The 112,785-nt window shown below is 63.1% G+C and carries 110 protein-coding genes, 2 tRNA genes, 1 rRNA gene and 1 riboswitch (1 of these 114 only partly in view); of the genes, 72 read left to right on the top strand and 41 right to left on the bottom strand.

Annotated features, from left to right (window positions below):
- Positions 1-31: the 3' portion of a Cys-tRNA(Pro) deacylase gene (ybaK, locus tag OCA5_RS16455; RefSeq protein WP_012561842.1), read on the top strand. It extends 443 nt beyond the left edge of the window; only the last 31 of its 474 coding nucleotides appear in the window; its start codon lies beyond the left edge, outside the window; the stop codon is at positions 29-31.
- A 43-nt stretch (positions 32-74) separates the two neighbouring features.
- On the opposite strand, the gene OCA5_RS16450 is transcribed toward ybaK, so the two are convergent.
- Positions 75-617 carry a carbonic anhydrase gene (locus OCA5_RS16450; protein WP_012561843.1) on the bottom strand — a complete coding sequence of 181 codons (543 nt, stop codon included), beginning with the start codon at positions 615-617 and terminating at the stop codon, positions 75-77.
- A gap of 24 nt (positions 618-641) precedes the next feature.
- On the bottom strand, positions 642-1,265 hold the full coding sequence (locus OCA5_RS16445; protein WP_012561844.1) for a S24 family peptidase: 624 nt from the start codon (positions 1,263-1,265) through the stop codon (positions 642-644).
- A 192-nt stretch (positions 1,266-1,457) separates the two neighbouring features.
- Here OCA5_RS16445 and OCA5_RS16440 point away from each other — a divergent pair, with 192 nt between their 5' ends.
- Both OCA5_RS16440 and OCA5_RS16435 read left to right on the top strand, forming a co-directional pair.
- Positions 1,458-1,802, top strand: a complete 345-nt coding sequence (locus OCA5_RS16440) for a DUF952 domain-containing protein (protein ID WP_012561845.1) — start codon at positions 1,458-1,460, stop codon at positions 1,800-1,802.
- The gene (locus OCA5_RS16435; RefSeq protein WP_012561846.1) at positions 1,799-2,893 is read left to right on the top strand and encodes a quinone-dependent dihydroorotate dehydrogenase; all 1,095 of its coding nucleotides are present in this window, start codon (positions 1,799-1,801) and stop codon (positions 2,891-2,893) included. The genes OCA5_RS16440 and OCA5_RS16435 overlap by 4 nt, the downstream gene beginning before the upstream one ends.
- On the opposite strand, the gene OCA5_RS16430 is transcribed toward OCA5_RS16435, so the two are convergent.
- Both OCA5_RS16430 and OCA5_RS16425 read right to left on the bottom strand, forming a co-directional pair.
- Positions 2,868-4,205 carry an MATE family efflux transporter gene (locus OCA5_RS16430; RefSeq protein WP_012561847.1) on the bottom strand — a complete coding sequence of 446 codons (1,338 nt, stop codon included), beginning with the start codon at positions 4,203-4,205 and terminating at the stop codon, positions 2,868-2,870. The two genes, OCA5_RS16435 and OCA5_RS16430, sit on opposite strands and share 26 nt — an antisense overlap.
- A gap of 39 nt (positions 4,206-4,244) precedes the next feature.
- Positions 4,245-4,550, bottom strand: a complete 306-nt coding sequence (locus OCA5_RS16425; RefSeq protein WP_012561848.1) for a DUF6460 domain-containing protein — start codon at positions 4,548-4,550, stop codon at positions 4,245-4,247.
- Between the two features lie 217 nt (positions 4,551-4,767).
- On the opposite strand from OCA5_RS16425, the gene OCA5_RS16420 reads away from it, so the two are divergent.
- Complete coding sequence (locus tag OCA5_RS16420) at positions 4,768-5,694, top strand: class I SAM-dependent DNA methyltransferase (RefSeq protein ID WP_012561849.1); 927 nt, start codon at positions 4,768-4,770, stop codon at positions 5,692-5,694.
- A 228-nt stretch (positions 5,695-5,922) separates the two neighbouring features.
- Here the strand turns inward: OCA5_RS16420 and OCA5_RS16415 are convergent, their stop codons facing one another.
- The gene (locus OCA5_RS16415) at positions 5,923-9,150 is read right to left on the bottom strand and encodes a tetratricopeptide repeat protein (protein WP_013913399.1); all 3,228 of its coding nucleotides are present in this window, start codon (positions 9,148-9,150) and stop codon (positions 5,923-5,925) included.
- A gap of 244 nt (positions 9,151-9,394) precedes the next feature.
- Between OCA5_RS16415 and OCA5_RS16410 the strand changes: the two genes are divergently transcribed.
- From OCA5_RS16410 to OCA5_RS16400, 3 genes are all read left to right on the top strand, one after another.
- Complete coding sequence (locus OCA5_RS16410; protein ID WP_042200906.1) at positions 9,395-9,922, top strand: MarR family winged helix-turn-helix transcriptional regulator; 528 nt, start codon at positions 9,395-9,397, stop codon at positions 9,920-9,922.
- A 90-nt stretch (positions 9,923-10,012) separates the two neighbouring features.
- Positions 10,013-11,383, top strand: coding sequence for a glutamate--cysteine ligase (locus tag OCA5_RS16405; RefSeq protein WP_012561852.1), 1,371 nt, complete (start codon positions 10,013-10,015; stop codon positions 11,381-11,383).
- 143 nt (positions 11,384-11,526) lie between these two features.
- Positions 11,527-12,111, top strand: coding sequence for a PAN domain-containing protein (locus OCA5_RS16400; protein ID WP_012561853.1), 585 nt, complete (start codon positions 11,527-11,529; stop codon positions 12,109-12,111).
- Between the two features lie 156 nt (positions 12,112-12,267).
- Here OCA5_RS16400 and lepB read toward each other — a convergent pair whose 3' ends face one another.
- From lepB to OCA5_RS16385, 3 genes are all read right to left on the bottom strand, one after another.
- Positions 12,268-13,029 carry a signal peptidase I gene (gene lepB / locus OCA5_RS16395; protein WP_012561854.1) on the bottom strand — a complete coding sequence of 254 codons (762 nt, stop codon included), beginning with the start codon at positions 13,027-13,029 and terminating at the stop codon, positions 12,268-12,270.
- Complete coding sequence (gene tldD / locus OCA5_RS16390) at positions 13,026-14,453, bottom strand: metalloprotease TldD (protein ID WP_012561855.1); 1,428 nt, start codon at positions 14,451-14,453, stop codon at positions 13,026-13,028. The genes lepB and tldD overlap by 4 nt, the downstream gene beginning before the upstream one ends.
- Positions 14,454-14,564: 111 nt before the next feature.
- Positions 14,565-15,110, bottom strand: a complete 546-nt coding sequence (locus OCA5_RS16385; protein WP_012561856.1) for an invasion associated locus B family protein — start codon at positions 15,108-15,110, stop codon at positions 14,565-14,567.
- A gap of 419 nt (positions 15,111-15,529) precedes the next feature.
- Between OCA5_RS16385 and coxB the strand changes: the two genes are divergently transcribed.
- From coxB to OCA5_RS16330, 11 genes are all read left to right on the top strand, one after another.
- Positions 15,530-16,372, top strand: a complete 843-nt coding sequence (gene coxB, locus OCA5_RS16380) for a cytochrome c oxidase subunit II (RefSeq protein WP_013913397.1) — start codon at positions 15,530-15,532, stop codon at positions 16,370-16,372.
- Between the two features lie 63 nt (positions 16,373-16,435).
- Positions 16,436-18,061, top strand: coding sequence for a cytochrome c oxidase subunit I (gene ctaD / locus OCA5_RS16375; protein ID WP_012561859.1), 1,626 nt, complete (start codon positions 16,436-16,438; stop codon positions 18,059-18,061).
- Positions 18,062-18,158: 97 nt separating this feature from the next.
- Entirely contained in the window at positions 18,159-19,100 is a 942-nt protein-coding gene (locus OCA5_RS16370; RefSeq protein WP_012561860.1) for a heme o synthase, read from the top strand.
- A gap of 3 nt (positions 19,101-19,103) precedes the next feature.
- Complete coding sequence (locus OCA5_RS16365; protein WP_012561861.1) at positions 19,104-19,280, top strand: hypothetical protein; 177 nt, start codon at positions 19,104-19,106, stop codon at positions 19,278-19,280.
- Between the two features lies 1 nt (position 19,281).
- The gene (locus OCA5_RS16360; protein ID WP_012561862.1) at positions 19,282-19,899 is read left to right on the top strand and encodes a cytochrome c oxidase assembly protein; all 618 of its coding nucleotides are present in this window, start codon (positions 19,282-19,284) and stop codon (positions 19,897-19,899) included.
- Between the two features lie 62 nt (positions 19,900-19,961).
- Positions 19,962-20,819: a cytochrome c oxidase subunit 3 gene (locus OCA5_RS16355; protein WP_012561863.1), complete on the top strand. Its 858-nt coding sequence runs from the start codon at positions 19,962-19,964 to the stop codon at positions 20,817-20,819.
- 186 nt (positions 20,820-21,005) lie between these two features.
- Positions 21,006-21,758, top strand: coding sequence for an SURF1 family protein (locus tag OCA5_RS16350; RefSeq protein ID WP_012561865.1), 753 nt, complete (start codon positions 21,006-21,008; stop codon positions 21,756-21,758).
- Positions 21,759-21,882: 124 nt separating this feature from the next.
- Complete coding sequence (gene thrC / locus OCA5_RS16345) at positions 21,883-23,298, top strand: threonine synthase (protein WP_012561866.1); 1,416 nt, start codon at positions 21,883-21,885, stop codon at positions 23,296-23,298.
- The gene (locus OCA5_RS16340) at positions 23,298-24,587 is read left to right on the top strand and encodes a M16 family metallopeptidase (protein WP_012561867.1); all 1,290 of its coding nucleotides are present in this window, start codon (positions 23,298-23,300) and stop codon (positions 24,585-24,587) included. The genes thrC and OCA5_RS16340 overlap by 1 nt, the downstream gene beginning before the upstream one ends.
- Positions 24,588-24,686: 99 nt before the next feature.
- The gene (locus tag OCA5_RS16335; protein WP_012561868.1) at positions 24,687-25,274 is read left to right on the top strand and encodes a GNAT family N-acetyltransferase; all 588 of its coding nucleotides are present in this window, start codon (positions 24,687-24,689) and stop codon (positions 25,272-25,274) included.
- 235 nt (positions 25,275-25,509) lie between these two features.
- Positions 25,510-26,133, top strand: coding sequence for a hypothetical protein (locus tag OCA5_RS16330; RefSeq protein ID WP_244396135.1), 624 nt, complete (start codon positions 25,510-25,512; stop codon positions 26,131-26,133).
- 188 nt (positions 26,134-26,321) lie between these two features.
- Here the strand turns inward: OCA5_RS16330 and OCA5_RS16325 are convergent, their stop codons facing one another.
- The 5 genes from OCA5_RS16325 to OCA5_RS16305 form a co-directional block, all read right to left on the bottom strand.
- Entirely contained in the window at positions 26,322-26,807 is a 486-nt protein-coding gene (locus tag OCA5_RS16325; RefSeq protein ID WP_012561870.1) for a F0F1 ATP synthase subunit B family protein, read from the bottom strand.
- Entirely contained in the window at positions 26,797-27,360 is a 564-nt protein-coding gene (locus OCA5_RS16320; protein WP_012561871.1) for a F0F1 ATP synthase subunit B family protein, read from the bottom strand. The genes OCA5_RS16325 and OCA5_RS16320 overlap by 11 nt, the downstream gene beginning before the upstream one ends.
- 65 nt (positions 27,361-27,425) lie before the next feature.
- A complete protein-coding gene (locus OCA5_RS16315; protein ID WP_002717376.1) occupies positions 27,426-27,653 on the bottom strand; it encodes a F0F1 ATP synthase subunit C in 228 nt (75 codons plus the stop codon).
- 46 nt (positions 27,654-27,699) lie between these two features.
- A complete protein-coding gene (locus OCA5_RS16310) occupies positions 27,700-28,449 on the bottom strand; it encodes a F0F1 ATP synthase subunit A (RefSeq protein ID WP_012561872.1) in 750 nt (249 codons plus the stop codon).
- 68 nt (positions 28,450-28,517) lie between these two features.
- Positions 28,518-28,871, bottom strand: a complete 354-nt coding sequence (locus tag OCA5_RS16305) for an AtpZ/AtpI family protein (RefSeq protein WP_041559548.1) — start codon at positions 28,869-28,871, stop codon at positions 28,518-28,520.
- Between the two features lie 165 nt (positions 28,872-29,036).
- Here OCA5_RS16305 and OCA5_RS16300 point away from each other — a divergent pair, with 165 nt between their 5' ends.
- Both OCA5_RS16300 and OCA5_RS16295 read left to right on the top strand, forming a co-directional pair.
- Positions 29,037-29,825, top strand: coding sequence for a hypothetical protein (locus OCA5_RS16300; RefSeq protein WP_244396136.1), 789 nt, complete (start codon positions 29,037-29,039; stop codon positions 29,823-29,825).
- 198 nt (positions 29,826-30,023) lie between these two features.
- Positions 30,024-30,698 (top strand): response regulator, encoded by a 675-nt coding sequence (locus OCA5_RS16295; RefSeq protein ID WP_012561875.1) that lies wholly within the window; start codon positions 30,024-30,026, stop codon positions 30,696-30,698.
- Here OCA5_RS16295 and OCA5_RS16290 read toward each other — a convergent pair.
- Positions 30,677-34,240: a PAS domain-containing hybrid sensor histidine kinase/response regulator gene (locus OCA5_RS16290; protein ID WP_012561876.1), complete on the bottom strand. Its 3,564-nt coding sequence runs from the start codon at positions 34,238-34,240 to the stop codon at positions 30,677-30,679. The genes OCA5_RS16295 and OCA5_RS16290 overlap by 22 nt on opposite strands.
- 193 nt (positions 34,241-34,433) lie before the next feature.
- Between OCA5_RS16290 and OCA5_RS16285 the strand changes: the two genes are divergently transcribed.
- A complete protein-coding gene (locus OCA5_RS16285) occupies positions 34,434-35,084 on the top strand; it encodes a response regulator transcription factor (RefSeq protein WP_012561877.1) in 651 nt (216 codons plus the stop codon).
- A 43-nt stretch (positions 35,085-35,127) separates the two neighbouring features.
- Here the strand turns inward: OCA5_RS16285 and hemA are convergent, their stop codons facing one another.
- Entirely contained in the window at positions 35,128-36,354 is a 1,227-nt protein-coding gene (gene hemA / locus OCA5_RS16280) for a 5-aminolevulinate synthase (RefSeq protein ID WP_012561878.1), read from the bottom strand.
- Between the two features lie 168 nt (positions 36,355-36,522).
- A complete protein-coding gene (bioB, locus tag OCA5_RS16275) occupies positions 36,523-37,566 on the bottom strand; it encodes a biotin synthase BioB (RefSeq protein ID WP_012561879.1) in 1,044 nt (347 codons plus the stop codon).
- A gap of 134 nt (positions 37,567-37,700) precedes the next feature.
- On the opposite strand from bioB, the gene OCA5_RS16270 reads away from it, so the two are divergent.
- Complete coding sequence (locus OCA5_RS16270; RefSeq protein ID WP_012561880.1) at positions 37,701-38,573, top strand: LysR family transcriptional regulator; 873 nt, start codon at positions 37,701-37,703, stop codon at positions 38,571-38,573.
- Between the two features lie 129 nt (positions 38,574-38,702).
- The gene (locus tag OCA5_RS16265) at positions 38,703-39,503 is read left to right on the top strand and encodes an aldolase (RefSeq protein WP_012561881.1); all 801 of its coding nucleotides are present in this window, start codon (positions 38,703-38,705) and stop codon (positions 39,501-39,503) included.
- 186 nt (positions 39,504-39,689) lie between these two features.
- Here OCA5_RS16265 and OCA5_RS16260 read toward each other — a convergent pair whose 3' ends face one another.
- On the bottom strand, positions 39,690-40,715 hold the full coding sequence (locus OCA5_RS16260; RefSeq protein WP_012561882.1) for a flavin reductase family protein: 1,026 nt from the start codon (positions 40,713-40,715) through the stop codon (positions 39,690-39,692).
- Between the two features lie 157 nt (positions 40,716-40,872).
- Between OCA5_RS16260 and OCA5_RS16255 the strand changes: the two genes are divergently transcribed.
- Positions 40,873-41,499, top strand: coding sequence for a helix-turn-helix domain-containing protein (locus tag OCA5_RS16255; RefSeq protein WP_012561883.1), 627 nt, complete (start codon positions 40,873-40,875; stop codon positions 41,497-41,499).
- A gap of 157 nt (positions 41,500-41,656) precedes the next feature.
- Here OCA5_RS16255 and OCA5_RS16250 read toward each other — a convergent pair whose 3' ends face one another.
- Together OCA5_RS16250 and OCA5_RS16245 are read right to left on the bottom strand one after the other, a co-directional pair.
- Complete coding sequence (locus OCA5_RS16250; protein WP_012561884.1) at positions 41,657-42,064, bottom strand: cupin domain-containing protein; 408 nt, start codon at positions 42,062-42,064, stop codon at positions 41,657-41,659.
- Between the two features lie 67 nt (positions 42,065-42,131).
- Entirely contained in the window at positions 42,132-42,941 is an 810-nt protein-coding gene (locus OCA5_RS16245) for a DJ-1/PfpI family protein (RefSeq protein ID WP_244396137.1), read from the bottom strand.
- On the opposite strand from OCA5_RS16245, the gene OCA5_RS16240 reads away from it, so the two are divergent.
- The 3 genes from OCA5_RS16240 (at position 42,922) to OCA5_RS16230 (ending at position 46,005) form a co-directional block, all read left to right on the top strand.
- Positions 42,922-44,226, top strand: a complete 1,305-nt coding sequence (locus OCA5_RS16240; RefSeq protein WP_012561886.1) for an MFS transporter — start codon at positions 42,922-42,924, stop codon at positions 44,224-44,226. The genes OCA5_RS16245 and OCA5_RS16240 overlap by 20 nt on opposite strands.
- Before the next feature lie 216 nt (positions 44,227-44,442).
- The gene (locus tag OCA5_RS16235) at positions 44,443-45,522 is read left to right on the top strand and encodes an acetyl-CoA carboxylase (RefSeq protein ID WP_041559631.1); all 1,080 of its coding nucleotides are present in this window, start codon (positions 44,443-44,445) and stop codon (positions 45,520-45,522) included.
- Between the two features lie 51 nt (positions 45,523-45,573).
- Positions 45,574-46,005: an OsmC family protein gene (locus OCA5_RS16230; RefSeq protein WP_012561888.1), complete on the top strand. Its 432-nt coding sequence runs from the start codon at positions 45,574-45,576 to the stop codon at positions 46,003-46,005.
- On the opposite strand, the gene OCA5_RS16225 is transcribed toward OCA5_RS16230, so the two are convergent.
- Complete coding sequence (locus OCA5_RS16225; RefSeq protein ID WP_012561889.1) at positions 46,000-46,935, bottom strand: DMT family transporter; 936 nt, start codon at positions 46,933-46,935, stop codon at positions 46,000-46,002. The genes OCA5_RS16230 and OCA5_RS16225 overlap by 6 nt on opposite strands.
- A gap of 177 nt (positions 46,936-47,112) precedes the next feature.
- Here OCA5_RS16225 and OCA5_RS16220 point away from each other — a divergent pair, with 177 nt between their 5' ends.
- The 8 genes from OCA5_RS16220 to OCA5_RS16185 all read left to right on the top strand — a co-directional run bounded on the left by OCA5_RS16220 (position 47,113) and on the right by OCA5_RS16185 (position 55,135).
- A complete protein-coding gene (locus tag OCA5_RS16220) occupies positions 47,113-47,577 on the top strand; it encodes a nuclear transport factor 2 family protein (protein ID WP_012561890.1) in 465 nt (154 codons plus the stop codon).
- Positions 47,578-47,591: 14 nt separating this feature from the next.
- Positions 47,592-48,167: a TetR/AcrR family transcriptional regulator gene (locus tag OCA5_RS16215; protein WP_012561891.1), complete on the top strand. Its 576-nt coding sequence runs from the start codon at positions 47,592-47,594 to the stop codon at positions 48,165-48,167.
- 106 nt (positions 48,168-48,273) lie between these two features.
- Positions 48,274-49,446 (top strand): MFS transporter, encoded by a 1,173-nt coding sequence (locus OCA5_RS16210; protein ID WP_012561892.1) that lies wholly within the window; start codon positions 48,274-48,276, stop codon positions 49,444-49,446.
- A 254-nt stretch (positions 49,447-49,700) separates the two neighbouring features.
- A complete protein-coding gene (locus OCA5_RS16205) occupies positions 49,701-52,019 on the top strand; it encodes a TonB-dependent receptor (protein ID WP_012561893.1) in 2,319 nt (772 codons plus the stop codon).
- Between the two features lie 171 nt (positions 52,020-52,190).
- Positions 52,191-52,919, top strand: coding sequence for a cobalt ABC transporter substrate-binding protein (locus tag OCA5_RS16200; RefSeq protein WP_012561894.1), 729 nt, complete (start codon positions 52,191-52,193; stop codon positions 52,917-52,919).
- Positions 52,916-53,197 carry a DUF3649 domain-containing protein gene (locus OCA5_RS16195; RefSeq protein WP_012561895.1) on the top strand — a complete coding sequence of 94 codons (282 nt, stop codon included), beginning with the start codon at positions 52,916-52,918 and terminating at the stop codon, positions 53,195-53,197. Before OCA5_RS16200 ends, OCA5_RS16195 begins: the two co-directional genes overlap by 4 nt.
- 67 nt (positions 53,198-53,264) lie before the next feature.
- Entirely contained in the window at positions 53,265-54,842 is a 1,578-nt protein-coding gene (locus OCA5_RS16190; protein ID WP_422836357.1) for a PepSY-associated TM helix domain-containing protein, read from the top strand.
- Complete coding sequence (locus OCA5_RS16185) at positions 54,839-55,135, top strand: DUF3325 family protein (RefSeq protein ID WP_012561897.1); 297 nt, start codon at positions 54,839-54,841, stop codon at positions 55,133-55,135. Before OCA5_RS16190 ends, OCA5_RS16185 begins: the two co-directional genes overlap by 4 nt.
- 41 nt (positions 55,136-55,176) lie before the next feature.
- On the opposite strand, the gene OCA5_RS16180 is transcribed toward OCA5_RS16185, so the two are convergent.
- Positions 55,177-55,251 (bottom strand) — tRNA-Thr (locus tag OCA5_RS16180).
- 290 nt (positions 55,252-55,541) lie between these two features.
- Between OCA5_RS16180 and OCA5_RS16175 the strand changes: the two genes are divergently transcribed.
- From OCA5_RS16175 to OCA5_RS16130, 10 genes are all read left to right on the top strand, one after another.
- On the top strand, positions 55,542-55,739 hold the full coding sequence (locus OCA5_RS16175) for a hypothetical protein (RefSeq protein ID WP_041559549.1): 198 nt from the start codon (positions 55,542-55,544) through the stop codon (positions 55,737-55,739).
- A gap of 142 nt (positions 55,740-55,881) precedes the next feature.
- The gene (locus OCA5_RS16170) at positions 55,882-56,370 is read left to right on the top strand and encodes a hypothetical protein (RefSeq protein WP_012561898.1); all 489 of its coding nucleotides are present in this window, start codon (positions 55,882-55,884) and stop codon (positions 56,368-56,370) included.
- 142 nt (positions 56,371-56,512) lie between these two features.
- Positions 56,513-57,802 (top strand): UDP-N-acetylglucosamine 1-carboxyvinyltransferase, encoded by a 1,290-nt coding sequence (gene murA / locus OCA5_RS16165; RefSeq protein WP_012561899.1) that lies wholly within the window; start codon positions 56,513-56,515, stop codon positions 57,800-57,802.
- Between the two features lie 165 nt (positions 57,803-57,967).
- Positions 57,968-58,429 (top strand): DUF2948 family protein, encoded by a 462-nt coding sequence (locus OCA5_RS16160; RefSeq protein ID WP_012561900.1) that lies wholly within the window; start codon positions 57,968-57,970, stop codon positions 58,427-58,429.
- 91 nt (positions 58,430-58,520) lie between these two features.
- Positions 58,521-59,816 carry a histidinol dehydrogenase gene (gene hisD, locus OCA5_RS16155; protein WP_012561901.1) on the top strand — a complete coding sequence of 432 codons (1,296 nt, stop codon included), beginning with the start codon at positions 58,521-58,523 and terminating at the stop codon, positions 59,814-59,816.
- Positions 59,813-60,310, top strand: a complete 498-nt coding sequence (locus OCA5_RS16150; protein WP_012561902.1) for a UPF0262 family protein — start codon at positions 59,813-59,815, stop codon at positions 60,308-60,310. Before hisD ends, OCA5_RS16150 begins: the two co-directional genes overlap by 4 nt.
- A 77-nt stretch (positions 60,311-60,387) precedes the next feature.
- Positions 60,388-60,855: an arsenate-mycothiol transferase ArsC gene (locus tag OCA5_RS16145; protein ID WP_012561903.1), complete on the top strand. Its 468-nt coding sequence runs from the start codon at positions 60,388-60,390 to the stop codon at positions 60,853-60,855.
- Between the two features lie 96 nt (positions 60,856-60,951).
- Positions 60,952-61,575, top strand: coding sequence for a Maf-like protein (locus tag OCA5_RS16140; RefSeq protein ID WP_012561904.1), 624 nt, complete (start codon positions 60,952-60,954; stop codon positions 61,573-61,575).
- A gap of 21 nt (positions 61,576-61,596) precedes the next feature.
- Positions 61,597-61,791 (top strand): DNA gyrase inhibitor YacG, encoded by a 195-nt coding sequence (gene yacG / locus OCA5_RS16135; RefSeq protein ID WP_012561905.1) that lies wholly within the window; start codon positions 61,597-61,599, stop codon positions 61,789-61,791.
- A 127-nt stretch (positions 61,792-61,918) separates the two neighbouring features.
- Positions 61,919-61,994: transfer RNA gene (locus OCA5_RS16130), tRNA-Phe, on the top strand.
- Positions 61,995-62,127: 133 nt separating this feature from the next.
- On the opposite strand, the gene OCA5_RS16125 is transcribed toward OCA5_RS16130, so the two are convergent.
- A complete protein-coding gene (locus tag OCA5_RS16125) occupies positions 62,128-64,203 on the bottom strand; it encodes a putative bifunctional diguanylate cyclase/phosphodiesterase (RefSeq protein WP_244396138.1) in 2,076 nt (691 codons plus the stop codon).
- Between OCA5_RS16125 and OCA5_RS19600 the strand changes: the two genes are divergently transcribed.
- Positions 64,202-64,324 carry a hypothetical protein gene (locus OCA5_RS19600; protein ID WP_277996260.1) on the top strand — a complete coding sequence of 41 codons (123 nt, stop codon included), beginning with the start codon at positions 64,202-64,204 and terminating at the stop codon, positions 64,322-64,324. The genes OCA5_RS16125 and OCA5_RS19600 overlap by 2 nt on opposite strands.
- A 355-nt stretch (positions 64,325-64,679) precedes the next feature.
- Complete coding sequence (locus OCA5_RS18950) at positions 64,680-65,537, top strand: N-acyl amino acid synthase FeeM domain-containing protein (protein WP_013913394.1); 858 nt, start codon at positions 64,680-64,682, stop codon at positions 65,535-65,537.
- Here OCA5_RS18950 and OCA5_RS16115 read toward each other — a convergent pair.
- Positions 65,455-66,309, bottom strand: coding sequence for an alpha/beta fold hydrolase (locus tag OCA5_RS16115; protein WP_012561907.1), 855 nt, complete (start codon positions 66,307-66,309; stop codon positions 65,455-65,457). The genes OCA5_RS18950 and OCA5_RS16115 overlap by 83 nt on opposite strands.
- Positions 66,310-66,420: 111 nt before the next feature.
- Here OCA5_RS16115 and OCA5_RS16110 point away from each other — a divergent pair, with 111 nt between their 5' ends.
- Together OCA5_RS16110 and OCA5_RS16105 are read left to right on the top strand one after the other, a co-directional pair.
- Positions 66,421-67,254 (top strand): class I SAM-dependent methyltransferase, encoded by an 834-nt coding sequence (locus OCA5_RS16110; protein ID WP_012561908.1) that lies wholly within the window; start codon positions 66,421-66,423, stop codon positions 67,252-67,254.
- 72 nt (positions 67,255-67,326) lie between these two features.
- Positions 67,327-68,574, top strand: a complete 1,248-nt coding sequence (locus OCA5_RS16105; RefSeq protein WP_012561909.1) for an OmpP1/FadL family transporter — start codon at positions 67,327-67,329, stop codon at positions 68,572-68,574.
- Between the two features lie 162 nt (positions 68,575-68,736).
- On the opposite strand, the gene OCA5_RS16100 is transcribed toward OCA5_RS16105, so the two are convergent.
- From OCA5_RS16100 to OCA5_RS16085, 4 genes are all read right to left on the bottom strand, one after another.
- A complete protein-coding gene (locus OCA5_RS16100) occupies positions 68,737-69,441 on the bottom strand; it encodes a DUF1236 domain-containing protein (RefSeq protein WP_012561910.1) in 705 nt (234 codons plus the stop codon).
- A gap of 146 nt (positions 69,442-69,587) precedes the next feature.
- Positions 69,588-72,779 (bottom strand): efflux RND transporter permease subunit, encoded by a 3,192-nt coding sequence (locus tag OCA5_RS16095; protein WP_012561911.1) that lies wholly within the window; start codon positions 72,777-72,779, stop codon positions 69,588-69,590.
- A gap of 7 nt (positions 72,780-72,786) precedes the next feature.
- Complete coding sequence (locus OCA5_RS16090; protein ID WP_012561912.1) at positions 72,787-73,998, bottom strand: efflux RND transporter periplasmic adaptor subunit; 1,212 nt, start codon at positions 73,996-73,998, stop codon at positions 72,787-72,789.
- An 87-nt stretch (positions 73,999-74,085) separates the two neighbouring features.
- Complete coding sequence (locus OCA5_RS16085; RefSeq protein WP_012561914.1) at positions 74,086-74,454, bottom strand: hypothetical protein; 369 nt, start codon at positions 74,452-74,454, stop codon at positions 74,086-74,088.
- A 257-nt stretch (positions 74,455-74,711) separates the two neighbouring features.
- Here OCA5_RS16085 and OCA5_RS16080 point away from each other — a divergent pair, with 257 nt between their 5' ends.
- A complete protein-coding gene (locus OCA5_RS16080) occupies positions 74,712-75,704 on the top strand; it encodes a beta-ketoacyl-ACP synthase III (protein WP_013913392.1) in 993 nt (330 codons plus the stop codon).
- Positions 75,705-75,743: 39 nt separating this feature from the next.
- Here the strand turns inward: OCA5_RS16080 and OCA5_RS16075 are convergent, their stop codons facing one another.
- Together OCA5_RS16075 and OCA5_RS16070 are read right to left on the bottom strand one after the other, a co-directional pair.
- Positions 75,744-76,301: an HNH endonuclease gene (locus OCA5_RS16075; protein ID WP_012561916.1), complete on the bottom strand. Its 558-nt coding sequence runs from the start codon at positions 76,299-76,301 to the stop codon at positions 75,744-75,746.
- 89 nt (positions 76,302-76,390) lie between these two features.
- A complete protein-coding gene (locus OCA5_RS16070) occupies positions 76,391-77,263 on the bottom strand; it encodes a DNA-3-methyladenine glycosylase family protein (RefSeq protein ID WP_012561917.1) in 873 nt (290 codons plus the stop codon).
- Positions 77,264-77,444: 181 nt separating this feature from the next.
- Between OCA5_RS16070 and gluQRS the strand changes: the two genes are divergently transcribed.
- Both gluQRS and OCA5_RS16060 read left to right on the top strand, forming a co-directional pair.
- The gene (gene gluQRS / locus OCA5_RS16065) at positions 77,445-78,311 is read left to right on the top strand and encodes a tRNA glutamyl-Q(34) synthetase GluQRS (RefSeq protein WP_012561918.1); all 867 of its coding nucleotides are present in this window, start codon (positions 77,445-77,447) and stop codon (positions 78,309-78,311) included.
- Between the two features lie 47 nt (positions 78,312-78,358).
- Positions 78,359-79,771, top strand: coding sequence for an ATP-binding protein (locus tag OCA5_RS16060; RefSeq protein ID WP_013913391.1), 1,413 nt, complete (start codon positions 78,359-78,361; stop codon positions 79,769-79,771).
- On the opposite strand, the gene OCA5_RS16055 is transcribed toward OCA5_RS16060, so the two are convergent.
- On the bottom strand, positions 79,704-80,588 hold the full coding sequence (locus tag OCA5_RS16055) for a YihY/virulence factor BrkB family protein (protein ID WP_013913390.1): 885 nt from the start codon (positions 80,586-80,588) through the stop codon (positions 79,704-79,706). The genes OCA5_RS16060 and OCA5_RS16055 overlap by 68 nt on opposite strands.
- Before the next feature lie 197 nt (positions 80,589-80,785).
- Between OCA5_RS16055 and OCA5_RS16050 the strand changes: the two genes are divergently transcribed.
- The 6 genes from OCA5_RS16050 (at position 80,786) to OCA5_RS16025 (ending at position 84,660) form a co-directional block, all read left to right on the top strand.
- Entirely contained in the window at positions 80,786-80,980 is a 195-nt protein-coding gene (locus OCA5_RS16050; protein ID WP_012561921.1) for a twin transmembrane helix small protein, read from the top strand.
- A 17-nt stretch (positions 80,981-80,997) separates the two neighbouring features.
- On the top strand, positions 80,998-81,570 hold the full coding sequence (locus OCA5_RS16045) for a cob(I)yrinic acid a,c-diamide adenosyltransferase (protein WP_012561922.1): 573 nt from the start codon (positions 80,998-81,000) through the stop codon (positions 81,568-81,570).
- 143 nt (positions 81,571-81,713) lie between these two features.
- Positions 81,714-82,460 carry an electron transfer flavoprotein subunit beta/FixA family protein gene (locus tag OCA5_RS16040; RefSeq protein WP_012561923.1) on the top strand — a complete coding sequence of 249 codons (747 nt, stop codon included), beginning with the start codon at positions 81,714-81,716 and terminating at the stop codon, positions 82,458-82,460.
- A complete protein-coding gene (locus OCA5_RS16035; protein ID WP_012561924.1) occupies positions 82,460-83,404 on the top strand; it encodes an electron transfer flavoprotein subunit alpha/FixB family protein in 945 nt (314 codons plus the stop codon). The genes OCA5_RS16040 and OCA5_RS16035 overlap by 1 nt, the downstream gene beginning before the upstream one ends.
- A gap of 104 nt (positions 83,405-83,508) precedes the next feature.
- Positions 83,509-84,390 (top strand): 3-hydroxybutyryl-CoA dehydrogenase, encoded by an 882-nt coding sequence (locus tag OCA5_RS16030; protein ID WP_012561925.1) that lies wholly within the window; start codon positions 83,509-83,511, stop codon positions 84,388-84,390.
- A gap of 81 nt (positions 84,391-84,471) precedes the next feature.
- Complete coding sequence (locus tag OCA5_RS16025) at positions 84,472-84,660, top strand: putative motility protein (protein WP_012561926.1); 189 nt, start codon at positions 84,472-84,474, stop codon at positions 84,658-84,660.
- A gap of 8 nt (positions 84,661-84,668) precedes the next feature.
- Here OCA5_RS16025 and OCA5_RS16020 read toward each other — a convergent pair whose 3' ends face one another.
- The 3 genes from OCA5_RS16020 to tlpA form a co-directional block, all read right to left on the bottom strand.
- A complete protein-coding gene (locus OCA5_RS16020; RefSeq protein WP_012561927.1) occupies positions 84,669-85,091 on the bottom strand; it encodes a VOC family protein in 423 nt (140 codons plus the stop codon).
- A gap of 36 nt (positions 85,092-85,127) precedes the next feature.
- Complete coding sequence (locus tag OCA5_RS16015; RefSeq protein ID WP_012561928.1) at positions 85,128-85,487, bottom strand: DUF1428 domain-containing protein; 360 nt, start codon at positions 85,485-85,487, stop codon at positions 85,128-85,130.
- Positions 85,488-85,577: 90 nt separating this feature from the next.
- Complete coding sequence (tlpA, locus tag OCA5_RS16010; RefSeq protein ID WP_013913389.1) at positions 85,578-86,231, bottom strand: thiol:disulfide interchange protein TlpA; 654 nt, start codon at positions 86,229-86,231, stop codon at positions 85,578-85,580.
- Between the two features lie 49 nt (positions 86,232-86,280).
- On the opposite strand from tlpA, the gene argH reads away from it, so the two are divergent.
- The 4 genes from argH (at position 86,281) to OCA5_RS15990 (ending at position 91,967) form a co-directional block, all read left to right on the top strand.
- Positions 86,281-87,678, top strand: coding sequence for an argininosuccinate lyase (argH, locus tag OCA5_RS16005; protein ID WP_013913388.1), 1,398 nt, complete (start codon positions 86,281-86,283; stop codon positions 87,676-87,678).
- An 81-nt stretch (positions 87,679-87,759) separates the two neighbouring features.
- Positions 87,760-88,053, top strand: coding sequence for an LPS translocon maturation chaperone LptM (gene lptM, locus OCA5_RS16000; RefSeq protein WP_012561931.1), 294 nt, complete (start codon positions 87,760-87,762; stop codon positions 88,051-88,053).
- A 22-nt stretch (positions 88,054-88,075) separates the two neighbouring features.
- On the top strand, positions 88,076-89,344 hold the full coding sequence (lysA, locus tag OCA5_RS15995) for a diaminopimelate decarboxylase (RefSeq protein ID WP_012561932.1): 1,269 nt from the start codon (positions 88,076-88,078) through the stop codon (positions 89,342-89,344).
- 103 nt (positions 89,345-89,447) lie between these two features.
- Positions 89,448-91,967, top strand: coding sequence for a TIGR02302 family protein (locus OCA5_RS15990; protein ID WP_012561933.1), 2,520 nt, complete (start codon positions 89,448-89,450; stop codon positions 91,965-91,967).
- Positions 91,968-92,021: 54 nt separating this feature from the next.
- On the opposite strand, the gene OCA5_RS15985 is transcribed toward OCA5_RS15990, so the two are convergent.
- Positions 92,022-92,399 (bottom strand): response regulator, encoded by a 378-nt coding sequence (locus tag OCA5_RS15985; protein ID WP_012561934.1) that lies wholly within the window; start codon positions 92,397-92,399, stop codon positions 92,022-92,024.
- Positions 92,399-93,256 carry an MJ0042-type zinc finger domain-containing protein gene (locus tag OCA5_RS15980; protein WP_013913387.1) on the bottom strand — a complete coding sequence of 286 codons (858 nt, stop codon included), beginning with the start codon at positions 93,254-93,256 and terminating at the stop codon, positions 92,399-92,401. The genes OCA5_RS15985 and OCA5_RS15980 overlap by 1 nt, the downstream gene beginning before the upstream one ends.
- Before the next feature lie 159 nt (positions 93,257-93,415).
- On the opposite strand from OCA5_RS15980, the gene ftsE reads away from it, so the two are divergent.
- The 4 genes from ftsE to OCA5_RS15960 all read left to right on the top strand — a co-directional run bounded on the left by ftsE (position 93,416) and on the right by OCA5_RS15960 (position 96,596).
- The gene (gene ftsE / locus OCA5_RS15975) at positions 93,416-94,075 is read left to right on the top strand and encodes a cell division ATP-binding protein FtsE (RefSeq protein WP_012561936.1); all 660 of its coding nucleotides are present in this window, start codon (positions 93,416-93,418) and stop codon (positions 94,073-94,075) included.
- A 23-nt stretch (positions 94,076-94,098) separates the two neighbouring features.
- The gene (locus tag OCA5_RS15970) at positions 94,099-95,034 is read left to right on the top strand and encodes a cell division protein FtsX (protein WP_012561937.1); all 936 of its coding nucleotides are present in this window, start codon (positions 94,099-94,101) and stop codon (positions 95,032-95,034) included.
- 89 nt (positions 95,035-95,123) lie between these two features.
- The gene (locus OCA5_RS15965; protein WP_012561938.1) at positions 95,124-95,828 is read left to right on the top strand and encodes a YdcF family protein; all 705 of its coding nucleotides are present in this window, start codon (positions 95,124-95,126) and stop codon (positions 95,826-95,828) included.
- A gap of 12 nt (positions 95,829-95,840) precedes the next feature.
- Positions 95,841-96,596 carry a lysophospholipid acyltransferase family protein gene (locus OCA5_RS15960; RefSeq protein ID WP_012561939.1) on the top strand — a complete coding sequence of 252 codons (756 nt, stop codon included), beginning with the start codon at positions 95,841-95,843 and terminating at the stop codon, positions 96,594-96,596.
- A 28-nt stretch (positions 96,597-96,624) separates the two neighbouring features.
- Here the strand turns inward: OCA5_RS15960 and OCA5_RS15955 are convergent, their stop codons facing one another.
- A complete protein-coding gene (locus tag OCA5_RS15955) occupies positions 96,625-97,209 on the bottom strand; it encodes a gamma-glutamylcyclotransferase (protein WP_012561940.1) in 585 nt (194 codons plus the stop codon).
- A gap of 110 nt (positions 97,210-97,319) precedes the next feature.
- On the opposite strand from OCA5_RS15955, the gene OCA5_RS15950 reads away from it, so the two are divergent.
- Complete coding sequence (locus OCA5_RS15950) at positions 97,320-98,516, top strand: DUF2125 domain-containing protein (protein ID WP_012561941.1); 1,197 nt, start codon at positions 97,320-97,322, stop codon at positions 98,514-98,516.
- A 160-nt stretch (positions 98,517-98,676) separates the two neighbouring features.
- On the opposite strand, the gene OCA5_RS15945 is transcribed toward OCA5_RS15950, so the two are convergent.
- Genes OCA5_RS15945 through OCA5_RS15935 form a run of 3 tightly spaced genes read right to left on the bottom strand, consistent with a single transcriptional unit; the run spans position 98,677 to position 101,599 of the window.
- Complete coding sequence (locus tag OCA5_RS15945; protein ID WP_012561942.1) at positions 98,677-99,639, bottom strand: prephenate/arogenate dehydrogenase family protein; 963 nt, start codon at positions 99,637-99,639, stop codon at positions 98,677-98,679.
- Complete coding sequence (gene hisC, locus OCA5_RS15940; protein WP_013913386.1) at positions 99,636-100,730, bottom strand: histidinol-phosphate transaminase; 1,095 nt, start codon at positions 100,728-100,730, stop codon at positions 99,636-99,638. Before hisC ends, OCA5_RS15945 begins: the two co-directional genes overlap by 4 nt.
- 20 nt (positions 100,731-100,750) lie before the next feature.
- Complete coding sequence (locus OCA5_RS15935) at positions 100,751-101,599, bottom strand: chorismate mutase (protein ID WP_012561944.1); 849 nt, start codon at positions 101,597-101,599, stop codon at positions 100,751-100,753.
- A 139-nt stretch (positions 101,600-101,738) separates the two neighbouring features.
- A riboswitch (SAM riboswitch) is annotated at positions 101,739-101,818 on the top strand.
- Positions 101,819-101,886: 68 nt separating this feature from the next.
- Between OCA5_RS15935 and metX the strand changes: the two genes are divergently transcribed.
- The 3 genes from metX (at position 101,887) to OCA5_RS15920 (ending at position 104,584) form a co-directional block, all read left to right on the top strand.
- Positions 101,887-103,095 carry a homoserine O-acetyltransferase MetX gene (gene metX, locus OCA5_RS15930; protein ID WP_013913385.1) on the top strand — a complete coding sequence of 403 codons (1,209 nt, stop codon included), beginning with the start codon at positions 101,887-101,889 and terminating at the stop codon, positions 103,093-103,095.
- Position 103,096: 1 nt separating this feature from the next.
- A complete protein-coding gene (metW, locus tag OCA5_RS15925) occupies positions 103,097-103,750 on the top strand; it encodes a methionine biosynthesis protein MetW (RefSeq protein WP_012561947.1) in 654 nt (217 codons plus the stop codon).
- A gap of 189 nt (positions 103,751-103,939) precedes the next feature.
- Complete coding sequence (locus tag OCA5_RS15920; protein WP_012561948.1) at positions 103,940-104,584, top strand: TIGR02594 family protein; 645 nt, start codon at positions 103,940-103,942, stop codon at positions 104,582-104,584.
- Between the two features lies 1 nt (position 104,585).
- Here OCA5_RS15920 and OCA5_RS15915 read toward each other — a convergent pair whose 3' ends face one another.
- Complete coding sequence (locus OCA5_RS15915) at positions 104,586-105,365, bottom strand: MOSC domain-containing protein (protein WP_013913384.1); 780 nt, start codon at positions 105,363-105,365, stop codon at positions 104,586-104,588.
- Positions 105,366-105,577: 212 nt separating this feature from the next.
- Between OCA5_RS15915 and clpB the strand changes: the two genes are divergently transcribed.
- Positions 105,578-108,211: an ATP-dependent chaperone ClpB gene (gene clpB, locus OCA5_RS15910; RefSeq protein ID WP_012561950.1), complete on the top strand. Its 2,634-nt coding sequence runs from the start codon at positions 105,578-105,580 to the stop codon at positions 108,209-108,211.
- 59 nt (positions 108,212-108,270) lie between these two features.
- On the opposite strand, the gene OCA5_RS15905 is transcribed toward clpB, so the two are convergent.
- Positions 108,271-110,355: a M23 family metallopeptidase gene (locus OCA5_RS15905; protein ID WP_013913383.1), complete on the bottom strand. Its 2,085-nt coding sequence runs from the start codon at positions 110,353-110,355 to the stop codon at positions 108,271-108,273.
- Between the two features lie 757 nt (positions 110,356-111,112).
- Here OCA5_RS15905 and OCA5_RS15900 point away from each other — a divergent pair.
- Positions 111,113-112,601: ribosomal RNA gene (locus tag OCA5_RS15900) — 16S ribosomal RNA — on the top strand.
- Positions 112,602-112,785: the final 184 nt, after the last annotated feature.

Genomic DNA, 112,785 nt, shown 5'->3' with positions numbered 1-112,785 from the left:
GAACGCCATCGTCGCGCCGCTGGTGACGTGAGTGCGTATCCCGGACGCGCCGCGTTCGGGGCACGATCATCATCTCACGCAAACATCTCGATCCGGCCGTCGAGCGCCATCAGGCCGGTCTCGACGCCGAGTTTCGGCAGGCGTTCCTTCATCTGCATGCGGAAGGCGGCAAGCGCTGCCTTATGCGTCGCGGTTTCTGCTTTCCAGGTGGCAACGCTGGCCTCGCCATAGGCGATCTTCGCCGCGCCGCAGTTGCGATGGTTGATTGCGATCACCCGTTTGATGTTGTGCAGTTCGACCGAGGTGGTGACGTTGTCCCACCACGCCTTGTGCCAGTCTTTGAACGGCTCGGCGACGACGCCGACCGCGGCGCCTGCGATCACGAACTGGCTGACCTTGCCAGTGAGATTGCGACGGCGCGTATAGCGGCGCACTGGCTCCTGCAGGCGCGGGTCGATGCAGGAGAGCACCATCGCGTCATAGACCTTGCCGCGCGCGAATGAGAGCGAAGGCAGCATGGTCGCGAGTCCGGCAGCGGCGCCGGTCGTGAGAAAGCGGCGGCGATCGAGGCGGTGGGTCAGCAAGTCCGTGCAGCAGGTGCAGCCGTGAAATTCCATTATCAGGTCCTTTGCTGGAAGGCGTTACTGGCTCGCCCAGACGATGCGTGCGATCCAATCGATCTCTGCGGTTGGGAATGTGCGATCGGGATGGGCGGGATTGAGCGATTGCAGCTCGATCACCTTCTGGGTGCGTCGGCGCAATTCCTTCACCATCACCTCGCCATCCTTGGTCTTGACGACGACGCGGTCGCCGCGACGGATCGGCGCGCCGGGCGACACTACGATGACGTCCCCGTCGCGATAGGCCGGCTTCATGGAGTCGCCGGAAATCTCCAGCGCATAGGCATGCTCGTCATTGACCGAGGGTAGTCCGACCTCGTTCCAACCCTCGCCGACCGGAAAACCGCCATCGTCGAAATAACCGCCGCTGCCGGCTTCCGCAAAACCGAGAAGCGGCACCTGCACGGTGCGCGAGGAACTTTCGATGAAGTGCGCGAAAGTGTCGACGCTGACGCCGGTTGCGGCCAGCGCCTTCGCGACAGATTCCGTCGAGGGCCAGCGCTCGCGCCCGTCATTCGTCACGCGCTTCGATTTGTTGAAGGTGGTGGGATCAAGCCCGGCGCGTTTGGCGAGGCCTGAAGGCGATAACCCGGCGCGCGCCGCGAGGCGGTCGAGTGCAGCCCAGATTTGATCGTGTGTCATCATCGTCAGACCGTCCGGCCATCCCCGGCTATAGGAATTATTACCTTGATTATGGATTTTCGCAATTGGCTGCGGATCGCAAAGCCGCTCAATTGCGGATCGCGGCAGGTCAAGTCTTGAACTCGGGCGCGGCGGTGGCTAGGGTTCGCCCCGCGCTAAAAACGCCAATGAACTCAAACACTCCCGGGATACCCGTTGTCGACCATCTATAAAATCTGCCCGGCCGAGGCCTGGCGGGAGGCCGAGCGGGCAGGTGCCTATCGCGGCAGCCCGGACGACCAGCACGACGGTTTCATCCATTTTTCCACGGCGGCCCAGCTTGGCGGCACGCTTGCGAAGCACTTCGCCGGACAGGCGGGGCTTGTCCTCGTTTCAGCACCGGCGGCAGCATTTGGCGATGTGCTGCGCTGGGAGCCCTCGCGCGGTGGCGATCTGTTTCCCCATCTCTATGGAGATTTCGATCCGAAACTGGCTGAGGTGGTGACGCCGCTCGCGCTCGATGCGGATGGCCGTCACCGTTTGCCGGAGGCCTTGTCGTGATCCGCCTCTTCGACAGCCTGACGCTGCCTTTACTGCGCAAGCTCGATCCCGAGCAGGCGCATCGGCTTGCGATCAAGGGCCTGCGCAGCGTGCCGATGCCGCGTGCGAAGCCGGACAGCCCGAAACTCGCGGCGCGTTTCTTCGGACTTGATTTTCCGAACCCGGTCGGGATCGCGGCGGGCTTCGACAAGAATGCCGAAGTGCCGGATGCGCTGTTGCGGCTCGGCTTCGGTTTTGTCGAGATCGGCTCGGTGACGCCGCTGCCGCAACCCGGCAACCCGCGGCCGCGGCTGTTTCGTCTCGAACAGGATTCCGGAATCATCAACCGCTTCGGCTTCAACAGCGACGGCGCGGAGGTGGTGCTCGGCCATTTGATGGCGCGGCGCGAGCGTGGCGGCATCGTCGGCGTCAATCTCGGAGCCAACAAGAACTCGGCCGACCGCACCGCTGATTACGTCACGCTGATCGAAGCCTTCGCGCAGGTGGCGAGTTACTTCACCGTCAACATCTCCTCGCCGAACACGCCGGGCCTGCGCAATCTGCAGCAGGCCTCCGCGCTCGACGATCTGCTCGCCCGTGTGGTCGAGGCGCGCAACAGCACGCCGGCCGAGGCGGGACCGGTGCCGCTGCTTCTCAAGATCTCGCCGGACCTCACGCTCGGCGAACTCGACGATGTCGTGCACATCGCGCGCGTGCGCGGCATCGATGGCATGATCGTGTCGAACACCACGCTGGCGCGTCCGGCAAGTTTGCGCGAGCGCGGCCTTGCGCTCGAGCAGGGCGGGCTGTCGGGACGTCCGTTGCAACGGCTTTCGACCCGCATGGTGGCGGAGACCTATGTGCGCGTCGAAGGCGCGTTTCCGCTGATCGGCGTCGGCGGCATCGATTCCGGTGGCGCGGCTCTGATGAAGATCCGTGCCGGCGCGTCACTGATCCAGGTCTATTCCTCGCTCGTCTACAAGGGGCTGGGTCTCGTCGAGGCGATCAAGACCGACCTGTTGTCGACGTTGCGCCGGACCGGGCGGGATTCGCTCTCCGAGATCGTCGGCGCCGATGCCGCGATGATCACTGCGGAAGAGTGGCCGGTGTAAGCGGGCGGGCGAACGAAGCCTCGAACAGCTTCGGATAGCGCAACGCCTGAAAGCCGCCGCGCGCCAGCAGGAAGATGAGCAGCGACAGCCACAGCCCGGTATTACCGAGCGGCAGCAACAGCGCCCACGCTGCGAAATAGAGCGCAAGCGACAGAAGCATCAGGTTGCGCATGTCGCGTGCCCAGGTCGCGCCGATGTAGATGCCGTCGAATGCATAGGCCATCACGCCACATACCGGTGCCAGCGCCGCGAGCCACATGTACTCGCGTGCGGCGATCCGCACATCGGCGCTTGTCGTCATGAGATCGATCAACGGACCACCGCCGACCAGCAGGATGAGCGTCACCGCTGCGGCGGCGATTGCGCTCCAGCCGAGCACGAGCTTTGTCGCGCGCTGGAAATTGCGGCGGTCGCGTGCGCCGACGCTGTAGCCGGAGAGTTGCTCGGCTGCGGTCGCGAGGCCGTCGAGAAAGAACGAGCCGATCACGGCGAAATTGTTCAGAACGGCGTTCGCCGCGAGCACCACGTCGCCCGAGCGTGCACCTTGCGCCGTGAAGAAAAGAAAGGCGCCGGTCACCGCCGCCGTCCGGATCATGATGTCGCGGTTGATGGCCATCATGCGCGAGAGCTTGGCGCGGTCGAGCACCACGGCGCGCGACAGGCGAAGTGCGTGAGGGCCCAGTATCCGCCGCGCAACCCAGAGGCCGAGGATGAGGCCGCAGCCTTCGGCCAGGATTGCGGCATAGGCGGCACCGGTGACGCCCTGGTTGAGCTCAATCACGAGCGTTACGGTCGCGACGATATTGATGAGGTTGATGGCGATCTGGATCGCCAGCGCGAGGCCGGTGCGTGCCTGACCGATCAGCCAGCCAAGCAGAACGAAATTGCCGAGCAGGAACGGTGCGGACCACAGCCGGACCGAAAAATAGAGCCGCGCGGCTTCAGTGGTCTCGCGGCTTCCGCCCATGAGATCGAAGGCGAGCGTGCTGAGCGGCTTCTGCAGAATCAGGAGAACGACGCTCGAGACGATAGCGATCAGCAGGCCGCGGGCGAGTGTGGCGCGGACTTCCAGCGCTACGCGTGCACCGAGCGCTTGCGCGGTCAGCGCCGCGGTGCTCATGCGCAGGAACGCGAACAGCCAGAACAGGCAGTCGAACACGACGGACGCCATGGCGACGCCGCCGAGCAGATGCGCTTCGCCGAGCTGCCCGATCACGCCGGTCGCGACGACGCCGAGCAGCGGCGTCGTCAGGTTCGCGAGCATCGCCGGGCCGGCGATGGCGAAGACCCGGCCATGCGTCAGTTCGTTCATCGAAAAGATGCAGTCCGAAAGGAGAGGGTCGGTGAACCCTTAGCGCATGCGGTTGGCGCCGAACAGCCGCGACAACAGCCACAGCGGAATGACGATCACCGCGCCGAGGATGAAATAGCGCCAGAGGCCGTTGAGGGCGTCGAAGCCGAGGTTCCAGATCCAGTCGGCAAGGCGGCGCAGGCTCTCCACGATATTCCATGGGTCGAGGCCGATGGCGGCGAGGACCACGCCGACCAGAACCGACATCAGAACGAGCTTCAGGACGACCGCGAGCGGTGAGCCACCCAGGAAGCGCGAGAACTGATCGCTGCTCCGCGCCGGTATTTCTCTCGCCTCGTTCTGCATGGCCGTCTCCGTCTTCGACAGGTGCATAAGATTAGCACGCTTTGGCGCAAGTGGGGCCGTAAACCGCCGCCGTCAAGCGCCGTGCTCCAAAAGGTCGAGTGGCCCTTGGCATAGCGGCCCAAGGATCGGGCACGAAAAGCCCGCCGCGCCGTTCGATTTCTGATGTCGCCCGCCTGCCGCCACGCTATACAGGACCGCTTTTTTCGAGGCTGCCTGCATGCCCGCGCCGCTGTTCCTGTCGTCCGGTGATCTGATTGCCGATCGCCGCTACGACTTTGCGCGCGATTTGCAATTGCGGGGCGACCTGATGGCCGCCGCCGATCTGATGACGCAGGCGGTGGAGCGCGCACCGCATTTTGCCTCGGCGTGGTTCGCGCTCGGCGAACTGAAGCAGCAGCTCAATCTGCACGGCGAGGCGATTCGGGCCTATCGCAAGGCGCAGGAGGCCGACCCGCAGGATCGCCATGGCGCGAAGCTGCGGTTGATGCGCCTTGGCGTCGAGACGCTATCCGAGATGCCGCCGGCCTATGTGCGCGCGCTGTTCGATCAGTATGCGCCTTCATTCGAGCACGCGCTTCGGACCAATCTCCATTATCAGGGGCCTGAGTTGTTGCTGAAGGCGGTGCTCGTCGCCTGTCATGGGTTGAAGCGCCCGGCTTTCTTCAAATCAGCGATCGATCTCGGCTGCGGCACCGGGCTCGCGGCGCGTGCATTTGCGGGCAATGTCGACAGCTTCATCGGAATCGATCTGTCGCCCGGCATGCTGGCGCAAGCGCAAACAACCGGGCTTTATCACCGGCTCGAAGCGGCCGACATGGTCGAGGGTTTGAAGCGCGAGGCGGATGCGGCGTTCGATCTGGCGCTTGCAGCGGATGCGGTGATCTATCTTGCCGACCTCGCTCCGGCCTTACGCGACATTCATCGCGTGCTGCGCCCGGCCGGGCTTGTCGCCTTCACCACCGAAACGCATGGCGGCGACGGCGTCATTATCGGTGCGGGGTTACGCTATGCGCACGGCGCTGCGCATGTCCGCGCGGCGATTGCGGATGCGGGGCTGATGCCTCTCAGTCTCGAGGCCGCCTCGAACCGGACCGAGAGCGGCGTGCCGGTACCGGGGCTGATCGCTGTTGCGTCCAAAGCGTAAGAGATTGCGGGCGGAGCGGCCTAGAGCATTTTCGTTTCGAGTTGAATCGCGTCTGTCGCAGCGTGGTCCTTCACCTCTCCCGTGGGGAGAGGTCGGATTGCGAAGCAATCCGGGTGAGGGCGTAGGAATCTATCGATAAATTTGGAGCCCCTCACCCCAACCCTCTCCCCACCGGGGAGAGGGAGCGCATCGAGCATGCCGCACCGCTTCCACAAAAGAGGAAACGCTCTAGCCCTTTGCCGCCTTGTGCTTGCCAGGCTTCGCGGTCTTCTGGGCGCGTTTGGCGTCCCAGCCGCCCGGAGGCGTCGCCACTTGCGTGGCCTCGGCCGGCTGCTGCTCGATCGTGAAGCTCTGCACCGCGCGCTTGGCGGAGGCCAGCGTATTGGCGTCGAGGCGCTTGGCGACATCATCGCGCTTGCGCTCCGAGTCGGCGTCGCCCTGCGCAGCGGCGAGGCTGAACCACTTGTAGGATTCGGTGAGGCTCTGTTCGACGCCGATGCCGCGGGCATACAGGATGCCGAGGTTGAACTGGCTGTCGGCGACGCCACGCTCGGCGGCCCGCAGGAACCAGTAGGCGGCATTCTTGTAGTTCGGCTTGCCGCCGCCATCGGCTTCCAGCACCGCGAGATTGTGCATCGCCTTGGCGTTGCCGTGATCCGCCGCCTGACGATAATAGCGATGGGCAAGGCCGATATCCTTGCGAACGCCGAGGCCCTTCTCATAGAGCGTGCCGAGACGGAACATCGCGGGTACGAGGTTGGCCTGTGCGGCGCGGCCATACCATTTCGCCGCCTCGTCGTAATTTGCGGTCACGCCGCGGCCTTCCGCATAGCGCAGGCCGACTTCATAAGCCGCACTCGCATCGCCTTTCTTCGCGGCGGTCCGCAACACAGGTCCGCCGATCGCGTCCGGCAGCGGTGCGGGCGTGCCGATCGGTGCAATCGAGCCGGTGACATCGTTATTCGCGGGCGGCATCGCAGGCGGAGCCGGTGCGATGGCAGGAGCCGTCGCCGGGGTTGCTGCCTGTTGTGTTGGCTGGCTCGGCGGCGGAGCAAGCGGTGCGTTCAGCGACTGCTTGTCGATCGGTGTCGGCGAAATCATCGACGGCGCATCAGGCGCAGCGTTGGGCATGCTGTCGCCATCGTCGCCATCTGCATCCTCGACCGGTGACGGCGTTGCGGGCGGCGCGATATGGGATTCGATCGCCGGCGACGCGCGGTCGGTTTCGCCGCTGTGCCAGAGATTGCTCGCCATCTTGAAGGTGCCGAGCACGATCACGAATACGCTGACGCCGACGAGCAGCGCGCGCACTTTGGCTCCGCGAGAGCCCTGTGCGGGCGCATCCTTGGTTGCGGCAAGCTTCGCGGCGTCGTTCAGCGCAGTCACGCGCGTCGCTTTCTTGGCGGGCGGCGAGGGCTGCGCAGCCTGGGCCGCCTGCGCGGCGCGGCGTGCCGCCTGAATGAAGTTCGAAGAACTCACCGGCCCCTTGGCCTGCGGAATGTCGCGGAGGGCGTTTTCCGATTGGGCGATGCGCTCGGCCGCGGACGGGCGTGCGCCGCCACGGCTGCCGGGCTCGAGCGGATGGTCGGGCGGCAGTGCTGGATCGATTGGCGCGCGCGTCGGGCGCGGCGCGGCGCCTGCCATCGCGGCGTCCTTCGCCAGCGCAGGCGAGGGTCCCATGTTGCGCTCAGCGGCAGCGGCCTTTTGCAGGAGCGCCGGGTTGGGCATCTCGGGGCGGGTCTGCGGCGGGATTGTCGGTGCAGCCGGTCGCTGCGGCGCGGGCACCGGGCCGGACAACGGCGCCTGTGGCGGCGTATGCGTGGGCGCAGGGCGGGCCTGACGCAGGTCGCCTTCGATCTGCGCGAGGCGATCGACCACATGGCCGAGGGTGTTGTGAACGACCTCGAGTGAATCCTGCGTATGGCGCGTGGTCTCGACCTGATTCTGGCGCATGTCCGAGAGTTCGCGCCGGATCGCATCGACGAACGCCGGGTCCATTGCAGGCGAGGCGTGTGCGGCTTCGGGGGCGCTGCGCTGCTGCAGCATCTGCATGATTTCGGACAGGCCGCTTTCGACGCGGTTGAGATTCCCGGAGCGCGCCTCTGACGTTTCGAGCCGCTCCAGAAGGTGGGCGACGCGTTGTTCGACATGCGAGAAGGTCGCAGCCGCATCGCCGCCAACCTGCAGGCTATCGAGGCGATCGGAGAGCGTGCGCACCGCATTGTCGAAATGGCTGGAATCGGCAGGCGCCGGGCGCTCGCGCTGCTCAAGCGTCGTCGTCAGTGTGGCGATGCGCTGCTCCAGCGCCGCGAACATGTCGCTGTGCGTGGCTTGCGAAAGCTGGTCCACCCGCTGCGACAGCGTGCGGATATTCTCGGAGAGCTGCGACAGCGCCTCGTTTGAGGCGATGTTTGCGACGATCGTTTTCAGCGCGGAGATCGCCTCGTTGAGCTGATTGAGCGTGCCAGGATCGCCGCTCGTGCGGACGATGGTGTCGATCTTGCTGCCGAGATGGCGAATCGCATCGTCGAATCCGGCAAGCTGTTCGGCCGGGGTCAGCGAGCGCAGTTCGCTGCGAATTTCAGAGAGCGCGCGTTCGACCGCGCCAAGGGCGGCGCTGTCGGCGCCGTTCTGGTGCGTTTCGTCGATTCGCCGCCCGAGCGAACGGATTTCACCTTCGAGCGATTCGATCGCGCGGCGCGGCAGCGCCTCGGTGATGGCGTGGCGGATGTCGGCAAGCTCGGAGCGGAAAGCCGAGATCGATTGCTCGATGCCGTCGGGGCGGCGCAGCGTCTCGATCTGGCTGGTAATGCCGGCGAGCTTGCGTTCGATGCTGTCGAAATTCGGATAGGGCTGCGGCACCGGCGCGGCATGAACGAAATTCGGCGCGCTGCGCCGCAGGGCGTCCTGCGCGGGGCTCGGCCCGTCAAGCTCACCCTGTCGGGCGATGATTTCGGCAATCGAGAGATCGAGTCCTGGCGCCTGAGGCGGGGCCAAGGGAGGCCCCATGGGAGGCGCCATCGGTGGGGACATCATCGGAGCCATCACCGGTATCGGCGGTGCCATCCGCGGAGCTTGGTAAGTCTGCGGCGCTTGATAAGCCTGCGGGGCTTGGGCCTGTGGCGCCTGCATCAACGGTGCGCGATCGGGTGCCGCGATTTGCGACAGCCGCGCGTCGAGCCGCGAGATCGCCTCGTTGAGCTGCTGGGCCACGTTGTTGGGGGCGCCATGTGCGGCAGGACCGGCGGAGAGATGCCCGACCTGCCGGGCGATGGAATCGAGGCGCTGATGAATCTCGGCGATGTCGCGAGCTTCCCGCTGGGACAGTGAGCGCGGATCGGTGCCTGTGACGTTGCCGGACATGGGTTCGCCGGGCGTGGAACGGTGACGCTGGTCGGGCCGCTCCCGGGTGGAAGGATCAGTTCCTTCAGATCCCCATGATTGATGAAATGCCATGCCCTCGCCCGGTGTCTGCCGCCGGTTGTCCCGCCTTCGGCCGCCTCGTTGAAAAGACAAACGAATTTCCGGCGCAGGCAGACCGCTTCAGGGCTGACTTTTTCGTGTCACGGTAAACAACGGGTTAAGGAGATTGCGCGGGCGCGGAAAAGTTTGCGGCTGCGAGAGGAGATAGGGCGGAGGCTCTTCCGCTTGGCAAGCGGACCGTCGTGCCTTAATGCACATGCATGAATGCCCACGGTGGATGCATTTGCACAGACACGCACGCCAGAACGACCCCAGTGGAGCCTCACGCCGCCCGTCCAATGAAGTGACGGAAGCGTGGCTGCGGCTCGCGCGGGTGCGCAGCCGTGTGCTCGATGCGGTCGAGCAGGATTTGAAGCGTGCGGGCTTTCCGCCGCTCGCTTGGTACGATGCGCTGCTTGAACTGTCGCGCGCACCGGGCGGTGAACTGCGACCGGTCGAACTGGAGCGGCAGATGCTGCTGCCGCAATATTCGACCTCGCGCCTGATCGAGCGTCTCGTCGATGAAGGTTTGGCTGCGCGGCGCGAATGCGAGAACGACAAGCGCGGGCTGTTTGTCGAGATTTCCGATGCGGGGCGCGAACTGCAGAAGAGAATGGGGGAGGCTTATTCCGCAGCGATCGAGCGGCATGTCGGCTCCAAACTGTCGGACACGGAGGCTGCAAAATTATGCGATCTCCTCGATCGTCTTGGCTGCTGTGCCCAGGCATCATCGTCCGACGCGAAAGAATCCGGCTCCTCGCAATGATATTTTATTCATCACTTGGGCCTACGGGTCAGCGCGCCCGTTGCCTCCGGCAGCCTGCGCCGTTCGTGGCGCATTTCAAGAAGGTGCCGCATGGCGCGTGACCAGATCGATATGACCCCGCTCTCCTCGCGCGAGGAGCTTGTGGGATGGCTCGAAGCCGGCATCAAGCCGCAGTCCGAATTCAAGATCGGCACCGAGCACGAAAAGACGCCGTTCACGCTGAAGGGTCATCGCCCCGTGCCCTATGAAGGGCCGCGCGGCATTCAGGCACTGCTTGAAGGCATGCAACTGCTGCTCGGCTGGGAGCCGATCAACGAGCGCGGCAATATCATCGGTCTGCACGATGTCACCGGTGGCGGAGCGATTTCGCTCGAGCCCGGCGGGCAGTTCGAACTCTCCGGCGCGCCGCTCGACAATATCCATCAGACCGCGGTCGAACTTGCTGCGCATCTTGCGCAGGTGCGCGAGATCGCGGAGCCGCTCGGCATCGGCTTTCTCGGCCTCGGCATGACGCCATCATGGTCGCGCGAAGAGATTCCGGCGATGCCGAAGGGTCGCTATGGCATCATGACGCGCTATATGCCGAAGGTCGGCCGCTACGGCCTCGACATGATGTACCGGACGTGCACGGTGCAGGCCAATCTCGACTTCTCCTCGGAAGCCGACATGGTGAAGAAGCTGCGGGTTGCGGTGGCGCTGCAGCCAGTTGCAACCGCGCTGTTTGCCAACTCGCCGTTCACCGAAGGCAAGCCGAACGGTTTTCTCTCATTCCGCTCGGAAATCTGGCGCGATACTGACAATGCCCGCGCGGGCATGATCCCGTGGGTGTTTGAAGACGGCATGGGCTTCGAGCGCTGGGTCGATTACGCACTCGACGTGCCGATGTATTTCGTCAAGCGCGGCGAGACTTACATCGATGTCTCAGGCTCGTCCTTCCGCGATTTTCTTGACGGGAAGAACGCGAAATTTCCCGGCGAGAAGCCGACGCTGTCGGACTGGGCCAATCATCTTTCGACAATCTTCCCCGAGGTCCGGCTGAAGCGTTATCTCGAGATGCGCGGCGCGGATGGTGTGCCGATGCGGCAGTTGCCCGCACTGCCTGCGTTCTGGGCGGGCCTTCTCTATGACGACGCAAGCCTCGATGCCGCGTGGATGATGGTGCGGGGCTGGGATGCTGCGATGCGTCAGGCGATTCGCGATGCCGTGCCGCGTCTCGGTTTCAAGACACCGGTGGATGGCCGCTACATGTTCGAGGTTGCACGCGATTGCCTCGCGCTTGCGCATGCGGGATTGCGGCGGCGCGCGCGGGTCGATCATCTCGGCCGTGATGAATCGCGTTTTCTCGAACCGCTTGACGCCATTATCGACGCTGGCCGTACGCCGGCAGAGGAAATGTTGACAAAATTTAATGGAGCGTGGGCCGGCTCCGTCAATCCAGCCTATGACGCCTACGCCTTTTAGGGGTATCGAGTAGTGCGGCGCTTTGCAGCGTGGCATGGGGCGTGCGCCGATATTCATCCGCGATACAGGAAGGCGGGGTTTGAATAGAGGGGCACCGTATCGCAGCCGCTGCGCGATTTTTGATTTCTGAAAGTCATGTTGGCATGTTTGTCTTTCGCCCTTTCAGATATTTTTCTCGTCTCTCGGCGCACATCGTTGCGGCGGCCATTGCAGCTGTCGCGCTCCTGCCCTTGACGTTCGGCGCAACCGCGCAGGCGCAGGCGAATTTCGACAGGCCCGGCGGCGACTACGCGCATCTTGAAATCGTCAGCGGCGATCCTGCGGCATGCGCGATGTTCTGCGAGCGCGACCGGCGCTGCCGCTCGTGGAGCTTCAATTATCCAAGTGTGAAACGCGGCAGCGCAATCTGCTGGCTGAAGAACAGCGTGCCGCGCCGCGTGTCCGATACCTGCTGCGTCTCCGGCGTGCGCGGGGCGGGCGTGGTCGAATTGCGCAACCGCAAGATCGAGGCCGCGACGGATCGCTATGGCGGCGATTATCGCAGCATCACCGTGCCACCCGATAGCGAGGGCGATCACTGCAAGGCGGCCTGCGAGGCCGACAACCGTTGCCGTGCCTGGACCTATGCGCGGCCAGGCTATGTCGGGCGCGATGCGCGCTGCTACCTGAAGGATCGCATCAAGCCGCCGCGCCGCAAGCCGGGATTCATTTCGGGCGTGGTACGGTAGAATCGATTTCGTTTGAGCTCGTCATGCCCGGCTTTATGCCGGGCATCCACGTCTTGAAGCTCTAACGAAGAAAGACGTGGATGGCCGGGACAAAAGGGCGTTCACGCCCGTCTTCGACGGGCTATGCCGGCCATGACCACAAGAGTAGTATTGTTCTCACTGCACCGACGAAAACATCCGCGACAGCCGCAGACCCGTTGGCCATTCCCAGATCGGCTTCTTTCGCGCGGCAATGTCCCACGAGCCAAGTACGGTATCGACGCGGCCGATCAGATTTTCGACCGGCAGCAGGCCGACGCCGCCGTCCGCGACCGATACGCGGCTGTCGGCGGAGTTGTCGCGGTTGTCGCCCATCACGAACAGCATGTCGGGTGGCACAACAATCTCGTCGGTGTTGTCGAGCACGCCGTGGGTGCGCAGCTTGAAGATGGTGTGGCTGTGCCCGCCGGGCAGTTCTTCGGTGTAGCGCGCGGCCGGCGTGAGGCTGCCATCGTCATTCTGGGCGTCGCCAAAGCCGTGGGCGTGGGTGGGAACGGCCTGTCCGTTCAGCCACAATTGCCCCTCGCGCATCTGCACGCGATCACCGGGAAGCGCGACTACGCGCTTCACCCACGCCTGCGAGGTGTCGCCCGGCCAGCGGAACACGACAACGTCGCCACGCGCGGGCAGCTTGCCGAACAGCCTGATGCTGGTCGGCACCGTGACATTCACCGGCAGTGACGCCGTGCCGTAGCCATACGGGTATTTCGAGGCGAGCAGCGCATCGCCGATCAGCAGCGTCGGCTCCATCGAGGCGGAGGGAACGTAAAACGGCTCGGCGAGCGCCGCCTTGCCCGCCATCACGATCAGGAAGGCGGTTGCGATCTCGCCGATGGCGCGCGCCCAACTGCGCGAGGCTTTGGGCGCGGCCGCGATCATGCGCCGGTGCCGCCGACGGTGATGCGGTCCATCCGCAGCGTCGGCTGGCCGACGCCGACCGGCACGCCCTGACCGTTCTTGCCGCAGGTGCCGATGCCCGCGTCGAGCTCGAGGTCGTTGCCGACCATCGTGATGCGATGCAAATCGGTCGGCCCGTTGCCGATCAACATCGCGCCCTTGAGCGGTGCGCCGACCTTGCCATTCTCGATCCGGTAAGCCTCGGTGCACTGGAAGACGTACTTACCCGAAGTGATATCGACCTGGCCGCCGCCGAAATTGACCGCGTAAATGCCGTTCTTCACCGACGCGAGAATCTCGGCCGGGTCGCGGTCGCCTGCCAACATGTAGGTGTTGGTCATGCGCGGCATCGGCACATGGGCGTAGGATTCGCGCCGGCCGTTGCCGGTCGGCTTCATGTTCATCAGCCGTGCGTTCTGGCGATCCTGCATGTAGCCGACGAGGATGCCGTCCTCGATCAGCACGGTGCGGTTGGTCGGCGTGCCCTCATCGTCGATCGAGAGCGAGCCGCGCCGCGAGGCGATGGTGCCGTCGTCGACCACGGTGACGCCTTTCGCCGCAACCTGCTGGCCCATCAGGCCTGCAAAGGCCGAGGTTTGCTTGCGGTTGAAATCGCCCTCGAGGCCATGGCCGACCGCCTCGTGCAGCATCACGCCGGGCCAGCCGGGACCAAGCACGACGTCCATCTCACCCGCGGGGGCGGGCACCGATTCGAGGTTGAGGAGCGCCTGACGGATCGCGGCGTCGGCGGCATTGCGCCACGCCTTGGTTTCGATGAAGCGGGCGTAGCCCTCGCGCCCGCCATAGCCCTGACTGCCGGTTTCCTGCCGGTCGCCTGAGCCTGCGACCACGGAGACATTGACGCGTACCAGCGGGCGAATGTCGCGGTAGCTCTCGCCATCCGGGCGCACGATCTCCACCACCTGCCAGGTTGCACCCAGACTGACCGAGACCTGCCGCACCCGCGGGTCCTTTTCGCGGACATAGGCGTCGATCTCGGCGAGCAGCTTCACCTTGGTCTCGAAAACCTCGCCGTCGAGCGGGTTGGCGTCACCATAGAGCCGCACGTTGGTATGAGGCGGAGGTGCGGCAAAGGTGCCGGAATAGCCGCCGCGCACCGCATGCACGGCATCCGCCGCGCGCGCGATCGCCGACAGCGACATGTCGGAGGAATGGGCGTAGCCGACCGCATCGTCCTTCACGGCACGCAGGCCAAAGCCCTGCGCGGTGTCGTAGGTCGCCTGTTTGAGGCGGCCATTGTCGAACGCGAGCCCTTCTGACTGGCGATATTCCATGAACAGCTCGCCATCGTCGGCGCCGTCGAGGCCGCGGACGATTTCCTTGCGGACATCGTCGCGGTCGAGCCCCGCGCGCTCGATCAGGGAGGTAGGCTGGGACTGGGTCATGGAAACGCTCCGCGCATCGGCAACATCAATTAAGCCCGCCCGCGGCCCGACGCGGGGCCGGGCGGGCAGCGAGGCAAAGATAGGGTCTGATCGCCGTCCGCGGGAGGGGCGTCAGGGCAGTTTGGCGTAACCGTCACCGAGGCCCTTGAGGCTGAGCGGAAAGCCGATGCCTTCCTCCGGCGTCTCGAAAATGATGAAGGTCGCGGTTTTGGCGGTCTTGAGCTGCTCAAGCAGCTTGTCGTCCATCACGATCTCGGCGACGCAGCCGTTCGGCAGGCAACGCACGAAGCCGGCACGGCCGACATCCTTGTCGTCGAGCTTCAATCCGAGCCCGGAGGGCAGCAGCACGCCGAGCGGCGCCACCACGCGCATCAATTTGTTTTTCTGATCGGCCGTTTTGAGAATGATCACCGTGAGCCCGGCATTGGCGCGATCTTCGGCGACAACGCTCTGGATCAGGGCACATTGTTCATTCTGGGCGCCGGCCGGTGTGTCGCAGCGGATCTGCCAGTCGCCGGAGACGGACTTGACCGCGCCCTGGGCGTAAGCGGCTGTGGAGAGGCCCGAATTGAGGCCGCAGGCGGAGGCTGCGAGCGCGAGGGCGGCGAGGGCGGCCTTCGGGCGGCGGGCAATGCCGGGGATATCGAAAAATCTCATTCCGGGCGCTTTCTCAGTCGGTTCTCGGCCACTCGTCCCTGCGGGAGCCTTTTGAAAGGGCAATGACGGCGCCTTGAGGGCGACAAAACGCGCGGCTGGGTCGAAAACCGGCCGAATCGGGCTTCCGTCATGGCGCCCGGATTGCCTACAACGGACGCTCATGGACCTGCAACGCCCAATCGTCCGGGCCGGTCCGCCGCTGGAAAGATCGGAGGTTTTTCGACCGTTTCTGCGGCTCAATCCCGCAACGCTGGCTCGCGAATGAGGTACATTGCGGTGGGCACCAATTTATGATTTGAGAGGCGGGAATTCGACGCGTTCTAATTGCGGTCTGACAGCCTTAAAAAGGAATGGCGACGGAAATGAGGTTTGCCGGACGGCGAGCCTCTAAAAGCGATGGATATAGGAGCGTGAGCGGCATGAAGATGTCGAGGGGCCAGATCGGCCGCGGTGTGGTGGGAATGATCGTCGCCGCTGCAAGCCTGTTGTTTGCCGGAGCAGCCATGGCCGAGGTCATGGGACAGCCGGCGCCGTGGGAGATGACGCTGCAGAAAGGCGTAACGCCGGTCGCGGACAATATCGTCTGGTTCCACAATTTCCTGTTGTGGATCATCGGTGCCATCGTTCTGATCGTTCTCGCTCTGCTTGTCACCGTCGTTCTCAAGTTTCGCGCCAAGGTCAACCCGGTCGCTTCCAAGACTACCCATCACACGCTGATCGAAGTGGCCTGGACCATTATTCCGGTTCTTATTCTCGTCGGCATTTCGGTCCCGTCCTTCCGCCTCCTGTTCCACGAACTCGAAATTCCGAAGTCTGATCTCACCATCAAGGTGACCGGCAAGCAGTGGTACTGGACCTACGCTTATCCCGATAACGGCAAGTTCGAGTTCGACTCGCTGATGGCGACCGACAAGCAGCCGCGTCTGCTCGCCGTTGACAACGAGGCCGTTGTTCCGGTGAACAAGGTGATCCGCGTTCAGGTGATCGGCGCCGACGTCATCCATTCCTTCGCGGTGCCGTCGTTCGGCATCAAGATCGACGCCGTGCCGGGCCGTCTCAACGAGACCTGGTTCAAGGCAGAGAAGACCGGCATCTTCTACGGCCAGTGCTCGGAACTGTGTGGCAAGGATCACGCCTATATGCCGATCGCGATCCGCGTCGTCAGCGACGAGGAATTCGAGAAGTGGGTTGCCGACGCGCAGAAGAAGTTCGCTTCGGCTCCGGCAAACACGTTCGCCTCGATCGAGGCCGCCGCGCAGTAGCGGCGTGAGACTGAAGAAGACAACCGCAAGGTTTAAGAACTGCAAGGTTCAAAGGATCTGAAAATGGCTACGTCCGCTGCAACTTCCGCCCACACCGATCACGCTCATGATGATCATGCGCACGATCATCCGACCGGGTGGCGGCGGTATCTCTTCTCCACGAACCATAAGGACATCGGCACGATGTACCTTATCTTCGCGGTGGTCGCTGGCCTGATCGGCGGCGCGATGTCGGTCGCGATCCGCATCGAGTTGATGTATCCCGGCGTGCAGTTGTTCCATGAGGCCCACACGTTCAACGTGTTCGTGTCCAATCACGGCCTCATCATGATCTTCTTCGCGCTGATGCCCGCTCTGATCGGCGGCTTCGGCAACTGGTTCGTGCCGCTGATGATCGGTGCGCCGGACATGGCGTTCCCGCGCATGAACAACATTTCGTTCTGGCTGCTGCCCTCGTCCTTCGCGCTCCTCATCCTCTCGGCGTTCGTCGAGGGCGAGCCGGGCTCGCTCGGCGCAGGTACGGGCTGGACCATGTACGCGCCGCTGTCGACGTCCGGCCATCCTGGACCGGCGGTCGACTTCGTCATTCTCTCGATGCACATCGCCGGCGCGTCGTCGATTCTCGGCGCGATCAACTTCATCACCACGATCTTCAACATGCGCGCGCCTGGCATGACCATGCACAAGATGCCGCTGTTCGTGTGGTCGGTGCTGGTGACGGCGTTCATGTTGCTGCTGTCGCTGCCGGTGCTCGCCGGTGGCATCACCATGCTGCTGACCGACCGCAACTTCGGCACCGCGTTCTTCGCGGCCGACGGCGGCGGTGACCCGGTGCTCTACCAGCATCTGTTCTGGTTCTTCGGCCACCCCGAAGTTTACATCATGATCCTGCCGGGCTTCGGCATCATCAGCCACGTCACCTCGACCTTCAGCCGCAAGCCGATCTTCGGTTATCTCGGCATGGTCTACGCCATGGTCGCGATCGGCGGCATCGGCTTCGTGGTCTGGGCCCACCACATGTACACCGTGGGCATGTCGGCGTCGGCGCAGGCCTATTTCGTCGCGGCGAGCATGGTCATCGCGGTGCCGACCGGCGTGAAGATCTTCTCCTGGATCGCCACGATGTGGGGCGGCTCCATCGAGTTCAAGGCGCCGATGCTGTGGGCGATCGGCTTCATCTTCCTGTTCACGGTCGGTGGTGTGACGGGCGTCGTGCTCGCGAACGCCGGCGTCGACCGCGTTCTCCAGGACACCTACTACGTGATTGCGCACTTCCACTACGTGCTGTCGCTCGGCGCCGTGTTCGCAATCTTCGCCGGCTGGTACTACTGGTTCCCGAAGATGTTCGGTTACATGTACAATGAGACCATCGCCAAGGCGCATTTCTGGCTGATGTTTATCGGCGTGAACGTGCTGTTCTTCCCGATGCACTTCCTCGGTTTGTCGGGCATGCCGCGCCGCTATGTCGACTATCCGGATGCCTTTGCCGGCTGGAACCTGGTCGCTTCGATCGGCTCCTACATCTCGGCCTTCGGCGTGCTGGTCTTCCTCTATGGTGTCGTCGAAGCCTTCGCACGCAAGATTCCGGCCCCGAACAATCCGTGGGGTCCCGGTGCGACCACGCTGGAATGGACGCTGACTTCGCCTCCGCCGTTCCACCAGTTCGAGGTTCTGCCTCGCATTCGGTAATGCGCGTCGCCATGCCGCGAGGCATGGCACGCCAAAATTTCCCGCCCGCCATGGGCTCACCGTGGCGGACGGGAGTCTACCAAGGAGCCGTCCGGGTTTGTCCGTTATCGAGCAAAATTCAGTCGAATATCCTCCCCTCATTGTTTCCGAGGCGGGTGTTTCGGACTACATCGCGCTTCTCAAGCCGCGCGTGATGTCTCTTGTCGTGTTCACGGCGCTGGTCGGCCTCGTGATCGCGCCGGTTCATCTGCATCCTGTGCTCGCGGCGACCTCGATCCTTTGCATCGCCGTCGGCGGCGGCGCGGCTGGCGCTCTCAACATGTGGTACGAGAGCGACATCGACGCGCTCATGACTCGCACCGCCAACCGTCCGATTCCGCGGGGTCGGGTGTCCTCTCCGGAGGCTGCCGCGTTCGGTATCACGCTCGCGATCTTCTCGGTGGCGACGCTCGGCGTTCTGGTGAACTGGCTTGCCGGAGCGCTGCTTGCCTTCACGATCTTCTTCTATGCCGTCGTCTACACGATGTGGCTGAAGCGCTGGACCGCGCAGAACATCGTCATCGGCGGCGCCGCCGGTGCGTTGCCGCCGGTCGTCGCCTGGGCGGCCGCAACCGGCTCGCTCGCGCCGCAGCCGATCATCCTGTTCCTGATCATCTTCCTGTGGACGCCGCCGCACTTCTGGGCGCTCGCACTGTTCCGCTCGGACGACTACGCCCGCGCCAAGGTGCCGATGCTGCCGGTGGTGGCGGGCCCCGATGCGACGCGGCTGCAGATCTTGCTCTACACTATCGTTCTCGTCACGGTTGCCATCCTGCCGTGGCCGCTCGGCTATTTCGGCGCGGCCTATGGCCTCACGTCGGTTGCGCTCGGCGCCGGGATGCTGTGGTTTGCGTTCAACGTGTACCGCTATCGCACCGGCACGCAGGCGAACCGTGCGGCGCGTGCGCTGTTCAAGTTTTCGCTGCTGTATCTGTTCCTGCTGTTTGCGGTGCTGCCGCTCGAAGTCGCGGCACACGCGGTAGCGGCAATGATCTGGTAGCGCATGGATCTCGCGATGAACAACGATCAGGAGCCCGAGGGCATCGTACTCACCGACGCGCAGAAGCGCCGCCGTCGCGAACGCTCGATTGCGATCGCGGTGGTGCTCGGGATTCTGGTGACGTTGTTCTTCATTGTGACTCTCGTGAAGGGACCGGCAGTTCTGGTCCGGCCGATGTGACATGAGCAAAGAGACGCCATCATCGCCTGAACGCCCGACCAAGCCTCGCCATTCGCGCGATGCCGTGATCGCCGGGGTGTGCGGTCTCGTGGTGGCGTTCATGATCGGCGCCGCCTATGCGGCCGTCCCGTTCTACGACTGGTTTTGCCGGGCCACCGGCTTCAACGGCACGCCGCAGGTGGCAAGCTCCGCGCCTGCGCACGCGACCGACCGCGAGATTACCGTACGCTTCGATTCCAATATTTCCGGCGGGCTGCCGTGGAAGTTCGTCCCCGAGCAGGACGAGATCCGCACCCGGATCGGGCAGGTCGAAACCGTCTACTACAAGGTCATCAACCAGTCGGCGCGGAAGACCACCGGCCAGGCGGGCTACAATGTCGCGCCGCTGACGGCTGGCGCCTATTTCACCAAGATCAACTGCTTCTGCTTCACCGAACAGACCATGGAGCCGGGCGAGACCCGCGACATGGCGGTGGTGTTCTATGTCGATCCCTCGATGGTCGAGGACACCAATCAGGCGAGCGTCAGCACGATCACCTTGTCCTACACCTTCTATCCCGTGAAGAATCCCGAAACGAAGCCGGTGGCGGCATCGGAGCGGGACGGCGGCAGAAGTTAGCTTTATAAACGCGAGTGAATGATACGAGCGCCGGGCGACCGGCACCGCAAACGGAGAATGAAATGGCTGGCGGCCACGTCAAACATCACGATTATCACCTGGTCGATCCGAGCCCGTGGCCCGTCGTCGGCTCGTTTTCAGCCTTCATCATGGCGATCGGCGCGATTTCGTGGATGCATCATATGTATGCCGCGGCTCCGATCGTGTTCGGCATCGGCCTCATTGGCGTGCTCTACACCATGGCGAGCTGGTGGGGCGATGTGATCCGCGAAGCCGAGTACAAGGGCGACCACACCCGCGTGGTGCAGATTCACCACCGCTACGGCATGATCTTGTTCATCATCTCCGAGGTGATGTTCTTCGTTGCGTGGTTCTGGGCCTACTTCAACGCGGCTCTGTTCCCGAACGATGCCGTGATGTTCACCCGTGACGCGCTGTTCGGCGGCGTCTGGCCGCCGAAGGGAATCGAGACCTTCGACCCCTGGCACCTGCCGCTTCTCAACACGCTGATCCTGCTGACCTCGGGCACCACGGTGACCTGGGCGCACCACGCGCTTCTGGAAGGCGATCGCAAGGGCCTGAAGTGGGGTCTGCTCCTCACCGTGATCCTCGGCGTCTGCTTCACCTTCGTGCAGGCGTTCGAGTACAGCCATGCGGAGTTCTCTTTCGCTGGTCACGTCTATGGTGCGACCTTCTTCATGGCGACGGGCTTCCACGGCTTCCACGTTCTCGTCGGCACGATCTTCCTGATCGTCTGCCTCGCGCGCGCCTATGCCGGCCACTTCACGCCGAAGCAGCACCTCGGCTTCGAGTTCGCGGCCTGGTACTGGCACTTCGTCGACGTGGTGTGGCTGTTCCTGTTCATTTGCATCTATGTCTGGGGACATGGTGCGGAGACAATGGCCCACGCGGCGCATTGAGCGAGCATCCGAAGTTCAAAGGCGGCCTTCGGGCCGCCTTTTTTGTAAGGAGCGGCGTTTGAGTAAGGAGGGAGCGATGGCTTTTGCGAAAGAGCGTCCGGCCTCGCTCACGGCCTTGCGTCGCGACATCGCCGCACTGTTTTGCCATAACAGCCGCATGTCTTTGCTTCCCGGGCGCGTCCTGCGATGAGAGCGTCGAGCTCCACGCGCGCCACAATCGGCATGGCGGTGTTTGCGCTGGTGATGAGTGCGGCTCTCGCCTCGCTCGGTGTCTGGCAACTCCAGCGCGGTGAGCAGAAGCATGCGCTGATGAAAGCGCTGGACGAGCGCCTTGCCGCCGCGCCGGTCGATCTGCCGCCGCACTCCGAGTGGACGCATCTCAATCGCACTGATGATGAATTCCGTCGTGTTCGCTTCGCGGCGACGTATGAGAACAAGCCCGATGCGATGGTCTACACCTCGGGCTCGGCGGTGCGCAGCGACGTTACCACGCCGGGCGTCTGGGCTTTCCTGCCGGCGCAGCTCGAGAGAGGTGCGCGCATCGTCATCAATACCGGCTTCGTGCCGAACGAGATGCAGAAGCGCGACGAGGAAGATCGTGCGATCGCACCGCTTCTCACCGGCGAACCGGCAGTGCTGACCGGCTATCTGCGCTTCCCTGAGCGTCCGGGCTTGCTGACTGCGCAGGAGAGCACCACGAAACGGCTCTGGTTCGTCCGCGACATCGCCGGCATGGCCGAAGCCTTGGGTTGGGGCGAGGTGGCGCCGTTCTACATCGATCTCGAAGCCCCGGTGCCGACGGCGGGTGTACCGAAGCCGAGCGCCCTTTCGCCCAAATTGAAAGATAACCATCTAGGGTATGCGATCACCTGGTTCGGCCTTGCGATCGCCGTGCTCGGCACGTTTGGCGTCTGGTTGTTCGGCCGGAGGCGGGCGTGACGCGGCGCTTTCCCTTCCTTGTCGAGATGGAAAGCAGCCGGTAAGGTGCGCTTTTCCACTGTCTGTGGATAAAATTAACAATTCTATCAAAGGCTTGCGGGAATCCGTGCCTTTGGAGGCACTCTTGACGACCTATCTTTCCACGAGGGGCGAGGCCCCGCGGCTCGGCTTTTGGGATGTGATGCTGACCGGGCTTGCCCGTGACGGCGGCCTCTATGTGCCGGAGGTCTGGCCGACGCTCTCGCATGAGACGATCTCCGGCTTTGCCGGTCGCCCTTATTGGCAGGTCGCAACCGATGTAATCCGTCCCTTCGTTGCGGGGGAGATTTCCGATGCGGATCTCGGCCGCATGACCAACGAAGCCTACGCGACGTTCCGCCATCCTGCGGTGGTGCCGCTCGACCAGAGCGGGCCGAACCAGTTCACGCTCGAGCTGTTTCATGGGCCGACGCTCGCGTTCAAGGACGTGGCGATGCAGCTTCTGTCGCGGCTGATGGACCATGTGCTGGCGAAGCGTGGCACGCGCACCACCATCGTGGTTGCGACCTCCGGCGACACCGGCGGTGCGGCCGTCGAGGCATTCAAGGACCGCGCGAACGTCGACCTGTTCGTGCTGTTTCCGCACGGCCGCATCTCTGACGTGCAGCGGCGGATGATGACGACGACCGGTGCTGCGAACGTTCATGCGCTCGCGGTCGAAGGCACGTTCGACGATTGCCAGGCGATCGTGAAGGCGTTGTTCAACCATCATGCGTTTCGCGATCAGGTGTCGCTGTCCGGCGTCAACTCGATCAACTGGGCGCGGATCGTTGCGCAGACCGTATATTACTTCACCTCGGCAGTGGCGCTCGGCGCACCCGCGCGCGCGATCGACTTCACGGTGCCGACCGGAAATTTCGGTGACATCTTCGCGGGCTATGTGGCAAAGCGCATGGGCCTGCCGATCGGCAAGCTGCGCGTCGCCACGAACGTGAACGACATTCTCGCGCGCACGCTGCAGAATGGCCATTACGAGGTGCGTGAAGTCGAGGCAACGCAGTCGCCGTCGATGGACATTCAGGTGTCGTCGAATTTCGAGCGGCTGATGTTCGAGGCGAGCGGGCGCGATGCGGCGCTGGTGCGCGGCCTGATGGCCTCGCTTGCGCAGTCCGGCCGCTTTGCGCTGCCGACGCCGGTGCTCAACGCCATTCGCCGCGACTTTGAAGCGGGGCGCGCCGACGAGGCGGAGGTCGCCGCGACGATGCGTGCAGCGTTTCGTGAGGCGGGCGATCTGGTCGATCCACATACCTCAGTGGCGCTTGCTGTTGCCGAGCGCGACAGCGCCGATTCGAAAACGCCGAATGTGGTGCTCTCCACCGCGCATCCGGCAAAATTCCCCGATGCGGTCGAGGCTGCCTGTGGCACCCGCCCGAGTCTCCCTGTGTGGCTCGACGGATTGATGAGCCGCAAGGAGCACATCACCGTGATGAAGAATGATCCCGCGGCAGTCGAGGCTTTCGTGCTATCGGCAAGCCGCGTCGTGAGACAAGAGGTTCACTGATGGCCGTCGAAATCACCAAGCTTCCTTCCGGTCTCACCGTCGTTACCGATGCGATGCCGCATCTGGAAACGGCAGCGCTCGGCGTATGGACCGGCGTCGGCGGGCGCGACGAGAAGCTTGACGAGCATGGTATCTCGCATCTTCTCGAGCACATGGCGTTCAAGGGAACGGCGAGCCGCACCGCACGCGAGATCGTCGAGCAGATCGAGGCGGTCGGCGGCGATCTCAATGCGGCGACGAGCTCGGAAAGCACCGCCTATTACGCGCGCGTGTTGAAGGCCGACGTGCCGCTCGCGATCGACGTTCTCTCCGACATTCTCGTCAGTCCCTCGTTCGATACCGAAGAGCTCGAGCGTGAGAAGAGCGTGATCGTGCAGGAAATCGGCGCGGCGATGGATACGCCGGACGATGCCGTGTTCGAATATGTCGGCGAGCTCGCGTATCCCGATCAGCCGATGGGGCGTTCGCTGCTCGGCACGCCGGCGACGCTTGCGACCTTCACCCGCGACAAGCTGCGCGGCTATCTCACCACGCATTATCGTGGGCCGGACATGGTGGTCGCGGCTTCGGGTGCGGTCGATCACGCCCGTATCGTTGCCGATGTCGAACAGCGTTTCGCGGGCTTCAGTGCCGATGCGGGGCCGAAGCCGGTGCCAGCGCAGTTCGGCAAGGGCGGCTCGCGCGTCGTCCGCCGCGATCTCGAACAGGCGCATCTGACGCTGGCGCTGGAAGGCGTGCCGCAGTCCGATCCCTCGCTGTTCAGCCTGCAGGTGTTCACCAGCGTGCTTGGCGGGGGCATGTCCTCGCGCCTGTTCCAGGAAGTGCGCGAGAAGCGCGGGCTCTGCTATTCGATCTACACCTTCCACCAGCCTTATTCCGACACGGGCTTCTTCAGCCTCTACACCGGGACCGATCCGAGCGATGCGCCGGAGATGATGGAAGTCATCGTCGACGAGATGAACGAGGCGGTCGAAACGTTGACGCCGGAGGAGATCGCGCGCGCCAAGGCGCAGATGAAGGCGGGACTTCTGATGGCGCTGGAGAGCTGCAGCGCTCGTGCCGAGCAGTTGGCGCGCCATGTGCTGTCCTATGGCCGCCCGCTGAGCATCGAGGAAATGATCGCGCGGATCGACAATGTCACCGTCGAATCCGCACGCGATGCGGCACGCGCTTTGCTTGCCCGCAGCCGGCCCGCCGTGGTCGCGCTCGGCAGCGGCCGGGGGCTGGACAAGGCCGCCTCCTTTGCGGAAGGATTGGCTCAACCGAAGGCGCGGGCGCTTTTGCACTAAGGCGCTCGTCTCCGGCGGGGGAGGCCCCGCGGTTTAGTCATGCGTTCGTTTCGGTCGGGCAGGCTGGGCGCCGCTCGACGTTGTGAGAAGAGAGAGGCCATGGCGCTATTCCGGCTGCCGCTCACCTTGCCTCCGGTGCTGACGCCGCGGGCGCGTGGCCTCTGGCTGCGGCCGCCGACAATGGCCGATTACGAACAATGGTCGGAGCTGCGGCAGGCGAGCCGTGCTTTCCTCACGCCATGGGAGCCGATCTGGCCGGTCGATGATCTCACCCGCGCCGGCTTTCGCCGCCGTCTGCGCCGCTACACCGAAGACATTGCTGAGGACCGCTCCTATCCTTTCCTCATCATACGCGAGCGTGACCAGAAGCTTCTCGGCGCGGTGACGCTCGCCAATGTGCGGCGCGGTATCGTACAGAGCGGCACCATTGGTTACTGGATCGGCGAGCCTTACGCTGGGCGCGGCTACATGACCGCGGCGCTGCGCGTGCTGCTGCCGACGCTGTTCGGCGAATTGCATCTGCACCGTGTGGAGGCGGCCTGCATTCCCGGCAATGCGGCTTCGGCGCGGGTGCTGGAAAAATGCGGCTTCGTCCGGGAGGGCATGGCACGGCGCTATCTCTGCATCAACGGCGCCTGGCAGGATCATTACCTCTACGGATTGTTGGAGGACGATTTCATCGGTTAACGGGAAGCCGGTCTCTTGCCGGTGCGGCATCGCCCGGCAGCGTGTTCGGCTGCGCTTCCGTTTCTTATGTGGGTTATGCCTTGGGTTCGCCGCGAAGGGCCTGTTATAAGGCGGTCAAAATCAAGGCGCTGCAGCCAGCGGCGTCGGATCAGGGGTTGAGAGCGACCGAACGATGCACGAGCTTCGCCAACATGGACCCGCGCGCCGTCATGCGCCCTTCATTCTTGCGGCCCTCATGAGCGTTGCGCTCGCCGGTTGTGGCGGTGGCAGCATGTTCGGCAACTCCAACGCAAGCGCGGATACTTCTGCGGCCAGCAGCCCCTCGATCGGCAGCCGTTTCAGCCAGATTTTCGGCTCCAGATCGCAGGCGCTCGGCGAGGCACCGCCACCGCCGGAAGACAACGAGCCGACCTGTCCTCCGGTCAGTGTGCGCTTCGGCGCCTCGACGCTTGCGGTCGGTCTGCCCGGCAAGCCTGCCTCCGGGCTTGATCTGCGCTATCAGGCGTCGATCCTGCGCACGGCGCGCGACTGCACACTTTCGGGCGGGCAGATCCACGCTCGCGTCGGCATTCAGGGACGCATCATCGCCGGTGCGGCCGGAGCGCCGCCGACCGTCGATATCCCGATGCGCGTCGCGCTGATGCAGGAGGGTGTGACGTCCAAGGTGATCTTCACCAAGGCAGTGCAGACCCCGGTAGCGCTCGCAACCGACGTCTCCTACACCGATTTCAGCATGGTGATCGAGGACATCGCCTATCCGGTACCGAAGGGCGACGAGGGCGACAATTACATCTTCTATATCGGCTTCGATCCGGCTGCGCAGAAGCCGGCACCGCGCACCCGCGGCCGCAAGCATTAAAGCGATCTGGCAAGGTTCGAGAAGGCCCGCATTCGTCATTGTGAGCGCAGCGAAGCAATCCAGATGTGGAAGTGATAAGACTGGATTGCTTCGTCGCTTAAGCTCCTCGCAATGACGGGCATCTCCGCCACCAACAAAAAGGCCGGTCTTTCGACCGGCCTTTTCAGATTTGTGAGCGCTGAAAAAACTTAGTTCAGCTTGCCGCCGAGTTCCCTGATGCTCTTCTCGATCAGGTTGTCGGCGATGGAGCCTTTCACCGTCTGCGACAGCACGTTGGCGGCAGCAGCGGCGGCAGCCTCGGCAGCGGCGGCGCGGACGTCGGCCACGGCCTGCGTCTCGGCCTGAGCGATCTTGCTCTCCGCGGCTTTGGTACGGCGCGCGACGAAGTCTTCCATCTTGGCCTTGGCTTCCTGCGCAATGCGCTCGGCATCCGCCTGCGCGGCTGCGACGATCTCCTGCGCCTCGCGCTCGGCGCTTTCGCGGCGAGAGCGATACTCGGCGACGAGCTTCTGCGCTTCCTCCTTGAGCTGACGGGCGTCGTCGAGCTCCTTGCGGATGCGCGCGCTGCGGCGGTCGAGAGCTTCGCCGATCATGCGGTGGGCGCCGAAATAGATGAACAGCGCCACCATCAGGACGAATGCTACGGCAACCCAGGTTTCAGCTTCATGCAGCATCGCGGCCTCCCTTCAACGAGGCATCGACGGCACGGTCGATGAGCTGGGCATCCGGCGCAGTGCCGGACAACTGCTGGACGATGGCCGACGTTGCATCGGCGGCGATCGCCTTGACGTTGCCCATCGCCTTCGTGCGCATATCGGAGATGGTCTTCTCGGCCTCGGCCAGCTTGGCGGAGAGGCTGAGTTCGACCGCCTTGCGTTCCGCGTCGGACTGCGCCGCAAGCGTATCGCGGGTTTCCGAGCCGATGGCCTGAGCACGAGTACGCGCGGCGGCGAGCTCGGTCTCGTAGGCCTTCAACGCCAGATCGGATTCATCGCGAAATGCCTGGGCTTCCGCGAGATCCTTCTCGATCGTGCCTTCGCGGGTCTTGATCACCCCACCGACGCGCGGCAGGGCAAATCGCGAGACGATGACGTAAAGCAACGCAAACGCGATCGCGAACGACACCAACTGCGACGCGAAGGTGTCTTTGTTGAACGGCGGAAACTCCGGCTTACCGTGTGGCACCTCGGTATGCGTGGTCGTTCCCGTTGCATGGCTCTCGGCCATTGATGTCTCCTCAAGGAATCGACGCGGGCTTCATGCAAAGCCCGCGTAAATGCCGGTGCGACGGATCAGACAGCGAACAGCAGGAGCAGCGCGACGAGCAGCGAGAAGATGCCGAGCGCTTCGGTCACGGCGAAACCGAAAATCAGGTTCGCGAACTGGCCCTGCGAGGCCGACGGATTGCGCAGCGCGCCGTTGAGGAACTGGCTGAAGATCATGCCGACGCCGACGCCGGCGCCGCCCATGCCGATGGTGGCAAGACCTGCGCCGATGTACTTCGCTGCGATGGGATCCATGGTGAAACTCCTTTTTGGATGCTGATGTGGGTCTAAATCGTTCCGGTCAGTGACCGGGGTGTAGGGCGTCGTTCAGGTAGATGCAGGTCAGGATGGCGAACACATAGGCTTGCAGGAGCGCCACCAGGACTTCGAGAATGCTGATTGCCGTCGTCATTGCGAGCGGCAGCGCCGCGCCGGCGATGCCGGCGACGCCGAGCGCGCCAAGGCTCGTGACGAAGCTCGCGAACACCTTCAGCGTGATATGGCCGGCCAGCATGTTGGCGAAGAGACGAACCGAGTGCGACACCGGGCGGGAGAGGAACGAGATGACCTCGATCATCGCGATCAGCGGCAGGATGTAGATCGGCACGCCGCTCGGCACGAACACGCGGAAGAACTTCAGGCCGTTCTTGTAAAGGCCGTAGAGCAGCACGGTGAGGAACACGATCAGCGCAAGCGCGACGGTGACGATGAGATGGCTGGTGACGCTGAAGGTGTAGGGGATGACGCCGATCAGGTTGGCCATCAGCACGAACATGAAGATCGAGAACACCAGCGGGAAGAACTTCATGCCTTCTTCGCCGAGGCTTTCTCTCACCATGTTGACGACAAATTCGTAGGAGAGCTCCGCCATCGACTGGAAGCGGGTGGGCACCAGGCGGCGTCCGGCGCTGCCGCCGAGCATCAGCAGGGCAACGGCGCCAACAGCGAGCAGCATATAAAGAGAGGAGTTCGTGAAGGCGATCTCCTGGCCGCCGATGTGGCCCAGCGAGAAGATCTTGTGAATCTCAAATTGTTCAACCGGATCGGCCATTCCGAAGCGTCTCTCTCTAATGCCGGCGGGAGCCGGCGCTATCCCAATCGATCAGGCGATACCGCGCCTCACATCCGGTCCGTCGGCTTGTTCGCGACGCCCGCCGTCCGCATCACGTTGATCACGCCGGCGACGAAGCCGAGCAGGAAAAACACGATCAGTCCCCAGGGGGACGTGGACAGCAATCGGTCGAAACCCCAGCCGATGGCCCCGCCAACAAGAACACCCGCGATCAATTCGGAAGAGAGGCGGAAACCGCGTGCCATCGCGGACGCGCTGGCAGTGGTGTTCCCATCTCGGCCGTCCGATTGACCTGCCCGGAGATTTCGGTCCTTCCGGGTTTCGGAAAGCCGGTCACCCAGACGGTGAAGCCTTGCGGAGAGTGCGGCTTCATCGGCAGATGGTTTGTCTTTTTCGTCCATGCGATCGCGTCCGTCGTTGATGTGTCTGCCAGCGCTGACACCCTGTCTCTTACGTCGCGAGATATCGGAAAAAGTATCCCAAACACCCCTGAAACCGCGCGGACCATACTGTCGGCCTTCTGGCAAGTCAAGATTGGGCAGTGGTTGCATATCCCAGATAAGTAATTGAAATATAAAGGTAAATTTGTCTCATCCAAAGGTCGCTTTTGCCGCGGTGTGCGGTTGTTGGGGAGTCTTGCGCAAGAGAGCCTGCTCTGCTCGGATATTGCCCCAATGGTGTGCTTTCGCCGATGCGCCAAGGCGCGGTCTCTCCCGGTTCCAGAACGCTTATTGCAGCGCACTCAACAGGGCGGATCGACGGGCGGACGGATGCGTTGTAGGGGCGATCCAGCTTTCAGGACGAAAGCAAATCTTGCGGCAGATGTTGGTATGGCGGTGATCGAAAGACCTTTCCGATGGGGCATCGGCCTTGCGGCAGCCGCCGTCGTCATGATCGCGGCAACGGCGCCAGTCCGCGCCGAAAGCGCGCCATCCGATGAAAACGGCCGCTACACGTTATCGGCGAGCGGCAACGGCTATCTGCGGCTCGACACCCGCACCGGCGCGATCACGATCTGCACCAGCAAGGCCGGTTGGGTCTGCCGCGTCGTTCCCGATGAGCGTGTGGCGCTCGATGAGGAAATCGGCCGTCTGCAGGCAGAGATCGATGCGCTGAGGGCGCAGCTCGCAAACAGCGACGCTGCGGTGAAAGGTAAAATCGACGAGGCCTTGCCGAAGGGAGATTCGCTGAAACGCGACGATGCGGAGGCTCCGGCTCCGCAGGACAAATCGGCGCCACCGCTGGAACAGCGGACACCGGCACACGCCAATGTTGCAGCGGCTTTCGACTGGGCCTGGCAACATCTCGTCAGCTTGGCCGCGCGTCTCCACGACAAACTGTCGGAACGGATTTGAGGAATTTCATGTGCCGCGAGCGTTAATGCCGTCTCGCGCCGGTAATTTTGTCTGATGAAAAGGGTGTTTCTCGGTAGAGAAGCGTGTTTACTACCGCGACAGATTGCAGACGGCAGGATTCGGCTGCCGCAGACGGGAGTGGTATAGTTTGCCGCCCGGGACAAAAAGTTGAGTTCGAACTGAAGAGATTGCGACGATATGGCTCCGTCTTCCTCCACACATCTTGTGATTGCCGATGACCATCCCCTGTTTCGGGGCGCTTTGCGGGAGGCGGTGACGAGTGTCGTGCCGGGCACGAATATCGATGAGGCGGGTGCGTTCGGCGAACTGACGGCGCTCCTTGAAAAGGAATCCGATATCGACCTCGTGCTGCTCGACCTGTCGATGCCGGGTGTCAGCGGTTTTTCCGGGCTGATCTATCTGCGGGCGCAATATCCTGCGATCCCGGTTGTGGTGGTTTCCGCGAGCGACGACGGCGAGACCATCCGCCGCTCGATGGAATTTGGCGCGTCCGGTTTCATTCCGAAGCGCTTTGGCGTCGAGACGCTGCGCGAGGCGATCAGCAAGGTGATGAACGGCGATATCTGGACACCTTCCGATGTCGACCTTTCGACCGGCGTCGATCCCGACATGGCGAAGCTGCGCGACCGGTTGATCACACTGACGCCGCAGCAGGTCCGCGTGTTGATGATGCTGTCCGAGGGCCTGCTCAACAAGCAGATCGCCTATGAGCTTGGCGTCTCCGAGGCAACCATCAAGGCGCATGTCTCGGCGATCCTGCAGAAGCTCGGTGTCGAGAGCCGCACGCAGGCCGTGATCGTCGCGGCGAAGATTTCCGGCAACCAGTGGCGTCAGAGCGAGCCGTCGACCTGAATCTCGGTCGCGGGCTCTGAATTCTTTTCCGAGGGCGCGTTCGCCATCTGCTGCGCGCGCCATTGGCTAAGCAGCGCACGCAATGTCGCTGGCTTCACCGGTTTGTTCAGCACAATGATGCCATAGGAGCGTGCCGCCTCGCGCACGCCCGGACTGCGATCCGCGGTGATCAGGATCGCGGGAATGTTCGCACCGAACTTGTGGCGGAGATCGCGGATCGCAGCGATGCCGTTGCCTCTGTCGAGATGATAATCGACGAGCAGGCCGGTAATCACCTCGCCAGAGCTTGCGATCGCACGGCAGGCCTGTTTCGGATCGATGGACGCGATGACGTTGGCGTCCCAACCGCGCAGCAGTGTCTTCATGCCGTCGAGAATCGCCGGATCATTTTCGACGCAGACGATGGTGGTGCCGCTCATCGGCGTCTTCGAGGAAATCACCGATCCATTTGAAGGCGGCTGCACTTGATTGTAGCCGCGCGCCACCGGCAGCGAGACAGCAAAGTGCGAGCCGCCGCTCTTGTTGGCGTAGATCGAGATGTTGTGGTCGAGCACGCGCGCGATACGTTCGACGATCGACAGGCCGAGGCCGAGGCCACGGGCGATCCGCGCACCCTGATCGAGGCGATGGAATTCCTTGAAGATCTCGCCGCGCTTGTGTTGCGGAATGCCGAGCCCGGTGTCGTGGATGCTGATTTGCAATGTATTGCCGCGCATCCGGCAGCCGACCAGCACCTTGCCGCTCGGCGTGTACTTGATGGCGTTGGAGATCAGGTTCTGCAGCAAGCGCCGCAGCAGCACGCGGTCGGATTTCACCGCCACCGTTGACGGCACGAATACGAGCTTGAGGTCTTTCTCGCGCGCCATGGGCATGAATTCGACCTGCAGCGAGCGCATCAGGTCGTTCATGCGGAAGCTCGAGATCGAAGGCGTCATGGCGCCCGCGTCGAGACGTGAGATGTCGAGCAGCGCGCCAAGAATTTCCTCGATCGCTTCGAGCGATTCATCGATGTTGTCGACGAGGCGCGCAGTCTCGCCGCCGCTTTGCCGCTCGACAAGACTCGTCACGTACAGGCGCGCCGCGTTCAACGGTTGAAGAATGTCGTGGCTCGCCGCGGCGAGAAAGCGCGTCTTGGAGATGTTGGCTTCGTCGGCAATGGTCTTGGCGAGTGCGAGCTCGTTGTTGAGGCGTGTGAGCTCTTCGGTGCGCTCGCGCACGCGCCGCTCCAGCGTGGCGTTGGCGCGCTCCAGTGCCTCGGCCGCCTCGAAGCTCGGCGTCACGTCGGAAAAGGTGATAACGAGTCCGCCGCCCGGCATGGCGTTGGTGCGGACCTCGACAACTTTGTTCTGCTCCGCAAGCCGCTCGAGGAATGGCTCGCCTTCACTCATGTAGGCATTGAACCGTCGCCGCAGATATTGTTCGCGCGTCTCGACGCCGTCGCGCGGGTGGTCGCCGATGAATTCCAGAATCTCCACCAGCGGAATGCCGATCTGCGCCACATGCGTCGGCAGGTTCAGCATGTCGCCGAACTGGCGATTGGAGCAGATGAGTTGCTGCTCGCGATTGAAAACCGCGATTCCCTGGCGGACGTGATCGAGCGCGGTTTGCAGGATTTCACGATTGAAATGCAGCGCCGCATGGGCGTCGTCGAGCAACTTCAGCGCGGCTTTCGCCGACACCGCGCGTTTGCGCAGCAGCAGCGACATCACGAGACGCGAGGACGCCGCGCCGACCGACGACGCGATCAGATGCTCGGCGTGACTGAGTAACTGGAAGTCGGCGGAGCCGTTGCGGTCGAGCGTCAGGCGGTTGGTTCTGGCGAAATTCTCGAACTCGGCATTGGCGCGCTCATAACCGAGATATTGCGCGACGGTGGTGAGAAGGTCTTGCACGGTGACGGTGGTACGCCAGCGGCGGAAGTTCGGTGAGATCGGCGCGAGATCGCTCGGTACGAACAAATCCGCCTGCAGCCGCTCGATCGAGCTCGGTTGCTTGATGAGCGACAGCGCAACATAGGCCAGCACGTTGAGCGTGAGGCTCCACAAGAGGCCGTGGATCAGCGGCGACATCTGGCTGCCGAACAGATGCTGCGGACGCAGGAGCGCGATGCCGAACAGGCCTTCCTTCAGCCATTGCGTGCCGAGCGGGCCGACTTCGATGAAGCTCGGCAGGAACAGCGTGTAGGCCCAGATAATGAAGCCGACCACCATGCCGCCAATGGCGCCGGCCGCGGTGCCGCGCCGCCAGATCAGGCCGCCGAAGAACGCCGGCGCAAGCTGGGCTACGGCGGCAAAAGACAGAAGGCCGATCGCGGCAAGCTGAGCGTTGCCCAGCGCATGATAGTAGAAATAGGCCATCGTCATGATTGCGACGATGGCGAGACGGCGCACCACCAGCAGAAGCCGTCCGAGGTCGGTACGGCCGTCACGCGGCGCGCGGTCGGCCTGCAGAACGAGCGGCATCACGATGTCGTTCGAGAGCATGATGGCGAGCGCCACGCATTCCACGATCACCATCGCGGTTGCCGCCGACAGGCCACCGACGAAAACGATGATGCTCATCCAGTGCGCGCCTGCCTCGATCGGCAGCGCCAGCAGGAACATGTCGGTATCGACCGCGCCGAACGGGAAAGTGACGAGGCCTGCAATTGCGATCGGAATGACGAAGAGGTTGATCGCGATCAGATAGAGCGGAAACAGCCATTGTGCGCGGTCGACTTCGGCCTCGCTCGAATTCTCCACCACGCTCGCGTGAAACTGGCGCGGCAGCAGCACGATTGCGAAGAACGATAGAAGCGTCATCGCGAGGAAGTTGCCGATCGAAGGCGTATGCTCGATGGCGCGGATCGCCTCCGGGGTTTTCATCGCCCGCTGGATCAGTTCGGTCGGGCTCATCATGATGAAGGTGACGAAAATGCCTGCGGCGAGGAAGGCGATCAGCTTGACGATGGATTCGGTCGCGATCGCGAGCATCAGGCCGTGCTGGTGTTCGGTCGCATCGCTTTGGCGCGTACCGAACAGAATGGCGAACAGCGCGAGCGCGACCGTGACGAACACCGCGATGTCGCCCGCGAACGGCAGGCTTGCCGCATTGTTGGGCCCATTCAGAATGGTTTCGAGCGAGGAGGCGATCGCCTTGAGTTGCAATGCGATGTAGGGCACCGAGCCGATGATCGCGATGATCGCGGCGGTTGCGGCAACCGCCTGGCTCTTGCCGTAGCGCGCGGCGATGAAGTCGGCGATCGAGGTGATGTGCTGCGACTTCGCGAGCCGGATGATGCGTAGCAGAATCGGCTTGCAGAAGCCGATCATGATGATCGGGCCGATATAGATCGCGAGGAATTCGACGCTGGTGCGGGTCGCGAGACCGACCGAGCCGAAGAAGGTCCAGGACGTGCAATAGATCGCAAGCGACAGCGGGTAGATCAGGATGCCGGCGCGGGATCGTTGCGCCGGCGTCAGGCGGTCGCCGTAAAAGGCGATCACGAACAGCAGGCCGATGTAGCCAAAGGCCGCCGCGATCACCGTGCCGTTTCCAAGCATTCATCCGCTCCGAGGGCGGCACACCGGGCGTGCCGCGCGGCGTATCAAAGCTTTTTTTTGCTCCCGCGAAAACACCTGTCGCAGCAGGGCGTTGCGAGACCACGGGATGAGGGAGGCCGGATTTGTAAACCACCTCGAATCAGTTTACACACTTATAAGTTGTATTATCCAACTGATACTCGCTGAGGGAATTATGGGGCAAATCCATCCTTTTCCTGGTGATGCGCAGGTTTTCATCGTGGATGACGACAAATCCGTCAGCGACGCGTTGACGTTGCTGTTCCGGCTGGAAGGTTTTGCAACCCAGGGTTTTAGTGAGGGGCTGTCCTTTCTGGAGGCGGCGCGGCGCGAATCCCCGGCCTGTGTGATCCTCGATCTGCAACTGCCGGGCTATTCCGGGCTCGATATTCTGAAGGATCTCATGGCTCTGCACTTCGCGGCGCCGGTGATCGTGATGTCGGGGCATTCCGATGTGCCGACCGCGGTTGCCGCGATGAGGCAGGGCGCTTTCGATTTTCTGGAAAAACCGTTCGCGGCGAATGTCATGGCGGAGCGGGTCCGCGAAGCGGTCATCGCTTATCGCCGGGCGGTCGATGAACCCATCCCGGGACTCGGCAATTTCAGTGGCCGCCATCTTTTGACGAGCCGCGAGCGTGAGGTGCTGGGGCTCGTCGCGAGTGGTGCATCGAACAAGGAGGCGGGCCGGCGGCTCGGTATCAGCCCGCGCACCATCGAAGTGCATCGTGCGCGCATCATGACCAAGCTCGGCGCGCGAAATGCCGCCGATCTGATGCGGATCGTATTGTCGAAAGAAGCCTATCCGCCGCGCCGGCTGGCGACGTAACCAGCATTCGTCGGCGGGAAAATAGTCTCGGCGAACAGAGGCCTTATTCGGCGGCGAGCGATTTCTCGTTGAGCCGCAGCCCGAGTTGCTCCCAGACCGCAACCATGGCCTCGGCGAGCTGATCGATCAGCGCGTCCTCGTGATAGGGCGAGGGCGTGATGCGCAGCCGCTCGGTGCCCTTCGGCACGGTCGGGTAGTTGATCGGCTGGATGTAGATGCCGTGCTCTTCGAGAAGCAGGTCGCTCGCTTTCTTGCACAGCTCCGGATCGCCTACGAAAACCGGCACGATGTGCGTGTCGCTCGACATCACCGGAATGCCGGCGGCGATCAGGATCGCCTTGACGCGGGCGGCGCGGTCCTGCTGGCGCGTACGCTCCCACTGCGACGTCTTGAGATGGCGGATCGCGGCGGTTGCGGCCGAGCAGACCGCAGGCGGCAGCGCCGTCGTGAAGATGAAGCCCGGCGCATGCGAGCGGATCGCATCGATCACGTTCTTCTTGCCGGCGATGTAGCCGCCAAGGCAGCCGAACGCCTTCGCGAGCGTGCCTTCGAGAATGTCGATGCGATGCATGACGCCGTCGCGCTCGGCGATACCGGCGCCACGCGCGCCGTACATGCCGACGGCGTGGACTTCATCGACATAGGTCATGGCGCCATACTTCTCGGCGAGATCGCAGACCTTGCCGAGCGGGGCGATGTCGCCGTCCATCGAATAAAGGCTCTCGCAGACGATTAGCGTCGGCCGGCCGGGATGGGCGCGGAGCAGTTCCTCGAGATGGCCCATGTCGTTGTGTCGGAACACGATGCGCTCGCAGCCGGATTGGCGGATGCCCTCGATCATCGAGTTGTGGTTCAGCGCATCCGACAGGATGAGGCAGTTCGGGATGAGCTTGGCGAGAGTGGAAATGCCGGTCTGGTTCGAAACGTAGCCGGAGGTGAACACCAGCGCCGCTTCCTTGCCATGGAGATCCGCGAGCTCGTGCTCAAGCTGGATCAGGGAATGGTTGTTGCCCGCGATATTGCGGGTGCCGCCGGCGCCGGTGCCGGCGCGGGTCGCGGTCTCGACCATCGCGCCGACCACCTTGGGGTGCTGGCCCATGCCGAGATAGTCATTGGAACACCACATCACGACGCTGCGCTCGCCCTGGGGCGTATGCCAGACCGCCAGCGGGAAGCGGCCTGCAATGCGCTCAAGGTCCGCGAACACGCGATAGCGCCGCTCATCGTGCAGCCGGTTCAGAGCGGTGTCGAAGAAGCTGCTGTAATCCATGCCAAAACCCTGCTGGAACCGTGGGCGAGGAGGCGTCCACGACGGGGCGGCTCGTCTCCTAAGCCTTTTAGAGCTTTTCCAGGTTCAGTGTCGAGGGTCGAATCCGGCAGCAGCGCTGCCGGCTGTGCAGGGCATTCCGCGAGCCATGCGCGGCTCAGTTGCGGGAGATCAAATTGCCCGGCTGGAAACCGGGTTAGCCTTATCGGTCGCCACCTCGTCGAACCGGGAGGTCATCCCAAGGCGCTCCAGAAGGGCAGCGTCCTTCGTGGTCTGCGGGTTCTTGGTGGTGAGCAGCACATCCCCGATGAAGATGGAATTGGCGCCGGCGAGCATGCACAGCGCCTGCATCTCGTCGCTCATATACTGCCGCCCGGCGGAAAGCCGCACCACGCTTTTCGGCATCATGATGCGTGCGACCGCGATCATCCGCACGAAAGCGATCGGATCGGGCGCCTCGGCGGTGGCGTTGACCGGCACGCCCTTCACTTCGTTCCACTGGTTGATCGGCACGCTCTCGGGATGCTCGGCGAGGTTTGCGAGCAGCACCAGCATGCCGAGCCGGTCCTCGACCTGTTCGCCCAGGCCGACGATGCCGCCGCAGCAGACCTTGAGACCGGATTCGCGCGCATGCGCCAGCGTCTCGATGCGATCCTGCAGCGTGCGGGTGGTGATGATCTTGCCGTAGAACTCCGGCGAGGTATCGACATTGTGGTTGTAGAAATCGAGGCCGGCCGCGCGCAGCTTATCGGCCTGCTCGCGGGTCAGCATGCCGAGCGTGGCGCAGGTTTCCATGCCGAGTTCTTTCACGGCGCTGACCATGTGGCAGATCCGCTCGAGATCCTTTTCCTTGGGATTGCGCCAGGCAGCCGCCATGCAGAAACGGCCGGCGCCAGATTCCTTGGCGCGGCGCGCGGTTGCAACGACGTCGTCATGCGCCATCAGCTTGGTCGCCTTGACGTCGGTTTTGTAGTGCGCGCTCTGCGAGCAATAGCCGCAATCTTCGGCGCAGCCGCCGGTCTTGATGCTGAGAAGGCTCGCGGTCTCGACATGGTTGGGATCGAAACTGGTGCGGTGGATGCTCTGGGCCTGAAACACGAGGTCCGGGAACGGCAGGTCGTAGAGCGCCTGCGCTTCCTCACGCGCCCAGTTGTGGCGCGGCAGCGCCGACCCGTTGATTACCGAAAGAGACGAGATGCCCATCGAGATGTTCATGGCCGATCCTGCATGTCGGGGCGCGCTTGTCCGACGCCTCGGCCAAGGGTGGACCACGCAGCTTGCGGGGTGTCAACCGAGCGTTGCACCCGAGATTGCTTGACGGGCTGCGGCCGTCCCGGCACACACATGATGTGGAAAGCCCGGACCGCCAGCTCCGTTATTTTGTCAGGATCGCGGAGACAAGATCACTCTCCCGCGCAGCGGATGGCCTTGACCTGACCCAATCGGCGATCAGCCGGCAGCTCGCCTCGCTGGAAGCCTATGTCGGCAACGCCCTGTTCGTCCGCACCGGCCGTGGCGTCGAACTCACCGATTGCGGCCGCAGGCTGCTCGCGGCGGCAAAGCCTGCTTATGCCGCGATCGACGAGGCGCTGGATGACATCCGCGACAAGGAGGGCCTGTCACGCGGCACCATCCGGGTCGCGACGGTCCATACGCTTAGCTACTATTTCACCGCCGACGTGCTGGCGCAGTTCGTCGGCCGGCACGAGCAGGTCAACCTTTCTCTAATGGGCCGCAGCTCGCCGGATGTGGTCGCGCTGGTGGAAAGCGGGCGCGCCGATCTCGGCTTTGTCTACGATGTTGCGGTGAACTCTGCCGATCTCGCGGCGACGCCGCTGTTCGACGACGAGATGTGCCTCATCGCGCCGATGGCGCACGGATTGCCGACGCCGGTCGATCTGAACAAGGCCGACCTCAAGCTCGTGGCCTTTCCGCCGCACTATGCGCTGCACAAGATGCTGCGCTCCGCCGTGCGGAAGCTCCAGATCGTGGCCGAGGCGGAAACCGTCGATGCGATGCTGCAGCTTGTCGCCTCGGGCGTCGGTGCCTGCGTATTGCCGTCGCGAATTCCGGATCGGGTGATCGCGGAACACGATTTGACCAAAATTTCGATCGCGTCTCCCGTTCTGATGCGCCGCATCGTCGCCGTCACGCGCAAGGACCGTCCGCCGTCGCCGCTGGTGCAGGAACTGCTGCAATTGGCGATGGAAGCCGCCCACTAAGCGCGGCAATTTTCCGGCATCGTCCCGCACCTCATTTCAGTTATGAGCGCAGCTTCATGGCCGCGCGGCGTCCTTGCGCCGATACTTCGCCCATGCCGTCTTTTTGAAGAAACAAAAGAAAGGAACGCCATGGACGTGAAGACAGACGACAAGCTCAACCTGCGCGCCAAGGAATATTTCGACGAGCGCGCCACCAAGGAAATGGCGGAGCATCTGAAAGGCGCCCAGCGCAGCCCGAAGGAAAAGCTCGCCTATGCCTGCCGCATCCTGGCGATGACTGAACAGGAAGCGGGCCTCGCCGGCCAGATCAGCCTGCGCTCCGAGCGGCCGAATGCCTACTGGACGCTACGCTTTGGCCTTGGCTTCGACGAAGCGACGCCGGACGATTTCATCGAGGTCGACCGCGACCTGAACACGCTGACCGGCACTGGCATGCCGAACCCTGCGACCCGTTTTCACCTCTGGGTATATGAAGCGCGCCCGGATGTGCAGTCGATGATCCACACTCACTCGCCGTGGGCCTCGGCGCTCGCCGCCGCGCGCCAGCCGCTGGTGATCTCGCAGATGGACATGACGCCGCTGCATGACGACTGCGCGTTCCTCGGCGACTGGCCGGGCGTGCCGATCGCCGATCAGGAGGGTGTGCTGATTTCCGCGGCGCTCGGCTCCAAGCGCGCGATCATCCTTGCTCACCATGGCTATCTGACTGCGGGCTGCTCGATCGAGGAAGCGACCTATCTGTCGGTCTATCTCGAACGTGCCGCGCGCATGCAGATTCGCGCCCGCGTGTTCGGCCCGCTGACGCCGGTCGATCCCGAGCTCGCCAAGGAAGCGCACGACTATCTGCTCAAGCCCTCGATCGTGAACGCCACGTTCGATTACTGGTGCCGGCAGACGCATCAGGCAAATCTGGCGCCGACCCCGCGCTAAGGTCCTGCCTATCCGTTATGGCCGGTGTGAAGCCGGCCATGACGGATTGCTCGCTCAAACGCGTGAGAGCCCCGCTTCTGGAATCAGAGGCGGGGCTCTTTGCTTTAGTGTCGGTCTGTTTTTGCCGTGCGAACAGGTCTCCGCTGTCGTCCGAGAGCAGTTTCAGGCGGCTGCGCGGCCTGCCCGTTACAGTTCGATCTCGACCTTGCTCATCGGAATGGTCGAACACATCAACTGGTGCTGCTCGCGCGTCTTCGCCGACGTGTCGCGAATCTTCATCACCTCCCCCGAGATGACCTTGCGCTGACAACGGCCGCACATGCCGGTGCGGCAGTTGAAGGGCGCGTCGATCCCGAGGCTCTCGGCGAATTCCAGAAGCGTGCCGCTTTCGGGAGTCCATGTCGCCTCGATGCCGGAGGTCGTGAACGTCACCGACTGCGGATAGAGCGGTGGCAGCTCTTTCTCGTCGGCAATCTCCGCAGGCGGCGCGAGCGTCGCTCCCATTTCCTGCGTGTAGATGGCGCGGCAACGGGCTCCACTTGCGCGCAATGCAGTCTCGGTCGCTGCGACAAACTCGATCGGGCCGCAGATGTAGGCATCGAATTCGTTCGAGGGGAAAAACTCAGCGCACTGGTCGAGATCCATGTTGCCGCTGAAATCGTATTCCTTGCCCGGTCGGTCGACCTGACGCGGATTGCTGAACCAGACCTTCCAGACGCTGCTCGGCAGATCGGATTTCAGCGAGCCCAGCTTGTCTTTGAGAGCGAAGGTCGAGCTGTTGAAGGTGGCGTGCAGGAACGTGACCTGATGCCGCGAGGCTCTGACAGCGAGTTCTTCCGCCATCGCGGTGACGGCGGCCTCGCCGATGTCCTTGCTGAGGATGACGATCGGCCGGTCGAGCTCAGGCGTGAGATGGAATGATCCCTGCGGCCCGGTGGCCTGGATCATCCCGCCTTTTTCCGCCTGATCGGCCCAATAGGCGGCGGCGGTCGGCGTGCCGTTCGCATCGGTGTGGATAACAGTGATACGATAGATTTTCGGATCGGGAGAAAATGCGGAAAGTACGTATGGTCGTTCGCCTACACCCGGAATGTCGAATGTGAGGTGTTGCCCGGCCTGAAAATGCTCCAGCGCCTCGGTCGAGGTCAGGAAGACAGAAACCGTATTCGGCGTTTCGTTGACTTTGCGAGCGATCCTGTACTGACGGTGCATTGTTGTCCCTCGTATCCTGAAAGTTTCATAACAGGAAACTTGCGACAAATCAAACGCATCTGTTGGATGTTTCGTATGGTAGAACTATCTATGAAAAAATGTTCCGGCACAGCGGGACTCTGATAAGCAAGAGCAGTAACCCCACTGACGATTCGAGATGACTAACATCGAAGGCTTGGAAACCGAGTTCAAACCCGGGCAGGAGATCGACTCCCTCGGGCGCCGGATCAGGCAACTCCGCAAGATGCAGGAGCGGACTCTGGATTCGTTGGCCACCGAGATCGGCCTGACGAAGGGTTATCTCTCCAAAGTCGAAACCGGGCGCCAGACGCCGCCGCTCGGGACCTTGTCGAAACTCGCCAAGGCGCTCGGCACCGACCTTGCCGGTCTTGTCGAGCACGGGCCTGTCGAGCCAGCCGAGCAGGACTTCGAAGGCGTCTCGGTGGTCCGCGCGGACGAGCGGCGCAACGTTGTGCGCGGTGCAACATCGTTCGGTTACGATTACCAGTCACTGGTGCAGAACGCGACCGGCAAGCACATGACGCCGTTCCTGTTCACCTTCCCCTCGCAGATCCTCAAGGAAGTTTTCTTCGAGCACGGCGGCGAGGAAATGATTTTCGTTCTGAGCGGCGTTGTGGAGTTCGAGGTCGGCAACGAGACCTACGAGCTGATGCCCGGCGACTGCATCTATTTCGACCCTCGCCAGCGGCACCGCGGGCGCGGCAAGTACGGCGAGGCCAAAGCCCTGGTCGTGCTCTACGAGCCGAAAAACCACCGTAGCTAAGGCGTTTTCCTGATTCTTCCGCGTTACGGATCGCGCGCCGGAGCGGTGCGCGGTGGCGTTATGCGTGCGGCCGTCATGGGCATGGCCGCGTTCATAAAAAGGGGGCGCTGCAAGCAGCGCCCCGAGATGAAGGTAGGGGAACGGAAACAATTCTAGATTAGTTGGCGTGAGACTCCCCTTCCACTTCGACGCCGAACCCTGCGGTGTCGCCGAACTTGTTGGGCTTGCGATAGACCGCGAGAAGGATGCAGCCTTCGTCGCTCTTGGTCTCGTGATAGGAGCCGGGGTGGCGCCAGACGAAGTTGCCGGCGCGGCAAATGCCATCATGATCGTAGAACGATCCTTCGAGCACGTAGCTCTGCTCGAGCTCCGGATGCTGGTGGAACGGCAGCGTGGTGCCCGGCTCCCACTTCAGAAGGCAGGTCAGCTCGCCTGATTCCGGGTTTTCATACAGCACCTTGATCTGGACGCCTTCGAACTGGGAGGGCTTCCAGTCCATGTCGGTGACCTTCACGTAAACCGAGCCACCAGGGGTAGGTTCTTTGGTGACGAAACGCGGGTCCATTGGGGATATCCTCCTTTGTTGATTAAGTATCCTATTAGGATACAAACAGCCGAGCGTGTCAACTCGGTTATGCGGCCGCTGTTTTTGGCGTATTGGCGGCGTCTGAGAACGCCCCGTCATTGCCGCTCCAGCGGTATTCGATGATGCGTGCCGTCTCCTTCGCGACGTCTGCGCCGCGAAGCCGTCCGATCAGATGAAGTGTCGTATCGACCGCGAGCGTGACGCCGCCGCCGGTGACGACAGTCCCGGAATCCACGAACCGTGCTTCGGTTCCTTTCACGCCGGGATAAAGTTTTTGCATCTGCGCGAGTGGCGTCTCGATACCGGCGGGCGCGAAGCGACGCGTCGTCGCACTCTTGCCTTCGAGCAGGCCGGCGCCCGCAAGTATAAGCGCCCCAGTGCAAACTGACGCTACAATGCCGTTGCGGGCGAACGAGCGGATGAACTCGAGCGTCTCTTCATCCTTGCTGACCTGGGGCCAGGCGGCGCCCCCCAGGATCATCAATACATCGCCTGCAGGGCAATTCGTCACACTGTAGGGCGCGATGATTTCGAGTCCATTCGAGAGCCGCACAGGGCCCGCCTTGTTGGCGACGAGGGCCATCTCGATACCCGGATCGACACGTTTGGCCATCGACAAAACGCCGAAAGTTGCACCGACATCAATCGGTTCGACATCGTCGTAAGCGTGGATGATGAACTTGGTGTTTGGCATGCCAGACTTCTCCTCCCGAAAGAAACTTTGTTTAGATAAGTATCGCAAATGGAAACTTAGTTGACAATAATCAAATCGACAACGATGCTGACGGTTCTCAACCGGGAAACATAATCCGCAAAGGTCAACTAGGGAGAAACAAATGTCGACGGCAGAGGTCACCAACCCCGCTGTCCCCAAGGAGGGGTCCAGCATCAAGCATATCGTTGCGGCGAGCGTGCTCGGCACGACGGTCGAATGGTATGACTTCCTTATTTACGGCACCGCGGCTGCGCTGGTGTTCAACAAGCTGTTCTTTCCGCAGTTCGATCCATTGGTCGGCACGCTTGCGGCATTCGGCTCCTACGCGGTCGGCTTCGTGGCGCGTCCGCTCGGCGGCGCGATCTTCGGTCACTTTGGCGACAAGCTCGGTCGTAAGGCGATGCTGACGCTCACCATGATCATCATGGGTGCGGGCACGTTCCTGATCGGCTGTCTGCCGACCTACGATCAGGTCGGTATTCTTGCTCCGATCCTGCTCCTGATCCTGCGTATGGCTCAGGGCATCGGCATCGGCGGCGAGTGGGGCGGCGCAACGCTGATGGTGATCGAAAGCGGTGATCGTAACCGGCGCGGCTTCCTCGGCAGTCTCGTGCAGGTCGGCTTCCCGCTCGGCATGGTTTGCGCGACGTTGATCTTCCTTCTCGTCTCCAAGCTCCCCGATGATCAGTTCATGAGCTGGGGCTGGCGTCTTCCGTTCTGGCTGAGCGCGATTCTCGTCGCCGTCGGTCTGTTCGTGCGCATGCGGCTCGTCGAGACGCCGAAGTTCGCGAAGGTTCAGGAGCAGGGCGAGGTGGCCAAGGCGCCGCTTCTCGACGTCCTCACCAAGGACTTCAAGAACTTCATCGTGGCCGTCGGCCTGAAGCTCTCGGAAGTCGCGTGGGTGTACGTGCTGATCGGCTTCCTGGTCTATTACGCGACATCCCAGCTCCACCTGCCGAAAGCGGTCATCCTCGACGCCGTGCTTTACGCGGCGATCCTGGAGCTCGTGACGCTGCCGCTGTTCGGCCTGCTGTCGGACTATGTGGGCCGCAAGCCACTCTACATCGCAGGCACGGTCCTTTCGATGTTCGCGGCCTTCCCGCTGTTCACGCTGGTTGAGACCAAGGACCCGACGACGATTGCGATCTCGATCGCCATCATTATGAGCATCACCCACGGTCTGATGTTCAGCCCGCAGGCGGCGTTCATTCCCGAACTGTTCGGCACCAAGGTGCGCTACAGCGGTGCTTCGCTCGGCGTGCAGGTGTCGGCGGCCATCAGCGGCGGCTTTGCTCCGATGATCGCCACGGGTCTGCTCGCTTACTACGGCACCACGACGCCGATCTCCTGGTACCTCATCGGACTCGGCGCCATCACGCTGGTTGCGACGCTGGTCTCGCGAGAAACGGCCTTCAAGGACTTGTAACGAACCAAGGAGCCGGCCTCGTCATCGAGGCCGGCTCCCCTCTCACGATCTGAACTTTCCGCACTATCGAACGACAAGAACATGGCGCTCGCAGGCCCGATCAAGAGGCCTGCACGCCGGGCAAAAGCCCGAACCAAAAAAAACAAACCTTGGGAAACACGGAGACAGTCTGACCGGCAGGTCCGGCGCGGCCGATCCGTGGGAAGAGAAAAAATGATGTCACATTACAAGATTCTGATTCTCGGCGCGTCCTATGGGTCGCTCCTTGCCTCCAAGCTTCTGTTCGGCGGTCACTCCGTCACGCTGGTCTGCCTTCCGGCGGAGGCTGATCTCATCAACAGCGAAGGATTTCGGGTACGGATGCCGATCCGCGGCCGCGCGCAGCCGGTGTTGATCGATTCACGCGACTTGCCGGGCAAGGTGTCCGCGATGGGTGCGGCGGACGTGAACCCGGCGGATTATGATCTGATCGGCCTTGCGATGCAGGAGCCGCAATATGGCTCGCCCGGCGTCCGCGAACTGCTGGAACGCATTGCGACGTCGCGCGTGCCCTGCATGTCGATCATGAATATGCCGCCGCTTCCCTACATTGCGCGCCTGCCGGGCATTGATGCGAACGCGGTGAAGGCCGCCTACACCGATCCGTCGGTCTGGAGTGCGTTCGATTCCGGTACGTTGACGCTGTGCAGCCCCGACCCGCAGGCGATCCGTCCGCCGGAGGAGAAGGTCAATTTCCTGCACGTCACGCTGCCGACCAACTTCAAGGTCGCGCGCTTCGACAACGAAAAGAGCAATGCCATCCTGCGCGACCTCGAGCAGGGCATCGATGCGATTCGTATGGATACGCCTGAAGGCAAGACCGAAGTGCCGGTGAAGCTGCGCTTCCACGAGTCTCTGTTCGTGCCGCTCGCGAAATGGCCGATGCTGCTCGCCGGCAATTACCGCTGCGTCACGGCGGACGGCATGCGCACCGCGCAGGAGGCGGTCCACTCCGATCTCGGTCAGTCGCGTGCGGTATACGATTTCGTGGTCGATGTCTGCATCGCGCTCGGTGCGAAGCGTGAGGATCTCGTGCCGTTCGACAAATACGCCGATGCGGCGAAGAGCCTCGCCCGGCCGGCATCGGTCGCGCGCGCGCTCACCAACGGTGCCCCGAATGTCGAGCGTGCCGACAAGCTCGTGCAGTTGCTCGCGAAGCAGAAGGGCATGAGCCATCCGGTGGTGGATGAGATCGTCGCGCTGGTGGATCGTCGGTTGGAAGCCAATCGCCAGAAAATAAAGTCAGCGGCCGCCTGAGGCGGTCGCAACACGCTCTCAAAACCAAAACGGCATTGATGGAGTTTGCGAATGAGAGTGAAGACATCTGGCTCCGCCGCATGGAGCGGCGGCATCAAGGATGGTCAGGGCACGATCTCGACCAAGAGCGGAGCGCTGACCAATTATCCTTACGGCCTCTCTAGCCGCTATGAAGGCAAGCCCGGCAGCAACCCCGAGGAGCTGCTGGGCGCGGCGCATGCGGCCTGCTTTACGATGAACCTGTCGCGTCTTCTGACCGAGGCAGGGTTCAAGGCCGAGCGGATGGACACCAGCGCGGACGTGACGCTGGAGATTGCAGGCGACAGTTTCACCATCACTTCGGTGCATCTCACCTTCAAAGGCGCCATTCCCGGCATCGATCAGGCGACGTTCGATGGTCTGATCGCCAGAGCGAAGTCGGGCTGCCCAGTGTCCAAGCTGTTCAATTGCACGATCACGCTGGATGCGAGTCTCGTATCATAACGGCGCGCGATCTGCTTTCCGGGGCTTGACGCCGATCCGCGCGTTACGCCCGGCAGCGACGATGGCGACCACCAGCCCAGCGACGAGCACGGTCGAGAGCGGCACGTGTTCGCCGTTGATCCAGGCGGCGATGCCGAGCGTCACGAACGTCTGCAGCAACAGCACCTGGCTGACGCGGGAAACGTCGCCCATCGCAAGTCCCGCGTTCCAGGCGAAAAAGCCGATGAACATGCTGAAGACCGCCACATAGCCGAGGCCGAGCCAGGCACTCATCGGCACCGCGGTTGGATCTTGCGGCCAGAGCCAGACTGTTAGCGGCAAGGTGAGTGGCAGCGCGAGAGCGAGCACCCATGAGATCACCTCCCAGCCCGGCATTTGCCGGCTGAGATCGGCCGAGAACACATAGCCGATCGACGTCGAGATCGCCGCCAGAAACAGATAGACATCGCCGATTGCGAGTTCGCCGCCACTGTCGCGCAGCGCGAACAACACCACGACGATCGTGCCGAGTGCGGCCAGCAACCAGAAGTGCAACGAGGGACGCTCGCCGAGAATTAGGCTCGCCGCCGCGGTCATGGTGAGTGGCAGGATGCCGAGCACCACGCCGCCATGCGCGGCGGGCACCGTCTGCATCGCCAGCGCCATCAATCCGGGAAAACCGAAGACAATCGTCACGATGCAGGCAAGCATTGTGTGCAACTGCCGCCTGTTCGGCATCCGGCGGCGCAGGATCAGCAGCAGCGCCGCCGAGAGCAGACCCGATGCGGCTGCACGCGCGACGGTAATAAAGAATGGGTCGAGCCCTGCGACGGCTATGCGGGTCGCCGGCAATGTGCCGCCGAAAATCGTGACGCCGACGAAGCCCAGCAGCATTCCAAGCGTCTGTCGTGAGATCGCGCCACCCCTTACGGGCGGCGTGTCACCAGTCATGGCGGTCTCCCTCGCCATGTCCGTGGCGAATCCTGTGACACGCCCGCGCGTGTCCTGACGGATCACACCGTGTTGTGAAGGCGCAGGCAAGAGGGCCGCTTGTGTTTATAGACCGATCGGTATAGTCAAAACTCATCGGTTTATTCATCGCCTTCGACGCCGGAAAGGATACCAGCCATGGGCGCGCCACTCGTTCCGCCTTTCACATTCGACACCGCCACCGCCAAGGTACGCATGGCGGAAGACGGCTGGAATAGCCGCGATCCGCATAAGGTTGCCCTCGTTTACACGGAAGACAGCCAGTGGCGAAATCGTGCCGAATTCCCGGTCGGTCGTGAGCAGATCATCGCCTTCCTCACGCGCAAATGGGCGAAGGAGCTCGACTATCGCCTCATCAAGGAAATGTGGGCGTTTTCCGATGACCGCATCGCCGTGCGCTTCGCTTATGAGTATCATGACGACAGCGGCCACTGGTTTCGCGCTTACGGCAACGAGAACTGGGAGTTCAATGCGGCAGGTCTGATGCAGCGCCGCTTTGCATCGATCAACGATCTGCCGATCAAGGAATCGGATCGTAAATTCCACTGGCCGCTCGGCCCGCGCCCGCAGAATCATCCGGGCCTGTCCGATCTCGGCCTGTAATCGCGACGGAAGCGATGGCCCGCACGGTATTTGAAAAGAGCGACGCAATTACTCTCGTTGCCGAGGTTTTCCGCGAACTCGGCTTCGAGGGGGCCTCGCTCTACGAAATTACCGAGCGCACCGGGCTCTCGAAGGGCAGCCTCTATCACTTCTTTCCCGGCGGGAAGGAAGGAATGGCGGTGGAGATTCTCTCTCACATCGAACAATGGTTCGTGACGGAAGTGTTCGAGCCGCTCGAGCACGATGAGCCGCAGGCGGCGATTGCGCGGATGTGGGAGGCGGTCGATGCCTATTTCCGTTCCGGCCGGCGTGTCTGCCTGCTCGGCGCGTTCGCGCTCGACGAGACGCGCGATCGTTTCCGCAAGCCGATCGAACTTTATTTCAAACGGTGGATCGAGGCACTTGCTGGCGCACTGGTGCGCGGCGGGGTTGAGAAAGAGGCGGCGCGCGAACTCGCCGAGGAGATCGTAGGCGCGATCCAGGGCGCGCTGACGCTGTCGCGCGCGTTGAAGGATGAAACCGTGTTCGGCCGCACGCTGACGCGCCTGCGTGCGCGAACCGACACGGCGCTGCCGCGGAGGCGGCACTGAGGCGCATTCCTCGCAGTTGATTTGCGCTGGTTTATTTGTCGCACCGTTCTGATAGATACGGTGGCCTGTGCCCTGCCGCTCGTCCTTCCGTCCTCAGTTTCCGGTCATGATGAAGAATCAATTCGCCTCTGCGTCGGCGCTGCTCTGGATATGCGGCGTCGGATTGCGCCTCGGTGTGCTGGCGGTGCCGCCGGTCATCTCGCTGATCCAGGCCGATCTGCAGATGTCGGGGACCGAGATCGGTATCCTGAGCGGACTGCCGGTGGTGCTGTTTGCGGTTGCGGCTGCGCCCGGCTCGCGGCTTGTCGGCTGGGCAGGCGTGCGTCTCACGCTCGCAACCGGGCTTGTGGTGACGGCGCTCGGCTCAGGTCTGCGCGCGCTCGCGCCGGAAGTTTACTCGCTCTATGCGGCGACGATACTGATGAGCGCAGGCATTGCGATCATGCAGCCGGCAATGGCCTCCGCCGTGCGGCAATGGATGCCCGATCGTGCAGCGTTCGGCACTGCTCTCTACACCAGCGGCCTGATCGTCGGAGAGATCGTGCCCGTCGTGCTGATGCTGCCGGTTCTCCTGCCGCTGTTCGATCAAAGCTGGCGGCTGGGCCTGTTGTCGTGGTCGGCACCGCTTCTGGTGATTGCGGCAGTGGTTTTGATCTTCTGTCCGCGCGGCAACGGCGGCGCATCGACCGCTGCGCGCGGCACCTGGTGGCCCGATCTGAGGAGCGGGCTCAATTGGCAGATCGGGCTGATCCTGGCCGGAGCTTCGAGCGTCTATTTTTCGACAAACGCTTTTCTCCCAGCTTTTCTTGAGAGTGTCGGGCATGGCAGCAAGGTGAGCGTCGCGCTCACCACGGTGAATGTGAGCCAGTTGCCCGCGGTGCTCCTTCTCGTGTTTCTCGCGGACTGGATTCAGGGCAAGCGTTGGCCGCTTCTTGCCTTCTGCGGCCTGACGGTGCTCGGCGTGCTCGGCGTTATGGTTTCAACCGCATGGTGGATGATTGCGTTGTCCGCTGGTGTGATTGGCATGGCGAGCGCTGCGCAGCTCGCGATCGGATTATCGTTGCCGCCGTTACTGGCGCGCAACCCGGACGATGTTGCCCACGTCATCGCCGCGGCATTTGCCATCAGCTACAGCTATACGATGGGTGTCTCGTTCGTCAGTGGCGTGGCATGGGATCTTGCCGGCGCGCCGGTGTTCGCGTTCATCCCTATCTTCATCGCGGGCCTGCCGTCCGTGTTCGTGGCCTTGAAGATTTCGTTCGAGCAGCGAACCGTTTGATGTGGTGACGCATCAGGCGACGGGCGAAGCGATCGTCGCTCACAAGATATCGATCTATCGTTTGTCGACGAGATTCGTGTGCGACGAAATGCCCTCGTAGAATCGATCAAAACAAAACGACGCCTCGCGAAGCCTGAAAAAATAGAGGCTCATGCAAACATCGCACATGCGTGGATGGATTCTAAACTAGTCCTGTTGCCTCAAAACATTTGAGTCCCTAGTCAGCTTACAAACTGAAATCCTGGGGGCATTTCGTGGGCAACTTCAAGAATTACAAGAACCGATTGTTGGCAGGTGTGGCGACGGGCTTTGTCTCGTTGTGTTTGACCGGCACGGGAGCATCCAATGGCTTCGCGCAGAGCGCCGAGCCGCGTGTGCTGCCGCCGGTGTCCGTCGATGCGCCGCGACAGCGGGCGCAGACGACGCGCACGTCGCGGCCTCGCACCACATCGCAACGCGCCGCGCGTGCTGTGCCGCGCCGTGCCGAGCAGCCTCCTGCACCGACTGCGCCGGTTTCCACGATGGGATCGACCCGCACGATCGGCGCACCGGCGCCGGCTTATGCGGGGGGCCAGGTGGCGCAAGGCGGTACGCTCGGCCTCCTCGGAAGCACGAGCGTAATGAACACGCCGTTCAGCACGGTGAACTACACCTCCAAGTTGATCGAGGATCAGCAGGCGCGCACGGCTGCGGACACGCTGATCAACGATTCGTCCGTGCGACTCACAACGGGTAGCAACGGTTTCGATGATACGTTCCAGATCCGTGGCTTCTCCGTTCCTGCGGGCGACGTCGGGTTTAACGGCCTGTACGGGCTGATGGCGCCTAATCACGTGCCTGCCCAGCTCGTTGAGCGGATTGAATTGCTCAAGGGCCCGGGTGCCCTCATCAACGGTATGGCTCCCAGCGGCAGTGTTGGCGGCGGCATCAATATTGTTAGCAAGCGCGCACTTGAGGACCCGTTCACGCGTCTGACTCCGATGTTCTTGAGCTCAGGCAACTACGGTCTCCATATCGATACCAGCCGCCGCTTCGGCGACAACAAGGAGTGGGGCGTTCGCTTCAATGGCGTGGGACGCAATGGTGAAGCCTCGATCGATGGCGGCAACTGGCGAAGCGGCCTTGGTGCGCTGTCGCTCGACTATCGCGGTGAGCGCCTGCGATGGACGTTGGACGCGATTTCACAGAACGACGATACCAAGAACTTCCGTCCGCAGATGACTATTCAAGGCACCGTGCCTTTCATCCCGGCGCCGCCCGATTCGCGTGGCAACTGGTATCCTGGCACGAGGCTCAAACAGTCGGACAACACCATCGCTTCAGGCATCGAATATGACCTGACCGATTGGCTGACCGCTTATGCGGGCGTCGGTTATCGCGACGGACGTGGTGAACAGAACCTGGCGGATTCCCGCGCCGGCGGCACCACTGGTATGAACCAGTTCGGTAATTTCAACGTCTTCAACGCTTATTATGACTTCTACAACAAGACGGTCAGCGGCAATGTGGGTTTGCGGTCGGAGTTTAATACGGGTTTTATCAAGCACAAATTGAACGTCGTCTATACCGGCTTTAATCAGGAAACCGGCTATGGGTATGTGACATCTGTTCAGTCCGGCTCCGGGTATGTCCCGTCAAATATCTATGATCCGTCGCCGCTTCCTACGATTGCGGGTGGGCGTCCGCCGCAGGGGAAGAGTAACGATGTAACGCTTCGGAGCGTCGCGATCGTTGACACCATGTCGTTCTTGAACGACGCGATCCTAGTGACTGCGGGTGTCCGTCGCCAGAACGTCAAGCAAGACCCCTACAACTATCTCACCGGCCTCCCAACGGGAAATGGCTACGATTCGTCAGCAACGACGCCTCTTGGCGGCGTGGTCATCAAGCCCTGGCATAACGTTTCATTCTACGCGAATTACGCCGAAGGCCTCAGTCAAGGTACGAATGTGCCCATGGGCCAAGGTTTCGCAAACGAGGGCACGGTGCTCGCCCCCTACAAGTCGAAGCAGGGGGAAGCTGGCGTCAAGATCGATTGGGGACGCGTTACGACAACGGCTGCGGTGTTCCAGATTACCCGTCCCAGCCTGATCACCACGCCAGCCATGGTACGAGCTTATGATGGTGAGCAGCGTAACCGTGGTCTGGAGTTGACGGCCTATGGCGAGATATTGCCGGGCCTGCGCGGCATGGGCAGCGTGACCTTCATGCGTCCTGAACTGACGAACCCGGCCAATGCTGCTGAGCGTGGCAACGATGCTGCGGGTGTGCCGAACAGGACGCTCTCCGCCGGTCTCGATTGGGACACGCCTTGGGTGGAAGGTCTCGCGCTCAACGGACGCGTGATCTACACCTCCGGCTCGTACCTCACGACCGCCAATCTCCTGCGATACCCCGACTGGACGCGCGTCGATATCGGTGCGCGTTACAAGACGGCGATCAACGGCCGGCCAGTTACATTCCGCGCCAACATCGAAAACCTGTTCGACAAGACGTATTGGCTCACAACCGGAACATTCGTGACGGTCGGATCGCCGCGAACCTATCTCGTGTCGGCGGCGTTCGACTTCTGACGAACCGCGCCGACAAGCAAAGGGAGGTTGCCGACAAACCGGTATCCTCCTGATGCGGATAACGTCATACGATTGCCGGAGCCGCACGCGGCTCCGGCTTAGGCTTGTGTGGATACCCGCTCCTTCATGTGCAGACCGCTCATGCAAGGACATGCCTTGAGGTGAGTTGTGATGATGAAACTGTCGATTGCTGCCATTGCTTTGTTTGGCGTGGTGATGCCTGCGCAGGCGCACCAGATCTGGATTGAGCAGCCGGAAGGGCAGAACGCGGTCGTGCGCTTTGGCGAGTTCGGCGAGAACCTTCGCGAGGCATCGCCGGGGCTCCTCGACAAGTTCGTCAAGGTGACCGGCGCACACATTTCCGCCAAGGGCGAGCAGAAGTCCGACGCCACCAAGACCGCAAACGGTTTCACGCTGCCGTTCAAGGCGGCGTCCGGCGAAAGCCTCGTCGCGGAGGATGCGAGCTATCCGCTCTATACCTGGAAGCAGAAAGACAAGGACGTCATCAACTGGTTCTATCCGGCGGCGCGTCTGGTCACCGGCTTTACCGCGCAGCAGCCGAAGCTCGTGCTCGATCTGGTGCCGACGGGTGAAGCAGGCCAGTTCAAGCTTCTTTTCAAGAACCAGCCCAAGGCCAAGACCAAGGTGACGCTGGTCACGCAGTCCGGCTGGTCCAAGGAAGCTCATACCGATGAGCAGGGCCTCGTGAAGTTCGACATGCCGTGGAAGGGCGCTTACGTCGCTGAAGTCAGCGTCAACGATCGCAGCGCGGGCGAGCGGCCGGGTGCGAGCGGCGCGGAAAAGTATGATGCGGTGAGCTATGTCACCACGGTCACTTATGTAAACGGCAGCGGCCTCGACCCGATTCCGTCGGGTCCGCCTGCAACGCCGGGCAAATGAGCATTTCGATCCATTGGGTCCGCACCACGGGCCCGCTGATTTCGCGCATCATCGCCGCGCTGTTTGGCGGCTATGCAGTGGCTGCGCTTGCGAGCGTTGCCGTGCTCGCGCTGCCGATGAGCAAGCCGCAGGCGGTGCTCACCGGCATGCTGGCGAGCTTTATCGTCTATGCTTGTGCCGTGATCTGGGTCTTCGCCGTGCGGAGCGCGACGAAGGCCTGGCTTGGCTTGCTTGTCGTGGCCGCCGTGCTGTTGCCGGCGGCGTGGTCTGTTTGGTGACGATGGGACCGAAGGCGTGAAGATGGATAGGAATCCGCAACCGGCTGGCCAGGGTATCCGCCAGAGCATGTCCAGCCTGCATACGTGGGCGGGGCTTCTGCTCGGCTGGGTTCTCTATTCCATGTTCCTCACCGGCACGGTGTCCTACTTCAAGGACGAACTCTCGCAATGGGCGCGGCCGGAACTGGCGCATCTCTCTCAGGTGCCGGATCAGGCCGTGGTGGCGCAGCGCGTTGCGGATGAATTCAGCCGGATGGACGGCGGCGTCTCGCAATGGAGCATGCGCCTGCCCGATGCACGCAATAACAGCGTCTATGCGTTCTGGCGGACATCCGCGCGCGTTCCGGGCCAGCGTGGTTTTGCTGAAGCCAACTTCGATCCCGCGACCGGCCACAAGGTCGCCTCGCGCGATACGCTCGGCGGCGAGTTTTTCTATCGCTACCATTTCCAGTTTCATTACATGCCGGTGGTGTGGGGACGGTGGCTCGCGGGCATCGCCGCGATGTTCATGCTTGTCGCCATTATCAGCGGCGTCATTACCCATAAAAAAATCTTCGTCGATTTCTTCACCTTCCGCTGGCGGAAGGGACAGCGCTCGTGGCTCGACGCGCACAACACGCTGTCGGTGTTCGGCCTGCCGTTCCACGCCATGATCACCTACAGTGGGCTGGTGACATTGATGGCACTGTACATGCCCTGGGGCGAGCGCGCTGCCTTCAAGGCACCGGCAGAGCGGGCGCAACTTGCGGCCGAACTCAGCGCCTTCGTTCCGCCGGGCAAACCCAGCGGACAGAAAGCCCCGATGGCTTCCGTGGAAGACATGGTGCGGCAGGCGCAGGAGCGTTGGGGCCGGGATGACGTCGGGCGCGTCAACGCCGTCCACCCCGGCGATGCGGCGGCGCGTGTCGTTGTAGTGCGTGGATTGCTCGGCCGTGTCTCCATGAGCCCGCAGTATATGGAGTTCGAGGGGACCACCGGCAAACTCCTGAACGTGCGCGAGAGCGTTGGGCCCGCGGCCGAGACGCGAGGTGTGTTCTATGCGCTCCACCTCGGGCGCTTCAGCGATGTCGTCACGCGCTGGCTTTATTTTCTTGTCAGCGCCATGGGAACGGCGATGGTCGGCACCGGCCTCGTGATGTGGACCGTGAAGCGGCGCGAGAAGCTGCCGAATCCGGATCGTCCCTATTTCGGCTTCCGCCTTGTCGAGCGGCTGAATGTTGCAAGCATCGCCGGTCTGTCTCTTGCGATGACGTCGTTCCTGTGGGCGAACCGTTTGCTGCCATCCTCGCTGGACGGCCGCGCCAACTGGGAAATCCATGTGTTCTTCATCGTGTGGGCGCTCGCGCTGCTGCATGCGTTGGTGCGCCCGGCGAAGGCGGCTTGGGTCGAGCAGCTATGGGCGGCGTCGGCCCTCCTGTTTTTGCTGCCGGTCCTCAATGCGCTGACGACGCAGCGGCCCTTGTGGCATAGCCTTGCCGTGGGCGACTGGGTGTTTGCCGGCATCGACATCATGTGCTGGGTGCTTGCTGGCTTCCATGCCGTTTTGGCGCTGCGCACGGCGCGTCAGCAAACCGGCTTCCGATCTGCACGCAAGGCCAGCCGGCGGGCACCGATTGCCGTCGCCGCTGGCGGAGGCGCGGAATGATTCACGTCGCTACCCTTGCGCTGTGTCTTGCGGGTTTTGCCGCGCTCGCGTTTGCAACGCGCCGCCAGCAGCGCGAATTCCTGGGCGGGCCATTGCAGCCGGCTGCGACCTACGGCCTTCGCGCCATCGGTACGTGTGCGTTGCTGATTGCGCTCGGCATCCTCGTCGCCTGGCAGGGTTGGGGGCTTGGCCTTGTGATGTTCAGTGGCCACACGAGCCTCGCAGCTGGAATCGTGTTCTGCACCCTGATCGGTTACGCGCGGCGCGAAGCCCGCACCCTGCAGCGGCGCTGAGGCACGAACTCGTCGAAGATTGTCGATTGTCAGAAGATGGCTGGTGCTGCCAGACAGGATTGAACTGTCGACCTCTCCATTACCAATGGAGTGCTCTACCACTGAGCTACGGCAGCGAACGCCAGGTACGAACGCTAAGTATCGACGCCGGATATCCAGAGACTGGATCTCCAAGGGCCGGGTGGACCGGCCGGGCCGAGGCGGAATCGGCCGGAAGCCTCGAAAGGCGCGCGTTCCTTGCCATAATGAAGCCTCTCGCGCAAGCGCGGCGGCGCCCGCATGGTGCAAACCGTGGAATTTTTCCCTGTTACGGCCGGAAAATCAGGTGTTAGGGAAAGATCGACGGGCGCGCGCGGCGCGCCCGTGGGAACCGGATGGGACGGACACCTCAAGGACAACGGGCGGCATGAGCGGTGAACAGGGCCGCGGCGATCGTGCGCGGCAGGAGCGGCTGCGGGCGGCGCTTCGGGAAAATCTCAAGCGGCGGAAGCAGCAGGCCAAAGGGCGCACTGGAAGCCCGTCCGGCCGGGCGATCATAACGCCCGAGGATGATGCGGCCGGCCCGCCTGGAGGCGAGGACGAAAGCTCGCGGCGCGAGGATTGATCCTCAAGGACTGAATTTACCCCCACGCGGGCAGTGATCCGATCGGGAGCCGCAAAGCGGTGTGGCTGGCATTCGCGCATCGCCGCCGTATCATCGCCTCACAGCGGGGAGTCGCGATGAGTCTTGGAAGGAGCGTCCGGGCATGAGCCTGCCGGTGTTCACCGCCGTGCATGTGCTGCTGGGGCTGGTTGGCATCGTCGCCGGCACGATCGCGATGGCCGGGCTGTTGCGCGCGAGCCTGCTGCGCGGCTGGACGCTCCTGTTTCTCGCGATGGCGTTGACGACGACGGTGACCGGCTTGCTGTTTCCCGCGCCGCCGTTTCGGCTCTCGCATCTTCTCGGTCTCGCAACACTCGTGCTGGTGGCGCTTGCCGTGGTCGCGCTGGTCGTGAAGCGTCTGGAAGGCCGCTGGCGCACGCTCTATGTCGTCACGGCAATGCTGACGCTTTATCTCCAGGTCGGCGTGCTGATCGCGCAGATCTTCAAGAAGGTCGCGCCGCTTGCGGAACTCGAGCCGACGCAGGGCATCTGGCCGCTCATTGCGGCCGAGGCTGTGGCGCTTGGTGCGTTCGGGGCGGCGACCCTGCTCGGCGTGGCGCGCTTCCGGCCGAGCCCGATCCATCTCGCCTGACCGCCGACCTTCGTCGCGGCGCCTGACGGTATTTGCGATCTATTTGAAATATATTGATTATTTCCGGCGGGGCGGGTGGAGCCTGCGGTTTGCTGGAATGCGAAAACGCGCTAAGACTGCCCCTCTCACAAACGGGGTCAGCATGGATCGCATTCGCATCGTTGGCGGCAACAAGCTCAACGGCACCATTCCGATTTCCGGGGCGAAGAATGCGGCCTTGCCGCTGATGATCGCGGCGCTTCTCACGGACGAGACGCTCATTCTGGAGAACGTGCCGCGGCTCGCCGATGTCGCGTTGCTGCAGCGGATTCTCGGCAACCACGGCGTCGACATCATGTCCGCCGGCAAGCGGCCGGGCGACCGTGAGCATCAGGGCCAAACCCTGCATATCTCGGCGGCCAACATCATCGACACCACTGCGCCCTATGACCTCGTCTCCAAGATGCGGGCGAGCTTCTGGGTGATCGGCCCGCTGCTCGCGCGGATGAAAGAAGCGAACGTCTCGCTGCCGGGCGGCTGCGCCATCGGCACGCGGCCGGTCGATCTGCTCATCATGGCGCTCGAGAAACTGGGTGCGGAGATTGTGATCGACGGCGGCTATGCGGTGGCGCGCGCCCCGCAGGGCCTGCACGGCGCCGAGATCGAGTTTCCCAAAGTCACGGTGAGCGGCACTCATGTCGCGCTGATGGCGGCGACGCTTGCCAAGGGCACCACCGTCATCACCAATGCCGCCTGTGAGCCGGAGATTGCGGATGTTGCCGACTGCCTGAACAAGATGGGCGCGAAGATCACGGGGGCGGGCACCTCGCGCATCGTGATCGAGGGCGTCGAAAAATTGCACGGCGCGCGCCATGCCGTGCTGCCGGACCGTATCGAGGCCGGCACCTACGCGATGGCGGTGGCAATGACTGGTGGCGACGTGCAGTTGCAGGGCGCACGGCCGGAATTGATGCAGGCGGCGCTCGATGTGCTGATTGAGGCGGGCGCCACCATCACGCAGACCAATGAAGGCATTCGCGTGCAGCGAAACGGCAGCGGCATCCGCCCCGTCGATGTTTCGACCTCGCCGTTCCCGGGTTTCCCGACTGATCTGCAGGCGCAGTTGATGGCGCTGATGACGCGCGCGGAAGGCTCCTCGCGCATCACCGAGACGATCTTCGAAAACCGCTTCATGCATGTGCAGGAACTCGCACGCTTCGGTGCCCGCATCGCGCTCGACGGCGAGACCGCCACTATCGAGGGCCGGCCGAAGCTGCGCGGCGCGCCGGTGATGGCGACCGATCTGCGGGCCTCGGTGTCGTTGGTGATCGCGGCACTCGCGGCCGAGGGCGAAACCATGGTCAACCGCATCTATCATCTCGATCGCGGCTTCGAGCGGCTGGAGGACAAGCTCTCCGCCTGTGGCGCGACCATCGAGCGGATCAGCGGTTAAGAAGCGTTTTCAAGCGAAGTGGGAACCGGTTCGCGTGAAGAAAACGCCTCAAAGAGGAAAGCGGCTCGGATCGCTGCGAGCCGCGGTTTCGTAAGACGTCGGTTATAAGTGAGACGCGTTCTCTGAGTTTGGGCTCTCATAGAGTGTCATTGTTTGGAGAGTGTCATGGCCTCCCTGCGAAAATTGATTGCGCTCGATGAAGATGACCTCGCGGTGATCTCCGCCCATGTGCAGGACGCCTCGGTGCATGTCGCCGACATCCTGTGGCGGCAGAGCGAGAAGCGCCTCGTGGTCGGCATGAAGCGGCTCGACTGGGATCAGGCGGTATGCTCCGGAAAACTGTCGGAACGCCGCTTCGTTACAGCGCTGCGGTTTGACCGCGTGCTGGCCTGCAAGGCGCGGGGGATCGACCTGGCCGACCGCAACATGGAGCTCGAATTGTTCGGCCTCGAATTCCATCCCGGCCGCGCGCCGGGCGGCAGCGTGGTGCTGATGTTTGCGGACGGCGCGGCACTGCGCCTCGATGTCGAGTGCATCGAATGCGAACTGGCCGACATTGGCGAGGAGACGCTGGAGGCCATCCTGCAGGAGCCGGGCGGGCAGGGGAGCGCGCGGGGGCCGGCCTGACCCGCCACCTGACGTGCCACTTGACCTGGGGTTGTTGACGGCGCGGCGCGGGAGCGCCATTGAAGGTGGAAAGACCTGTTGAAAGTCGCCCATGCCGATCCGCCTTGACGACCGTAGTCCCGATTTCACCGCGCGTTTTGCCGCCTTCCTGTCGATGAAGCGCGAGGTTGCGCGCGATATTGACATGGCCGCCCGTGCAATTGTCGAGGATGTGGCCGCGCGCGGCGACGCGGCGCTGATCGAGGCCACCGCGAAATTCGACCGCTTGTCGCTGAAACCCGAGACGCTGCGGGTGAGCGCCGATGACATCGCCGCGGCGACGGCAGCCTGCGATCCGAAAACCGTAGACGCACTCAAGCTCGCGCGCGACCGGATCGAGGTCTATCACCGCCGCCAGCTGCCGAAGGATGAACGCTTCACCGATCCGCTCGGCGTCGAACTCGGCTGGCGCTGGAGCGCGGTCGAGGCGGTCGGGCTTTATGTCCCCGGCGGCACCGCGGCCTATCCGTCGTCGGTGCTGATGAACGCCGTCCCCGCCAAGGTCGCAGGCGTCTCGCGCATCGTGATGGTGGTGCCCGCGCCGGACGGCAAGCTCAACCCGCTGGTGCTGGCGGCGGCCTCGCTCGCCGGCATCACCGAAGTCTATCGTGTCGGCGGTGCGCAGGCCGTGGCGGCGCTCGCCTATGGTACGGCGACGATCAAACCGGTGGCGAAGATCGTCGGTCCCGGCAACGCCTATGTCGCCGCCGCCAAGCGCATCGTTTTCGGCAAGGTCGGCATCGACATGATCGCGGGTCCCTCCGAAGTGCTGGTGATGGCGGACCACACCGCCAATCCCGACTGGATCGCGGCCGACCTGCTGGCGCAGGCTGAGCATGACGTCAACGCGCAGTCGATCCTGCTCACTGATGATGAAGAACTCGCCGGCCATGTCGAGCGTGCCGTCGAGGCGCAGCTTGCGACGCTGCCGCGTGCAGCCATTGCTCGCCCGTCGTGGAATGATTTCGGCGCGATCATCGTGGTGAAATCGATGGAAGCAGCGCTGCCGCTTGCCGATGCGATTGCCGCCGAGCATCTCGAGATCATGACGGCAGATGCGGAAGCGCTCGCCGCGCGCGTGCGCAATGCCGGTGCGATCTTCATCGGCGCGTACACGCCGGAGGCGATCGGCGATTACGTCGGCGGCTCCAACCATGTGCTGCCGACGGCGCGCTCGGCGCGGTTTTCTTCCGGCCTCAACGTGCTCGATTTCATGAAGCGCACGTCGATCCTCAAATGCGGTGCGGAGCAGTTGCGCGCGCTCGGCCCCGCCGCGATGACGCTCGGCACCGCCGAGGGCCTCGATGCGCATGCGCGTTCCGTTGGTGTGCGGCTGAATCTGCCATGAGTGATGACGGCGAACCCGATCATGATCCGGAGAGCTGCATCGTCGCGGTGACGCTCGACGAGGAGTCGATCGGACGTTCGGGCCCGGACATCGAACACGAGCGCGCAATCGCGATCTATGATCTGATCGAGCAGAATTTCTTCGCGCCGCTCGGCTCGCCGAAGGGACCGTTCACGCTGCGTCTCGGCATCACCGGGAACCGGCTGATGTTCGACATCCGCAGGGAAGACGGCACGCCGGTCATCGTCCACCTGATTTCGCTGACGCCATTTCGCCGCATCGTGAAGGACTACTTCATGATCTGCGACAGCTATCATCAGGCGATTCGGACCGCGACACCCGACAAGATCGAGGCGATCGATATGGGGCGCCGCGGCGTGCATAATGAAGGCTCGCAGACGTTGAAGGAACGGCTGCGCGGCAAGGTGGACATGGACTTCGAGACCTCGCGTCGCCTGTTCACTCTGCTGTGTGTGCTGCACTGGAAGGGCTGAGGCATGGCCGGCACCCATGAACCCCGGCGTTGCCAACCTCGGCGTGATCACTGGGCGGCGCGCCCGACGGGTCCCGCATGAACGAGGTGCGACGCCCGCGCGCGCCGCAGGCGGTTCTGTTCATGTGCGGACAGAACAGTGTGCGCTCGCCGATGGCGGCGGCGCTGTTGCGGCAGATGGCGCCGCGCGGACTTTATGTGCAATCCGCGGGCGTACGGCCGGGGGAGTCCAATCCCTTCGCGGTGGCGGTGATGGAGGAGGTCGGTCTCGATATCTCAAAACACCGGCCGTGGATGGTGGACGAGCTCGAGGATTGGGAAGGCTTCAATTTCGATCTCATCATCACGCTTGCACCGGAGGCACATCACCGTGCGCTGGAGATGACCGCGACGCTTGCGACCGATGTCGAGTACTGGCCGACGCAGGATCCGGTCGGCACCGAGGGGCGGCGCGAACTGCAGCTCGATGCCTATCGTGCGACCCGTGACGAGCTTGCGCGCCGGATTCGCGCGCGGTTCGGCTCCTCGCCGGCCCCGAATGCCTGAACGACAAAGCGTCGTTCCCGCCGGTTTCCCCGGTTGTCCGGGGAAGGCTGTTCCGTTAGTTTCCGCCGCACCTCATCCCCGATCAGATCGTCTCCCATGCTTGGCCGTCCCAAATTCGTACTTGCGTCCGGCTCGCCGCGCCGGCTCAGCCTGCTGAACCAGGCGGGCATCGAGCCCGATGCGCTGCGGCCTGCCGATGTCGACGAAACGCCGAAGCGGGGTGAGCTGCCGCGGGTATGCGCAACGCGTCTTGCGCGCGCCAAGGCGGACGCGGCGCTGAAATCGGTGCAGCTCGATGACGATCTGCGCGGCGCCTACATCCTCGCCGCCGATACCGTGGTCGCGGTCGGCCGCCGCATTCTGCCGAAGGCCGAACTGGTGGATGAGGCCGTGCAGTGCCTGCGGTTGCTCTCCGGACGCAACCATCGCGTCTACACCTCGATCTGCCTTGTCACGCCGAAGGAATCGTTCCGCCAGCGTCTCGTCGAAACGCGGGTGCGCTTCAAGCGCCTCTCCGCTGCCGATATCGAGAGCTACATCGATTCAGGCGAATGGCGCGACAAGGCGGGCGGCTATGCCGTGCAGGGCATCGCGGGCGCGTTTGTGGTGAAAATGGTCGGTTCCTATACCGGCGTCGTCGGGCTGCCTTTATATGAATCGATGGCGCTGCTGGAAGGCGAAGGCTTTCCGGTGCGTGCGGGCTGGGTCAACGCGACCTGAAACGAACAGCGTGAGCCGACGATGACACGCCAGAAGCCTTGTCCGATTTGCGGCAAGCCCGCGACCCACGCGTCGCGACCGTTCTGTTCCGAGCGCTGCCGCGATGTCGACCTCAACCGTTGGCTTTCCGGCGCCTATGCGATTCCGGCGCGCGACATGGAAACTGACGATGACGAGGAGCCGACGCCCCCGCCGGGCGCCTCGCGATCCTCTTGATTCGGCTTTGCTATCGCCAGCCGGGACGGGCAGGGCGCAAAGCGGAAAAGCGCCCGTCGCGGCTGGACAGGACGCGCGCGCCTGCCTATAAACCGCCCGCTCCCCTCCGAAAAGTTGCGGGAGCAATGCCCAGGTAGCTCAGTTGGTAGAGCATGCGACTGAAAATCGCAGTGTCGGTGGTTCGATCCCGCCCCTGGGCACCATTGCTTCGTTAAGCGCTTGATGCACTGAGCATATTCACAAAATCAGACACTTATGGCGTCCGGCGATCGTTGGCGGGCTGATGCAAGTCAGCGGTCGGTTGCCGAAGGCAGGAGTTGCTCCGTAAAGCGTCGGCTACGCGATGCACTCGAGCGCGCGTTCGTCCTTAAGACGCTTGTGCGTATCGACGCCACCGATCGCGCCGGAGAACAGATAACCCTGGACCTGCGTGATGCTTGGCTCCTGCAACAGCAGGGTGAGCTGCCGATGGGTTTCCACGCCTTCCACGACGACGGACATTCCGAGATCCGCACTGACGCGCGCGATGCCATAGAGCAGCTTCATTGAGCGGGGATCGTTTTCGATTCCGGCAAGGAAGCTGCGGTCGATCTTGATCTTGCTGAGCGGGAATTCCCGCAAATAGCTCAGGCTCGAATAACCCGTTCCGAAATCATCGAGTGAAATCCGAACGCCTTGCTTGCGGATATCGTTCAGCGCCTTCTGAATCTCGGCGGTGTTTTCCAGAAGCACCGACTCGGTGATCTCGATCTCGAGGCGATCGGCCGAAAGTCCCGTACTCGCGAGGCACTCGGCGATGAGTTCACTCACATTGCTGCGCCGGAACTGAATGGCCGAGACATTTACCGCGACGCCGATGTTCTTCGGCCACGTTGTGCATTCACTGCAAGCCTTGTGAAGCACCCAGGTGCCGAGCTCGGTGATGAGTCCCATTTCTTCGACGACTGATACGAATTCGTTCGGCGGCACCATGCCGCGCTCGGTGTGCGGCCAGCGCAGCAATGCTTCGCAAGTGACCGTCCGTCCGGTTTTGATGTCCATGATCGGCTGGAAATAGATGTCGAACTCGTTTCGCGTCATCGCGTTGCGGATGTCGAGCTCGAGCGCCCGGCGCGTCTGCGCCTTTTCATCCATGGTGTGTTCGAAGAAGGAGTATGTCCCGCGCCCGTCGGCCTTGGCGTGGTACATGGCCATGTCGGCGCATTTGAGGATCTGCTCGAATGTTCTGCCATCTTCGGGCATTACGCCGACGCCGACGCTCGCACCGACCATGATCTGGTGCCCGTTGACGTCATAGATCTCACTCAAGGTGCGGATGATGTGCCCTGCGAGCTGCGCAGCTTCATCTCTACTGTGCTGAATCGGCAGCAGCACGACGAACTCGTCCCCCCCGAAGCGGGCAACGATGCCTGTCGTATTCAGGATGCGACGCAGACGGTTCGCGACCTGGCACAGGAGAGCGTCTCCGGCCGGATGACCAAGCGTGTCGTTCACTTTCTTGAATTGGTCGAGGTCAATGAAAAGCAGGGCGCAACTCTGCATGCCTTGTGCGGTGAGTCTTTCGAACTCATCCTCGAGATGGGTGCGGTTCGGCAAGCCGGTCAGTGCATCATAGCGAGCGAGGTGTTCGATTCTCTCAGCCGTCTGCTGTCGTTCGGTGATGTCTTCCGAGAGCACGACATGGCCGCCATTCTCCATCGGCTGGAACGTTAGCTCGAACGTCTTGTTTGCGTCGACTTCGAGCGCGAGCGTTTGCCGCTGCCTGGAGGCAATGCGCTCCTCGAACTGGGATGCGAATTCGTCCGGCGAGAGATGCCGCAACTGATTTGACGCGGTGATGTGTTGCAGCAGCTCGCGGATGCAAAGGTTGCCGTTGAGGTTGGAGCCAAGCCCCAGCATCTCGATAAAGCGGTGATTGGTGACAAGCAGGCGCCGGTTTGCATCGAACATGCACAGGCCGTGGGGCATGTTGTTCAGCGCCGTATCGAAACGCTTGGCGAGCAATTGGATCTCGCGCGAGGCGACGACGGCGTCGAACAGCGTCTTGCGCAGGCGCGTCGAGATGAACCGAAGGCTCAGAAAGAACGGAATCAGCAGAGAGGCCAAGAAGGCATAGTAGATGTCGTTCTGAATGATCAGCCCGGCGGTCATCGGCAGGCCGGCGCAAACCGTCTGGGTGGTCACAAGCTGGTCGCTTGAGAAATTCCGCCCGGTCACGCCCACGAGATAGGCGAGGCTGACCGAGAAGCTGATGAGATGGACCGCTGGGTCGGATGTCAGCGCGAAGGTAAGAAAGCACCAGAAACTGAGAATCGCGACGAACGCGCCGGAGCCGAGGATGTAGCGCTTCTCCCAGCGGCGGGTCTCAACGTAATTGTCTGCGCTGGGCTTTTGGCGCGAATAGGCAGCCATGTCCCGCACCCGCGCCCAGCCGATCAAGGCCAGCAGCAGAGAGCATGCCAGAAACGGCCACTGGGCGGCTTTCCATGCGGTCACGGCCGCGGCGGCCGCGGCGCTGATCGTGCCCGCGTAAAGCGAGCGGGAGTCGGCATAAAGCGCGTCTACGGACGAAGCATAAATGTCGACCGGAAGAGCCCTTTGATCATCTGTCGAAAACCCGCGTCGCATACGTCCCTCGAGCTCCAGCGGAGAAGCCGCTGGGTGCCTGTCTCTTTTATTACGAGGGGTATTAAGAGAGGTGAATTTACAGGCGGTGCGCGCGATATGGAAAATTTTCGACGAATTTTTAGCGAGCGCTCTGTCGTGCCGCCTTTCCCGGAGCTGAGCGGCGGGCGATTTGCGTCCTCGAAGACGGCAATAAATTATTTATCTTGGTAAATAATGGGTTAATCTTCCAGAACAGCATCTTCGTTTTGGGAGCGTATACAATGGGTTCCGTTGCGGCTCGAGCGGGCAAGGGATTTTCTGAACGCCTCAGTGACTTTGCGGAGACTGTTCAGTACCGGAGGATCGAGGGCGAGGCGGACCGGGAGGCGGTGTTTCGCCTTCGCTATGAGGCTTACGTTCGGGAAGGCACGATCCCCATCAGCTTCGAGCGGCGTTTTGCCGACAAGTATGATGAGTTGCCGAATGTCTGGATTTTCGGCGCCTACATCGACGGCGAGTTGGCGAGCTCTCTTCGGGTGCACGTCGCAACCCCTGAGCACCCACTCTCGCCCAGTGTCGACGTCTTTCCTGACGTGCTGCGACCGGAGATCGAGAAGGGGCGCACCATTGTCGATCCGACCCGGTTCGTGGCGCACCCGGCCATTGCGCGTCACTATCCTGAGTTGCCCTACATCACCGTACGGCTCGGGTTTCTCGCTTCGGAATATTTTCGAGCCGATCTCGGGCTTGCTTCGGTGCGCGTCGAGCATCAGGCGTTCTACAAGCGCGTGTTCCTGATGAACCCGCTTTGCGAGCCACGGCGATTTCCAAAACTGGCGCCGCTCTTCAGTCTGATGGGCGTCAATTATCCGTCGGTGAAGGAGCGGATTATCCAGCGCTATCCGTTTATGCAGAGTACGCCCGCGGAGTTGGAAGAACTGTACCAGCGCGGCGATCGCAATCTGGCCGATGTCATTCCGCTGGAGCTACGCGCGCCGGTCGAAGCGCACATCGTGGGCAAGCGTTCCGACCTCAACAACCCGCTAGCAGGGGCTGTCAGGCGACGACGCGATGGCGTTCTGCATCGTCGGCGTGATATCGGCTCGCGTCTTCCAGAAAGAGCGAAAGCAGCGAATTGAATTGCTCAGGCGCGGTCAGGAACGGCGCGTGACCGGCGCCGTCGATGATGTGGCAATGGCCGCCCCAAAGATTCCGATAAGTGAGGCTTGAGAGATATTCGAGCCGGGCGAAAGGCTCGTAGGCACCGTTCACGACGGCGACCGGTGCCGGCAGGTTCTCAATGATCTGGCGCTGATCGAGGCCGACCCCGGTCATCATTCCGCGCGCCAGAAGAGGACGCGCACGAACATGGGTCCGCGCGATCGCGTCATGGAACTGCGCCGCGTATGTCTCGCCGACACACGCACGGGCGAAGCGTTCGATCTCGTGGGGCCGTAACACGCCACGCGTCGCAAGCAACAGATCGAATTGCGTCTGGAAGCCGCGAACCATTCCAAGCAGGCCAGGCCGGATCGGTGGCGTCCCGACGATCATGATGCCGGCGGCATCGAAGCCTTGACCGATCATTTCGATCGCGATGTGTCCGCCGAGCGACCAGCCGAACAGAGCGGCACGATGAATCTTCAGCGAACGCAGCACGTCGATCAGAACGGCGGCGTGGCCCGGCACGCTGTAGACCTGCTGAGGATCCCGCGCGTTGTCCGATTGCCCGTGTCCAAGAAGATCGACGGCGATGATCCGATAGATTTTTGCGAAATCTGCTTCGAATTGCCGCTGGAAGGCGTGGCCGCTGGACGAATTGCCGTGAATGAAGAGGACAGGCATGCCCGTCCCGGTGCTTTCCAGAACCGCCACCCGTCCTTGAGCCGTCTCGACTTTCCGCGAAAGCATTGCTTTTTCCAGCTACAGCAGCTGTTGTATGCGGAACAGAGTTTAGAGCCCGTTAAGAATTTTAGATAAGGAGTGGGGCATTCGAGGCGCCCACCTGTGGCTGGTTCCAATATGAGTGAAACTGAGCTTGATGCGGCGAGAGCAGGTTATGTTCTTGGCCATTCAAACCGCGAACTTGAGCGGCTGCATCGCCAGGGGCTCCTCTTTGCGGATTTGACACGCGATATTCTGGTGCGTGCCGGGCTCAAGAGCGGCATGCGGGTTCTTGATATCGGCTGCGGGGGCGGCGATGTCTCTCTCATCGCGGCGAAGCTTGTCACGTCGAGCGGGGCCGTGACGGGAATCGATCCATCATCGGATGCGTTGGCGGTCGCCCGTGCGCGGCTCGATGCCCTGGGCAAACCATGGGTGCGCTTTTCACAGGGTACGCTCGAGACGCTCGAGGATGCTTCATCGTTCGATGCGGTGATTGGCCGTTTTCTTCTCATCCATCTTGCCAATCCAGCGGAGGCGCTGAGCCGGTTGCGGGCCAGCCTGCGCCCCGGAGCAATCGTCTCCTTCATCGAGTTCGATCTCAGCACCGCCGCTTGCTATCCGCCTTTGCCTCTCCTGCAACAGTGCGTCGGATGGGTCGGCGAGGTCTATCGTCGTATGGGCCGTCAGCCGGATATGGGCGTGGGTCTGTTTGACGGGTTTTGCTCCGCAGGTTTGAAGCCGGAAATGATCGGGTTGACGCGGATCGCGGCGTCCAACGAGCAGGCGGGAATCGATTTCCTCGTGGAGTCCGTTCGCAGTCTCTTGCCTGCGATGGAGAAGCTGGGAATTGCAGGATCGGGTACCGTCGCTATCGATACGCTGCGGGAGCGCCTTGTGCAGGAATCCGCGTCAGGTCATCATTGCGTTTTCTATCCACGTCTTGTGGGAGCATGGGCGGTTGTTCGGTAGCACCCGCCGAGTTGCTTTTTCCGAGTTACCGGGGCTGACGGGATTGCGAGATATGGGCTGGGGGGCAACATCTTGATTTTTCGTCCGACGGTATCCCACGCTTGGCGTGGGATTTTCATTCTCGCCTGTCTCACTATTGCGCCCGATGCGCGTGCGGGAGGATTCGGAATCCGTGCGCAGAGTGCCGAAGGTTTTGGCGCGGCCATTGCGGGTGTCGCCGCAGGCAACGCCTTGTCCTTCAGTTACTGGAACCCGGCGGTGCTAGCCAACGTCGATCGTTTTCAGGTCGAAGGCGTATCGAACGTTATTTTCCCGGCGATCAGTCTGGATCCGGCTGCGAGCAACACCGTCGATATCGGGAAGGGCGCGTTGGTCCCGGCGATGTACATGGCCATGCCGCTCAACAGTCGCATGACCCTTGGGATGTCGATCACGAGTCCGTACGGTCTTGCGACGCAGGCGCCGACCAACTGGGCCGGGCAGATTTACGGGCGAAAGTCGGAAATCTTTTCGATCAACGCCAACCCGATGCTGTCCTATCGCGTCAACGATGTGCTTTCGGTCGGCGTCGGATTGCAGGTTCAGTATTTCAAGACGAAGCTCACTCAGGCCGTCGACGTTGTTCCGTTTGCTCCCGATGCCATGCTGAAGGCGGACGGTGTCGGCGTCGGCTTCAATCTGGGCATGCAGTTGAAGCCGTGGGCGGGCGGCACGATCGGTCTCGGCTATCGCTCTGCAATCAGCCATGATCTCGACGGGCATCTGACCACGCCGTTGGGGAGGGCATCGGCGGCGGCGGGTTTGACGACTCCCGCTCTTGTCAGCCTCGGCGTACGTCAGGAGTTGAATGAGCGCTATCGTGTGATGGGCACGGTCGAGTGGACGAACTGGAGCCGCCTCGGCACGGTCCCGGTTTATGACAGGGTTTCGGGCGGGGTGCTGACAACGCTGCCGCTTCGCTATCGCGATGGCTGGCTGTTCTCGGTCGGTGGCGAATACGACTTCAGTCAGAAAGTCACAGCACGCGCGGGCGTCGGATACGAAATCGCGCCGATGAACGACATGACGCGCGATGTCAGGCTGCCCGAGCCCAACCAGGTGATCCTGTCCGCCGGTCTCTCGTATCGCTACAGCGAACGAACGACGCTCGATCTCGCAATCACGCAATCGCTCGGCCTCGGCAACGGAGCCGTCACGATCGCGTCGGGCGATCCCCGTTATCTTGGTCTTCCATTTTCCGCGACGTCGGATTTGAACGTCACGATCGTCTCGGCCGGTCTCAAAATGAAATTCGACTCCCTGCCGTTCGGAATACGGTAGCTGCGGCGGGTTGTTGTTGGTTCGGGTAGGCCGCTTGCCTGCGCTCAAGTGGTCTGCGGATGCTGACGACTCAATTACACATCAGCAAAAAAACCGAGCGGGCTTGGCGACGCCAAACCCGCTCGTTTTGTTTCGTTTCTCGCTCATGCTCGCGCGCTGCAGTTAGGCTTCCAGTACCGCGACGATCTCGAGCGTGCGCGGGTTCACGACAATGATCTCGTCACGAACCAGGAAGAATTCATAGCCGCGCCAGCCGGGATAGATCGTGATGATATCTGCGGGAAGCGGATGGAAGTGCACCGACCGCGGCACGCGGGTGCCGACCGAGATATTGAAGTTGACGTTGGTCTCCGGCTGAACGCGCTGCTCGCGGATGACGCTGGTGATCTTGGTGCGCTGCTCGGTCGAGAGCTTTGCACCGGCGCCGGCCTGACCGGTGGTCTGCGAGCGCTGCTTGCTGTCGGTCTCGGTGCCGCGGCGCTCCGCGTTCATGTTGCCGTTCTTGCGCGCGCCCTCGGATTCGGCGCCCTTGGTGCGCTCGCCTTTCGAGCGATCCTCGGTGGACTGCGGCCCCTTCATCCGATCAGGCCGGTTATCCTGCGCATTCTGCCGCGAGCCGCGCATGCCTTCGCCGGATTGTGACGACTTCTGTTGCGGCGTTGCGTCCTGCGAGTCCGGGGATTGAGCGCCCTTCATTTGCACGCCGGATGAACCGGAGCGCATGCCGGAGTCCGGCGCGGCGGACGGCGATTGCGTCGAGGTTCCGCCTGACGGCGCTTCCCGCGTGCCGGTGCCCTGTCCGAAAGCTGCGCCTGTTCCGGCGAGGATTGTCAGGGCGGCTAGGGAGGTCATGAAACGGTTTCGCATCGTGTCTCTCCTGTTGTCGTGTAACGCGCGCCCCGCGTCCACAACCGGACACGATCAGTGATGTTCCTCCGGAGATCGGCGACGCCGAAACGATATATCGGCGTCGCGCTGGGAAGCACCGGAACTTGCGCGGACATGCGTGCCTGTCATTGCGGTTTCGCTGCGTTCTTGTGGAACGTCGCATAGAGCGCGGGCAGTACGAACAGCGTCAGCACCGTCGAGGAGATGATGCCGCCGATGACGACGGTTGCGAGCGGCCGTTGCACCTCCGCGCCGGCGCTGGTCGCGATCGCCATCGGCACGAAGCCGAGTGCGGCAACGAGCGCCGTCATCACCACGGGCCGCAGCCGCGTCAGCGCGCCTTCGACGATGGCGGACGTGGCGTCGGTACGCTCCGCGATCTGGCGAATGGCGCTAAGCATCACGAGGCCGTTCAGCACCGCGATGCCGGACAGCGCGATGAATCCCACCGCCGCCGAGACCGAGAACGGCAGGCCGCGCAGCCAGAGCGTGAGGATGCCGCCGGTCAAGGCAAGCGGCACCGCGGTGAACACGATCGCGGCATCGCGCGCGGTGCCGAGCGCGCTGCATAACAGGAGAAAGATCAGGACGAAGCAGCCCGGCACGACGAGCGCGAGCCGCGCCCGCGCGCTGGCGAGGTTTTCATACTGGCCGCCCCAGGCGATCCAGTAACCGGAGGGAAGCTTCACCGTCTGGTCGATCTTCGCGCGCGCATCATCGACGACGGAGGCCATGTCGCGGCCGCGCACGTTCGCGGTGACGACGACGCGGCGCTTGCCTTGTTCGCGGCTGATCTGGTTCGGCCCTTCGATGAAACGAAAATCCGCGACTCTGTTGAGCGGCACGGTCTGCAGTGCCGCTCCCGGTGCCGAGGCCGGCAACGTCACCGGAAGATTGCGCAGCACTTCGAGGTCGGCTCGGTGGTTCTCCGCGAGCTTGACCACGATCTCGAAATGGCGGTCGCCTTCGAACACCTTGCCGGCTTCCTGTCCGCCGACCGCGGCGCCGATCACCGCCTGGATCGTACCTGCGGATAGTCCGAGGCGCGCGATCTCGGCGCGGTTGATGACGATGTCGAGCGTCGGCAGGCCGTTGATCTGCTCGACCTTCACGTCGGTTGCGCCTTGTGTCGTGCGCAGGATCGCCGCGATCTCGTTGGCGGCGCGCAGCATCGCCTCGAAGTCGTCGCCGAACACCTTGACGGCGATGTCGCCGCGCACACCGGCGAGCAGCTCGTTGAACCGCATCTGGATCGGCTGGGTGAACTCGTAGGCCTGGCCGGGCAGCTTCGCGACGGCATCGGAAATGCGATGTACGAGGTCTTCCTTCGAGGACGCCGGATCGGGCCACTGCGCGCGCGGCTTCAGGATCACGAAGGTATCGGAAGCGTTCGGCGGCATCGGATCGGACGCGATCTCGGCGGTGCCCGTCTTGGAGAACACGGTCTCGACTTCAGGCAAGCCGGCAATGGTTTTCTCGACGTCGAGCTGCATGCGTTGCGATTCCGACAGCGACGTGCTGGGAATGCGGAGCGCGTGAAGCGCGATGTTCTGCTCGTCGAGCGAGGGAATGAACTCCTGCCCGAGCGTCGTGAACAGCGCGAGGCTCGCGCAGACGAGGAAACTCGCGCTGCCGATCACAGGCGCGGGTCGCGCGATCGCCTTGCGGAGCAGCGGTTCGTAGTGGCGCTTGAGCCAGCCGACAGCAGCGTTGTCCTTTTCCGTGACGCGGCCGGTGACGAACAGCGCGACGGCAGCGGGGACCAGCGTCAGCGACAGCACGAACGCGCTTGCGAGCGCGAGTATGACGGTGAGTGCCATCGGCTCGAACATCTTGCCTTCGACGCCGGTGAACGACAGCAGCGGCACATAAACCAGAATGATGATGGCCTGACCGTAGACACTCGGCCGGATCATTTCCTGCGCGGCGTCGCGGACGGTTTCAAGCCGTTCGGTTCGCGTCAGCAGGCGGCCCAGCTCGCGCTGCCGTTCGGCGAGATGCCGCAGGCAGTTCTCGGTGATGATCACCGCACCGTCGACGATCAGTCCGAAGTCCAGTGCACCGAGGCTCATCAGGTTGGCGCTGATCCGGCTCTCCACCATGCCGATGGCGGTCATCAGCATCGCGAGCGGAATGACGATGGCGGTGATGATCGCCGCACGCAGATTGCCCAGAAGGATGAGCAGCACGGCGATGACAAGCGCAGCACCTTCCGTCAGATTCTTCGCGACGGTGCGGATGGTGGCATCGACAAGCTGCGTGCGGTCGAGCAGCGGTTTGATCTCGATGCCGGGCGGCAACAGGCGCGCGATCTCGGTGAGCCGTGCATCGACCGCGGCTGCGACGGTGCGGCTGTTGCCGCCGATCAGCATCAGCGCGGTGCCGATCACGGCTTCCTCGCCGTTGATACTGGCGCTGCCGGTGCGCGTTTCGCCGCCGATCGCGGTGGAGGCAATGTCCGCAATGCGGATCGGCCGGCCGCCGCGCGTCGAAACCACCACGTTGGCGAGGTCATCGAGCGTCTGGATGCGGCCGGTCGCGCGCACCGCGATGCCTTCGCCGTTGCGCTCGATATAGCGCGCGCCGCGGCTGACGTTGTTCTCTTCCAGCGCCTTGACGATATCTGTGAACGACAACCCGTAGGAAGCAAGCCGCGCCGTGTCGGGCTGCACCTGATACTGCTTGGTGTAGCCGCCGATGGAATCGACACCCGCGACTCCGGCGACGGATTTAATCTGCGGCCGGACGATCCATTCCTGCACCGTGCGCAGATAGGCTTCGCGCTCAAGGGAAGTGACGAGCCGCTGGCCTTCCGGCGTGATATAGCTGCCGTCACTTTGCGGCCCGGTCTCGCTCGGGTGGTTGGTTGCCTGCACGACGTATCGCACCGTCCACATCGAAACCTCGCCAAGCCCCGTCGAGACCGGCCCCATCCGCGGCTCGGTGCCCTGCGGCAGCGCCTGCCGCGCTTCGGTCAGACGTTCGCTCACCTGCTGGCGCGCGAAATAGATGTTGGTCTTCTCGTCGAACACTGCGGTGATCTGCGAAAAGCCGTTGCGCGATAGCGAGCGGGTACTCTCGAGCCCCGGCATTCCGGCGAGTGCGGTCTCGAGCGGCACCGTGATCTGTTTCTCGACCTCCACGGTTGAGAACGCCGGCGCCAGCGTGTTGATCTGCACCTGATTGTTGGTGATGTCGGGCACGGCGTCGATCGGCAGCCGCGACAGCGACCACGCGCCGAAGGCTGCAACGACGAGGGTGACGATGACGACCGCCCATCGCTGCGCGATGGAGAACGAGAGCACGGCTTTGATCATGATGGTCTCAGTGCTCCGCTTCGCCCTTGCCGAGTTCGGCTTTCAACGTGAAGGTGTTCGAGATCGCGATGACCTCTCCGGCGTTTACACCGGCGACGATCTCCTGCCGCTCGTCGTCCTCGCGCCCGAGCCGCACCTTGCGGATTGCAAATCCCTCATCCTGTTTGACGAACAGCGTCGGTGCGCCGTCGAGCGTCTGCAGCGCCGCTTTCGGCACGGCGAGCACCGGGCCGCGATTTGCGACCGGCACCTCGGCGGTGACGAACATGCCCGGCCGCCAGTGCGCGCCCGCGTTATCGAGCGTGGCGATGACGCGTGCGGCGCGGGTGTCCTTGTCGATCAACGGGCTGATGAACACGATCTGCGCCGCGCCTGTAGGTCCGTCGGGGCCGGCGGTGATATTGACCGTGGAGCCTTCGACCACCTTGCTCAGATCGCCCGGCGAGATCGCGAGATCGATCCACACCTTGTCGAGATCGACGATGACGAAAAGCTCACTCTCCTGGCCTTCACGGCCGACCAGTGCGCCGAGGTCGACGCGCCGCTCGGCGATGCGGCCGCGGAGGGGTGAACGCAGCGACTGTTTGCGCAGCTCTTCGATCGGCAGATCCGGCAGTTGCGCGATCTCGGTGTCGGTGAGGCCCAGCGCCAGCAGCTTCTGATGCGCTGAGTCGAAACGGATGCGGGCATCCTGCGCGGTGAGACGCGATTTGAGATATTCGTTCTCGGGGAACGAGCGCGACTCCCAGAGTTGCTTGTGGCGCGTCGCCAGGGTCTGCTGCAGATCGTTGGTGAGACGCGCGGCGAGATATTCGCTCTTCGCCTCGGACAGTTCGCGGCTCTCCAGCGTTGCGACCACCTCGTCCTTCTCGACCATGTCGCCGACACGCTTTCGCAGTTCGGTAACAGTGCCGAGCACGCGCACCGCGACCCGCCCGATCCGGTCGGCATCAGGAACGATGGTGCCCGGCGCAAGGAAATGCTCGGAGAGTGTTTTCGCCTCGACCGGTGCGAGCGTGATCCCCGCTGCTGCGATCTGCGCATCGGTGAGTTCGATGTGGTCGGCATGTTCGGTGGGGCCGCCGTGGCCGTGCGCGCCTTCGGCCGCATGATGCGAATGGCTGCCGCCGGTTTTCGCGGCCGGCCGCCAATTCATCGCTGCGATGGTCGCGGCAATGCCCAATGCGGCCAGCGCCGCCCAAAAAATTGATCGTTTCATGGATATCGTTCCGCCCGCTGCAGGCGAGCGCCCGCGCGGCTGATGAGCCTCAGGTTTCAGGAAGGCGGCCGATGAACTACGGCCGCGTCAAACCTGGGCGCGCGGCGGCTTGAACGGAGAGTCCGTTGCGGCGTTTGGCTGCGCCGTGTCGTTGTGCCAGCTCAACTGCACTTTGTAATCCTGCTGCACGGCGACGCTGGCAGGATGATCGACCTCGGCCATCATGTGCGCCAGACAATGATCGGCCATCTGGTGATGAGCCGTTTGATGCGAGGCAGTCTGCGCCTGTTCGAGGACCAGCGTTGCAGACGGCGGCGCGTGATCTTCGATCTCGGATGCGAGGCCATGGAACAGCGAAAGCGAAACCGCGAGCGAGAGAACGGCTGCGAACAGAAACCGCAAGGCGCGCAGCCCGGCGGTGGTCCGGCAGTCCATCATGTGGCGGATCGCAGTCATGGCGGGAATGTATCCCGTCGGCTGCGCGATGTCATCTCAAGGCTAGATAGTATCTCGACGCCTTGCGCAACATTATAACGCTTAAACGTGTAATAAAGCGGATGTGATCGCGTGGATGCGTGTGCGTCTCGCTTGCATTCATTCCAAGCCGCGCTCGCCGCGGCGTTGCGTAATCGTCGCTGCTGATGCAAAGCAGGACGCGATAATGAGACGGCATCCGGCGGACGGTGCCGGGCATTTCCAAAGCGAGGCAATTGATGACTATGCGCGCGAGCAGGATCGTGGGGCTTGGCCATCATGTGCCTGCGCGTCGCGTCGCCAATGCCGAACTCGAGCAGGAACTGGGCCTGTCGCAAGGCTGGATCGAACGGCGCACCGGCATCAAGGCGCGGCGCTGGGCGGCGGCCGATGAAGCCGTGACAGATCTTGCGATTGAGGCCGCGTCGCGTGCACTCGCGCAGGCGAAAGCGCAGATCGGCGAAATCGGCCTCGTGCTGCTCGCGACATCGACGCCAGATCATCTGCTGCCGCCGTCGGCGCCGCTGCTTGCGCATCGCCTCGGGCTGTCGTGCGGCGCGATCGATCTCACCGGCGCGTGCTCAGGCTTCGTCTACGCGATGACGTTTGCCGATGGTGTCGTCAAATCGACCGGGCAGGCGGTGTTGGTGGTTGCGGCGAACATTCTGAGCCGGCGCATCAACAATTCGGATATCGCGAGCGCGGTGTTGTTTGCCGATGCCGCGGCGGCAGTGGTGCTTGCGCCATCGGCGCGCGACGATGTCGGCGTGCTCGGCACCAGCCTTCTCTCGGACGGCAGCTTCTACGACATGATCGCGATCAAGGCGGGCGGCACCCGCAATCCCGATCTCAGCGGCGCGTTGGCGGAGGATCGGGTGATCCGCATCAAGGACGGCAAGGTGGTGTTCGAGAAAGCGATCAAGCTGATGACGCAGAGCGCGGAAGAAGCTCTGGCACGCGCCAATGTGACGGCGGCGCAGATCGACCGTTTCATTCCGCATCAGGCGAACGCCCGCATCTTTGATCGCGTCGCGGAGAATCTTGCCATCGCGCCCGCGCGTACGCTGCGTTCGATCGAAGAATTCGGCAATTCGTCGGCGGCAACGATTCCACTGACGCTGTCGGTTGCGGCGGAGCGTGCGCCACTTGCAGATGGCGAGTTGCTTTTAATGGCTGCGGTCGGCGCCGGTTTCACCAGCGGTGCGATCGTATTTCGGGTGTCGGATCGCTAGCACACCACACTCGTGCGTGGCGGCAACATCAGCCGCATCCTACGGATCGAGCTCGGTGTCCCAATAGAGATAGTCGAGCCAGCTCTCGTGCAGATAGTTCGGCGGGAACAGCCGGCCGTTGCGATGAAGCTGATGCACCGTCGGTGCATACGGCGTCTGCCGCGGGAACATGTTCGCCTGTGCCATCGTCATGCTGCCCTTCTTGAGATTGCAGGGCGAGCAGGCGGCGACGACGTTCTCCCACGTGGTCTGTCCGCCGCGTGAGCGCGGGATGATGTGATCGAAGGTGAGGTCTTCCTGCGAGGTGCAATACTGGCAGGAGAAGCGGTCGCGCAGGAACACGTTGAAGCGCGTGAAGGCGGGATGCGTGGTCGGCTTGACGAAGGATTTGAGCGAGACGACGCTCGGCAGTTGCATCTCGAAGGAGGGGCTGTGAACGGCGTGGTCGTAATTGGCGACGATGTTCACGCGGTCAAGGAACACGGCTTTGATTGCGTCCTGCCATGACCAAAGTGAGAGCGGGTAGTAACTCAGTGGCCGGAAATCGGCGTTCAGCACCAATGCCGGCCAGCCGCCTTGTGAGACATGTGCGTTCAAGTAACGCTCCTGACCCCCCTGATCGGCTGCGAAGCAGCTTTGCGGGCAGGATACTACAGGCAGCGCGACACGATTGTGAAGGGCGCGCGTTATTTTTTCCGCTGGGTCCGCGTGGCGGGTTTCACCGCGTGAACCGCCTTTGAACGCGGCTTGAGAGGCGCCTTGGGAGGCGCTTTGGTACGTGGTTTCGCGGGCCGCTGCGAGGCGGTCTTTGCCGCTGCCTTTGCCGCTCCTCTGGTCACCCGGGGAACAGCCGCAGGGCGGGGGCGTGGCTTCGATGCGATGGAATCGGCGTCGTCCGAGGGGAGGATGCCCTCGCGCCGCTTCACCGCGTGATAATAGGCCCACCACAGATGCGCCGCGGCGCCCCGCCAGGGCCGCCAGCGTTCCGCGATCGTAGCTGCCTCGCGGGCACTCGGCCGCGCCTCTAGGTCGAGCCCGATCCGCATCGCCTCCTGCACGGCGAGGTCGCCGTTCGGCCAGGCGTCGCCGTGGCCAAGACAGAACAGGAGGTAGATGTCCGCCGTCCATGGGCCGATGCCATGCAGCGCGGTGAGCGCGGTGTGGGCGAGATCAGCCTCCTGCTGTCCCAGCACGTCGAGGTCGAGCCGTTCCGCCGCAATCTCGCGCGCCAGCGCCTTCAGCGTCTTGATCTTGGCGGCGGAGAGACCGAGCCGCGCCAGCCGGTCGGCGCGCGCTAGGCGGACGCGCTCGTGATGGAATGGATCGAAGGCCTCGCTCACCCGTTTCCAGATCGCGGCGGCGGCATGCGTCGAGAGCTGCTGGCCGCAGATGATGGCGGCAAGCCCGGCAAATCCCGGCGTGCGCCGGCGCAGCGCCGGGGGGCCTGCGATCTCCGCGATGGCGGCGAGCGCCGGGTCGGCGACAATGAGCCCGGCGATGGCGCGGTCGAGGTCAGCTTGGGTGTTCAGGTATAGTGTCATGTCGCTTCGAATCAGCATGTCGCGCTAGTGGTCCAATTCTAACATTCGCATCCCATCCCGCCTCGCACTCTTGCGAATGTTAGAATCAAAGGGCCACCAGCAACTATAAGTTTCCAGTAGAGTTTGGATTGGACATTCGCATTGCGAAGGTGCGGCAGGTCGCGTAGCGAATGTCAAATCCACTCTACTGGCAGGATCAATGCCACCTGTTTTCCGTTTCGCCCCGAGCCCGAACGGCTATCTGCATCTCGGCCATGCCTATTCGGCGCTCCTGAACTTCGATCTGGCGCGGCAAAGCGGCGGGCGGCTCCTGCTGCGGATCGAGGATATCGACAAGCCGCGCTGCCGGCCCGAATACGAGGAGGCGATCTACGAGGATCTCGCCTGGCTCGGCATCGTCTGGGAAACGCCGGTGCGGCGGCAGTCGGAGCATCTCGATATCTATCGCCGCGCAGTCGACCACCTCGCTGAAGCGGGCCTTGCGTATCCCGCCTTCGAGAGCCGGGCGGAGATCGTGCGGATGATCGGGCAGAGCCCGCGCAAGCCGTGGCCGCGTGATCCCGACGGGGCACCGCTGTACCCCGGCTCAGTTGCCTCGCTCTCCAAAGAAGAACGCCAAGTACGGCTGCAGGCGGGGGAGGCGTTCGTGATGCGCCTCGACAGTCTTGAGGCGATCCGCCGGATGGGCGCGCTCACATGGGACGAGGAGGGCGCGGGCCCTGAGGGGCAAACGGGGCGGATCGCGGCCCGTCCGGACGACTGGGGCGACGTGGTGCTGGCGCGCAAGGAGACGCCGACGAGCTACCATGTCTCGGTGGTGATCGACGACGCCGTGCAGGGCGTCACCCATGTGGTGCGGGGGCAGGACCTGTTCTGGGCGACGAGCGTGCATCGGCTGCTGCAGGCGCTGATGGGCCTGCCGGCGCCGGTCTATCATCACCATCGTCTGTTGCGCGATGCGGAGGGCCGCAAGCTGTCGAAATCCGCGCAGGCGCCGTCACTGCGCGCGCTGCGGGCGGAGGGCAAGAGCCCACAAAATATCCGGGAGATGGTCGGGCTGCCGTGACTCTTGCCCGGGCGGATGGCAGGATAGAAGCCTCGTTGGGGGACTCTATGGCGACGAAGCCGCGTTCGACGCGCCGCCTAAAAACGTCGAAAATCGCGAACAAGACCAAGGGTAAGGTTAGGAGCAAGACAAAGCCGCCGCCGGCCGGTCAGCCGGCGAAGACGGCGGCGTCCAAGCGCGCCGTTTCCAAACGCGCTCTCCCTAAAGGAGCTCAGCCGAAACGCACGGCGCCCACACGCAAGACCAGGGTCGCGCCGGCGAAACCGCCCCGAGCCTCTTCGCAAGCAAAACCGTCGGACAAGCCCGCGCGCGGCCTCGTCGAGGCGGCGCTCGCGGCCTTTGCCCATGAGGTGCGCACGCCGCTCACCGGCATTCTCGCGATCTCCTCGCTGCTGGAGACCTCCGATCTCGGCGCCCGCGAGCGGCGCTGGGTGGAGACGATCCGCGCCGGCGCGGAGCATCTTGCCGCGCTGGCGACGCTCTATGTCGATGCCGCGAAAAGCACGGCAACCGGCCTGCAGGTGCGGCAGGATTTCTTCGACCTGCGTGCACTGGCGCGTGCCGCAGGTGACGGTCTTGCCGGGCGCGCCGCTGCGAACGGCCTGCAGGCGGAAGTCCATATCGCGGATGATCTTCCGGCGTTCGTCACAGGCGATGTGGTGCGCCTGCGCGCGGCGCTGGAAAACCTGATCGACAATGCGGTGAAGTTCACGCCTTCCGGCCTCGTCGCGCTCGATGTCGCGGCAACGATCCGGCGCGGGCACGAGGCAGAGGTGACGTTCGCGGTGTCGGACAGCGGCATCGGCCTGTCGCTGGCTCAGATCAAGCGGCTGTTCAAGCCGTTCTCGCAGGCGAGCATCGATGTTGCCTCGCGCTTCGGCGGCGCCGGGCTCGGGCTGTGGTCGGTGAAGCAGTTGGCGCGAGCGATGGGCGGCGATGTCGGCGTCACCCAGCGCAAGGGCCATGACACAGTGTTCAATGACACCGTGTTCAATGGCACCGTGTTCACGCTTGCGGTGCGCGTCGGCCTGCCGCGCGAGGCGCAGCAGGCGCCAAGCGGCGAGCAGGCCGCCTATGCGGGCGCGCTGCGCATTCTCAGCGTCGAGGACAATCCGTTCGGCCGCGTCGTGCTCAACACCGTGCTCGGAGAGTTGGGTCACCATGTCGAGTTCGTCGGGCAGGGCGAGTTGGCGGCCGAGCGCGTCGCGGGCGGCAATTTCGATGTGGTGCTGATGGACATGGTTCTGCCCGGCATCGATGGCGTCGAGACCATTAGGCGGCTTCGCGCGCTGCCTGCGGGACAGCCGCTCGGCATCATCGGCATCTCCGGCCGCGAGCAGGATGAAGCCAAGGCGCGCGCCGCGGGCGCCGATGCGTTTCTGATGAAGCCGGTCAGCCCGCGGGCGCTGGCGGCGGCGCTGTCTCAGGCGAAGGCGCGGCAGGTTCTCTCCGGCGAATGATCGCGGCGTTGAGCGCGCCGCCATAGATGAAGATCGCCGCGATGAAATACAGAAACACCAGCGCGATGATGACCGACGCGAGCCCCGCATAGGTCGTGACGTAGTTGCTGGCGAAGCGCGCGAGATATTGCCCGAAGCCCGCCGCCGAGACGAGCGAGGCGATCACCGTGAAAATGATCCCGGGCACGATCTGGCGCAGCGTCCGCCGTCCCGCGGGCAGCCAGGCGTGCAGCACGAACAGCGCGCAGACCAGCGACACCAGCGCGATGGCGTAGCGCGCGAGGTTGAGCAGATGCTCTTTCGGCTCGATCAGAAGCGGCAGGTAATAGCGCGCCGCCACCAGCAGCAGCGGGCCGAGCACGAGCAGAAGCGCCAGCACCAGCGCGACGGCGGCGGCGAGCAGCGTGTAGCCGATCGATTCCAGCCGCAGCCAGTACCAGGGCCGCGTCTCGGTGACGCCGTAAGCGCGGTTGAGCCCGATCCGCAGGCTCTCGACGCCGTTCGAGGAAAAGTACAGCGACAGCAGAAGGCCGATGGTGAGCGCATCGCCGCGCGTGCGTGTCAGCACGTCATGTATCTGCCCTGCGAGCGCATCCGCCGCCTGGCTCGGCCATACCTGCAGCATCAAGGCGGCGGCCTGATCGGCCAATTCCTTGGAGCCGAAAAAGCCCGCGAGCGAGGCAAGTACGATCAGGAATGGAAAAAACGCCATCAGCGCCGACAGCGCGATATGGCTCGCGATCGCCCAGCCGTCGTCGGCCAGAAACGCATTGAAGGCCTCGAACCCGATCTGACACGCGCTGCGGACGGATTTCATCAGGGGATCGCTCGAACCTTTCCGGCTGCGGACGCGCGGGATGTGTCAGGTTATGAAATTGCTGGGGCCCCGGCTATGTTCCAGAACATGTCTTGAAGGCGGGCCGCAAACCCTCCGAGGACCTCGAAAGCTCCGGAAGGTCTTGAAAGCTTTAGAAGGTCTTGGGAGCGCGCGGGCGCGGTGTTATGTAGGCGTCCATGACCTCATTTTTCTCGATCTTTCTGCTTCCCATCGCGCTGATCGCCGTCACCATCGTTCTCATGCTCGGGCTCCTGAACATGATGCGCGGCGGCTCGCCGAATACCTCGCAGCGCCTGATGCGGCTGCGGGTGCTGCTGCAGTTCATCGCCATCATCATCGCCATGCTCGCGATCTGGGCGATGGGGCGCTAGCGAGAGACACAGGGCCCATGGTCACGCTCAACCGCATCTACACCCGCACCGGAGACGACGGCACCACCGCGCTCGGCAGCGGCGAGCGGCGGCCGAAATACGATCTGCGGGTGACGGCCATCGGCACCGTCGACGAGACCAATGCCGCGCTCGGCGTCGCGCGGCTGCATCTTGGCGGCGATGCGCGGCTCGATGCGATGCTGGGCCGCGTGCAGAACGATCTGTTCGATCTCGGCGCCGATCTCACGGTGCCCGCGCGCGAGGGCAAGGCCGAGCGGCTGCGGGTGCTGCCAGCGCAGGTCGAGCGGCTCGAGCGCGATATCGATACGCTGAACGAGCATCTCGCGCCGCTGACCTCGTTCATCCTGCCGGGCGGCAGCGCCGCCGCCGCGCATCTGCATGTCGCCCGCACGATATGCCGCCGCGCCGAGCGGCTGGTGGTGGAATTGGCCGCGAAGGATGGCGAGGTCGTCGGCGAGGCCGTGGTCCGTTATCTCAACCGCCTGTCCGATCTCCTGTTCGTCGCCGCGCGCGTCGCGAACCACAATGGTTCGGACGACGTACTGTGGGTGCCGGGGCAGAATCGTTAACGGGCCGCAATGTGCCTCGAGCCGCTATGCCATTGGCCCGCTATGCGATTTGGCCTTGGGCCCGTGCCCCCAAGTGCGTTGACCCGGGTGGGCGACCTCTTTAGGTTTTGCACCGCACATTTCATGAAGGATGAAGAAGGCCGATGAAGGTTCTGGTGCCGGTCAAGCGGGTGATCGACTACAACGTCAAAATCCGCGTGAAGGCCGATGGCAGCGGCGTTGAGTTGAACAACGTCAAGATGTCGATGAATCCGTTCGACGAAATCGCGGTCGAGGAAGCCCTGCGCCTGAAAGAGGGCGGCAAGGCAGCCGAGGTGGTCGCGGTGTCGATCGGGCCCGCGCAGGCGACGGAGACGATCCGCACCGCGCTGGCGATGGGCGCCGACCGTGGTGTACACGTCAAGACCGATGCGCCGGTCGAGCCGCTCGCGGTGGCGAAGCTTCTGAAAGCCGTGACCGAGCGCGAGCAACCGGGCCTTGTGATCCTCGGCAAGCAGGCGATCGACGACGACTGCAACCAGACCGGTCAGATGCTGGCGGCGCTGCTGGGCTGGCCGCAGGCGACCTTTGCCTCCAAGCTCGAGGTCGAAGGGACGGATTTCAAGGTGACGCGCGAAGTCGACGGCGGCCTGCAGACCGTGAAGCTGCAGGGCCCCGCGATCGTCACCACCGACCTGCGGCTGAACGAGCCGCGCTATGCGAGTCTGCCGAACATCATGAAGGCGAAGAAGAAGCCGATCGAGGAGATGACCGCCGATCAGCTCGGTGTCGATCTCGCGCCACGGCTCGACATTCTAAAGACCTCGGAGCCCTCCAGCCGCAGTGCCGGCGTCAAGGTCGCCTCGGCGACCGAGCTTGTTGAAAAGCTCGCAACGGCGGGGGTCCTGTAATGGCGACGTTGTTGTTGGCTGAGCACGCTGATGGCGTGCTGAAGGATGCGACTGCCAAGGCGCTGACGGCTGCGGTCGCGCTCGGCGGTGAGGTCGATATTCTGGTAGCGGGCCACGACGCGCGCGCGGCGGCGGACGCGGCCGCGCAGTTGGCCGGCGTGCGCAAGGTGCGGCTCGCCGATGATGCCGCCTATGCCCACGATCTCGCAGAGCCTCTGGCCGCGCTGATCGTCTCGCTCGCAGGCGATTACGATGCGATCGTCGCGCCCGCGACCTCGCGTTTCAAGAACACGCTGCCGCGCGTGGCGGCGCTGCTCGACGTGATGCAGATCTCCGACGTCACCAATGTCGTGGCGCCCGATACGTTCGAGCGGCCGATCTATGCCGGCAACGCGATCCAGACCGTGAAGTCGAAGGACGCGAAGAAGATCGTGACGGTGCGCACCACCTCGTTCGTGGCCGCCGCGAATGGCGGCAGCGCTGCGGTCGAGGCGGTTGCGCCGGTCGCGGGGCCCGGTAACTCGTCTTACGTTGGTGAGGATGTCGCCAAGTCCGAGCGGCCGGAACTCGCGTCGGCGCGCACCGTCGTCTCCGGTGGCCGTGCGATGCAGAGCCGGGAGAATTTCGCAAAATACATCGAGCCGCTGGCGGATGTGCTGGGCGCCGGTGTCGGCGCCTCGCGCGCCGCGGTCGATGCCGGCTACGCACCGAACGACTGGCAGGTCGGCCAGACCGGCAAGGTGGTGGCACCCGACCTCTATATCGCGGTCGGCATTTCCGGCGCGATCCAGCATCTCGCCGGCATGAAGGATTCGAAGGTGATCGTGGCGATCAACAAGGACGAGGATGCGCCGATTTTCCAGGTCGCCGATTACGGCCTGGTAGGCGATCTTTATCAGGTAGTACCGGAGCTCACCGAGGAATTGAAGCGGCGGCGGTCATGACGCAGGGCGGCAGACCGGCAAGCCGGGTGATTTTGGTGTAATAGATGGTGCGCGGGTGCGTCGGGGAGGCCTGACGGGATGCCGCGAATGGATGGCAACGGAAGATGGCGAAGGAAATCAAATCGATCGGCGTGATCGGCTCGGGCCAGATGGGCAACGGCATCGCGCACGTGGCGGCGCTGGCCGGGCTCGACGTGGTGATGACCGATATTTCGGAGGATCGCCTCAAGTCGGCGATGGCCACCATCAATGGCAACCTCTCCCGGCAGGTCGCGAAAAAGGTCATCACCGAGGCCGCGCATCAGGCTGCGCTGAAGAAGATCAAGTCGGCACCGGGGCTCGACGGCCTCGCCTCCTGCGATCTCGTGATCGAGACCGCGGTCGAGAAGGAAGAGGTCAAGCGCCAGATTTTCCACGAGCTCTGCGCGGTGCTGAAGCCCGATGCGATCATCGGCTCCAACACCTCCTCGATCTCGATCACGCGTCTTGCCGCCTCGACCGACCGGCCGGAAAAATTCATCGGCATCCACTTCATGAATCCGGTGCCGTTGATGGAGCTCGTCGAGCTGATCCGCGGCATCGCGACCGACGACGCGACCTTCGAGGCCTCGCGCGCCTTCGTCACCAAGGTCGGCAAGCAGATCGCGGTGTCGGAAGATTTCCCGGCCTTCATCGTCAACCGCATTCTGCTGCCGATGATCAATGAGGCGATCTACACGCTCTATGAAGGCGTCGGCAACGTGCAGGCGATCGACGCCGCGATGCGGCTCGGCGCGCACCACCCGATGGGCCCGCTCGAGCTTGCGGACTTCATCGGCCTCGATACCTGCCTGTCGATCATGCAGGTGCTGCACGAGGGGCTCGCGGATTCGAAATATCGGCCCTGTCCGCTGCTCGTGAAATATGTCGAGGCGGGCTGGCTCGGCCGCAAATCGCAGCGCGGCTTCTACGATTATCGCGGCGACAAGCCGGTTCCCACGCGCTGAGGCGTGCACTCCTCCTCGCCAGCTTTTCTTAACCGCCGGTGATTATGGTCACCGGCGGTTTTTCGTGCGCGGATCGCTGTCATGGACGTCATGAGTATCGTCAGTAGCCTGATGGCCATGCAGATGGCCAACACCCAGCAGCAGATCGCAACGCGCGTCTTGAAGTCGAACCTCGATTCGCAGGCCCAGGTTCTGCAATTGCTGGAGCCTGCCGCTCCCGCCGCGAACAATGCGCCCGGCATCGGCGGCAACCTCGATATCTCGGCGTAAGCCTCGCCTTATTCGCAGATCACCAGCCAGTCGATACCGAAGCGGTCGACGACTTCGCCGAAGCGTTTGGCGAAGAACGTCTTCTCGGGCTGCATCCGGATCTCGCCGCCCTCGGCAAGCGCCTTGATGACGCGGTCGACTTCCGCCTCGGTCTGCGTGTTGATCGAGAGCGAAAAGCCGGCAAAGCGCGTCTCGCCACGGGCAAAGCCGTCGGACGCCATGACCGTGCTGCCGCTGATCTCGAAGGACGCATGCATGATCTTGTCGGCGAGTTGCGCGTCATCGATGCCAGCGCATTCCTCGGAGGGCGGCGTTTCCGGCGCATCCTTGAAACGCATCTTCATGCCGACCTTGGCGCCGAGCGCTTTCTCGTAGAATGCGAGGGCCTCCTCGCAGCGGCCATCGAAAAACAGATAGGGTGTCACCGGCATGAGCGTGTCCTCCGTCTGGTTTGATTGTTCGCAGGCTCAAAGCTTCACGAGGGTTTCGAACCCGCCATAGATCATGCGCTTGCCGTCGAATGGCAACGCCTTGGGGTCAATCATGCCGGTCAATCGCGGGTCTTTCATCACCTTGGCGTTGACGCGGTCGCGATGGGCACGCGACTTGTAGACGATCCACGAAAGCACCACGGTCTCGTTCGGCTTGCGCTTCACGCTGCGCGGGAACGAGGTCTGCTTGCCCATCTTCACGTCCTCGGCGACGCACTCGCGGTAATCGAGCGCGCCGTGCTCGCGCCAGATCTTGCCGGCTTTACGTGCCAGCGCGCGATAGGCGGTGAGGTTCTTCTTCGGGACCGGAACGATGAATCCGTCGACATATTGCATGTGAATCCTCCCAATGTTGCCGCGTGGGCGGCGATCGTGCAGAGGAAACGTAGCAACCTTGAGGCGGCGGGAAAGTGATGCCGCTGCGGCCTATGGCGCGGTGGTGGCGGTCACGAGCTTGATCGCGTCTTCGCTTGCCCATTCGGCCGGGCCGGCGAGGGTGGCGATTTCGCAGCCGGAACTGTCGACCAGCATCGAGGTCGGCATGCCGAGCGCGCGGCCAGCGGCTTTCAGGTCTTGAAAGACTTTGGCGCTGTTGTCGTGGAAATAGCCAAGCGTCGAGAGATTGCCGTCCTTGAGAAACTCTCTCGGTTTTTCAGGATCGCGGGTGTCGATGTTGATCGCGACCACCTCGAAATTCGGGCCGCCGAGCTTCGCCTGAAGTTCGGCGAGGGCCGGCATCTCCTTGCGGCAGGGCACGCACCAGGTCGCCCACAGATTGACCAGCAGGGTGCGCCCGCGGAAATCCGACAGCTTGCGCGAAGCGCCCGTGGCGTCATTGAAAGTGAGGTCCGGCACCTGCAGCGGCTTCGAGGCCATGGTTAATGCGGCCAGTTCGCCATGGGCCAATGGCTTGATTTTCTTGGCCAGATCGACCGCCGGACGGCAAACCGGGTCGCTGGATGCATTGCCTTGCAGGCCACCCATCCCGTATATCGCCACGGTGGCGCCGCCGACGCCCACCAGGACGGCGGCGAGCGCCATGGACATGCGGGAACGGGTAGGTTTGGTCTGCTCGGTCATCGTGCGCTGTATCTAGTGTGGATTGAAGGCGAAGTCAGGGCGGGCAGTCATGAGCAACAAGATGTGGGGTGGCCGCTTTGGAGAAAGCCCCGATGCGATCATGGAGGAAATCAACGTTTCGATCGATGTTGATCAGCACCTCTATGCCCAGGACATCGCCGCGTCAAAAGCCCACGCCGCCATGCTGGCGGCGCAGGGCATTATCACGGCCAGTGATGCGAAGAATATCACGAACGGTCTAGACACGATTTTGTCAGAGATCAAAGCGGGCCGCTTTACCTTCAAGCGCGCACTCGAGGACATTCATATGAATGTCGAGAGCCGGCTCGGCGAATTGATCGGCCCTGCGGCCGGGCGGCTTCATACCGCGCGCTCGCGCAACGATCAGGTCGCGACCGACTTCCGCCTCTATGTGCGCGATGCCATCGATTCCTTCGACGCCGATCTCGCCTCGCTGCAGCGGGCGCTGGTGAAGCGCGCGCTCGAACATGCCGCAACGGTCATGCCAGGCTTCACCCATCTGCAGACCGCGCAGCCGGTGACGTTCGGCCATCATCTGCTCGCTTATGTCGAGATGGTCGGACGCGATCGCGGCCGCTTCACTGACGCACGGAAGCGCCTCAACGAAAGCCCGCTCGGTGCGGCGGCGCTTGCCGGCACCTCGTTCCCGATCGATCGCCGTGCCACTGCTGCGGCGCTTGGCTTCGAGCGGCCAATGGGCAATTCGCTCGATGCTGTCTCCGATCGCGACTTCGTGTTGGAGACACTGGCGGCGTGTTCGATCGCGGCGATGCATCTGTCACGTTTTGCTGAAGAGATCGTGATCTGGACGTCGCCGCTGGTCGGTCTCGTGCATCTGTCGGACAAGTTCACGACAGGCTCCTCGATCATGCCGCAGAAGCGCAATCCGGACGCGGCCGAACTCGTGCGTGCCAAGACCGGCCGCATCATCGGCTCGCTGACCGCGCTGCTCATCGTCATGAAGGGCCTGCCGCTTGCCTATCAGAAGGACATGCAGGAGGATAAAGCGGGCGCGATGGAAGCCTTCGCGGCGCTGTCGCTTGCGGTGCGCGCCATCACCGGCATGGTGCTCGATCTCGAGCCCGACGAGGCGCGGATGAAGGTTGCGGCCGGCGAGGGCTATGCCACGGCGACCGACCTTGCCGACTGGCTGGTGCGGACGCTGAAGATGCCGTTCCGCGAGGCGCATCACGTCACCGGCCGGATCGTCTCCAAGGCGGCCGAGGCCGGTGTCGCCCTGCACAAGCTTCCGCTCGCCGACATGCAGGCGGTGGAGCCCGCGATCACCGACGCCGTGTTCGGCGTGTTGTCGGTCGAGGCCTCGGTCAACAGCCGCACCAGTTTCGGCGGCACGGCGCCGGAGAATGTGCGCGGGCAGGCCAAGAACTGGCTGATGCGGCTGGAAAAAGAGCAAAAATCGACCTGACCCAGTGAGGATTGGCGGGGCAGGGGCCTCGCCAGCCGGGGCCGTTCTTTGTATGGTGCGGCCCCATTCAGGAAACTCGCCGTGAACTCTCTCGTCTCTCAGCTCTCCTGGTCGAAGCTTGCCGCTGTCGGTCTCATCGTGTCCGCGTTCGCGCTTGGCGGTTGCGGCCGGAAGGGCCCGCTCGATCTGCCGCCGAACGCCGCCGTGTCACCGGCCGCGGAGGAGGGCACGTCGCAGCCCTATCGCACGCAGGCCGCTCCCAGTACGTCGGCGGACGAAACGCTGTTCGCGCCTGGTGGCAGCAGCAACGGCCGGCAGATCATCGCGCCCCGCGGCGAGAAGAAACGCATCTTCCTCGATCCCCTCCTGGAGTGATCCACTCTTGGATTGAGCCGCCATGCATCACTTCCAATATCGTAACGGCGTTCTTCATGCCGAGGACGTCGATATCGGCCGTCTCGCCGAACAACTCGGCACGCCGTTCTATTGCTATTCGACCGCGACGCTGGAGCGGCACTACCGCGTCTTCACTGAAGCCTTCGCTGGGGTCGATACGCTCGTCTGCTATGCGATGAAGGCGAACTCCAATCAGTCGGTGCTGCGCACGCTGGCGCGGCTCGGCGCGGGCGCCGACGTCGTCTCCGGCGGCGAACTGATGCGCGCGCGGGCGGCCGGCATTCCCGCCGACAAGATTGTGTTCTCCGGCGTCGGCAAGACGGAAGGCGAACTGCGTCAGGCGCTTGCTGAAAACATTCTCTGCATCAACGTCGAGTCCGAGCCCGAGCTTGATCTGCTCTCCCGCGTGGCGGATGAGACGGGACAGGTCGCGCGCGTCTCGCTGCGGCTCAATCCCGATATCGGCGCGGGCGGTCACGCAAAAATCTCGACCGGCAAGTCGGAGAACAAGTTCGGCATTCCGCTGTCGCGTGCGCGCGGTGTGTATGCGCGGGCGGCGAAGCTGCCGGGCATTCGGCTCACCGGCGTCGATATGCACATCGGCAGCCAGATCACCGATCTTGCACCGCTCGAAGCCGCGTTCGCCTTGCTGGTCGATTTCGTCCGCACGCTGCGCGCCGACGGCCACGCCATCGACCATATCGATTTCGGCGGCGGTCTCGGCATCCCCTACGAGAGCGACCTGCCGGTGCCGCCGACCCCCGCCGCCTATGCCGAGGTGGTGAAGCGCGTCACCAGGGGGCTCGACGACTGCCGTCTCCTGTTCGAGCCGGGGCGGATGATCGTCGGCAATGCCGGAATTCTCGTCAGCCGCGTGATCTATGTGAAGCACGGCGAAGGACGCAATTTTGTCATAATAGATGCGGCCATGAACGACCTCATCCGGCCGACGCTATATGAGGCCCATCACGATATCCTCCCCGTCCGGGAAGCGGCGCCAAATGACCCCTCGCTGGTCGCGGATGTGGTCGGACCGGTCTGCGAAACCGGCGATTATCTGGCACTTGGCCGCCGCCTGCCGGCACTTGCGGCCGGCGACCTTGTCGCGGTGATGTCCTCGGGCGCTTACGGCGCGGTCCAGGCCGGCACCTACAACACCCGGCCGCTGGTGCCGGAGGTTCTGGTCAAGGGCGGTGACTATGCCGTGGTCCGGCCTAGGGTCGATGCCGCACAATTGATCGCACTGGATCAGATCGCCCCATGGCTGTGAACTTAACGTGGCTGTGAGCCATCGGCGGCTTTGTGCGACCGGTTCCCGCCGTGCCTCATTAGCGGCACCGTGATAGGCTTATCTTCGTCCAACGGAGATTGTCGTGGCCGGCGAGCCTTCCCATTCCCCGCAGACGCCTCCCTCGGGGGAAGACGCTCTGCAGCAGAAGATCAGACGGGCGGTGCAGCGCGCGCAGCTTGCGATCGCGTGGGAACGGCTGTGGCCGCCGCTGACGCGCGTGCTGACGGTTGTCGGGTTATTCCTTGCCGCCTCATGGGCGGGCCTCTGGAGCATCGTGCCGCTCCCTGTGCGGATCGGGGGCGTCGTGCTTTTTGCGATCGCCTTCATTGTGACTCTGGTTCCGTTTGTCACGCTGCGCTGGCCCAGCCGGGACGAGGCGCTGCATCGCCTCGATCTTGATTCCGGCATAGCGCATCGGCCTGCAACGACGCTGACCGATACGCTCACGTCCGAGGATCAAGTTGCGCAGGCTTTGTGGAGTGCGCAGCGCACCCGCATGCGCGCGGCGCTCGACCGCATCCGTGCCCGCTGGCCCTCACCCGGCGTGCGGCGCTTCGATCCTTTTGCAACGCGCGCCGTTGCGATCCTTCTTCTGATCGCAACCTTCATCGCGGCCGGTGACGAGCGCGGCCTTCGCCTGATGCAGGCGTTCGATTGGAACGGTGCTTTCTCCGGTGTCGAGGTCCGCGTCGATGCCTGGATCGACCCTCCGCCCTACACCAACCGCCCGCCGGTCGTGATCTCGGGTGCACAGAAGACCGCCGCCGATGCCGGCGCGATTTCAGTGCCGGCCGGCAGCAACCTCGTCGTCCGTGCAAGCGGCGGCTCGCTTGAGGTCAATGTGAGCGGCGGCATCGCGACTGCCGAGGACAAGGACGATAAGCCCAAGGAAAAACTCAAGGGCAAACCTGAGGGCGCTGACGAGCGGCGCTTCGCCATCACCGGCGACGGCACGGCGCGTGTGCGCTCTCCGCTCTCGCTGTCGCAATGGACGTTCACCGCCATTCCCGATCGCGCGCCGACGATTGCGTTGGCGAAAGACCCGGAGCGCCAGGCGCATGGCGGCCTGTCGCTGTCCTACAAGCTCGAAGACGACTACGGCGTCACGCAGGCACAGGCGCGCATTGTCTTGCGACGTCAGGACGATGGCTCGCCGGAAAAAGCCACTTCGCCATTGTACGACCCGATCGAATTCGCACTCGGTTTGCCGAGCGCGCGGGCGAAGAGCGGCGTCGGTCAGACCGTGAAGGATCTGAGCGGGCATCCCTTCGCGGGCGCGGATGTGACGCTGCGGCTGGTGGCGAAAGACGATGCCGGCAATGAAGGCATGAGCGAGCCGTTCGACATGCGGCTGCCGCAGCGCATCTTCAACAAGCCACTGGCGCGCGCGTTGATCGAGCAGCGGCGTGCGCTGGCCTCCGATGCGGGTCAGAAGCCGCTGGTGATGATCGCACTGGAGGCGCTGTTGATTGCGCCGCAGGCCTTTACCCCGGAATCGGGCGTCTACCTTGGTCTGCATTCCGTCGCCGATCAGCTTGCCCGCGCCAACACGCGCGAGGCGCTGCGCGGCACCGTCGACAATCTGTGGGCGCTCGCGGTGGCGATCGAGGACAGCAATACGAGCGACGCCGAGAAGGCCTTGCGCGCTGCGCAGGATGCCTTGAAGCAGGCGCTGGAGCGTGGCGCGTCCGATGAGGAAATCCGCAAGCTCACCGAGGACCTGCGCGCCGCGCTTAACGATTATCTGCGCCAGCTTGCCCAGCAGATGCAGCAGAACCCGCAGCAAGCCACGCGGCCGCTCGACCGCAATGCGCGCGTGATGAGCGAGCGCGATCTCAAGGCCATGATCGATCGCATGGAGAAGCTGTCGCGCTCCGGTGACAAGGAAGCCGCGCAGCAATTGCTCGAACAGTTGCAGCGGATGCTGGAAAATCTGCAGATGGCGCAGCCCGGCGAGGGCGATCAGGAGATGCGGCAGGCGCTGAACGAACTCAGCGACCTCGCGCGCAAGCAGCAGCAGTTGCGCGACAAGACCTACAACGAAGGCCAGAACTCACGCACGCCGCAGGGCGAGCAGCAGGAGGGCGAAGGCGGAATGCAGAACCTGCAGCGCGATCAGCAGGCTTTGCGCGAGCGTCTGCAGAAACTCCTCGACGACATGAAGCAGAAGGGCATGACCCCGTCACAGCCCGGTGAGGATGGCGAACCCGGAGAAGGCAATCCGCTCGGTGATGCGGACAGTGCGATGGGCGAGGCAGGCAGCGAGCTCGGCGAAGGCCGTGCCGGTAGCGCGGTGGACGCGCAGGGTCGTGCGATTGAGGCTCTGAAAAAAGGCGCGAAAAATATGGCGCAACAGGGTCAGGACGGCGAGAACGGGCAGAGCAACCGTTTTGGCCAGCAGAGTGGTGGCGAGCAGACCGACCCGCTCGGGCGGCCGTTGAAAGGGCGCGACTATAGCGACGACCAGAGTGTGAAAATCCCGGGCGAGATCGACGTGCAGCGCGTGCGTCGTATTCTTGAAGAACTGCGGCGCCGGCTTGGCGACAACGCCCGTCCGCAGCTCGAGCTCGAATATATCGAGCGCCTGTTGAAGGATTACTAGAGCGTTTTCAAGCGAAGTGGAAACCGGTTCGCATGAAGAAAACGCGTCAAAGCTCTAGACGCTCGCGCGCGCACCGAGCGCTTCAGCGACAGCGGTGCGGATATCCGCGATCGCGAACGGCTTTGTCACCACATCATGAACGATGGCCTCTAACCCCGAGGCGCGCTCGCGTTGATCGGCAAATCCCGTCATCAGCAGAATGGTGAGTCGCGGGTAGTCCCGCGCGACGGCGAGCGAGAGCGCAATGCCGTCCATCACCGGCATCTTGATGTCGGTCAGCAACAGATCGAACGCGCCATTGGCCCGGACGACGAGGTCGAGCGCCTCGGCGCCGTCCTGCGCGGTCGCGATCTCGTGGCCGTCCATCGTGATGGCGCGCGCTACGAGAAGGCGCATCGACTCTTCGTCATCGACGATCAGGATCTTCGCCATCAGTTCACCCCGGTCGCGATATCCCGGCGCTGGAAGAAGCGGACGGCGATCTCGCGCCCTTCCTGCGGTGGTGAGGCGAGGCGAGATTTGAACGCAAGCCGCTCCTGCGCCTTCAGCACCGGCTGTTCCAGCACCGAATTCCACGCATAGATGTCGGTGCCGTTGGCGTCGCGGACGATGAAGCGCAGCCGCGGCAACTCGACAGGCTTGCGCGTGATGTTGGTCATCGCGCCCTGGATCACCAGCACGGGCTTGCCGTTGACCGTCTCGGCGCTGAGCTGAAGCTTCTCGAAATTCAACCCGCGGAGATTGACGCCAAGCCCGACCGCCTTGAAGAACGGCCCGGTCTGCGGCAGCAGGCGCACGACGTCGGCGCGCCAGATCACGAGGCCAAGTGAGATGGCGACCATCGCGGTCGCGGCAAATGACAAGCTGACCTTCGGGATGCGTAGGCGCGACAGCGACGGCATGCGCGATGCAACGTGCGAGAAGATCGGCGCATGGGCGAGCGGCTTCAGCGGCCGCAGCAGGCTCTGCAGCCATTCGGGGCCCTTCGCGGGCTGCGTCGCCTCTTCGAAATCGGAGTCGTCGGATGCCGTGTCCTCGTTCTCCCAGCCGGCGGCGATGGAAGGGCTCGGAACATGCGGGGTCGTCTCTTCGCGGACGGGGGTCTCGGAAAGGCCCCAGCCTGCATCGATCTCCTCGAATTGATCGGGCCCTGCCATCGCGGGGGTGGGTTCCACCCTTGCAAGCCAGGTTTCCCCGCAGCGGGCGCAGCGCACATTGCGACCGGCGGCCCCGAATTTCGCGGAGTCCACGTCGTAGTGTGTCGTACAATGGGGACAGATGATCTGCATGCAGCGAATCGTTGAGAATGAGCCGCCCGCAGTCTATGCGGCGTCCGTTAACGAATCGGAAACCATAACGGCGCCAAGACTGGCAAACTCTATCTCCCGGCTTTGCGGCGGAATTGGCCCTGCCGCGGGATTCGCACCCTTTTCCGAACGGAGCTGAGCTTGGTCCGATTCGAAAATGTCGGTTTGCGCTATGGGCTTGGTCCGGAAGTGCTGCGGGATCTGAGCTTCCAGATCCCGGCGCATTCCTTCCAGTTCCTCACTGGCCCGTCCGGTGCGGGCAAGACCTCGCTGTTGCGGATGCTGTTCCTGTCGCTGCGGCCGACCCGCGGGCTCGTCAACATGTTCGGGCAGGATATCTCGCTGCTCGACAAAAGCGCGATTGCGCGGCTGCGGCAGCGGATCGGCATCGTGCTGCAGGATTTCCGGCTGCTCGACCATATGACGACATACGAGAACGTGGCGCTGCCGTTCCGCGTCATGGGGAGGGATGAATCGAGTTACCGCCGCGAGGTGGTCGATCTCTTGAAATGGGTCGGTCTCGGCGAGCGGATGGAAGCGCTGCCGCCGATTCTGTCGGGCGGCGAGAAGCAGCGCGCGGCGATTGCGCGCGCCGTGATCGCGCGGCCGCAGCTTCTCCTTGCCGACGAGCCGACCGGCAACGTCGACCCCACGCTTGCGCGGCGGCTGCTCAATCTCTTTATCCAGCTCAATAAAAGCGGCACCGCCGTCATCATCGCCACCCACGATATCGCCCTGATGGACCAGTATCAGGCGCGCCGCATGGTGCTGCATGAATCGAGGCTGCATATCTATGAATAGCGCCTCTCGCAGGACAGACGATCGTGGCTGACGCGCATTATCAAAGCGCGGGCGATGCGCCGCGCAATGTCTCGCCAATCGTGCCGCGCGGCTCGATGTCCGGTCGCGCGCTTGTCGCGGTCGTCGCCATCATGACGTTTCTCGCCTCGATCACCACCGGTGCGGTGCTGCTGGTGCGAGCGTCCGCCGCGCAATGGCAATCGGATGTCGCAAGCGAGATCACCATCCAGTTGCGCGCGACCGCGGGGCGCGACATCGAGCGCGATGTTCAGGCGGTGACGCAAGCGCTGCGCAGGGAAGCCGGTATCGTCGATGCGCGGCCTTTCACCAAGGAGGAATCGGCGCGGCTTCTTGAGCCATGGCTCGGGACCGGATTTTCCATCGATGACCTGCCGGTGCCGCGGATTGTCGTGGCACGGGTGGCGTCCGATGCCGGGCTCGACATCGCAGGCCTGCAGCAGCGCCTCTCCGCCATCGCACCATCGGTGACGGTCGACGATCATCGCGCATGGATCGAGCGGATGCGCTCGATGAGCGGCGCGATCGTGCTCGCGGGCACCGGTGTCCTCATTCTTGTCATTCTCGCGACCATCATATCGGTGTCGTTCGCCACCCGCGGTGCGATGGCGACCAACCGGCCGATCGTCGAGGTGCTACACTTCGTCGGCGCGCAGGATCGTTTCATCGCCAACCACTTCTTTCGCCACTTTCTCCGACTAGGTCTGGAAGGCGGCGTGATCGGCGGCATCGCGGCCATTCTTGTGTTCGGATTCTCGGAATCGATCGCGGGCTGGTTCTCGGGCACGCCCGCGGGCGATCAGTTCGCCGCACTGCTCGGCACCTTTGCACTGCCGGGCTCAGGCTATCTGATCCTCGCAGGGCAGGCGCTTGTGATCGCGGCGGTGACCGCATGGGCGGCGCGCCGTACGCTGTTCGCAACCCTCAACGAGATGGATTGAGGCATATATCGGATGATTGCGGGCAGTCGCGGCTTCGGGCATTTTGGGCGCGACATTAAAACGGGATCGGGACGGGATCTATCGCGGGCATGACCGGCAGGCCGGATCATTCGAGGATGAGCGAAGCGGAGATGCGTGCGCGTGCCGGCGGCTGGCCGGTGACGCGCTTCGTGGTCTCGTTCGTCATCATTTTTCTCGCAGGATTTGCCTGGTTCGCCGGCCAGTTGCACTCCGAGGAAATCAAGCCTGAACGCCATGCCGATGGCATTGTTGTGCTGACGGGCGGTGCGTCGCGGGTCGCGGATGCGCTCGATCTTCTGTCCAGAGGCTACGGCAAGCGGCTTCTGATTTCCGGCGTTCACCCTGCGAACGGCACGGCTGATATTCTGCGGGCGCAGCCGGAGCGGGAAACACTGTTGAGCTGTTGCGTCGATCTCGATCGCTCCGCCGTCAACACCCGCAGCAATGCGACCGAGACGCGACGCTGGGTCAAGGAGCGTGGCTTCCGTTCCTTGATCGTCGTCACGTCGAACTATCACATGCCGCGTGCGAGCGTTGAGCTGTCGCATGCGATGCCGGATATCGATCTGATTTTCTATCCGGTGGTGAGCGAGGCGTGGCGCGGCGAGCCGTGGTGGCACAGCGCTGCCGGTATTCGCCTCGTCGCGCTTGAATACGTCAAATATCTCGCCGCGCAGGTCCGCGTGCGTCTCGCAGCCTTCGGCATTGTCTTCCCCGAATGGGAGGACACCGGCAAGGGCGCAATGGTGCGACCGGCGCATTCGGCCGGTTGATTGAGAGCAATAATGGTTTTGATTTTTCTGCGTTCGCTGATTTTCAATGTCGTGTTCTATCTCAACACGGTGCTCTGGTGCGTGATCGGCCTGCCGACCTACCTGATGCCGCGCGGCGGCATCATCTGGGTTGCGAAGACCTGGTCGAAGACGAGCGTCTGGCTGTTCACGTTGATCTGCAACGTGAAGGTCGAATATCGCGGGCTGGACAGAATCCCCGAAGGGCCGTTGCTCGTCGCCTCCAAGCATCAGTCGGCGTGGGAGACCTTCGCGCTGATGCCGTTTTTCGATGAGCCGCTGTTTATCCTGAAGCGCGAACTGACGCGGATTCCGTTTTTCGGCTGGTATCTCGTCAAGGCGCAGATGATCGCCCTCAACCGCAAGGCGGGCGGGCGGGCGCTGCTTGAGATGATGCGGCGCGCGCGCGATGAGGTGCGGCGCGGACGGCAGCTCATCATTTTCCCGGAAGGCACGCGCCGGCCGGTCGGCGCGCCGCCGGATTACAAGGTCGGCGTCAGCCAGATCTATGTGAGCTGCGGCGTCACCTGCCTGCCGGTCGCGCTGAATTCCGGGCTGTTCTGGCCGCGCCATAGATTCCTGCGCTACCCCGGCACGCTGGTGGTTGAGTTTCTCGAACCGATTCCGGCCGGCCTCGCCCGGGATGAGTTCACCGCGCGTGTCTCGTCCGTGATCGAGACGGCGAGCAACCGCTTCGCCCAAGAGGGACGGGACGAGCAGGAGCGGCTAATGGGGTTTTCCGCGTCGTAAGCCGTTTTATCGAGGAGTAGCGAGCGGCTTACTCCGCCTCCTGCAGCGGGATTTCGCTTTGCAGGAGCGCGACGAGGCGGCGCAGCGCGGGATCGTGACAGCCGCGGGCGTCCAGCGCCTTCACGGTCTCGATCACGTAGTCGCGGTTGGGCCCGGAGATGCCGCGGCTGTTGGCGACATAGCGCAATTGCTGCTCCAGCGTCAGCACCCCGGCATATTGCCGGTGGTTGCGGTCGACGACGAAAGCGAGGGCCTGCACCCGTTCGCGGGCGTCGTTCTCGAGCCAGACCGAGCGCAACACCTCGTGATAGACGCCGGAAATCTGCTCGCGCTCGCGCAGATATTCGAGCGTCGCCGCGCGAGCGGCCTCCGCGACCCGGAACGCCGTGCCCTGGCAGGTTCCGCCCCGGTCGAGGCCGAGCACGAGGCCCGGCTTTTCCGCCGTGCCGCGGTGGTGGTGCGAAAAGACGCAGAGCGCACGGTGTTCGCCGATCAGCCGCGCCGGGCATTCGGCCAGATAATCGAAGCCGGGGCGCCACATCAGCGAGCCGTAGCCGAACACCCACAGGTCGCCCTTGGGGAGTTCATCGTCGGGAATGGGTCGGATCGCCATGAATCGCGCTCTCTGGAAGAATCATCATCCCTCTTCGGCTGGACTTCAAGGGCTAACGCGGCGATGAGTGTATCTTCTATTCGCCGGATTTCGATGCTCTGGGACTACCTATGATGACTGACGAGCCCCGCTCCCTTCCGCCTCGCCACGGCCGGTTGTGGCCGGTCTTTGTTCCCTCTGCGCTTCTGCTGCTCGCCGCCATCGGCTGGAGCGGCTTCTGGTTCTATGCCACGCACGAAGTCGATGCGCAGTTTCAGGGATGGCAGGAGCGCGAGGCCAAATCGGGGCGGGTTTACGATTGCAGCCGTCGCGAAATCGGCGGCTTCCCGTTCCGCTTCGAGGTACGCTGTGCCGATCCGACGATCTCGCTCGCCGCACAGACCGCCCAGCAGTTCGCCAGCAAGATTCCACTGACGGCAAAGCTCAGCGAGATTCTCGCCGTCGCGCAGATCTACGATCCCACCCGCGTGATCGCGGAGTTCAAGGGGCCGGCGACCGTCGAGGAGACGGGGCAGGCGCCGTTTGCACGCGCCAACTGGAGCCTCGGCCATGCGAGCGCCGCAGGCCTGCCGTCGGTGCCGAAGCGCATCTCCATGGAGTTCAAGGACCCCGTGGTTGAGCGGTTCGTGGACGGGGCGGCGGCGCCGTTCTTCAGTGCCAAGCAGGTCGAATGGCATATCCGCATGGTCGAAGGCGAGTTCAACGACCACCCCGTACTCGAAAGCGTGCTGCGGAGCGAGGATGCGAGCGTGCAGGGTGTGCATCCGGTGCTGGAAGCGCCATTCAACGAAACGCTTCATGTGAAGCTGCGCGGCCTGACGGACTTCGCGCCCAAGACGTGGCCGGAGCGGTTTCGCGAGATTCAGACCAATGGCGGCGGGATCGATGTCACCGAATCGCGCATCCAGCAGGGCGAGACCATTGCGGTTGCCGCGGGCACGCTGGCCCTGACGCCGGCGGGCTACCTCGAAGGTCAGTTGCAGATGACGATCGCGGGCTTCGAGCGGATCGTACCGGCGCTGGGCTTGGAGAAGGCGCTGGCGGAAGGCGCGCAGCCCACGAATGTCGCGCCCGGTGTCTCGAGCCAGGATGTGAACAAGATGATCGATTCACTCGACCGGATCATTCCGGGGCTCGGGCGGGTTGCTCGCAAGAATGCCAATGCCGGCCTGATTGCCGGGCTGAACCTGATCGGTCAGCAGACCACGCTCGAGAACCGTCCCGCGCGGGCGATCACGCTGCGCTTTGTCGATGGCGCAATCCTGCTCGGGCCGCTGCGCGTCGCGCAGACCCCGCCGCTGTTCTAGAGAGCCCGCGATTAATCGAGACATTGCCGGGCTTGACCCGGCAATCCATCATTTAAAGAATTTTTGTAAGATGGATGCGCGGATCAAGCCCGCGCATGACGAATGAGAGAACTCTAGTCGTCTGTCGTTCGATGGAGTTGTAAGCGCTCGCTGGTGGTGGTTACTTCGAGACCACCGGCGCCGCCGGCTTGGCGTCCTGCGGCAGTTTCTCCAGCGGACGGCCGAAGTTCGCGTGAGACGAATCCTGTCCGAGGCTGACGATGCCGCGCCGGATCGCCCGCGTCCGCGTGAAGTGATCGAACAGCGCCTCGCCGTCGCCGCGGCGGATGGCGCGGGTGAGCTTCGAGAGATCTTCCTGGAACGAGCCCAGCATCTCCAGCACCGCGTCCTTGTTGGCGAGGAAGATGTCCCGCCACATCGTCGGGTCCGAAGCGGCGATGCGGGTGAAGTCGCGGAAACCGCCTGCGGAGAACTTCAGCACCTCGGCCTCTGTCACCTTCTCCATGTCTTCGGCGGTACCGACGATCGTGTAGGCGATGAGGTGCGGCAGATGGCTGGTGATGGCGAGCACGAGGTCGTGGTGGTCGGGGCTCATGGTCTCGACGTTGGCGCCGATGGTGCGCCAGAGCGTCGTGAGCTTCTCGACGGCCGCCTCATCGGTGCCGGGCAGCGGCGTGAGAATGCACCAGCGGTTGATGAAGAGCTCGGCAAAGCCGGAATCGGGACCGGAGTCCTCGGTGCCGGCGACCGGGTGTCCCGGCACGAGATGAATGGTTTTGGGCAGATGGCCTGCCATCTCGCGCGTCACCGGGCCCTTGACCGATCCGACGTCGGAGACAATCGCGCCTGCTTTGAGATGCGATGCGATTTCAGCGGCGACGTCACCGCATTTGCCGACCGGCACGCAGATGATGACGAGGTCGGCGTCTTTCACAACCTCGGAATTGCTTGGCGCGACGCGGTCACCCAATCCGATCTCGGTCGCGCGTGTGCGGATCGCAGCGGAGCCATCCGTCACCACAAGCTCGCCCGCGAGGCGAAGCTCTTTCACGGCGCGCGCGATCGACGACCCGATATGGCCTAGCCCGATGATGGCAATGCGGTTGAACTGGATCGTACTCACGATGCACTCACGAAATCACGCAGGGCCTCGACCACGAGGCGGTTGGCTTCCTCGGTACCGACGCTGAGCCGCAGTGCTTGCGGCAGCTTGTAGGCAGCGACCGCGCGCAGGATCAACCCGCGTGCCGTGAGGAAGGCGTCGGCATCCGACGCCGTCTTGCCGGGTGTCGACGGGAAGTGGATCAAAATGAAATTCGTCACGCTCGGTGTCACGGTGAGACCGAGCTTCGAGATTTCATCGGTGAGCCAGGCGCGCCACTTCGCATTGTGCGCTTGTGCCGCCTGATAGTGAGCCGTGTCTGCAAGCGCGGCAATCGCTGCCTGCATGGCGGGACCGTTGGCGTTGAACGGGTCGCGCACGCGGTTCACGACATCGATCAGGTGCGGCGGCCCGAAGATGAAGCCGAGGCGTACCGCGGCAAGACCGTAGATCTTCGAGAACGTCCGCGCCATCACCGTGTTGTCGGTTTCCTTCACGAGCTCGATGCCGGCCTCGTAATCCGCGCTGGACACGAAATCGGCATAGGCGGAGTCGAGCACGAGCAACACCTGCGGCGGCAGGTTCGCGCGCAGCCGTCGCAACTCGGAGGCGTTCACATAGGTGCCGGTCGGGTTGTTCGGGTTGGCGAGCCAAACGATCTTGGTGCGCGGTGTGACCGCAGCCAAAATCGCATCGACATCGGCGGTGTAATTTTTCTCCGGCGCAATGACGCTGGTGGCGCCGTTGCTCATCGTCGCAATCGGATAGAGCAGGAAGCCGTGCGTCGTGTGGATCGCTTCGTCGCCTGGGCCGAGATAGATGTTGGCGATGGTGTGCAGCAATTCTCCCGAGCCGACGCCACAGACGACGTTGGCGGGATCGATATCGAACGTCTTGCCGATCGCTTCACGCAGCGCCCGCGCCGACCCGTCCGGATAGACGTCAAGCCGCGCCGCGGTCTGCATGAACGCCTCGACCGCCTTCGGCGAGGGACCGAGCGCTGCTTCGTTGGCCGATAATTTGAACACGCGCCCGTGCACGCCCGCGCCGCTTTTGCCGGGCACGTAGGGCGCAATCTCGAGAATGCCGGGTTTCGGCATGGGGCGGGACATCGATGCAGGCTCCAGAGAGGTCAAGGCCCGGCGGTGCCGGGCGTGGGCACTCTATAGCGCGTCGCGTGGCCGCCGACGAGAGCGGAAGCGCGCACGGATGCGCCTGCATCGGTCAGGGCAGATATGATCTTTTCGATACCGTCGCTGGGCGCGGCCGAGACGAGAAACGCAGCGGTACCGGACGAGGCGTCGGCGACGGCGAGTACGTCGGAGATCGGCGACAGCGCGCGGGCCGCCACCGGGCTCCAGCCGGAGATATGCAGGCTCCAGGTCTCAACCTCGGTTACGAGCGCACCTGTCGCTACGCGGGAGATGACGAACACCGGCATCGCTGCCGGATGGTCGGCGCGTTCGACGAAGGGCAGCCGCGCGATGATCTTCGGCGCGCCGGGTTGTTCGAGCGCGCTCCACCATGGTGTCTGGCTCGCGGTCGCCGAGACGAGCGCGAGATCGCCGCGTGACTGCGCAACCGCCTCCACCGCAGCACCGGCATTGAAGTGCGCAACGAACGGCACGGTGAAGCCGAAGTGGAAGCGCGCGCTGTCGCGCATCGTATTCTCGCCTGACGACAGATCGGCGTGCACCGAGAACGGCGCCTGCACATAGGTGAAGGTCGAGATGATGACGCGCCAGATGCTCTCCACGGTGTCGAGCGGCAGGATACCGTGATGGCGTGAGACGAGCCGGCGCATCATGTCGGCCTCGCGTGCGGGCCGGAAGGCGGAGCCGACCTCCTGTGTCTGCTTGACGCGGATCAGCCGGTCGATGATGTCGCCCCGGCGCATCAGAAGCGTATGCACCTGTTCGTCGATCGCGTCGATCTCGCGGCGCAGATCCTGAAGGGAAACGGGGTTCGGCGTATCGGACATGAAAGATGGCTTTCGCGGCAAGGCCCCTGATTAGGAAAGACGCCGCCCGAAAGCAAAGAAAACCTTCATGCTGAGCGCGGTTTAGCGCCCTCCGCGTTGATGGAGCGCCTTGACGGAGGGTTGGTGCAGGACTACGTTTCCTCTGTTCCGTGGTCATTTGAGCCGGCCGGCTTGCAGCCACGTTAAAGAATTCGCTAAACAGGCCGGGGACATATGGATCCCGGCCGAACGACGTTCAGGCCGGTTTTTTTGGACCCAGGTTTTGGACCCTGGGGTCTGGAGATACGATGTCCGAAGTTGCAAGCCGACAGTCGGCCGGCAAAACGATGTCCCGAAGCGAGGAGCGCGCGCACGAGGCGGACCATCCGTCCTCGCAATACGTCGTGTTCGGCCCGGACAAGCCGCTGCATCTTGATTGCGGCGTCGACCTCTCGCCATTCCAGATCGCGTATCAATGCTATGGACGGCTCAATGCGGATCGCTCCAATGCGATCCTGATCTGTCACGCGCTCACCGGCGACCAGCACGTCTTCAACACTCATCCGATCACCGGCAAGCCGGGGTGGTGGAAGACCATGGTCGGGCCGGACAAGCCGATCGATACCGACCGTTACTTCGTGATCTGCTCGAATGTCGTGGGCAGTTGCATGGGCTCGACCGGCCCATCCTCGACCAATCCCGCGACCGGCAAGCCGTGGGGGCTCGATTTCCCGGTCATCACCATTCCCGACATGGTGCGCGCACAGGCGATGCTGATCGACCATCTCGGCATCCGGAAACTGTTTGCCGTGGTCGGTGGCTCGATGGGCGGCATGCAGACGCTGCAATGGGCGACCGCGTATCCCGAGCGCGTGTTCGCGGCGCTTGCGATCGCCTGTGGTGCGAAGCATTCGGCGCAGAACATCGCATTCCATGAACTCGGCCGTCAGGCGGTGATGGCCGATCCCGATTGGCGGCAGGGGCGATATTTCGAACACGGCGTTCATCCGCGCCGCGGCCTCGGCGTCGCGCGCATGGCTGCGCACATCACTTATCTTTCGGACGCGGCGTTGCATCGCAAGTTCGGCCGGCGCCTGCAGGATCGCGATGAGCCGACGTTTTCGTTCGATGCCGACTTTGAGGTGGAGAGTTATCTGCGCCATCAGGGCTCGTCCTTCGTCGAACGCTTCGACGCAAACTCCTATCTCTATCTCACCCGTGCGATGGATTATTTCGACATCGCGGCGGACCATAACGGCGTGCTGGCGCAGGCCTTTCTCGGCGCCAAGACGCGCTTCTGCGTGATTTCGTTCACGAGCGACTGGCTGTTTCCGGGCTCGGAGGCGCGCGCAGTCGTGCACGCACTCAACGCCTCCAGCGCCCGCGTCTCCTTCGCGGAGATTACGACCGACAAGGGGCACGATGCGTTCCTGCTCGACGAGCCGGAATTGTTCGCGATCTCTCACGCGTTCCTGGAATCGGCTGCAAGTACTCACGGCCTGAACGCAGCGAGCTGACATGAACGCGCCTGACCTTTTCCGCCCGACAGCACAGCTTCCGAAGATCGACGGCGTTCGCGGCGATCATCTTCTCGTTGCCGAGATGGTCGCTCCGGGCTCCAAGGTGCTCGACGTCGGCTGTGGTGAGGGCGATCTGCTGCAGCTTCTGGAAACGCGCGGCATCGACGGACGCGGCATCGAACTGTCGCATGAAGGCGTGAACAGTTGCGTCAGCAAGGGACTTGCCGTGGTGCAGGGCGACGCCGACACCGATCTTGCGAGCTACCCCGACGACTCATTCGACTACGTAATCCTGTCGCAGACGCTGCAGGCAACGCGCCAGCCACGTACGGTGCTCGAGCATCTTCTGCGTATCGGCACCCGAGCAATCGTCTCGTTTCCGAATTTCGGCTTCTGGAAGATGCGGCTGCAATTGCTGGTCAAGGGCCAGATGCCGCGCACCGAGAACCTGCCCGCGACGTGGTACGACACGCCAAACATTCACTTCTGCACCATCAAGGATTTCGTCCAGCTCTGCGACGAGATCAATGTCGAGATGGAGCGTGCAGTCGCGCTGGACCTCTATGGCAGGCCGTTACGGCTCAATGCGCCGTGGTGGTTTTGGAACATGTTCGGCGAACAGGGCGTGTTTTTGCTCACGCGGCGCGGTTAATCTAAGCGGCTAAAGTAGGGCATTTCGTTGATTTTCGCTGCGAAGTGACCGGGTTTCACCCGCGTAGCGAATACCTGTCATGCACGAGCATATCGTGCCGTTTTCTCGCCATATCCGGATCGGTCATACGCAGCCATGTTGCGTTCGCGTTGTATTTGCGCGCGCATGAATGCGTAAAAGGACCTTTGAATGTATCGACTGAAGACCTCTCTCCTGCCGCTGCGTCTTGCCGCTTGTGTCGCGTGCGCCGTTGCGGTGGTGGCGATCTCCAACACCGCTGAGGCGCGTCCGCGCCATCATCATGCGCAGTCGCATGCCCATCAGGCGAGCCATCATCATGCTCACAAACGTCATCACGTCCGTCGCCATCGCGTGCGTGGCGCTCGCCATGCGGCGCGGTGGAGAGCGTTTCGCGCGCAGGCGCAGTCAAGCAACGCCAATGCGTCGCTGGGCGGCGAGAGCAGCTTCGGTGGTGGATTTGGCGGATCGAATCTCGTGGCCGAGGCGCGCCGTTATATCGGCGGCAATCCGACCGGCCGTTCGCGCCTGTGGTGCGCGCGCTTCATGAACATGGTTCTGCAGCGCACCGGCCACAGCGGCACGGGGTCGGACATGGCGAGCTCGTTTGCGAAGTATGGCCGTCGCATTTCCGGCCCGCAGGTCGGCGCGATCGCAGTGATGTCACGCGGCCGTCGCGGCGGTCATGTCGGTGTCGTCAGCGGCATCGATGCGAAGGGCAACCCGATCATCATTTCCGGCAACCATGGCCGCCGCGTTGCGGAAGCGCCTTACTCCCGCGGGCGCATCTACGCCTACGTGATGCCGGCAAGCTGAGTTAGCTTCCCGATACAATCCGAACAGGGTCGCCGGGGGTGATATCACCTCCGGCGATGACTTCTGCATAGACGCCGCAATGCTGATGGCCAAGGGTGCGCTGCATCGTGGCCGGCACGTCGAGATCGCGCTCTGCCGTGACGAGATCGACATTCACCGCGGCGCATCGCACGATGTCGCGCTCAATGCGCAGCCGCGTCTCCCCAATCATGAATTCGCAGCCGGCAGTTCCGCGCTCACACCACGCCGGCCATCCCTGCACATAGACATTCGCTCGCAGCCGCATCGGGTCGAGCGGCGCGCCGAGTGCTTCCTCGACGGCGGCAACGCTCGCGAGGTTGACGATCGATACGACCTTGTTGGGCGCGTCGGAAAAACTGTGGTTCGGTCCCGACAGGATTTTCGGCGGGCCGCGCAGCTCGCGGGTGAAATTCTCCGCGAAGAAATCCTCGATCGCCGCACGGCCCTGCGCCGTCTCGAGATTGCCGCGTGCCGCCTCGCGGCTGTTGTAGACGATGCTGAGTTCATCCGTTGCATCATCGAACCGGGTCTGCAGCGTAGCGAGGCGTTCGTGCCGCATCAGCATCAGGAAATGCAGTTTCGGGAAATGTCGGGGATGCTCCGGATCGAATCCGATCGGCCCGTTCTCGATGGCATAGCGGCGGTCGCAAGGGACGGTCTGGCCGGGCAACAGCGTCGTGCCGGGCAGTGCCTCGGCGGACAGCCCTTTCACCGGGTAGCGGTAGAGGCCCGCCACTGTGCCATGAGATGGGTCAAGCATGCCGCCTTCTAGCGTTTTTACGATCCGCGCGCCACGGCGCCGGAGCCGCATGGGGGACTTGATATCCCGGCATCGAAATTGGGCCGCGCCCCCTTCCGCCGGAGCTACACTGTGCCCACATTGTGGTCGAGCCGGTGCAATGCCGGTCCCACCCATTGAAGATGTGGCGGGCGTGCTTTCGAGGCGCCCGCGCAGGCTGAGGGAAACATCGTATGAATATTGAGAAATATACCGACCGGGTGAAGGGATTCATTCAGTCGGCGCAATCGCTGGCGCTGCGCGAGGGCCATCAGCAGTTCTCGCCGCTCCACATCCTGAAGGTGCTGCTCGATGACAGCGAGGGGCTTTCGGGCGGTCTGATCGACCGCGCCGGCGGCAACTCGCGAGCGATCCTGCAGGCAACCGAACAGGCGCTCGCCAAGCTGCCGAAAGTCTCAGGCGGCGGAGCGGGGCAAATTTATCTCGCGCCGGAAACCGCGCGCGCGTTCTCGGCCGCCGAGCAGGCTGCGGAAAAGGCCGGCGACAGTTTCGTGACTGTTGAGCGGCTTCTGCTGGCGCTCTCACTCGACAAGGAAAGCGAGGCGGGCAAGCTCCTCGCTCAGGGCGGTGTTACGCCACAAAACCTCAATGCCGCGATCAACGCGCTGCGCAAGGGCCGTACCGCCGACAGCGCGTCGGCGGAAAACGCCTATGACGCGTTGAAGAAATATGCCCGCGACCTCACCCAGGCCGCGCGTGACGGCAAGCTCGATCCGGTGATTGGCCGCGACGAGGAAATCCGCCGCACCATTCAGGTTCTCTCCCGCCGCACCAAGAATAATCCTGTGCTGATCGGTGAGCCCGGCGTCGGCAAGACCGCCATCGTCGAGGGACTTGCCTTACGCATTCTCAACGGCGACGTGCCGGAGAGCCTCAAGGACAAGAAGCTGCTGGCGCTTGACCTCGGCGCGTTGATCGCCGGCGCGAAATATCGCGGCGAGTTCGAGGAGCGGCTCAAGGCCGTGCTGCAGGAAGTCACTGCCGCCGAAGGCGGCATCGTGCTGTTCATCGACGAGATGCACACGCTGATCGGCGCGGGCAAGGCGGATGGCGCGATGGACGCCTCCAACCTGCTCAAGCCGGCATTGGCGCGTGGCGAACTGCACTGCATCGGCGCGACGACGCTCGATGAGTACCGCAAGCATGTCGAGAAGGATGCGGCGCTGGCGCGGCGCTTCCAGCCGGTGTTCGTCTCCGAGCCGACCGTCGAGGACACGGTCTCGATCCTGCGCGGCCTCAAGGAGAAATACGAACTGCATCACGGCGTGCGCATCGCCGATTCCGCGCTGGTCGCGGCGGCGACGCTGTCGAACCGCTACATCACCGACCGCTTCCTGCCAGACAAGGCGATTGACCTCGTCGACGAGGCGGCGGCGCGGCTGAAGATGCAAATCGATTCCAAGCCGGAAGAGCTCGACTCGCTCGACCGCGAGATCGTGCGGCTGAAGATCGAGCAGGAGGCGCTGAAGAAGGAGACCGATGCGGGCTCCAAGAGCCGGCTGCAGACGCTCGAGACGGATCTGGCCGAACTTGAGAAGAAGTCGGCCGACCTCACCTCGAAGTGGCAGTCGGAAAAGAGCAAGCTTTCGGACGCGCAGAAGCTCAAGAGCGAACTCGAGCAGGCGCGCACCGAACTCGCCAACGCCCAGCGCAAGGGCGAGTACCAGCGCGCGGGTGAACTGGCCTACGGCCGCATCCCGGAGCTTGAGAAGAAGCTCGCGGCGGTCGAGGCGAGCGAGAGCACGTCCACGATCGACGAGGCGGTTACCGCCGACAACATCGCGCAGGTGGTGTCGCGTTGGACCGGTGTGCCGGTCGACAAGATGCTGGAAGGCGAGAAGGACAAGCTCCTACGTATGGAGGAGATGCTCGGCCAGCGTGTCATCGGTCAGGCACAGGCGGTGCGCGCGGTCTCGACCGCGGTGCGGCGTGCGCGTGCCGGCTTGCAGGACCCGAACCGGCCGATCGGCTCGTTCATGTTCTTGGGCCCCACCGGCGTCGGCAAAACCGAGCTCACCAAAGCGCTCGCCGAATATCTTTTCGACGACGAGACCGCACTCGTGCGCATGGATATGTCCGAGTACATGGAGAAGCATTCGGTCGCGCGGCTGATCGGTGCACCTCCGGGCTATGTCGGTTATGACGAGGGCGGTGCGCTTACCGAAGCGGTGCGGCGCCGGCCTTATCAGGTCGTGCTGTTCGACGAGATCGAGAAGGCGCATCCGGACGTGTTCAACGTCCTGTTGCAGGTGCTCGACGACGGCCGTTTGACCGACGGTCAGGGCCGCACCGTCGACTTCCGCAATACGTTGATCATCATGACCTCGAACATCGGCGCGGAATTCCTCGTCAACCAGCCGGAGGGCGAGGATACGGGCGCGGTGCGCGATCAGGTGATGGGCATGGTGCGCACGCACTTCCGCCCGGAATTCCTGAACCGCATTGATGAGATCATCCTGTTCCATCGCCTGCAGAAGAGCGAGATGGGCCGGATCGTCGACATCCAGCTCAACCGGCTGCGCAAGCTCCTCGAGGATCGCAAGATCGAACTCCATCTTGATGCGAAGGCGCGTGACTGGCTCGCGGAGAAGGGCTGGGACCCGGCCTATGGCGCGCGTCCGTTAAAGCGCGTGATCCAGCGCAGCGTGCAGGATTCGCTCGCCGAGATGGTGCTGGCGGGCGAGGTGCTGGACGGTGCGACGGTGAAAATCTCGGCCGGCAAGACCGGGCTGACCTTCAACGGCAAGCCTGCCTCTCGGATCGAGGATGAAGAGGCCGAGGCGCCGCCGAAGCGGATGATGAACTAAGCGCGCTTCAGGCGATCATTCATGAAATGCGGCTGGCTGGTGTCAGCCGCGTTTTTTCTTTAGCGGATGCTGGCCTGGGTATCCGAGATCTTGCTCGAAATCGGCGGCAGGCTCGGAATGTGGTTGGCCGGGGCAGGGGCTGCGACCGGCTGAGTCTGCGCAACCTTCGGTGCGGAGCGGCTTGCCATCATGGCATCGATCCGGTCGCGCTCGCTTTCGAACGCAGTGAGAAGGCCACCCTCGAGTGAGCGTCCGCGTGGCAGCTTCACGCGCATCGGGTCGACGAAGCGGCCGTTGACCAGGATTTCATAGTGGACGTGAGCGCCGGTCGACATGCCGGTCGAACCGACAAAGCCGATCACCTGGCCCTGCCGCACCCGCTTGCCGGGCTCGATGCCCTTGGCATAGGCGCTCATATGGCCGTAGGCGGTCTGGTAACCGTTGGGGTGGCGGATGCGGATGTACTTGCCATAGCCGCCTTCCCACTCGGCTTTCTCGATCACGCCGTTGCCGGAAGCGAAGATCGGCGTGCCGTAGGCGGTCGCCCAGTCAACGCCCGTGTGCATCTTGGTGTAGCCGAGGATCGGGTGGCGGCGGCCGCCGAAGCCGGAACGCATGATGGCGTTGTTAACGGGCTTGCGGACCAGGAACTTCTTCGCGCTCTTGCCGGTGTCGTCGTAGTAATCGACGACGGCGTCGTCGGGGGTCTGGAAGCGATAGTATTTCTTGGTTTCGCCGCCGGTGGTGAGTGCGGCGTAGAGCACTTCGGGTTTTTCGGTCGGCGAGGGCGCCTCGTCTTCACCGGCAAAGAACACCTCGAACGAATCGCCGGCCTGAACCCGTTTCTGGAAGTCGACGTCGTAGGAGTAGATCCGGATCATGTCATCGATGACGGATTGCGGAACCTTGTCGCGCATCGCCGTCTCGTAAATGCTCTGGTAGAGGCGGATGCCGGTGCCGTCATCCTCCTCGTCGTCATCGTCGTCGTTCGCATTGGCGGCGGTGCCGGCAGAAGCGTTGAAGCTCTGCACGTCGACGGCGACGTATTTGCCGAGGTCGGAGAGCGCGGCGACCGCTTCGATCGCGGTTTCGTTGGCGACGATCACCCGCACGGGCTGCAGCGGCAGGCCGGGAGCGGCCGGGGCCATCAGGATGCGCAGCTTCATGCCTTCGCGCAGTCCGCCATCACGGCCGCGCTGGCCGAGTTGGGTGGCGATGGCGCGGGCGTCGCTCGGCGGCGCGCCTTCTTCACGCAGGATCGATTCGATCGTCTCGCCTTTCTTGGCGACGCGGACCCGCTCAGGCGCCGTTGCACCACCCGTCGCCTGATCACGGGTCTTGGCGAGCAGGGTGACATTCTCCGGCACGAGGCGCGCTTCAAAGCCGCGATAGGGGTCGATGCCGCCTTCCGACGCATAGGCCATCTTCAGGCCAGAGGAGCCGTTATAGGCGTAGCGGACACCGGAATTACCGCGCCAGTTCGAGGCGTTGCGGACCTGTATCAGAACTTCTTCCGCGGGCACGGTCGCGGCGATTTTCGCATGCGGAAGCACCCCGCCGAGATCGCGCATGACGAAGGAGACTTCGGCGTCCGGCTCGGCGGCAGCACCCGGGTTATTGGCGGAATCGCTCTCGGCGCTGGACGAACTGGAGGTGTCCGTCAGCAACCGCTGGGCATTGAAGGGCGGGACCTTGGAGGCGAGCTCGCCCGAAGAGAGCGACAGGTTGCCCGCGATACGCACGAACGGGCGAACCCGTACGACCTCGCGGTTGCCGAACTTCGAGACCATCGAAACCTTGATGACCTGGCGGGCGGCCGCGGTGTCGCTGGCCGGTGGCAGGCGGTCGCTTTTGCGGGCGATCGCGTTCTTGTCGGCACCCCCGAAAGCGCCACGGAGCGCTGTTTCCATACGCTCCGGTACTTTGGCGAAGGTGGTCTCGCCATCAAGGGACGCAAAAACGGCGCCGCCGATCAGGGCTGCGCCGCAAAGGCCCGTCAGGATGGTGCCGCTGAACCATTGTACGGAGACACTGCGGCGGTCGATTACGGCGGCTTCAGTGCCATCGACAGACAGCGGCGGCTCGTGACCGAGATCGATCATCGTGGCGCGCCCGTATTGTCCGGCTGTCGTCTTGTGCTGCAAGCCGTGGCCCCCAACGTGGTGTGTTCGAGCCGGCCCGGAGGGCCGTGCCGCGCTTAAAACGTCGTTCGGTCGATCTACCGCCCCCGCGGGGTGAGACACTGATAGCCGAAAACGCCGATTTTCGGAACATGCCGGGTTCGAGCCGGCAATTTATTCTGGTGAGGACGTCTGAGGAATGTGGCTCAAGTGCGGCGTCAGGTGCAAAAGAGCCAATCATTTAGGGGGCTTCTTGAAATTTGGTGCGATGCGACGATTTCTTGACAAGGCCGTTGACAAGCGACGAGAGGGCGGCCTATAACCCGCCCACTCCGGTGCGGCGGCGCCCAACCTTCGGTAGGGCAGGACGACGCATTCTTGAGGTTCCTCATTCCGGTGAGTGAAGTAACAGCCGATAGTTGTCGGTTGTTATTTGGCGTCGGAGAGCTTTAAGATAGGGGTTGGGACTTCGGTCCTGTTGGGATTTCGGTCCTGTTGGGATTTCGGTCCTGTTGGGATTTCGATCCCGGGCTGTTTGACAAGTAAAGATGAAGAAAGAGAAACGTGGACGGCGGAGTCCTTGCGGGTCTCGGGTTTGAGAGCTTCGGCTTTCAGGTCGGGACCGGACGAAAGACTTCGGCGGTACACGTTTCAAAGGTTACACCATCGTTGTCAGCGATGTGAATCGCAGACAGCAAGTTGAGCTTGGTTCGAAAGAACCTGGGTCAGCAATGGTGGGACCTCGTCAAACGTTGTGATCAGCCGGTTCAAAGTTCAAGTCCAACTTGAGAGTTTGATCCTGGCTCAGAGCGAACGCTGGCGGCAGGCTTAACACATGCAAGTCGAACGGGCGTAGCAATACGTCAGTGGCAGACGGGTGAGTATCGCGTGGGAACGTACCTTTTGGTTCGGAACAACACAGGGAAACTTGTGCTAATACCGAATAAGCCCTTACGGGGAAAGATTTATCGCCGAAAGATCGGCCCGCGTCTGATTAGCTTGTTGGTGAGGTAACGGCTCACCAAGGCGACGATCAGTAGCTGGTCTGAGAGGATGATCAGCCACATTGGGACTGAGACACGGCCCAAACTCCTACGGGAGGCAGCAGTGGGGAATATTGGACAATGGGCGAAAGCCTGATCCAGCCATGCCGCGTGAGTGATGAAGGCCCTAGGGTTGTAAAGCTCTTTTGTGCGGGAAGATAATGACGGTACCGCAAGAATAAGCCCCGGCTAACTTCGTGCCAGCAGCCGCGGTAATACGAAGGGGGCTAGCGTTGCTCGGAATCACTGGGCGTAAAGGGTGCGTAGGCGGATCTTTAAGTCAGAGGTGAAAGCCTGGAGCTCAACTCCAGAACTGCCTTTGATACTGAGGATCTCGAGTTCGGGAGAGGTGAGTGGAACTGCGAGTGTAGAGGTGAAATTCGTAGATATTCGCAAGAACACCAGTGGCGAAGGCGGCTCACTGGCCCGATACTGACGCTGAGGCACGAAAGCGTGGGGAGCAAACAGGATTAGATACCCTGGTAGTCCACGCCGTAAACGATGAATGCCAGCCGTTGGAGGGTTTACTCTTCAGTGGCGCAGTTAACGCTTTAAGCATTCCGCCTGGGGAGTACGGTCGCAAGATTAAAACTCAAAGGAATTGACGGGGGCCCGCACAAGCGGTGGAGCATGTGGTTTAATTCGACGCAACGCGCAGAACCTTACCAGCCCTTGACATGTCCAGGACCGGTCGCAGAGATGTGACCTTCTCTTCGGAGCCTGGAGCACAGGTGCTGCATGGCTGTCGTCAGCTCGTGTCGTGAGATGTTGGGTTAAGTCCCGCAACGAGCGCAACCCCCGTCCTTAGTTGCTACCATTTAGTTGAGCACTCTAAGGAGACTGCCGGTGATAAGCCGCGAGGAAGGTGGGGATGACGTCAAGTCCTCATGGCCCTTACGGGCTGGGCTACACACGTGCTACAATGGCGGTGACAATGGGATGCAAAGGCGCGAGCCCTAGCAAATCTCAAAAAGCCGTCTCAGTTCGGATTGGGCTCTGCAACTCGAGCCCATGAAGTTGGAATCGCTAGTAATCGTGGATCAGCACGCCACGGTGAATACGTTCCCGGGCCTTGTACACACCGCCCGTCACACCATGGGAGTTGGTTTTACCTGAAGACGGTGCGCTAACCCGCAAGGGAGGCAGCCGGCCACGGTAGGGTCAGCGACTGGGGTGAAGTCGTAACAAGGTAGCCGTAGGGGAACCTGCGGCTGGATCACCTCCTTTCTAAGGATGATCCTTCAGATGGCTCACGCTATCTATCGGATCGTTTTAGAAACATTCAGTGGCCAACAGATCGCCAGATCGTTGAGCTGCATTGGCGGGACGCCGCCGTCTTCGTTTCTCTTTCTTCGCGGACGAACACGCGCCGGGGGCGGCGCTGCAAGCGATTGTCGCTTCAGATTGAGCC

Origin of the sequence: Afipia carboxidovorans OM5, from assembly GCF_000218565.1 — a bacterium.
In the GTDB taxonomy this organism is placed as follows: domain Bacteria; phylum Pseudomonadota; class Alphaproteobacteria; order Rhizobiales; family Xanthobacteraceae; genus Afipia; species Afipia carboxidovorans.
This window is presented reverse-complemented; position numbering and strand designations above follow the sequence as displayed.

Coding starts and splice junctions, on each gene's coding strand:
- hisC (WP_013913386.1), bottom strand. CDS start 100,730: ATGTCCCGCCCCATGCCGAAACCCGGCATTCTCGAGATTGCGCCCTAC.
- OCA5_RS16315 (WP_002717376.1), bottom strand. CDS start 27,653: ATGGATCCCATCGCAGCGAAGTACATCGGCGCAGGTCTTGCCACCATC.
- OCA5_RS16015 (WP_012561928.1), bottom strand. CDS start 85,487: ATGCAATATGTCGACGGATTCATCGTTCCGGTCCCGAAGAAGAACCTC.
- OCA5_RS16150 (WP_012561902.1), top strand. CDS start 59,813: ATGAGTGATGACGGCGAACCCGATCATGATCCGGAGAGCTGCATCGTC.
- coxB (WP_013913397.1), top strand. CDS start 15,530: ATGAAGATGTCGAGGGGCCAGATCGGCCGCGGTGTGGTGGGAATGATC.
- OCA5_RS16365 (WP_012561861.1), top strand. CDS start 19,104: ATGGATCTCGCGATGAACAACGATCAGGAGCCCGAGGGCATCGTACTC.
- OCA5_RS16215 (WP_012561891.1), top strand. CDS start 47,592: ATGGCCCGCACGGTATTTGAAAAGAGCGACGCAATTACTCTCGTTGCC.
- OCA5_RS16225 (WP_012561889.1), bottom strand. CDS start 46,935: ATGACTGGTGACACGCCGCCCGTAAGGGGTGGCGCGATCTCACGACAG.
- murA (WP_012561899.1), top strand. CDS start 56,513: ATGGATCGCATTCGCATCGTTGGCGGCAACAAGCTCAACGGCACCATT.
- OCA5_RS16350 (WP_012561865.1), top strand. CDS start 21,006: ATGAGAGCGTCGAGCTCCACGCGCGCCACAATCGGCATGGCGGTGTTT.
- OCA5_RS19600 (WP_277996260.1), top strand. CDS start 64,202: ATGTCCCGCACCCGCGCCCAGCCGATCAAGGCCAGCAGCAGAGAGCAT.
- OCA5_RS16175 (WP_041559549.1), top strand. CDS start 55,542: ATGAGCGGTGAACAGGGCCGCGGCGATCGTGCGCGGCAGGAGCGGCTG.
- yacG (WP_012561905.1), top strand. CDS start 61,597: ATGACACGCCAGAAGCCTTGTCCGATTTGCGGCAAGCCCGCGACCCAC.
- OCA5_RS16410 (WP_042200906.1), top strand. CDS start 9,395: ATGCATTTGCACAGACACGCACGCCAGAACGACCCCAGTGGAGCCTCA.
- OCA5_RS15915 (WP_013913384.1), bottom strand. CDS start 105,365: ATGCTTGACCCATCTCATGGCACAGTGGCGGGCCTCTACCGCTACCCG.
- OCA5_RS16195 (WP_012561895.1), top strand. CDS start 52,916: ATGAGCATTTCGATCCATTGGGTCCGCACCACGGGCCCGCTGATTTCG.
- OCA5_RS16285 (WP_012561877.1), top strand. CDS start 34,434: ATGGGGCAAATCCATCCTTTTCCTGGTGATGCGCAGGTTTTCATCGTG.
- OCA5_RS16210 (WP_012561892.1), top strand. CDS start 48,274: ATGATGAAGAATCAATTCGCCTCTGCGTCGGCGCTGCTCTGGATATGC.
- OCA5_RS16430 (WP_012561847.1), bottom strand. CDS start 4,205: ATGAACGAACTGACGCATGGCCGGGTCTTCGCCATCGCCGGCCCGGCG.
- OCA5_RS16400 (WP_012561853.1), top strand. CDS start 11,527: ATGTTTGTCTTTCGCCCTTTCAGATATTTTTCTCGTCTCTCGGCGCAC.
- OCA5_RS16310 (WP_012561872.1), bottom strand. CDS start 28,449: ATGGCCGATCCGGTTGAACAATTTGAGATTCACAAGATCTTCTCGCTG.
- OCA5_RS16330 (WP_244396135.1), top strand. CDS start 25,510: ATGAGCGTTGCGCTCGCCGGTTGTGGCGGTGGCAGCATGTTCGGCAAC.
- OCA5_RS16385 (WP_012561856.1), bottom strand. CDS start 15,110: ATGAGATTTTTCGATATCCCCGGCATTGCCCGCCGCCCGAAGGCCGCC.
- OCA5_RS16325 (WP_012561870.1), bottom strand. CDS start 26,807: ATGCTGCATGAAGCTGAAACCTGGGTTGCCGTAGCATTCGTCCTGATG.
- OCA5_RS16335 (WP_012561868.1), top strand. CDS start 24,687: ATGGCGCTATTCCGGCTGCCGCTCACCTTGCCTCCGGTGCTGACGCCG.
- OCA5_RS15955 (WP_012561940.1), bottom strand. CDS start 97,209: ATGGCGATCCGACCCATTCCCGACGATGAACTCCCCAAGGGCGACCTG.
- lysA (WP_012561932.1), top strand. CDS start 88,076: ATGCATCACTTCCAATATCGTAACGGCGTTCTTCATGCCGAGGACGTC.
- ctaD (WP_012561859.1), top strand. CDS start 16,436: ATGGCTACGTCCGCTGCAACTTCCGCCCACACCGATCACGCTCATGAT.
- OCA5_RS15960 (WP_012561939.1), top strand. CDS start 95,841: ATGGTTTTGATTTTTCTGCGTTCGCTGATTTTCAATGTCGTGTTCTAT.
- OCA5_RS16360 (WP_012561862.1), top strand. CDS start 19,282: ATGAGCAAAGAGACGCCATCATCGCCTGAACGCCCGACCAAGCCTCGC.
- OCA5_RS16170 (WP_012561898.1), top strand. CDS start 55,882: ATGAGCCTGCCGGTGTTCACCGCCGTGCATGTGCTGCTGGGGCTGGTT.
- OCA5_RS16140 (WP_012561904.1), top strand. CDS start 60,952: ATGCTTGGCCGTCCCAAATTCGTACTTGCGTCCGGCTCGCCGCGCCGG.
- OCA5_RS16115 (WP_012561907.1), bottom strand. CDS start 66,309: ATGCTTTCGCGGAAAGTCGAGACGGCTCAAGGACGGGTGGCGGTTCTG.
- OCA5_RS15950 (WP_012561941.1), top strand. CDS start 97,320: ATGATGACTGACGAGCCCCGCTCCCTTCCGCCTCGCCACGGCCGGTTG.
- OCA5_RS16095 (WP_012561911.1), bottom strand. CDS start 72,779: ATGATCAAAGCCGTGCTCTCGTTCTCCATCGCGCAGCGATGGGCGGTC.
- OCA5_RS16100 (WP_012561910.1), bottom strand. CDS start 69,441: ATGCGAAACCGTTTCATGACCTCCCTAGCCGCCCTGACAATCCTCGCC.
- OCA5_RS16060 (WP_013913391.1), top strand. CDS start 78,359: ATGGCGACGAAGCCGCGTTCGACGCGCCGCCTAAAAACGTCGAAAATC.
- bioB (WP_012561879.1), bottom strand. CDS start 37,566: ATGAACATCTCGATGGGCATCTCGTCTCTTTCGGTAATCAACGGGTCG.
- OCA5_RS16260 (WP_012561882.1), bottom strand. CDS start 40,715: ATGCACCGTCAGTACAGGATCGCTCGCAAAGTCAACGAAACGCCGAAT.
- OCA5_RS16265 (WP_012561881.1), top strand. CDS start 38,703: ATGGACGTGAAGACAGACGACAAGCTCAACCTGCGCGCCAAGGAATAT.
- OCA5_RS16025 (WP_012561926.1), top strand. CDS start 84,472: ATGGACGTCATGAGTATCGTCAGTAGCCTGATGGCCATGCAGATGGCC.
- OCA5_RS15965 (WP_012561938.1), top strand. CDS start 95,124: ATGACCGGCAGGCCGGATCATTCGAGGATGAGCGAAGCGGAGATGCGT.
- OCA5_RS16070 (WP_012561917.1), bottom strand. CDS start 77,263: ATGCTGATTCGAAGCGACATGACACTATACCTGAACACCCAAGCTGAC.
- hemA (WP_012561878.1), bottom strand. CDS start 36,354: ATGGATTACAGCAGCTTCTTCGACACCGCTCTGAACCGGCTGCACGAT.
- OCA5_RS16340 (WP_012561867.1), top strand. CDS start 23,298: ATGGCCGTCGAAATCACCAAGCTTCCTTCCGGTCTCACCGTCGTTACC.
- OCA5_RS16185 (WP_012561897.1), top strand. CDS start 54,839: ATGATTCACGTCGCTACCCTTGCGCTGTGTCTTGCGGGTTTTGCCGCG.
- OCA5_RS16085 (WP_012561914.1), bottom strand. CDS start 74,454: ATGACTGCGATCCGCCACATGATGGACTGCCGGACCACCGCCGGGCTG.
- OCA5_RS18950 (WP_013913394.1), top strand. CDS start 64,680: ATGGGTTCCGTTGCGGCTCGAGCGGGCAAGGGATTTTCTGAACGCCTC.
- tlpA (WP_013913389.1), bottom strand. CDS start 86,231: ATGACCGAGCAGACCAAACCTACCCGTTCCCGCATGTCCATGGCGCTC.
- argH (WP_013913388.1), top strand. CDS start 86,281: ATGAGCAACAAGATGTGGGGTGGCCGCTTTGGAGAAAGCCCCGATGCG.
- OCA5_RS16420 (WP_012561849.1), top strand. CDS start 4,768: ATGCCCGCGCCGCTGTTCCTGTCGTCCGGTGATCTGATTGCCGATCGC.
- OCA5_RS16220 (WP_012561890.1), top strand. CDS start 47,113: ATGGGCGCGCCACTCGTTCCGCCTTTCACATTCGACACCGCCACCGCC.
- OCA5_RS16040 (WP_012561923.1), top strand. CDS start 81,714: ATGAAGGTTCTGGTGCCGGTCAAGCGGGTGATCGACTACAACGTCAAA.
- OCA5_RS16450 (WP_012561843.1), bottom strand. CDS start 617: ATGGAATTTCACGGCTGCACCTGCTGCACGGACTTGCTGACCCACCGC.
- OCA5_RS16445 (WP_012561844.1), bottom strand. CDS start 1,265: ATGATGACACACGATCAAATCTGGGCTGCACTCGACCGCCTCGCGGCG.
- OCA5_RS16050 (WP_012561921.1), top strand. CDS start 80,786: ATGACCTCATTTTTCTCGATCTTTCTGCTTCCCATCGCGCTGATCGCC.
- OCA5_RS16230 (WP_012561888.1), top strand. CDS start 45,574: ATGAGAGTGAAGACATCTGGCTCCGCCGCATGGAGCGGCGGCATCAAG.
- OCA5_RS16425 (WP_012561848.1), bottom strand. CDS start 4,550: ATGCAGAACGAGGCGAGAGAAATACCGGCGCGGAGCAGCGATCAGTTC.
- tldD (WP_012561855.1), bottom strand. CDS start 14,453: ATGACCCAGTCCCAGCCTACCTCCCTGATCGAGCGCGCGGGGCTCGAC.
- OCA5_RS16110 (WP_012561908.1), top strand. CDS start 66,421: ATGAGTGAAACTGAGCTTGATGCGGCGAGAGCAGGTTATGTTCTTGGC.
- OCA5_RS16045 (WP_012561922.1), top strand. CDS start 80,998: ATGGTCACGCTCAACCGCATCTACACCCGCACCGGAGACGACGGCACC.
- OCA5_RS16035 (WP_012561924.1), top strand. CDS start 82,460: ATGGCGACGTTGTTGTTGGCTGAGCACGCTGATGGCGTGCTGAAGGAT.
- OCA5_RS16240 (WP_012561886.1), top strand. CDS start 42,922: ATGTCGACGGCAGAGGTCACCAACCCCGCTGTCCCCAAGGAGGGGTCC.
- OCA5_RS16305 (WP_041559548.1), bottom strand. CDS start 28,871: ATGGACGAAAAAGACAAACCATCTGCCGATGAAGCCGCACTCTCCGCA.
- OCA5_RS16415 (WP_013913399.1), bottom strand. CDS start 9,150: ATGGCATTTCATCAATCATGGGGATCTGAAGGAACTGATCCTTCCACC.
- OCA5_RS16160 (WP_012561900.1), top strand. CDS start 57,968: ATGGCCTCCCTGCGAAAATTGATTGCGCTCGATGAAGATGACCTCGCG.
- OCA5_RS16190 (WP_422836357.1), top strand. CDS start 53,265: ATGTCCAGCCTGCATACGTGGGCGGGGCTTCTGCTCGGCTGGGTTCTC.
- OCA5_RS16055 (WP_013913390.1), bottom strand. CDS start 80,588: ATGAAATCCGTCCGCAGCGCGTGTCAGATCGGGTTCGAGGCCTTCAAT.
- OCA5_RS16090 (WP_012561912.1), bottom strand. CDS start 73,998: ATGAAACGATCAATTTTTTGGGCGGCGCTGGCCGCATTGGGCATTGCC.
- OCA5_RS16020 (WP_012561927.1), bottom strand. CDS start 85,091: ATGCCGGTGACACCCTATCTGTTTTTCGATGGCCGCTGCGAGGAGGCC.
- OCA5_RS16125 (WP_244396138.1), bottom strand. CDS start 64,203: ATGGCTGCCTATTCGCGCCAAAAGCCCAGCGCAGACAATTACGTTGAG.
- OCA5_RS16030 (WP_012561925.1), top strand. CDS start 83,509: ATGGCGAAGGAAATCAAATCGATCGGCGTGATCGGCTCGGGCCAGATG.
- clpB (WP_012561950.1), top strand. CDS start 105,578: ATGAATATTGAGAAATATACCGACCGGGTGAAGGGATTCATTCAGTCG.
- lepB (WP_012561854.1), bottom strand. CDS start 13,029: ATGATCGCGGCCGCGCCCAAAGCCTCGCGCAGTTGGGCGCGCGCCATC.
- OCA5_RS16355 (WP_012561863.1), top strand. CDS start 19,962: ATGGCTGGCGGCCACGTCAAACATCACGATTATCACCTGGTCGATCCG.
- OCA5_RS15980 (WP_013913387.1), bottom strand. CDS start 93,256: ATGCAGATCATCTGTCCCCATTGTACGACACACTACGACGTGGACTCC.
- OCA5_RS15985 (WP_012561934.1), bottom strand. CDS start 92,399: ATGGCGAAGATCCTGATCGTCGATGACGAAGAGTCGATGCGCCTTCTC.
- OCA5_RS16405 (WP_012561852.1), top strand. CDS start 10,013: ATGGCGCGTGACCAGATCGATATGACCCCGCTCTCCTCGCGCGAGGAG.
- OCA5_RS15935 (WP_012561944.1), bottom strand. CDS start 101,599: ATGTCCGATACGCCGAACCCCGTTTCCCTTCAGGATCTGCGCCGCGAG.
- OCA5_RS16250 (WP_012561884.1), bottom strand. CDS start 42,064: ATGGACCCGCGTTTCGTCACCAAAGAACCTACCCCTGGTGGCTCGGTT.
- OCA5_RS16235 (WP_041559631.1), top strand. CDS start 44,443: ATGTCACATTACAAGATTCTGATTCTCGGCGCGTCCTATGGGTCGCTC.
- OCA5_RS16255 (WP_012561883.1), top strand. CDS start 40,873: ATGACTAACATCGAAGGCTTGGAAACCGAGTTCAAACCCGGGCAGGAG.
- OCA5_RS15920 (WP_012561948.1), top strand. CDS start 103,940: ATGTATCGACTGAAGACCTCTCTCCTGCCGCTGCGTCTTGCCGCTTGT.
- OCA5_RS16145 (WP_012561903.1), top strand. CDS start 60,388: ATGAACGAGGTGCGACGCCCGCGCGCGCCGCAGGCGGTTCTGTTCATG.
- gluQRS (WP_012561918.1), top strand. CDS start 77,445: ATGCCACCTGTTTTCCGTTTCGCCCCGAGCCCGAACGGCTATCTGCAT.
- metX (WP_013913385.1), top strand. CDS start 101,887: ATGTCCGAAGTTGCAAGCCGACAGTCGGCCGGCAAAACGATGTCCCGA.
- OCA5_RS16080 (WP_013913392.1), top strand. CDS start 74,712: ATGACTATGCGCGCGAGCAGGATCGTGGGGCTTGGCCATCATGTGCCT.
- OCA5_RS16295 (WP_012561875.1), top strand. CDS start 30,024: ATGGCTCCGTCTTCCTCCACACATCTTGTGATTGCCGATGACCATCCC.
- OCA5_RS16290 (WP_012561876.1), bottom strand. CDS start 34,240: ATGCTTGGAAACGGCACGGTGATCGCGGCGGCCTTTGGCTACATCGGC.
- hisD (WP_012561901.1), top strand. CDS start 58,521: ATGCCGATCCGCCTTGACGACCGTAGTCCCGATTTCACCGCGCGTTTT.
- OCA5_RS16320 (WP_012561871.1), bottom strand. CDS start 27,360: ATGGCCGAGAGCCATGCAACGGGAACGACCACGCATACCGAGGTGCCA.
- metW (WP_012561947.1), top strand. CDS start 103,097: ATGAACGCGCCTGACCTTTTCCGCCCGACAGCACAGCTTCCGAAGATC.
- OCA5_RS16200 (WP_012561894.1), top strand. CDS start 52,191: ATGATGAAACTGTCGATTGCTGCCATTGCTTTGTTTGGCGTGGTGATG.